The organism is Clostridium sp. 'deep sea' (genome assembly GCF_014931565.1).
GTDB lineage: Bacteria > Bacillota > UBA994 > PWPR01 > PWPR01.
In genome coordinates this window covers 3,575,630-3,690,972 of sequence record NZ_CP063353.1, presented here as the reverse complement: position 1 = coordinate 3,690,972, position 115,343 = coordinate 3,575,630, and the positions used below count along the sequence as shown (strand labels likewise).

The 115,343-nt window shown below is 29.8% G+C and carries 113 protein-coding genes (1 of these 113 cut by a window edge); 15 read left to right on the top strand and 98 right to left on the bottom strand.

The window, feature by feature from the left end; genetic code table 11:
- Positions 1-16: 16 nt before the first annotated feature.
- Positions 17-739 carry a class I SAM-dependent methyltransferase gene (locus IMX26_RS17070; protein ID WP_195159562.1) on the top strand — a complete coding sequence of 241 codons (723 nt, stop codon included), beginning with the start codon at positions 17-19 and terminating at the stop codon, positions 737-739.
- A gap of 28 nt (positions 740-767) precedes the next feature.
- Here IMX26_RS17070 and IMX26_RS17065 read toward each other — a convergent pair whose 3' ends face one another.
- The 13 genes from IMX26_RS17065 to IMX26_RS17005 all read right to left on the bottom strand — a co-directional run bounded on the left by IMX26_RS17065 (position 768) and on the right by IMX26_RS17005 (position 13,306).
- The gene (locus IMX26_RS17065; RefSeq protein ID WP_195159561.1) at positions 768-1,265 is read right to left on the bottom strand and encodes a GNAT family N-acetyltransferase; all 498 of its coding nucleotides are present in this window, start codon (positions 1,263-1,265) and stop codon (positions 768-770) included.
- Between the two features lie 9 nt (positions 1,266-1,274).
- Positions 1,275-2,666 (bottom strand): aldehyde dehydrogenase, encoded by a 1,392-nt coding sequence (locus IMX26_RS17060; RefSeq protein WP_195159560.1) that lies wholly within the window; start codon positions 2,664-2,666, stop codon positions 1,275-1,277.
- A gap of 320 nt (positions 2,667-2,986) precedes the next feature.
- Entirely contained in the window at positions 2,987-3,895 is a 909-nt protein-coding gene (locus tag IMX26_RS17055; protein WP_195159559.1) for a pseudouridine-5'-phosphate glycosidase, read from the bottom strand.
- A gap of 1 nt (position 3,896) precedes the next feature.
- Positions 3,897-4,994: a PfkB family carbohydrate kinase gene (locus IMX26_RS17050; protein ID WP_195159558.1), complete on the bottom strand. Its 1,098-nt coding sequence runs from the start codon at positions 4,992-4,994 to the stop codon at positions 3,897-3,899.
- A 109-nt stretch (positions 4,995-5,103) separates the two neighbouring features.
- The gene (amrS, locus tag IMX26_RS17045; protein WP_195159557.1) at positions 5,104-6,087 is read right to left on the bottom strand and encodes an AmmeMemoRadiSam system radical SAM enzyme; all 984 of its coding nucleotides are present in this window, start codon (positions 6,085-6,087) and stop codon (positions 5,104-5,106) included.
- Between the two features lie 9 nt (positions 6,088-6,096).
- On the bottom strand, positions 6,097-7,497 hold the full coding sequence (gene amrA, locus IMX26_RS17040; protein ID WP_195159556.1) for an AmmeMemoRadiSam system protein A: 1,401 nt from the start codon (positions 7,495-7,497) through the stop codon (positions 6,097-6,099).
- 13 nt (positions 7,498-7,510) lie between these two features.
- Positions 7,511-8,254 (bottom strand): GNAT family N-acetyltransferase, encoded by a 744-nt coding sequence (locus tag IMX26_RS17035; RefSeq protein WP_195159555.1) that lies wholly within the window; start codon positions 8,252-8,254, stop codon positions 7,511-7,513.
- A gap of 86 nt (positions 8,255-8,340) precedes the next feature.
- Entirely contained in the window at positions 8,341-9,087 is a 747-nt protein-coding gene (locus IMX26_RS17030) for an MBL fold metallo-hydrolase (protein WP_195159554.1), read from the bottom strand.
- Between the two features lie 14 nt (positions 9,088-9,101).
- The gene (locus IMX26_RS17025) at positions 9,102-9,725 is read right to left on the bottom strand and encodes a TetR/AcrR family transcriptional regulator (RefSeq protein ID WP_195159553.1); all 624 of its coding nucleotides are present in this window, start codon (positions 9,723-9,725) and stop codon (positions 9,102-9,104) included.
- A gap of 152 nt (positions 9,726-9,877) precedes the next feature.
- Positions 9,878-10,618, bottom strand: a complete 741-nt coding sequence (locus IMX26_RS17020) for an ATP-binding cassette domain-containing protein (RefSeq protein ID WP_195159552.1) — start codon at positions 10,616-10,618, stop codon at positions 9,878-9,880.
- Positions 10,619-10,620: 2 nt separating this feature from the next.
- Entirely contained in the window at positions 10,621-11,466 is an 846-nt protein-coding gene (locus IMX26_RS17015) for an ABC transporter permease subunit (RefSeq protein ID WP_195159551.1), read from the bottom strand.
- Positions 11,456-12,331: a phosphate ABC transporter permease subunit PstC gene (gene pstC / locus IMX26_RS17010; RefSeq protein ID WP_195159550.1), complete on the bottom strand. Its 876-nt coding sequence runs from the start codon at positions 12,329-12,331 to the stop codon at positions 11,456-11,458. The genes IMX26_RS17015 and pstC overlap by 11 nt, the downstream gene beginning before the upstream one ends.
- Positions 12,332-12,415: 84 nt before the next feature.
- Positions 12,416-13,306 carry a phosphate ABC transporter substrate-binding protein gene (locus IMX26_RS17005; protein WP_195159549.1) on the bottom strand — a complete coding sequence of 297 codons (891 nt, stop codon included), beginning with the start codon at positions 13,304-13,306 and terminating at the stop codon, positions 12,416-12,418.
- 143 nt (positions 13,307-13,449) lie between these two features.
- Between IMX26_RS17005 and IMX26_RS17000 the strand changes: the two genes are divergently transcribed.
- A complete protein-coding gene (locus tag IMX26_RS17000; protein ID WP_195159548.1) occupies positions 13,450-13,947 on the top strand; it encodes a GNAT family protein in 498 nt (165 codons plus the stop codon).
- A 902-nt stretch (positions 13,948-14,849) separates the two neighbouring features.
- On the opposite strand, the gene IMX26_RS18230 is transcribed toward IMX26_RS17000, so the two are convergent.
- From IMX26_RS18230 to IMX26_RS16970, 7 genes are all read right to left on the bottom strand, one after another.
- On the bottom strand, positions 14,850-14,975 hold the full coding sequence (locus IMX26_RS18230; protein WP_279324874.1) for a hypothetical protein: 126 nt from the start codon (positions 14,973-14,975) through the stop codon (positions 14,850-14,852).
- Positions 14,976-15,178: 203 nt separating this feature from the next.
- On the bottom strand, positions 15,179-15,334 hold the full coding sequence (locus IMX26_RS16995; RefSeq protein WP_195159547.1) for a hypothetical protein: 156 nt from the start codon (positions 15,332-15,334) through the stop codon (positions 15,179-15,181).
- A 14-nt stretch (positions 15,335-15,348) separates the two neighbouring features.
- On the bottom strand, positions 15,349-16,164 hold the full coding sequence (locus IMX26_RS16990) for a purine-nucleoside phosphorylase (RefSeq protein WP_347707917.1): 816 nt from the start codon (positions 16,162-16,164) through the stop codon (positions 15,349-15,351).
- Between the two features lie 157 nt (positions 16,165-16,321).
- A complete protein-coding gene (locus IMX26_RS16985; protein WP_195159545.1) occupies positions 16,322-17,125 on the bottom strand; it encodes a transposase in 804 nt (267 codons plus the stop codon).
- 115 nt (positions 17,126-17,240) lie between these two features.
- Complete coding sequence (locus tag IMX26_RS16980; protein WP_195159544.1) at positions 17,241-18,836, bottom strand: D-aminoacylase; 1,596 nt, start codon at positions 18,834-18,836, stop codon at positions 17,241-17,243.
- 12 nt (positions 18,837-18,848) lie between these two features.
- A complete protein-coding gene (locus tag IMX26_RS16975) occupies positions 18,849-19,517 on the bottom strand; it encodes a hypothetical protein (RefSeq protein WP_195159543.1) in 669 nt (222 codons plus the stop codon).
- 12 nt (positions 19,518-19,529) lie between these two features.
- Entirely contained in the window at positions 19,530-20,246 is a 717-nt protein-coding gene (locus IMX26_RS16970) for a DUF5058 family protein (RefSeq protein ID WP_195159542.1), read from the bottom strand.
- Between the two features lie 142 nt (positions 20,247-20,388).
- On the opposite strand from IMX26_RS16970, the gene IMX26_RS16965 reads away from it, so the two are divergent.
- Entirely contained in the window at positions 20,389-21,309 is a 921-nt protein-coding gene (locus IMX26_RS16965) for a LysR family transcriptional regulator (RefSeq protein ID WP_195159541.1), read from the top strand.
- A 113-nt stretch (positions 21,310-21,422) separates the two neighbouring features.
- On the opposite strand, the gene IMX26_RS16960 is transcribed toward IMX26_RS16965, so the two are convergent.
- The 6 genes from IMX26_RS16960 to IMX26_RS16935 form a co-directional block, all read right to left on the bottom strand.
- Positions 21,423-22,916, bottom strand: a complete 1,494-nt coding sequence (locus tag IMX26_RS16960) for a hypothetical protein (RefSeq protein ID WP_195159540.1) — start codon at positions 22,914-22,916, stop codon at positions 21,423-21,425.
- 41 nt (positions 22,917-22,957) lie between these two features.
- Complete coding sequence (locus IMX26_RS16955; RefSeq protein ID WP_195159539.1) at positions 22,958-23,917, bottom strand: M56 family metallopeptidase; 960 nt, start codon at positions 23,915-23,917, stop codon at positions 22,958-22,960.
- Between the two features lie 43 nt (positions 23,918-23,960).
- A complete protein-coding gene (locus IMX26_RS16950) occupies positions 23,961-24,329 on the bottom strand; it encodes a BlaI/MecI/CopY family transcriptional regulator (RefSeq protein ID WP_195159538.1) in 369 nt (122 codons plus the stop codon).
- Positions 24,330-24,483: 154 nt separating this feature from the next.
- On the bottom strand, positions 24,484-25,968 hold the full coding sequence (locus IMX26_RS16945) for a hypothetical protein (RefSeq protein WP_195159537.1): 1,485 nt from the start codon (positions 25,966-25,968) through the stop codon (positions 24,484-24,486).
- 172 nt (positions 25,969-26,140) lie between these two features.
- The gene (locus IMX26_RS16940) at positions 26,141-27,610 is read right to left on the bottom strand and encodes a hypothetical protein (protein ID WP_195159536.1); all 1,470 of its coding nucleotides are present in this window, start codon (positions 27,608-27,610) and stop codon (positions 26,141-26,143) included.
- A gap of 292 nt (positions 27,611-27,902) precedes the next feature.
- The gene (locus tag IMX26_RS16935; RefSeq protein WP_195159535.1) at positions 27,903-29,420 is read right to left on the bottom strand and encodes a hypothetical protein; all 1,518 of its coding nucleotides are present in this window, start codon (positions 29,418-29,420) and stop codon (positions 27,903-27,905) included.
- Between the two features lie 742 nt (positions 29,421-30,162).
- On the opposite strand from IMX26_RS16935, the gene IMX26_RS16930 reads away from it, so the two are divergent.
- A complete protein-coding gene (locus tag IMX26_RS16930; protein ID WP_195159534.1) occupies positions 30,163-31,599 on the top strand; it encodes an HD domain-containing protein in 1,437 nt (478 codons plus the stop codon).
- Between the two features lie 88 nt (positions 31,600-31,687).
- Here IMX26_RS16930 and IMX26_RS16925 read toward each other — a convergent pair whose 3' ends face one another.
- The 6 genes from IMX26_RS16925 to IMX26_RS16905 form a co-directional block, all read right to left on the bottom strand.
- Positions 31,688-32,797: a hypothetical protein gene (locus IMX26_RS16925; RefSeq protein WP_195159533.1), complete on the bottom strand. Its 1,110-nt coding sequence runs from the start codon at positions 32,795-32,797 to the stop codon at positions 31,688-31,690.
- Positions 32,798-33,034: 237 nt separating this feature from the next.
- Positions 33,035-33,469, bottom strand: a complete 435-nt coding sequence (locus IMX26_RS16920; RefSeq protein WP_195159532.1) for a flavodoxin — start codon at positions 33,467-33,469, stop codon at positions 33,035-33,037.
- Between the two features lie 18 nt (positions 33,470-33,487).
- Positions 33,488-34,078: a DUF3793 family protein gene (locus IMX26_RS16915; protein WP_195159531.1), complete on the bottom strand. Its 591-nt coding sequence runs from the start codon at positions 34,076-34,078 to the stop codon at positions 33,488-33,490.
- 162 nt (positions 34,079-34,240) lie between these two features.
- Positions 34,241-34,612, bottom strand: coding sequence for a GyrI-like domain-containing protein (locus IMX26_RS18310; protein WP_347707916.1), 372 nt, complete (start codon positions 34,610-34,612; stop codon positions 34,241-34,243).
- 14 nt (positions 34,613-34,626) lie between these two features.
- On the bottom strand, positions 34,627-34,860 hold the full coding sequence (locus IMX26_RS18305) for a hypothetical protein (RefSeq protein WP_347707874.1): 234 nt from the start codon (positions 34,858-34,860) through the stop codon (positions 34,627-34,629).
- Between the two features lie 52 nt (positions 34,861-34,912).
- Positions 34,913-35,701, bottom strand: a complete 789-nt coding sequence (locus IMX26_RS16905) for a MerR family transcriptional regulator (protein WP_195159530.1) — start codon at positions 35,699-35,701, stop codon at positions 34,913-34,915.
- A 119-nt stretch (positions 35,702-35,820) separates the two neighbouring features.
- On the opposite strand from IMX26_RS16905, the gene IMX26_RS16900 reads away from it, so the two are divergent.
- Positions 35,821-37,191 carry an MATE family efflux transporter gene (locus IMX26_RS16900; RefSeq protein ID WP_195159529.1) on the top strand — a complete coding sequence of 457 codons (1,371 nt, stop codon included), beginning with the start codon at positions 35,821-35,823 and terminating at the stop codon, positions 37,189-37,191.
- A gap of 196 nt (positions 37,192-37,387) precedes the next feature.
- On the opposite strand, the gene IMX26_RS16895 is transcribed toward IMX26_RS16900, so the two are convergent.
- From IMX26_RS16895 to IMX26_RS16825, 15 genes are all read right to left on the bottom strand, one after another.
- Positions 37,388-37,858: a GNAT family N-acetyltransferase gene (locus tag IMX26_RS16895; protein WP_195159528.1), complete on the bottom strand. Its 471-nt coding sequence runs from the start codon at positions 37,856-37,858 to the stop codon at positions 37,388-37,390.
- Positions 37,859-37,873: 15 nt separating this feature from the next.
- A complete protein-coding gene (locus IMX26_RS16890; RefSeq protein WP_195159527.1) occupies positions 37,874-38,425 on the bottom strand; it encodes a hypothetical protein in 552 nt (183 codons plus the stop codon).
- Between the two features lie 98 nt (positions 38,426-38,523).
- Entirely contained in the window at positions 38,524-39,321 is a 798-nt protein-coding gene (locus tag IMX26_RS16885) for a class I SAM-dependent methyltransferase (RefSeq protein WP_195159526.1), read from the bottom strand.
- Between the two features lie 173 nt (positions 39,322-39,494).
- On the bottom strand, positions 39,495-40,619 hold the full coding sequence (locus IMX26_RS16880) for a DHHW family protein (protein ID WP_195159525.1): 1,125 nt from the start codon (positions 40,617-40,619) through the stop codon (positions 39,495-39,497).
- 12 nt (positions 40,620-40,631) lie between these two features.
- Positions 40,632-42,032, bottom strand: coding sequence for an MBOAT family protein (locus tag IMX26_RS16875; protein WP_195159524.1), 1,401 nt, complete (start codon positions 42,030-42,032; stop codon positions 40,632-40,634).
- A 142-nt stretch (positions 42,033-42,174) separates the two neighbouring features.
- The gene (locus tag IMX26_RS16870; RefSeq protein WP_195159523.1) at positions 42,175-42,708 is read right to left on the bottom strand and encodes a DUF4358 domain-containing protein; all 534 of its coding nucleotides are present in this window, start codon (positions 42,706-42,708) and stop codon (positions 42,175-42,177) included.
- Between the two features lie 139 nt (positions 42,709-42,847).
- Entirely contained in the window at positions 42,848-43,780 is a 933-nt protein-coding gene (locus tag IMX26_RS16865) for an MFS transporter (RefSeq protein ID WP_243259215.1), read from the bottom strand.
- Positions 43,781-43,791: 11 nt separating this feature from the next.
- On the bottom strand, positions 43,792-44,025 hold the full coding sequence (locus IMX26_RS16860; RefSeq protein WP_243259213.1) for a hypothetical protein: 234 nt from the start codon (positions 44,023-44,025) through the stop codon (positions 43,792-43,794).
- 181 nt (positions 44,026-44,206) lie between these two features.
- Complete coding sequence (locus IMX26_RS16855) at positions 44,207-45,034, bottom strand: hypothetical protein (RefSeq protein ID WP_195159521.1); 828 nt, start codon at positions 45,032-45,034, stop codon at positions 44,207-44,209.
- Between the two features lie 160 nt (positions 45,035-45,194).
- A complete protein-coding gene (locus IMX26_RS16850) occupies positions 45,195-46,046 on the bottom strand; it encodes a hypothetical protein (RefSeq protein WP_195159520.1) in 852 nt (283 codons plus the stop codon).
- 336 nt (positions 46,047-46,382) lie between these two features.
- Positions 46,383-47,606, bottom strand: coding sequence for a PEP-utilizing enzyme (locus IMX26_RS16845; RefSeq protein WP_195159519.1), 1,224 nt, complete (start codon positions 47,604-47,606; stop codon positions 46,383-46,385).
- A 24-nt stretch (positions 47,607-47,630) separates the two neighbouring features.
- Entirely contained in the window at positions 47,631-48,938 is a 1,308-nt protein-coding gene (locus IMX26_RS16840) for a PEP/pyruvate-binding domain-containing protein (RefSeq protein ID WP_195159518.1), read from the bottom strand.
- On the bottom strand, positions 48,931-49,614 hold the full coding sequence (locus IMX26_RS16835; RefSeq protein WP_195159517.1) for a TetR/AcrR family transcriptional regulator: 684 nt from the start codon (positions 49,612-49,614) through the stop codon (positions 48,931-48,933). Before IMX26_RS16835 ends, IMX26_RS16840 begins: the two co-directional genes overlap by 8 nt.
- 255 nt (positions 49,615-49,869) lie before the next feature.
- The gene (locus IMX26_RS16830) at positions 49,870-50,907 is read right to left on the bottom strand and encodes a hypothetical protein (RefSeq protein ID WP_195159516.1); all 1,038 of its coding nucleotides are present in this window, start codon (positions 50,905-50,907) and stop codon (positions 49,870-49,872) included.
- Positions 50,900-51,514, bottom strand: a complete 615-nt coding sequence (locus tag IMX26_RS16825) for a TetR/AcrR family transcriptional regulator (protein ID WP_195159515.1) — start codon at positions 51,512-51,514, stop codon at positions 50,900-50,902. Before IMX26_RS16825 ends, IMX26_RS16830 begins: the two co-directional genes overlap by 8 nt.
- A 208-nt stretch (positions 51,515-51,722) precedes the next feature.
- On the opposite strand from IMX26_RS16825, the gene IMX26_RS16820 reads away from it, so the two are divergent.
- Complete coding sequence (locus IMX26_RS16820) at positions 51,723-52,214, top strand: RNA polymerase sigma factor (protein ID WP_195159514.1); 492 nt, start codon at positions 51,723-51,725, stop codon at positions 52,212-52,214.
- The gene (locus tag IMX26_RS16815) at positions 52,204-53,382 is read left to right on the top strand and encodes an anti sigma factor C-terminal domain-containing protein (protein WP_195159513.1); all 1,179 of its coding nucleotides are present in this window, start codon (positions 52,204-52,206) and stop codon (positions 53,380-53,382) included. The genes IMX26_RS16820 and IMX26_RS16815 overlap by 11 nt, the downstream gene beginning before the upstream one ends.
- A 37-nt stretch (positions 53,383-53,419) precedes the next feature.
- Here the strand turns inward: IMX26_RS16815 and IMX26_RS16810 are convergent, their stop codons facing one another.
- From IMX26_RS16810 to IMX26_RS16755, 12 genes are all read right to left on the bottom strand, one after another.
- Positions 53,420-53,965 carry a class I SAM-dependent methyltransferase gene (locus tag IMX26_RS16810; RefSeq protein ID WP_207729298.1) on the bottom strand — a complete coding sequence of 182 codons (546 nt, stop codon included), beginning with the start codon at positions 53,963-53,965 and terminating at the stop codon, positions 53,420-53,422.
- A gap of 45 nt (positions 53,966-54,010) precedes the next feature.
- Positions 54,011-54,565, bottom strand: a complete 555-nt coding sequence (locus IMX26_RS16805; protein WP_195159511.1) for a hypothetical protein — start codon at positions 54,563-54,565, stop codon at positions 54,011-54,013.
- 165 nt (positions 54,566-54,730) lie between these two features.
- Complete coding sequence (locus tag IMX26_RS16800; RefSeq protein WP_195159510.1) at positions 54,731-55,435, bottom strand: VanZ family protein; 705 nt, start codon at positions 55,433-55,435, stop codon at positions 54,731-54,733.
- 103 nt (positions 55,436-55,538) lie between these two features.
- The gene (locus IMX26_RS16795; protein WP_195159509.1) at positions 55,539-56,408 is read right to left on the bottom strand and encodes a metallophosphoesterase; all 870 of its coding nucleotides are present in this window, start codon (positions 56,406-56,408) and stop codon (positions 55,539-55,541) included.
- Positions 56,409-56,593: 185 nt separating this feature from the next.
- A complete protein-coding gene (locus IMX26_RS16790) occupies positions 56,594-57,106 on the bottom strand; it encodes a hypothetical protein (RefSeq protein ID WP_195159508.1) in 513 nt (170 codons plus the stop codon).
- Positions 57,107-57,255: 149 nt separating this feature from the next.
- Positions 57,256-57,711, bottom strand: coding sequence for a GNAT family N-acetyltransferase (locus IMX26_RS16785; RefSeq protein ID WP_195159507.1), 456 nt, complete (start codon positions 57,709-57,711; stop codon positions 57,256-57,258).
- Positions 57,712-57,728: 17 nt separating this feature from the next.
- The gene (locus IMX26_RS16780) at positions 57,729-58,616 is read right to left on the bottom strand and encodes an AraC family transcriptional regulator (RefSeq protein WP_195159506.1); all 888 of its coding nucleotides are present in this window, start codon (positions 58,614-58,616) and stop codon (positions 57,729-57,731) included.
- A 135-nt stretch (positions 58,617-58,751) separates the two neighbouring features.
- Entirely contained in the window at positions 58,752-59,822 is a 1,071-nt protein-coding gene (locus tag IMX26_RS16775; RefSeq protein ID WP_195159505.1) for an FtsW/RodA/SpoVE family cell cycle protein, read from the bottom strand.
- 136 nt (positions 59,823-59,958) lie between these two features.
- Entirely contained in the window at positions 59,959-60,276 is a 318-nt protein-coding gene (locus IMX26_RS16770; protein WP_195159504.1) for a PadR family transcriptional regulator, read from the bottom strand.
- 142 nt (positions 60,277-60,418) lie between these two features.
- Entirely contained in the window at positions 60,419-61,564 is a 1,146-nt protein-coding gene (locus tag IMX26_RS16765) for an ABC transporter permease (RefSeq protein ID WP_195159503.1), read from the bottom strand.
- Positions 61,564-62,688 (bottom strand): ABC transporter permease, encoded by a 1,125-nt coding sequence (locus IMX26_RS16760; protein ID WP_195159502.1) that lies wholly within the window; start codon positions 62,686-62,688, stop codon positions 61,564-61,566. Before IMX26_RS16760 ends, IMX26_RS16765 begins: the two co-directional genes overlap by 1 nt.
- 13 nt (positions 62,689-62,701) lie before the next feature.
- Positions 62,702-63,637: an ABC transporter ATP-binding protein gene (locus IMX26_RS16755; protein WP_195159501.1), complete on the bottom strand. Its 936-nt coding sequence runs from the start codon at positions 63,635-63,637 to the stop codon at positions 62,702-62,704.
- A 235-nt stretch (positions 63,638-63,872) separates the two neighbouring features.
- On the opposite strand from IMX26_RS16755, the gene IMX26_RS16750 reads away from it, so the two are divergent.
- Positions 63,873-64,973 carry a sensor histidine kinase gene (locus tag IMX26_RS16750; protein WP_195159500.1) on the top strand — a complete coding sequence of 367 codons (1,101 nt, stop codon included), beginning with the start codon at positions 63,873-63,875 and terminating at the stop codon, positions 64,971-64,973.
- 140 nt (positions 64,974-65,113) lie between these two features.
- Entirely contained in the window at positions 65,114-65,734 is a 621-nt protein-coding gene (locus IMX26_RS16745) for a response regulator transcription factor (RefSeq protein WP_195159499.1), read from the top strand.
- Between the two features lie 288 nt (positions 65,735-66,022).
- Here the strand turns inward: IMX26_RS16745 and IMX26_RS16740 are convergent, their stop codons facing one another.
- The 9 genes from IMX26_RS16740 to IMX26_RS16700 all read right to left on the bottom strand — a co-directional run bounded on the left by IMX26_RS16740 (position 66,023) and on the right by IMX26_RS16700 (position 75,059).
- Positions 66,023-66,208, bottom strand: coding sequence for a hypothetical protein (locus IMX26_RS16740; RefSeq protein WP_195159498.1), 186 nt, complete (start codon positions 66,206-66,208; stop codon positions 66,023-66,025).
- A 180-nt stretch (positions 66,209-66,388) separates the two neighbouring features.
- On the bottom strand, positions 66,389-67,195 hold the full coding sequence (locus IMX26_RS16735; protein ID WP_195159497.1) for a MerR family transcriptional regulator: 807 nt from the start codon (positions 67,193-67,195) through the stop codon (positions 66,389-66,391).
- Positions 67,196-67,320: 125 nt separating this feature from the next.
- Positions 67,321-67,539, bottom strand: coding sequence for a hypothetical protein (locus IMX26_RS16730; RefSeq protein ID WP_195159496.1), 219 nt, complete (start codon positions 67,537-67,539; stop codon positions 67,321-67,323).
- Between the two features lie 211 nt (positions 67,540-67,750).
- The gene (locus tag IMX26_RS16725; RefSeq protein WP_195159495.1) at positions 67,751-69,496 is read right to left on the bottom strand and encodes an ABC transporter ATP-binding protein; all 1,746 of its coding nucleotides are present in this window, start codon (positions 69,494-69,496) and stop codon (positions 67,751-67,753) included.
- Positions 69,480-71,267, bottom strand: coding sequence for an ABC transporter ATP-binding protein (locus IMX26_RS16720; protein ID WP_195159494.1), 1,788 nt, complete (start codon positions 71,265-71,267; stop codon positions 69,480-69,482). Before IMX26_RS16720 ends, IMX26_RS16725 begins: the two co-directional genes overlap by 17 nt.
- Positions 71,268-71,375: 108 nt before the next feature.
- A complete protein-coding gene (locus IMX26_RS16715; protein ID WP_195159493.1) occupies positions 71,376-72,323 on the bottom strand; it encodes an AraC family transcriptional regulator in 948 nt (315 codons plus the stop codon).
- Positions 72,324-72,349: 26 nt separating this feature from the next.
- Positions 72,350-73,756, bottom strand: coding sequence for an energy-coupling factor ABC transporter ATP-binding protein (locus IMX26_RS16710; RefSeq protein ID WP_195159492.1), 1,407 nt, complete (start codon positions 73,754-73,756; stop codon positions 72,350-72,352).
- Positions 73,757-73,767: 11 nt separating this feature from the next.
- Entirely contained in the window at positions 73,768-74,451 is a 684-nt protein-coding gene (locus tag IMX26_RS16705; RefSeq protein WP_195159491.1) for an energy-coupling factor transporter transmembrane component T, read from the bottom strand.
- Entirely contained in the window at positions 74,451-75,059 is a 609-nt protein-coding gene (locus IMX26_RS16700; RefSeq protein WP_195159490.1) for an MptD family putative ECF transporter S component, read from the bottom strand. Before IMX26_RS16700 ends, IMX26_RS16705 begins: the two co-directional genes overlap by 1 nt.
- A 902-nt stretch (positions 75,060-75,961) precedes the next feature.
- Between IMX26_RS16700 and IMX26_RS16695 the strand changes: the two genes are divergently transcribed.
- Entirely contained in the window at positions 75,962-77,248 is a 1,287-nt protein-coding gene (locus IMX26_RS16695; RefSeq protein WP_195159489.1) for a phosphatidylinositol-specific phospholipase C domain-containing protein, read from the top strand.
- A gap of 719 nt (positions 77,249-77,967) precedes the next feature.
- Here IMX26_RS16695 and IMX26_RS16690 read toward each other — a convergent pair.
- From IMX26_RS16690 to IMX26_RS18005, 3 genes are all read right to left on the bottom strand, one after another.
- The gene (locus IMX26_RS16690; protein ID WP_243259204.1) at positions 77,968-79,149 is read right to left on the bottom strand and encodes an IS110 family transposase; all 1,182 of its coding nucleotides are present in this window, start codon (positions 79,147-79,149) and stop codon (positions 77,968-77,970) included.
- A 685-nt stretch (positions 79,150-79,834) separates the two neighbouring features.
- Entirely contained in the window at positions 79,835-80,476 is a 642-nt protein-coding gene (locus tag IMX26_RS18010) for a transposase (RefSeq protein WP_243259203.1), read from the bottom strand.
- Positions 80,461-81,015 (bottom strand): IS110 family transposase, encoded by a 555-nt coding sequence (locus IMX26_RS18005; RefSeq protein WP_243259202.1) that lies wholly within the window; start codon positions 81,013-81,015, stop codon positions 80,461-80,463. Before IMX26_RS18005 ends, IMX26_RS18010 begins: the two co-directional genes overlap by 16 nt.
- A 666-nt stretch (positions 81,016-81,681) precedes the next feature.
- Between IMX26_RS18005 and IMX26_RS16680 the strand changes: the two genes are divergently transcribed.
- On the top strand, positions 81,682-82,788 hold the full coding sequence (locus IMX26_RS16680; RefSeq protein WP_195159488.1) for an HNH endonuclease domain-containing protein: 1,107 nt from the start codon (positions 81,682-81,684) through the stop codon (positions 82,786-82,788).
- A gap of 155 nt (positions 82,789-82,943) precedes the next feature.
- Here the strand turns inward: IMX26_RS16680 and IMX26_RS16675 are convergent, their stop codons facing one another.
- The 7 genes from IMX26_RS16675 to IMX26_RS16650 all read right to left on the bottom strand — a co-directional run bounded on the left by IMX26_RS16675 (position 82,944) and on the right by IMX26_RS16650 (position 90,093).
- Complete coding sequence (locus tag IMX26_RS16675) at positions 82,944-84,626, bottom strand: hypothetical protein (RefSeq protein ID WP_195159487.1); 1,683 nt, start codon at positions 84,624-84,626, stop codon at positions 82,944-82,946.
- A gap of 15 nt (positions 84,627-84,641) precedes the next feature.
- Entirely contained in the window at positions 84,642-87,398 is a 2,757-nt protein-coding gene (locus IMX26_RS16670) for an AAA domain-containing protein (protein WP_195159486.1), read from the bottom strand.
- A 196-nt stretch (positions 87,399-87,594) separates the two neighbouring features.
- On the bottom strand, positions 87,595-88,548 hold the full coding sequence (locus tag IMX26_RS16665; protein ID WP_195159485.1) for a caspase family protein: 954 nt from the start codon (positions 88,546-88,548) through the stop codon (positions 87,595-87,597).
- Positions 88,549-88,550: 2 nt separating this feature from the next.
- A complete protein-coding gene (locus IMX26_RS16660; RefSeq protein WP_195159484.1) occupies positions 88,551-88,955 on the bottom strand; it encodes a TIR domain-containing protein in 405 nt (134 codons plus the stop codon).
- Positions 88,956-89,001: 46 nt separating this feature from the next.
- Positions 89,002-89,121 carry a hypothetical protein gene (locus IMX26_RS18000; protein WP_243259373.1) on the bottom strand — a complete coding sequence of 40 codons (120 nt, stop codon included), beginning with the start codon at positions 89,119-89,121 and terminating at the stop codon, positions 89,002-89,004.
- Positions 89,096-89,224, bottom strand: a complete 129-nt coding sequence (locus IMX26_RS18225; RefSeq protein ID WP_279324873.1) for a hypothetical protein — start codon at positions 89,222-89,224, stop codon at positions 89,096-89,098. The genes IMX26_RS18000 and IMX26_RS18225 overlap by 26 nt, the downstream gene beginning before the upstream one ends.
- Before the next feature lie 107 nt (positions 89,225-89,331).
- Positions 89,332-90,093, bottom strand: coding sequence for a zinc ribbon domain-containing protein (locus tag IMX26_RS16650; protein ID WP_195159483.1), 762 nt, complete (start codon positions 90,091-90,093; stop codon positions 89,332-89,334).
- A gap of 651 nt (positions 90,094-90,744) precedes the next feature.
- Here IMX26_RS16650 and IMX26_RS16645 point away from each other — a divergent pair.
- A complete protein-coding gene (locus IMX26_RS16645; protein ID WP_195159482.1) occupies positions 90,745-91,167 on the top strand; it encodes a MarR family transcriptional regulator in 423 nt (140 codons plus the stop codon).
- Positions 91,168-91,239: 72 nt separating this feature from the next.
- Entirely contained in the window at positions 91,240-92,607 is a 1,368-nt protein-coding gene (locus IMX26_RS16640; RefSeq protein WP_195159481.1) for an NADH:flavin oxidoreductase, read from the top strand.
- A gap of 502 nt (positions 92,608-93,109) precedes the next feature.
- Here IMX26_RS16640 and IMX26_RS16635 read toward each other — a convergent pair.
- The 13 genes from IMX26_RS16635 to IMX26_RS16575 form a co-directional block, all read right to left on the bottom strand.
- Positions 93,110-93,448, bottom strand: coding sequence for a zinc ribbon domain-containing protein YjdM (locus tag IMX26_RS16635; protein ID WP_195159480.1), 339 nt, complete (start codon positions 93,446-93,448; stop codon positions 93,110-93,112).
- A gap of 259 nt (positions 93,449-93,707) precedes the next feature.
- Positions 93,708-94,433 carry an ABC transporter permease gene (locus IMX26_RS16630; RefSeq protein WP_195159479.1) on the bottom strand — a complete coding sequence of 242 codons (726 nt, stop codon included), beginning with the start codon at positions 94,431-94,433 and terminating at the stop codon, positions 93,708-93,710.
- The gene (locus IMX26_RS16625; protein WP_195159478.1) at positions 94,433-95,161 is read right to left on the bottom strand and encodes an ABC transporter ATP-binding protein; all 729 of its coding nucleotides are present in this window, start codon (positions 95,159-95,161) and stop codon (positions 94,433-94,435) included. Before IMX26_RS16625 ends, IMX26_RS16630 begins: the two co-directional genes overlap by 1 nt.
- Positions 95,162-95,348: 187 nt before the next feature.
- Positions 95,349-95,573 carry a KTSC domain-containing protein gene (locus IMX26_RS16620; RefSeq protein WP_195159477.1) on the bottom strand — a complete coding sequence of 75 codons (225 nt, stop codon included), beginning with the start codon at positions 95,571-95,573 and terminating at the stop codon, positions 95,349-95,351.
- A gap of 13 nt (positions 95,574-95,586) precedes the next feature.
- Positions 95,587-95,817 (bottom strand): AbrB/MazE/SpoVT family DNA-binding domain-containing protein, encoded by a 231-nt coding sequence (locus tag IMX26_RS16615; RefSeq protein WP_195159476.1) that lies wholly within the window; start codon positions 95,815-95,817, stop codon positions 95,587-95,589.
- A gap of 93 nt (positions 95,818-95,910) precedes the next feature.
- Positions 95,911-96,954: an alpha/beta hydrolase gene (locus IMX26_RS16610; RefSeq protein ID WP_195159475.1), complete on the bottom strand. Its 1,044-nt coding sequence runs from the start codon at positions 96,952-96,954 to the stop codon at positions 95,911-95,913.
- Positions 96,955-97,114: 160 nt separating this feature from the next.
- Positions 97,115-97,981 carry a hypothetical protein gene (locus IMX26_RS16605; RefSeq protein ID WP_195159474.1) on the bottom strand — a complete coding sequence of 289 codons (867 nt, stop codon included), beginning with the start codon at positions 97,979-97,981 and terminating at the stop codon, positions 97,115-97,117.
- An 11-nt stretch (positions 97,982-97,992) separates the two neighbouring features.
- Entirely contained in the window at positions 97,993-98,508 is a 516-nt protein-coding gene (locus IMX26_RS16600) for a hypothetical protein (RefSeq protein WP_195159473.1), read from the bottom strand.
- Positions 98,509-98,629: 121 nt separating this feature from the next.
- The gene (locus IMX26_RS16595; protein WP_195159472.1) at positions 98,630-99,235 is read right to left on the bottom strand and encodes a CPBP family intramembrane glutamic endopeptidase; all 606 of its coding nucleotides are present in this window, start codon (positions 99,233-99,235) and stop codon (positions 98,630-98,632) included.
- Between the two features lie 103 nt (positions 99,236-99,338).
- Positions 99,339-102,137, bottom strand: coding sequence for a protein kinase (locus IMX26_RS16590; RefSeq protein ID WP_195159471.1), 2,799 nt, complete (start codon positions 102,135-102,137; stop codon positions 99,339-99,341).
- Between the two features lie 209 nt (positions 102,138-102,346).
- A complete protein-coding gene (locus IMX26_RS16585) occupies positions 102,347-103,282 on the bottom strand; it encodes a DUF4179 domain-containing protein (RefSeq protein WP_195159470.1) in 936 nt (311 codons plus the stop codon).
- Positions 103,279-103,767: a sigma-70 family RNA polymerase sigma factor gene (locus tag IMX26_RS16580; protein WP_195159469.1), complete on the bottom strand. Its 489-nt coding sequence runs from the start codon at positions 103,765-103,767 to the stop codon at positions 103,279-103,281. Before IMX26_RS16580 ends, IMX26_RS16585 begins: the two co-directional genes overlap by 4 nt.
- A gap of 290 nt (positions 103,768-104,057) precedes the next feature.
- A complete protein-coding gene (locus IMX26_RS16575; protein WP_195159468.1) occupies positions 104,058-104,918 on the bottom strand; it encodes a hypothetical protein in 861 nt (286 codons plus the stop codon).
- Between the two features lie 480 nt (positions 104,919-105,398).
- Here IMX26_RS16575 and IMX26_RS16570 point away from each other — a divergent pair, with 480 nt between their 5' ends.
- The gene (locus IMX26_RS16570) at positions 105,399-106,049 is read left to right on the top strand and encodes a CPBP family glutamic-type intramembrane protease (RefSeq protein ID WP_195159467.1); all 651 of its coding nucleotides are present in this window, start codon (positions 105,399-105,401) and stop codon (positions 106,047-106,049) included.
- Between the two features lie 40 nt (positions 106,050-106,089).
- Here the strand turns inward: IMX26_RS16570 and IMX26_RS16565 are convergent, their stop codons facing one another.
- A complete protein-coding gene (locus IMX26_RS16565) occupies positions 106,090-106,839 on the bottom strand; it encodes an MBL fold metallo-hydrolase (protein ID WP_195159466.1) in 750 nt (249 codons plus the stop codon).
- A 115-nt stretch (positions 106,840-106,954) separates the two neighbouring features.
- Positions 106,955-107,332 carry a cytidine deaminase gene (locus IMX26_RS16560; RefSeq protein WP_195159465.1) on the bottom strand — a complete coding sequence of 126 codons (378 nt, stop codon included), beginning with the start codon at positions 107,330-107,332 and terminating at the stop codon, positions 106,955-106,957.
- A 344-nt stretch (positions 107,333-107,676) separates the two neighbouring features.
- Here IMX26_RS16560 and IMX26_RS16555 point away from each other — a divergent pair, with 344 nt between their 5' ends.
- A complete protein-coding gene (locus tag IMX26_RS16555) occupies positions 107,677-108,318 on the top strand; it encodes a flavin reductase family protein (RefSeq protein WP_195159464.1) in 642 nt (213 codons plus the stop codon).
- A gap of 355 nt (positions 108,319-108,673) precedes the next feature.
- On the opposite strand, the gene IMX26_RS16550 is transcribed toward IMX26_RS16555, so the two are convergent.
- The 5 genes from IMX26_RS16550 to IMX26_RS16525 form a co-directional block, all read right to left on the bottom strand.
- Entirely contained in the window at positions 108,674-109,522 is an 849-nt protein-coding gene (locus IMX26_RS16550; RefSeq protein ID WP_195159463.1) for a hypothetical protein, read from the bottom strand.
- Positions 109,523-110,213: 691 nt separating this feature from the next.
- Positions 110,214-111,005, bottom strand: a complete 792-nt coding sequence (locus tag IMX26_RS16540) for a metallophosphoesterase (RefSeq protein ID WP_195159462.1) — start codon at positions 111,003-111,005, stop codon at positions 110,214-110,216.
- Between the two features lie 239 nt (positions 111,006-111,244).
- Positions 111,245-112,588, bottom strand: coding sequence for an NADP-specific glutamate dehydrogenase (gene gdhA / locus IMX26_RS16535; RefSeq protein ID WP_195159461.1), 1,344 nt, complete (start codon positions 112,586-112,588; stop codon positions 111,245-111,247).
- Positions 112,589-113,650: 1,062 nt separating this feature from the next.
- Complete coding sequence (locus IMX26_RS16530; protein WP_279324872.1) at positions 113,651-113,851, bottom strand: cold-shock protein; 201 nt, start codon at positions 113,849-113,851, stop codon at positions 113,651-113,653.
- A 236-nt stretch (positions 113,852-114,087) separates the two neighbouring features.
- Positions 114,088-115,343 carry the 3' portion of a HAMP domain-containing sensor histidine kinase gene (locus IMX26_RS16525; RefSeq protein WP_195159460.1) on the bottom strand. 82 nt of this gene lie beyond the right edge of the window, so only the last 1,256 of its 1,338 coding nucleotides appear in the window; its start codon lies beyond the right edge, outside the window; its stop codon occupies positions 114,088-114,090.

Below are 115,343 nucleotides of genomic sequence, written 5' to 3'. Positions count from 1 at the left end.
ATATTAGGGTGATAAAATGAGCTTTTACTATGATCTAAGCAGTTTTTATGATGGAGTTTTTCCCTTAAATGCTTATAAGCTAAAATTTATTCAAGATAACATTGCTAAAGAGGGTTTAGCAATAGATGTAGCCTGTGGTGTAGGTATAGATGCCATAGCCTTAACAAAACAGGGTTATAATATTGAAGGATTTGACCTAGAGAGTGAAATGATAATAAAAGCAGTTAATAGTGCTAAACAAAAGCAACTCAAAATAAAATTTTTTGAAGCTAGTATGTTAGATATTAATAAATATTATGATAATAACTCAATTAGCTCTCTTCTTTGCACTGGTAACTCTTTAGTTCATTTAAATACAAAAAACGAAATCATAAATTTTATAAACAACTCTTATAAATTACTAAAAACTAAAGGGGTTTTATTGATTCAAATTATTAACTTTGATAGGGTTTTAGATAATAACATAACTCAGCTACCAACTATCGTAAATAAAGAACAGGCTTTAACCTTTACTAGAAACTATGAATATTGCCCCAAGAGTAAAAAAATTAAGTTTGTTACCACTTTAAAAGCCCATAAAGAATATAAAAATGTAATTAATCTTATTCCTTTACGTCAACAAGAGTTACAGCAAACTTTAAATAAGGCGGGCTTTAATACTATGAAATTCTATGGTAGTTTTAAAGGTGACTCTTATACCCCCACTAGTTACTCAACAGTTGTTGTTGCTAAAAAGTAAATACAAGCTATAGCTAAAATAGTTAAAACTATAACTTTGTTTTTTTAAAATAATTATACTTGCAATATACTGCTTGCTCTGCATTAAATCTTAAAAGCTTTTCTTTTAAGCTAAAACCTAATTTTTGTAATAAGCTACACGATGCTTTATTTTTTGTTTGAGTTTCGGCATATAACACAGGTAAGTGTAAACTTGTAAAGGCATAATTAATTATAGGTGTTAAAATCTCTGTTGCATAGTTATTACCCCACCACTGAGGTAAGAATTGATATGACAGCTCCTTATTCTTGTTGTTATGGTAAGTATCTATAGAAACCAAACCTATTAACTCTAGGCTATTTTTACTTCTTACTACAAAGTAATGATTTGATTTAGAATTACACATATTATTAAAACAATTATTAAAGCTATGCTTACTAACTGGCCCACCTAAGTATTTTCTGACCTCTTCATTACTAAATAGCTTACTTATCTCTATTTTATCTTTAGCTGTAATTTTATTAATATAGGTACGTTTTGTTTTCATTTGCATGCTCTATTTCAAAAACCTTTTAATCAGGTTAAGCTTTTTAGGGCTGTATGGGGGAAATATCATTTTCATTCTAATTCTTGTAGACTTGTTTAACACACTTTTATAGTGTGAAAATGTTTGATAGCTGTATTTGCCATGATAGGCTCCTATGCCAGAATTGCCAACCCCACCAAATGGTAAATAATGAGATGTAAAATGGCTAAGACTATCATTAATACAACAACCACCAGCACTTGTTTGCTGTAATACTTGAGTCTGTAACTCTTTACTTTTTGTAAATAAGTATAGCGCTAAAGGTTTTTCATGGTTATTAATTGTTTTAATAACTTCATTAATGTTTGTAAATGTTAAGATAGGCAAAATTGGTCCAAATATTTCTTCTTGCATACAGGCATCTTGCCAAGTTACATTAGCTATTAAGGTTGGCTGAATGTACAAGCTATTGATATCATAATCTCCACCAAAAATTATTTTTTGTTTATCAGTATTTATCATTACAGCTAACCTTTCAGCATGTTTTTGAGAACCCATACGAGCAAGGTCTTTAGATTGTTTTATATTAGCGCCATAAAAGCTAGTTATTTTGGCTTTAAGTAATGAAATAAATTTATCTTTAATACTACTGTGGATATATAAATAATCGGGGGCAATACAGGTTTGTCCAGCATTAAAAAATTTACCCCAAACAATCCTTTCTACTGCAACCTCAAGATTAGCATCGTTAGCAACTATGCAAGGACTTTTACCTCCTAACTCCAGGGTAACTGGTACTAAGTTTTCGCTTGCTGCTTTCATAATTATTTTACCAACAGTCACACTACCCGTAAAAAATATATAGTCAAAAGGCGAATGTATTAAGCGTGTAATTTCTTGTTTACCGCCCTCAACTACCCTAATATACTGGTTGTTAAAACCCTCTTTTACTATTTCACAAATTACTTTAGCTACATTAGGGCTTTGCTCTGAGGGTTTAATGACAGCACAGTTTCCTGCTGCAATTGCACCTATTAGGGGCTCTATACAAAGATTAAAGGGATAGTTAAATGGACCTATAATTAAGGCAACTCCATAGGGCTCGCTATATATGTAACTTTTAGAGCCAATCTGGTGAAGTGGAGTTTTAACTTTTTTAGGCTTCATCCATTTTGCTAAATGTTTAATAGTATAAGTAATACTACCGTATATACCCCCTATTTCAGCAGAGTAAGACTCTAACTCATGCCGAGCTAAGTCACTATACAATGCTAACACTATCTCATTTTCATATTTATAGATTAGATTTTTAAAGGTTTTTAACTGCTTAATCCTAAATTCTAAAGGCCTAGTATGCCCCTCGTTATAGTATTGTTTCATTGATTTAAGCAAAGATTGCTGAGATAAGTCCAAATTATTCATAAAAACCAACTCCCTATAAACATTGTATAACTATATTTCAACTTTACTCAACTTTTACCTCTTTTAGAGACAAGTAAAATTAAGTAATATACTATTGATTTGGGCTGGGCTCGCCTACGTAGCTTCGCGGGGTGGGTGTTCCTTTTAGGAACACGGTTTGGGTAACTGTGAGTTACGGTTTTTGCTGACGCGATTACAGCGATAGCGCACCACGCACACAAAGTGTGTACACTACGTATTTAACAAGTTAAATACACAACACGCGATTCCTAAAAGGAAAGCACAACACAAGCAGCTTGCACTTATGAGCAAGCTGCTTATTATTGTAATTTTGCTAGTTCAACAGCAATTTCAGCCCCTATTTTGGCATTGTTATATACTAATTGAATATTTGTTTCAAGACTTTTGCCTTTGGTTATTTGTTTAATAGCATCTAATAAAAATGGGGTGATTTTTTTGCCTTTAATACCCAGTTCATTTGCTTTAAGCAATGCCTGTTCTATTACCTGGGAAATCTCTTGTTTATTCATTTCATATTGTTTAGGCACTGGGTTACCAATCACCATTCCACCGTTTAAACCTAATTGCCATTTTGCAAACAATGCATATGCTAGCTCTTGGGCATTTTCGACACGATAATCTACTTTATAATCACTTTCACTTGTATAAAATGCAGGAAATACGTCTGTTTTATAACCTACAGTAGTTACTCCAAAGGTCTCTAGGTACTCTAGGGTTAAACCTATATCTAAAATAGATTTTACACCTGCTGAAACAACAGCAACATTGGTTTTTGCTAACTCTTGTAAATCGGCAGATATATCAAAAGATTGACTTGCACCTCGGTGTACTCCACCGATACCACCCGTAACAAATACCTTAATACCAGCTAGATTAGCGGCAATCATAGTTGAAGCTACGGTTGTAGCACCATTTAGTTTTTTAGCTATTACAAAGGGCAAATCTCTTCTGCTAACCTTTAATATATTGTTGGATTTTCCCATAAACTCAATTTCACTATGAGTTAAACCAACCTTTATTACACCATTTATAATGCCTATAGTAGCAGGAATAGCTCCATTGTCTCTAATAATTTGCTCAACTTTTAAGGCTGTATTAACATTTTTAGGATACGGCATACCATGTGCGATAATTGTCGACTCTAAAGCAACTACTGGCTCATTATTATCTAAGGCCTTTTTTACAATTGGATTTATTTCTAAAATCATTTTAATAGTTCTCCTTAACAATTTTTTTAACAGTGTTGATATTTAAGTTAGGGTTAATTGTTAATTGACTACTTAATGTAATAGCCGATGCTGCCATGCTAATTTCACAGCTTTTTTTAAGGCTTTTATGATTAAGATAGCCATAAACCAAACCTGCCATAAAGGCATCGCCTGCACCAGTAGAGTTAACTAGTTTAACATTGGTTACAGGTACATGTCCCTCACCATTTTCATTGCTATAAAATACACCCTGATTACCCATACTAATTACTACATTTTTAACGCCTAAAGTAAGCAAATGTTTTAGGGCTTTATAAATACTTTTTTTATTGTTAAGTGTAATACCCGTTAAATGCTCTGCCTCATATCTGTTTGGCTTAATTGTATGAATATAGGGTAGTAAATCTTTTATTTTTGAAGACTTAGCCACAGATACAGTGTCAACAAAAATGTTTGTTGAGTGATAATTATTTACTAAAAACTCAATTACATCTTTAGTTAAATTAGTATCTAATACAAGACATGTACTATTTTTAATAATAGAATCATGTTTTTTTAAATAGCTTATGGCTAAATGCTCTATAGCTTCCATATGTGATATTGCAATATTCATGTCACCATTTTTATTCATAACTGATAAATAGGTGGAAGAAGAAACATTCTCTAAAACCATAATATGATCCATATTTATGCCAGCAACTTTAGACTCATTAACAATTTTTTTGCCATACAAATCACTTCCTACTGCTGTGATAAGCTTTGAACATATACCTAATCTGCTTATATTTTCTGCTATATTTCTGCCCACTCCACCTACAGATATTTTTACTACCCCAGGGTTAGAGTCTTTTACACGAAGAGGTTGATTAGGAAAACCTATAATATCGATATTAGAACCACCAATTACTGTTACATAGTTGTTTTCGTTTAAGATGTATCCTTTACCCCTAATTAGCCCTTTTTTCATTAAATTTGTAATATGAACAGCCACAGAAGACCTTGTTAAACCCAGCTGTTCTGCTAGCTGTTTTTGTGATATAAGTGGATTATCTCTTATAATAGTTAGAATTTGTTGTTCCCTTTTAGTTATTATGCTCACCTACTTAACTTTTGTTTATATGTTAAACACATGCTTATTATAACATATGTCAATATACTATCAAATATAAAAGGTTATTACCCTGTGCATAGGGTAATAACCTAATTGATTAAAAATATATTGCTAATTTATTACTACAATTTTTACAAACCACTCCAGAATGAATTTTACAATTATAAAGGTCTCTTTCAATAATTAACTCTCCGCATTTAGGGCAATAAGTAGAGTTATTTATATTAGCAACATTACCTATATAAACATAGTTGAGATATTTTAAGGCTGTTTGTTTGCTATTTATTAATACATTTAAATCTGTAGCTGGTATGTTAAGCTTATAATTTGGAAAATAACGTGTTAAATGAAGCGGAATATCTATATTAATATTCTTTAAGAACTTAGCTATTTTTTCTATTTCTACTAAAGAATCATTTAAGCCATTTACCAATAGTGTTGTAATCTCTACATGGCAATACTTATTTGCTAACTCTATGCTTTTTAATACCGGCTCTAATTTACCACCACAAACATCTTTCATAAACTCATTATTAAAGGCTTTTAAGTCAATATTCATTGCATCTATATAGGGTAATAAATTTTGTAATGGCTCTAGATTAATAAAACCATTACTAACCAATACCACTTTTAAATGAGGAAAATCTCTTTTTATAATTTTAACAGTACTATAAACATATTCATAACAAACAGTTGGTTCATTATAGGTAAAGGCAAGGCCTATATTATTGTGCTGTTGATTACATATTTCAGCTAACTTTTGTGGTTCAATAAACCTACTAGCTGGTTGTTGTTTTGCTAGCTGGTAATTTTGACAAAATAAACAGCTAAAATTACAGCCATAACTACCAACAGATAAAATATTGTGACCTGGCATAAAATGATATAGTGGCTTTTTTTCTATGGGGTCTATCGCAATTGCGGTTATTTCTCCATAGTTAACTGTGTTTAGCTTATTATTTTTATTAAGTCTAACAGCGCACTTTCCATAGTTATTAGCTGTTACTAAACAATTATGAGGACATAAGTAACACTGAATACTGTTATTTTTATGTTCATAAAACATAGCTTCCTTTAACATTTTAAACCCCTATTTATGTCTTATCACTTCAAACTTTTTTATACTATAGTCATCATGTTTTTTAATTCCTGCTTTTTGCAAAACTATATTTAACTGTTTTTCAACAGTGTCTACTTCCTCTAAATTAGGCAGTAACAAAGCACGTTTATGCCCACAACTAACAATAACCCCATATTTTAATGGATTAAGTTCGTTTATTGTTGCAGTATGTGGTTTGCTTAAAATATCTACCGATATAGTTAGCTCGGGCAGTTCAGCTAGGTTAACCTCTTTAAATCTAGGGTCGTGTAAACCAGCCTGAATAGCATTATTAATAATCTCTGTCGCAATATTGTCTGTGGTAGGTAAAAATGTACCAATACAACCCCTTAAAACACCTTGCTTTTTCAGTGATACAAACACCCCTTGTTGTGAATTTAGCATTTTTGAAGACACATAATTCGGAATACTTATTTTTGTACCATGGTTTAAATAGTGTTTTAAGCTATCACGTGCCAACTTAACATAAATGCTTTCATTGCTTATTCTGTTATTTTGAGTCTGTTTGTGCTGACTTACTAGTTGTAAATACGCATTTGAGCCATTAGCTTGTAGGTCAAAGCTTAAAACTGCATAACCCACTGCAAAGGTATTTTGATAAGACAACAAATTACCTTTTATACTATTGCCGTTCATGGCACCTAACATAATATAAAAGGATCTCATTCCACACTCTGCAGCCTCAGTTATAAGGCTGTCACTCATATTAAAAATAGCTTGCACATCGCCTGTTTGCAAATGATTAGTTATGGTACGGTCAAAAATTGCCCCTTTATTACTATATTTGTATGGTCCACTATCTGCTAGTTTATGAGATAAATCTCCACTAGCAATGAATACCACGTTTTCACTGCTATTAACTACCTCTTGTTGAATTATTTCACCAAACTTATAGAGCTCTAATTTTGGTAACATACCATAAGTTATATGCACTAACTTATAGTTTTTATACTGCTTATTAATAAAATAAAGTGGAACCATAGCCCCATGATCTAAGCGATAATTAAGACTGTAGGTGCTTGCTGTTTGCTGATTAAAAACAGCACAAGCAATATTATTTTGAGTTGCGCTTTGTAATATATTTTTAGTTAATGTGCAATTAATATTATAACGTTGGCCTAAATTTGGCTCACCAAAATTGCCAAAATCACCTTCTATGTTTTGTGAGTAGGCTAGCGTAACTGCATTACTAAACATATGTCCGTGGGGACTTATTATGACAATAGTAGTGGGTTTAATGCTGGCAACTTGTAGAGCAATTTGCTCACAGGCATGCCTTGTATCACTAATTTTTTGCTCTTCACCTTTGCCTATTTCAGGCAATATAATAGGGGGATGTGGCATAACATAAAATGCTGTAATTCTTCCCATAACTTCACCTCATTTATTCAAAAAAAGATCTTCTGTACCAGTACTTATAAGCCTCGGTATAACCTAACTTATTATAGAGGTTATTTGCTACTTCATTTTTTATTAAAACCTGCAAATAAGTTTTATGTATATTTCGCTTTTGGGCCTCGTGAAAAAGCTGAGTCACAAGAGCTTCTCCAAAGCCTTTACCTCTAAACTGCTTTGATACATAGACATTATATACCCCTAAATAACCTCTATCAATAACCCCGTATCCGCAGCCAACAGCAAAACGATTATGAATGTATGTTAACCATATGGTTTCACCTACAACCTTACTTAACATGTTTTGCAGGGTATTAAACACATTATAGCTATTTAATTTTGCACAGTTTATATAGTTATCTATCCATTGTGTTGATAAGCTATTTTGCACAAGTATATTATCATTGTTAACACAGTTTTTATTACTTATATCATTCAACATAACCCTAGTTTCATCTAGCTTTAAATACTGTTTAGCACATAAATATTGGTCTATCTTTTGGTGTTTTAAGTTAGAGGTGAGCTTAAAAATTGTAGGTAAATTGCGGTTATTATAAAAATCCCTGCAAAAGCTAATTTTTTTAGGCAACTGATAGACCTCATCATACAAGGGCAAAATTGAATTTGCCCGTTTAGAATAACCATTGGCATACCGTAATAACCAACCATCGTAATGATAAGTATGAATAGATGGCCACGCATTTATAGATAACTCTTCAATAAAATGAATCATAATAATACACACCTTTTATTTTGTACTAAGGCTTTTGTATAATAAATTCTCTATTTCCCTTAATTTATCCTTTTATAATTTTGGCTTTAACTTTGACCATCTAGTGTACTTACTTTTATAGATTTATTTATAAGATCTTTAAATACCTGCAGTTGCTCTGTTCCTAAATTGTAGTGCATAGGTACAGCATATTTAGGTTTTAGTAAATTAACTAGTTCAGCTGCCTGCGCAGTAGACATAGTTAATTTACCTCCATCTATAGGTACTAGTGCCACTGTTATATTATTAAGTTCTGTTATTTCTGAAATTAAATCGGTATCTCCAGCGTGATATAAGCTAAAATCAGCAAAGCTAATTACATAACCAACATATTTATGGGACTTTTTATGGGCTGTTAATAGGTGTGACTTGTTATTATAAGCAGCCACTGACTTAATTGTTATACTACCAAAACTAAATAATTTGCCTGGCTCTGTGCAGAGTATTTTAGTGTTAGACATTTTTTTTACTAGTTTTTTATATGCTTTTTGGGGTGTAATAATCACTGTATTATTAGTAACTAGTTTTTTAATAGTATCTATGCAAAAGTGATCTTGGTGGACATGAGTAATTAAGATATAGTCAGCCTCATGTGTTTCAGCTGTAATAACAGGATCAATATAGATTACTTTATTGTCTAATACAAGCCTAAAACTTGATGTAAAAAAGTCAACATGGTTTACTAAAAACGGTATATTTATGTGTACAGCACCTATAGCGGTTAGGTTAGTACTATTGTTAATTATTAAACTGCTAGCCTGTTTAGGTCTTTTTTTACTTAAAGTAATGCTCATTTTTTACCCCTTTATTAAGTTATTGAGTTAACAAAAAAGCTAATATGCTTTTTAAAATTAGTTGTTATGGCTGTATTATTTATACTATAGTTTTGCAGCAGCATGTAATGCTCATAAAACTTATAAATAATAAATGAATGAAATTCATGAGCTAAAAACTCAGTATCTGTGTAAGTTATTACGTTGTTATTTAACATAATATCAAAGATTTCTTTAAAAACAGCTCTTGCTTTTAATAGGTAATAGTTATAAAAATACTCCCTTACCATATTTATTTTTAGTTGCTCTACCGATAAAATTTTTAAAACCTTAAGTAATAGAGGGTCTTGTAGTCCTAAAAGAGCAATTTTCAACAACTCAGTTAAAATTACATTAAGATCACGGCCTTTTAGTAATTGATTTACCCTTGTTTTAATCTTTTCATTATTATAAGTAGCAGCTAATCTTTGTTTATGGCTGTTAAGAATTTCTTCTAAAATATTTTCTTTGCTATTAAAGTGATTATATATAGAGCTACCTCTTATACCTACTGCTTTGGCAATTTCGCGTATTGTAACATGTTCATAACCCTTTTCATAAAACAAACTTATGGCTGACTCTATTATGCGCCTTTTGGTATTGCTTTGATTTGTTTTCATGTATATATCCTCTTTATCAACTTAACTAACACTGTTAGTTTAATTATACACTAACACTGTTAGTCTATCAAATTTAAAAAAACTATAATCCCAAGAACTACTGGTATTACAGTTTTTTGCTTAGTTATTTTCACTTTACTATCAAATAAATCTTAACCAAAATCACCATTAAGGTAGTCTTGAGTTTTTTTATTTTTAGGATTATTAAATAAATTATAAGTATCATTGGCTTCTATTAATTGTGCCTCATTAAAAAATAGCGTATCATCACTAATGCGTTTTGCCTGGGCTAAATTATGAGTTACCAAAATGATAGAGTATTTTTCTTTAAGCCTAAGAAGCAAACTTTCAATAATTGCAGTATTTTTAACATCGAGAGCAGAGCAAGGTTCGTCTAATAATAAAACACTAGGGTTAGTGGTAAGCGCTCTTGCAATACATAATCTTTGCTGTTGGCCTCCACTTAAGTTATTGGCTTTGAGATTTAAATTTTGCTTTACTTCATTATATAAGTTAACCTCTTTTAGTTTTGCAATGGCTATTTTTTCACGCTCACTTTTACTTTTTCCTAAGTACTTGGTGGCATATGTTAGGTTTTTAATAATGCTTAAAGGAAATGCCATTGGTTGTTGAAAAACAAAGCCTGTTTTACCTATTAAATCACTAATATTGCTTTCATTATAATTATTATTGTTATAAATAATTGAGCCCTGCATATGGTAGTGGGCTATGTGTTTAACTAAGCCAGCCAGGGTTAAAAGCAGAGTTGTTTTACCGCAACCCGAGGGGCCTATTATTGAGGTGATTTTATTTTTATGAAATGTACAAGAAACATCTTTGAGTACCACCTTGTTATTATAAGATGAAGTTAAATTATTTACCTTTATAACCATAGTTAACGCTCCCTTCTCCAGTAGCTAAAAATATAAGTTGATATATTAATAATCAGCAATAATATTAGTAAAACTGAGGCGGTAGCAAAGGCATTTTGCACTGAAATATTCTCTCCTACTAAATAGTATAAATGCAATGGCAGTGCCATTGAGGGAGACAAAATAGACTTTGCTGTGGAGGCATAAAAAACAGCTCCTGTTAATAAAATTGGAGCAGTAGCACCCATTGCTAAGCTAGATGCTAAACTTATAGTAGATAATAAATCACGCCATGCTACGGGTAAAACAATGTTAAAAATAAAGAAAATATTATTTACTCCTAAAGCAGAGGAGTATAGAGCATAACGTTTATTTATATCACTAAAAATACGCTCAAACTTAACTTCAATATACGGAAAAATCATTAACCCCAAAACCAATCCACCAGCAAGAATAGAAATACCAATCCCTAAATAAACCACCAAAAAACTATAACCAAACAATCCTAAAATAATAGAGGGTATTCCTGCAATTACCCCAATTACAACCTTAATTAACTGCTTTAGCTTACCATTAGTGCAATAAAACTCCAAAAAAATAGCTACACAAAAAGCTAAAGCTGTAGCAAAAACTGTTGCTACAAAAGTAAAGTATAAACTACCAATAACCGCTGGAAATACTCCACCACTAGTTCCTATAGGAAAACCCTTAGGTTTACTAAAAATAAATTCTAAGCTTAGGCTACTGCCCGCTTTATAAAATACTAAGGCAAATATAAATAGTACGGCACTTATAATAAAGATAAATGAAAATATGGCAAGTAGTTTGGTAAAAATATGGGCTTTAAATAGCCTGTGTTTAGGATTCATATTTATTTACCTTTCTATCTATTTTACGAATTAAGTAGTTAATAATAACTAAAAATAACATCAAAATAGCTCCCGCGGTATATAAACTTTGGTAATGCAAACTACCCAATTGAGATCCACTCATTTCTAGAGCTATTAAGCCACTTAAAGTTATACCTTTGCCTAATAATTTAGGTGCAATTGTACTATTACCTACTACCATCATAACTGCCATAGTTTCACCTAAAGCACGAGATAATGCCAGCATATAGCCAGTTAAGATGTGCCCCTTTGTGGCCTGCAATACTAAGTGAGTTAAGTTATACCAAGGGCTTGTACCTAAAGCTGTGGTTTGCAAAAGGTACTTATTACTAATATAATCAAAGGCTTTAACATAGCTTGAAATCATAAACGGAATAACCATTATCGTTAAAGTAATCACTGCTGCTAAAATACTTTCGCCTGTAGTAAGTAATTTACTTTTTTCAAGTAGCTTTACTATAGTTACTAAACCTAAAAAGCCATACACTACCGATGGAATTCCAGCAAGCATATCCAACATAGACATAGTCACATACTTCAACCTACCCGTTATATACCTACTTATAAATAAGGCACAGCCAATAGCCATTGGTAAGGCAAATAATGAGGCCAGTAAACCAATATAAAGAGTACCAGTAATCATCGATAGTAATCCAAAGCTAGGATTTTTTGATAAAGGGCGCCAACTAAAACTTAAAATTGACTTAATATTTCCACTAAACACAAAGCCTAGGCTTTCCTTTAAAATAAAAAAACATATTAAGGCAAGTAGCAATAAGGTAACTAGTGAAACTGCCTTAACAACATAATGAATAATTGCATTCAGTTTTTGGTACTTATTCATAATAATCACCTAACTTAAATTATAACAATAGTAAATCTGTGGATTTATTAAACCCACAGATTTACAAAATAATTGCAGTTTACATTACTTGGCTGAAACAAACCCTAACTCAGTAACAACCTGCATACCACGCTCAGAGATTAAAAAATCTATAAACGCTTGTTCTTGCTGTTTTAGTTCACCATTTTTTAATACTAATAGTGGTCTCGAAATTTTATAGTCACCACTGATAATATTTTCTTTGCTTGGCTCAACTTCATCTACATTCATAGCTATTAATTTACCACTATTTTGATTAACAACCCCAAATGAAGCATAACCAATAGCGTTTTCGTTATCAATAATTTTAGTAACTAATGCACCCATTGAAGGTGATTGAATAACATTAGCGCTTACCTCGGCATCACCCATTATTTTCTTTTGAAATACAGAATGAGCACCGCCACCAATATCTCTAGTAATAACTACAATCTCTTCTTTTGGCAAGTCTTTATTAACGTCGCTCCATAATTTATACTCACCAGAAAAGATTTTTTTGAGTTGCTCAGTAGTAAAACCTTCTTGTAAGTTATATACGTTATTATTTGGATTAACTGCAATAGTTAAAGCATCTGTACCAAGCTTAAACTGCTGATATTTCTCGAACTTAGCCTGCTCTTCTTCAGAAACACTTTTAGAAGCCAAACCAAAATTAGCAGATTTGTCGATTGCAGACTTAATTCCTGCACCCGAGCCACCACCATTAATAACTATACTAATTGGCTCCTTAGGAAACTCACTATTTACTTGATCCCAGGTGCTATATTTATCAGTAAACTCACTAATTAGTTGAGTTACCACAGGACCTAAAGTTGATGAACCAGTCATAATTATCTCGCCTATTTTTTCTACAGAAGTGTCTGTAGACTGATTATTACATGCACTTAAACTAAAAATTAATACCATCGTTACAGCAATTAAAGCAATTTTTTTCATGTCTAACTCCTTATATAACATTTATTTATATCTAATATATTGATTCATTATAACACCCACTTTTTAATTCAGCAATAAATATTTAATTAAATAATGTAAAATAAATATGCTATAATAGCCATAAAAATGAAAGGATCTAAAATATGCCAATACTAGGAGTTAATCAACCCCAAATCATAGTAATAAGTTCAGAACTTAGATTGCGTAAATTTGATAATAACTTTGAATTTGCTTTACACTGGTATCAAGACTTACCTACTTTAAAACTGCTTGACAATAGAGATAAAGAGCCATATGACCTAACAAAGGTAACAAAGATGTATAACTATTTAAACAATATAGGAGAGTTATATTTTATTGAAGTAAAAGAGAATAATAGATTTAAACCTATTGGAGATGTTACGTTTTGGCAAAATGATATGCCTATTGTGATTGGAGAAAAAAGTTACAGGGGTAAAGGAATTGGCTTTAAAGTTGTAAAATCCCTAATTGAAAGAGCCAAAACACTAGGTTATCAGCAAATTTCCATTAGGGAGATTTACAAATTTAATGTTGGTTCACAAAAAACATTCGAAAAAGCAGGGTTTACTAAAAATAAAGCAACTAAAAATGGTTACTCATATATTTTAAACCTAGCTTAGCTTTACACTTTAGTTTTAGCTTAACTAAACTTGCTTAAAAATTTACAATTTAAGTAAAGAAAAAATGCACTTTAGTATAATCTAATATCCTGTAAAAATGCAGAACAGACTTGCACACAACTGAATTTATTGCAATGACTTATATCATCGTCTATTGATTTACTATTAGGCTTAATAAAAAAATGCATTTATATTCTCTCCTTATATGCTAATTATCAATGTTTACCATTATTATCGATTGTAAAATAAGTATTAATTGCAACTTGATACTTTAGGTTTTAACTTGCGATATTAACATTATGATAATTTTATACTTTTAGATAAATGCTTTTTATGAATTTCTTGGACACACTAAACAAAATTTAGGGCAGGTCCAAGGGTCGCAGTCTGGCAAATCAATTGGCTGTTTATTTAATGGGCTAACTAAAAAAGTCATAAAGGTTCCTCCTGATTTAATAATTAAATTTCAATAATACATGCTTAGCTTATTTACTTACAAGACATAAACAGTTATATACTTTATAGATATTTATTGTTTTTATCATAATAATACACTTTTATTTACCACCTAAGCACTGAGAATATCTTATACTTTATCAATAACCTTCCAAATTACACCTCCAAATAATCATTTAGCCATTGTTAGCTATTACCTACATTATATTCCATTTTTCTAAATACTACAAGATAATACTATTTTGTAAAACATCTGTCATAACAATGATTTACACCTGTACACCTAACACAATCTTTAACATCATCATAAATTTGAGCTTTCACTAAGAATAACATTATTACTCACCCCCCTCATACTAACTAAACCCATTCAACCATTAGGGACAGTCCCCTATGGTTGAATACACTTAATTTTTACCCCCTCTTCAGCCAATGGGGACAGTCCCCTATGGTCGAAGGTTCATGTTGTTGTAGCCAGTACAAACAATATTACAAGACTCTTTATTTGTGCAATAAAGTGTATCGCAACCTAATGTAGCTTTATTATTTTGTGGTTCAATTATGTAGTTCATTTTTAGTACCCCTTTTAGTTAATAAAAAAGCATTCCACTAAAATTAGTGAAACACCTTATTACTTTATTAATATACCATTTTTTACAATTAACTGATGTCGAAGTAACTGAATAACTTATCATAGTTAAAAACTAGTTTTCTGGAATACTGTTTTCTCTAAAGGAGGCATATTTGCTTTTATAAATTAAATGAATAGTACCTACTACTTCATCTTGAATATAGGCAATAAAACAGTCTCTTTTTGCTCAGCTAAACATTTATCGTAATATGCTTTTGATCTTTTAATACTATATTTTGCAAAGCTATTTAATATATCGTCAATTATATTTCTATTTAGTCTTTTAATTTCAATATTCATAACAATAGCCTCTATTAGTTAATTTCTTGAATAATTTGCTCTACCCATTTGCAGAAAATTATTGAAGCCTTTTTAGCTGTTTCAACTACACGCTCATGGCTGTGCTTTACTTTTTGAATGCCTGTTGCCATATTTGTAATACAGGAAATGCCTAATACCTGTAAACCTAAGTAATTTGCTGCTATAGTCTCTGGCACTGTAGACATGCCCACTGCATCTGCACCCATTTTTGCAATAGCCCTTATCTCAGCTGCTGTCTCATAATAGGGACCCATAAAGCCGGCATAAACTCCCTCTTGATAATCGATATTTAAGTCTTTTGCTATAGCTTTGGCTTTATTAATTAACGCTAGTTTAAACGGCTCAGTCATGTCTGGAAAACGAGGTCCAAAACGTTCATCATTTACTCCTATTAAAGGGTTGTCTGAAACTAAATTAATAAAATCATTTATAATCATTAAGGTACCAGGTTGAAAACTAGTGTTAATACCGCCACAGGCATTGGTAACAATTAGTTTTTCTATACCTAACATTTTCATTACATAGATAGGGTAAGCTACTTGTTTCATTGTGTAACCCTCATAATAATGAAATCGACCTTGCATGGCCATAACTTCTACACCATTAATAGTGCCAAACACCATACGACCAGAGTGACCGTGTACTGTCACTTGTGGAAAATTAGGAATATCTTTATATTCAATTATTTGCTTATGAGTTATTACATTTACCAAATCTCCTAATCCAGACCCTAGTATTACTGCTATTTTAGGATTAAAGTTAGTTTTATCTTGAATAAACTTAGCTGACTGAACAACCTTTTCGTATATATTTTTCATATTGATATCCTCCATTTCTTTTTCATAAATCACCTTATAATAACTGTTAGTTCATTCGATAAATGCTATGCGTTGCTGCCATATTAGTTATACAAAATTACAAAAACTCATATAACTAAATAGTTTATATATACATCCTATTGATAGTTTAGTTATTAATATTTAAATCTGTATTTATTTTTTTTGCTACTGAATCTACCTTGTATCTTTTTGTGCCTATTAGTTTAGCAATTGCTCTTTGTGATAGTTTTGTTTTTGATAACAGCTCAGTTATTAATTGCTCTAATAACTCATTATCTTTATACAACTGTTTGGCATTTCTTATTCCATTTAAGCGACAAAAGCTTGATAATATACTTTGAGCACGACTCATAAGAAAAAGCTCTTTGTCTTCTTGGGTATCTAAGTAGATATTAATGTCATCTGTACTATGAAACAATGTAAATCTGAGATTATCTTTGTTAAAATACTGCAATATAAACTGCTTTTGTTCATTACTTATATAAGAAGTTGTTTTAAAATATTCCTTATAGCTACTCCACTCATAGTCATCAGCATCATCAACTATATTAGCTTTAACAGGGTTATTATGTACATACCTAACAACATTCATTAAATACTCATCTGTTTCTATTTGCTCACTTTTATATCTATCCTGAAAAACATGACCAACTCTATCATTAATATAATTATATAACATTGCAAACTTGGTATTGGTAATGCTCATTGTTTCTTGCAACTCAGTTATTTCTGATTTTAATACTAAATGAGCGTGATTATTCATAATACACCAAGCTACTAATTGCACATTATTGCTTAACATATGTTCATTTAGTAAGTTTATATATTTTATTTTTGCTGACTTTTTGGTAAATATAGGCTCTTTGTTATTTCCTCTAACCATAACGTGATAATAGCCTGTACTGCTTATTTGTCTTGCTTTTCTAGCCAAAATATCACCCCTTTAGATTATACTATAACCGCATCTTTTTGCCAAAGGGGACTGTCCCCATTGGTTGTATAAAATAAGAGATAGTTATTAGCTATCCCTTACTTTTTGTTGTTATTTAGTTATTTCTGCGTATTATTTTACCGCACCTTATGCCAGTTGTTTTGTTATCTTTTACAGCTATTTCACCATTTACAATTACATATTTAATACCCTCATTGTCTTGTATAGGGTTACTAAATGTTGATTTATCTATTATTTTTTCTTTATTAAATATTACAATATCTGCGTCATAACCTACTGCTATTTTACCTTTATTTGTTAAGTTATAGTTTTCTGCTGCTAAACCTGTCATTTTATAAACTGCTTGTTCTAATGTTAGGCTCTGTTTTTCTCTTACATACCTACCCAACACCCGTGGAAAAGATCCAATAGAGCGTGGATGAGTCATGGGCATACCTGCTACATATAGTGAATCAGTGCAAATCATACAGCTTTTATGTTTTAATAAATATTCAACATCATCTTCACTCATTGAAAAACAAATATCGCTGACATCTAACTGATTCTGCAATAATAGCTCAACATAGGTATCAAACTCATCTTGACCCAAACTAAGGGCATATTCTGTTATTGTTTTGCCTACTGCTTTTGGAGTATGAGCAGCTCTAATAATCAACAAAGAGTTAAATCCATTTTCCTTTATATCGTTATCCCAGTCTTCATCTGGATTAAATATTTTATCTTTTAGTTGTTGTTGATATTTTTTATCTTTTAGTTGCTTTAAAAATGTTTCTGCACCATCTTTTAAACAACTTGGCGGCAATGTGCCACTAAGGGTTGTGGAGCTAGCAATATAAGGATAAGTATCATGGCTCACTTTAATACCAGCATTGTTGGCCTCATTTATTAAAGAACACGTTTCTTTAACTTTACCCCAATTTTTTTTACCTACTGCTTTATGGTGAGATATATTAACTGCAATCTTTGTTTTGGCGCCTATATTAATGGTTTGCTTAACACACTCTACTAAGCTATTTCCCTGATTTTTTAAGTGACTTGTATAGTGCCCCTGGTACTTGTTTACTATTTCACACAACTCAATTATTTCTTGTTCATCTGCATATGAGCCTGGGGCATACATTAAGCCACTCGACAAACCAAATGCTCCACTCTCTAAACACTCTTGCAATAGTATTTTCATTTTTTGCAATTGATCTGTATTAGGTTTACCATTATCTAAACCCATAGCAGCAATTCTTAATGTACCATGCCCAACAAATAAACCTAAGTTAATGCCTAACGGTAATTGCTCTAACATATTTAAATATGATTGAAAGCTAGTGTATTGTTTAAAGCTTTCATTAAGAGGGGCTCCTAGTTTACTATAATAACCATAAAATTCAGCCCAGTGATTATTACTAATTGGAGCCAATGTAAAACCACATTGACCTGCTAACTCGGTAGTAACTCCCTGTTTTAGTTTGGCGCTACACTCTGGATCTACAAAAGCAAACATATCTGTATGTCCGTGAACATCTATGAATCCTGGGGTTACAGTTTGTGACTTTGCATCAACTATTTGTTTTGCTTCGCATTGTAAATCTTTATCTATAGCTATTATTTTTCCATTATCTATTGCTATATTTGCCTTATAGCTTTTATTTGCTGTTCCATCAATTATATTAGCGTTTTTTATAAGTAGCTGTATCATTTTTATTCCTCTCTATTTATCTTTTTTTAACCAGTTCTGCTTATACATTATTCTGCTTGTTATAACCCCAAAAAGAATCAAGATAGGCATTACTATAGCAGATGGTATTAGCTCAAATTTTAGTAATACAAAACCTAATGTAAAAGGAACAATTGCTAATTTGGGATTTTTTGAAATCATACCTACCCCTAGTGCTCCAAATAAGGCAGGAATAATATTACTAAATGCTGGCTGTAAAACTGGGTTTGCCAATGGCTTTGAGAGTGGAATCATTAATAATACTCCTAGTACAATAATAATTTCTGAAACAATCGTGGAAGTTGCCATTGCTATAGTTGAAACAATATCAGATTCTTCGGTGTAATTAGAGGGATCTAAACCTACTGATTCCATAGCTGATATTGATGAAGGTATTTTTAAATTTGTGAAGTTTCCTGTTAAGACCATAATATACATTGCTGATGTACCTATTATTGGGGCTATACTTAAAAACTCACTTAAGGAAACTGGCAACATCAACATTAAAATTGAGCCTGCACCCTTAATAATATGAGGTATTGATACAGGCACATCAAAGATAAATATTAGAGTTAAAGGAAATAATAGTGTTCCAATAAAACCTAACGTTAAACTTAGTCTTCCAAAACTATGAGCCTTGTCATCGTAACTCTTTTTATTCATTATTTTTACCTCCTAAAAAGCCATTGAAAACACAACAGCAGAAATCATGCCAATAATCATGCTAAATGATATCGCAAAGTCCTTAAGCCATTTTGCTTCAGTTTTCTTTATTATTAATCCAATAATAACCATGGCACATCCACTGGTAACCATAGTTATTAAGCCTGTTCCACCTTTGGCAAGTGGTTCTGCCATAAACCTTGAATACATGGCAACTATAATTGTTGCAACTAAAATTTTACTCCAGGTATTGTCTTTTGATTTTGCAAGTCTTTTATTGAGGCTTTTTTTATACCATTTAAAAATAAAAATAGTTAAACCAATAGTTACAAATGAGCCAATAGTCATAGTACATACAGAGGTTAAATAAGACTGTGCACCATATGCTGCACTTCCTAACTCAACACCCCCAGCTGTTGCGCCCAAGTTGGCAGCTAATAACTCATAGGTTAACGAACCTATTACCGAAAGTCTACCCCAAGCTATTGGGGTTCCTAATACAGTTGCTAAAGTAATTAAAGCAATTATTATTGCAATACTTGGAACAACACTGGTAATGGCAGCCGTTTTAGCAGCTTTTTTAAGCTTTTCTCTCGAAACACCTAGTTCATCTGCTCTTTTTAAGGCCATTTTTATGTACACTATCGCCTGCCAAGTAATAAGTGCTAATAAAAAAATAACTATAATATACAGCACCGAACTATTTGCAATCTCTAAATAATTTTTCATTGGCTTGTCCCCTTTCAAACACTATTAAATTTTTATGAGTATATAATTACATCTCTAAATCAGTATAACACTTGATTGATATATGAATATTATATATAATTTATATATTATACATATATTAATTTTTGATATGGAGGTAATAATGAACATTCAGCAAATTAAACAAGTTTTAACTATTGCGGCTCTAGGTTCAATTAATAAGGCGGCTAAGGAGTTATTTTTGTCTCAACCTAACTTGTCTTTATCTATTAAAAATTTAGAAGATGAATTACAAAACTTTATATTCACTAGAACCAGTAAAGGCGTTGAATTAACTGAATTTGGAAGAGAGTTTATTGCTATTGCCCAGCCTGCATATCAGCAATTTAACTACCTAGAAGAATTTTGTTCATCTATTACCTATGATGCCCCTTTAAGCTTTTCGGTTTCTAGCCAATATTTTAAGTTTGCCAGCTCCGTATTTATTGATGTTTATAATAAATACAAAAATAAAAACACTAATTTCTCTTTTAAAGAAGAACCTATTCTTCAAGTTATATCCTCTGTACATAATCAACAATCAGAAATCGGAATTTTACTTTTATCTTCAATGCAAAAAAAGGTTTTACTAAGGCTCTTAAAATCACGTGGAATTAACTATTACAAGTTTACCACTGAAAAAGCCAGCATTATTATTGGCCCTAACAACCCTTATTTTAGTAAAAACATTAAGGGAGTTACTCGCAACATGATTTCAAATTTTCCTTTTGTAACTTATAATGATGACCAATATAATTTTAGTGTGGAATGGGCAGAGGTAGGAATTTTTAATCCTAATAATCGCATTTATGTTTCCGACAGAGCTAGTATGAATGATTTTTTAACCAATACAAATGCATTTACTGTAGGTGTTCATAACATTAATGCCTATAACAATACTGAATACTATAAAAACCTAAGAGCTTTGCCCTTTTTAGATGTGGATTTAACATTTGAATTAGGTTGGATAGCAAACAAAAGCAGACCATTGTCTGCCATTGCTCAGGAATATATTGATTTGGTAAACGATGTGTTAAAGCTATAGCTGGTTTAAGCTAGTAAAAATGTCACCAACAATATTAGTGACATTTTTACTAGCTTTATTAACTTGGTGTTGATATTAAAAAACTGTAAAATAATAAATATTTTACTTGCCAGTTACTGCACAATCACCTTGCCACTAGGCAATGGTAAAACGAAGTCTGTTCCTAACTCGTCTTGGTAATTATCATAACTTTTACGCCACTCTAGCTCATATTTATTATTATATTTTTCAATTGTGGTTTCAGTATCATACCATATGCATGATATAACCAAAGGTTGTGGTAATGTTTTTATGTTTCTGGTAGACTTTAAAATAAAGCCACCATCTGTAGTAACTATAATATCCCGTGGTGAATGTTTTAGTGAAAAGCTTTTTTTAATAATTCCTAGCTGATTATAAATTCTTAATTCACACATATCACCACTACTACAGGTAATTATAAAGTCACCATTTGGTAAGAGGGTTTCATTTAACAAGTGCTTTTGCTGTAGATTTATTTCAACTGAAGATAATATATCTCCATTTTTATTGTATTTTTCAATAATGCCTATTCTATCACTACTAGCATTTTCACGAATATGTTTTGTAATATATACATACTTATCATTTATTAAAATATCTTCACCATAGTAATTTTTATTGTTACTTAATTTACACCATATAGAATTAAGGTTTGAATCTAGCCTAGCAATAAATTTTTGCATGTTTGACGATTCACGATTTTTAAAGTCACCATTAGTTGATTCAGTCATTCCTTCAATAAGCAAACCAAACTGTTTACTATAATCAACACTTCTCACATTATCAAAATTACTTCCCCCAAATATCCTTTGTTTAATAATAGCACCTTTGTTATCTATTTTACTTAACACTATATCTTTATGGTAGTCTTGCCCCGATTTTGGTGGATTTAAGGTATCACAAACACCTACACAAAGTAATTCATCTTTTTCAGTAACTAAAATATGTTTTATTACACTGTCACAGGTTTCTATAAAACTTTGCTTCCATAAAACTTCACCTTGCTGGCTGATACAAGTTAAGTTGTTTTTATTTTGCACCTTTTGGCTTGACATAAATAAAGTAACAGGTTCATAACCAGTAAAACTAATAATTATATTGCCGTTAGGCAGTTGTTTAAACAAATCAATTGTTAAATGCTCTGATACATTAGTTAATGTTAAATGCCATAACTCTTTACCAGTAAAATCTATTTTTTTTATGTAAGGTTTATGAAATTTACGATCTTTAAAGCCTTTGATATCTTGCTTTTGTTTAAATGCTAATAAATATCCATCTTCAACTTCTATGATTTTTATTAATTCAATATTTTCATTATTTACATCATATATTCTGCTATAGTTTTGTTTTATCATTGCCAAACTAGTAAGTGGTATTTCATCAATTTTGTGAGAGCAATAATCAGTAATTTTTTCGTAATTAGTATTTCTATTTAGGTTAAAATGTGGTACACCATTTATGTCTATAATTTTAACTTCTTCATGCTTTTCTTGTTTGAACTCTTTTACATCACTTAATTTCGATTTATCTTTTTGATTTTCACTACTAAAGGCGCATAGGGTTATTAAAAGAACTACTAATAACATTAATGTAAAAATTTTTCTAATACACTTCACGACTTCACCTTCTAACTTATAATTTGATTTGTTGATAAAAGCACTGATAGGATAGTCAACAAAATTACTGTAATTATTATCATTAACAGAGACAATTTTTTATAGTTTGTTATGTTTATTATTCGTTCTTTTACAGCAGTATTACCCAAAGCCAATAATGGTGTTGTTTGTTTTTGTGAAAGACTAATTAGTACGGATGCGTATTCTTTAACCTGTTGTTTACTAATTAAAGTTACTACTTTTTCATCACACGCCTTTTCTATATCTCGTTCACAAAGATATAAAAAATACCAAACAAAGGGGTTAAACCAGTGAATACAGGTAATAAAAATACTTACAAGTCTCCACAGATTATCTCTTCTTTTAATATGGCTACACTCATGCAACAAAATATAGTTTACATAGTCTTCTTTAATAACAGTAGGCAAGATAATTGTTGCATTAACTATACCCATTACTACTGGAGTTTTAAGTTTACTTATTTGTTTAAGTTTTATATTGTTCGAGAGTTTTAGTTTTTTACAGCAATTCTTTAAATCAGCTTCATAACCTTTCACTAAAGTTGCTGTCTTAAACTGCTTAATAGTTAATATATACAATACTATAGCTACTATAACAGCTATAACTAGGCCTACAAACCAAAAGTTACTTATAATGTTAAATAGACTCTCTATGTTATCATTTTTATACACTAAAGGCTGATAATTTTTTACTGCCAACAGAAAATTAGTGGTTGTTACTGGTGGTCTTATTGGAATAAATGTTTCTCCAAATTTAACATGTATTGCTTTTGCAAACCTACCAGCAATAAGATTAATTAAACTGTACTTACTAGATATTGTTAGTGGAAACAAAAACCTAAAAGCAACAATAGCCCACAAAGCAAATATAAACTTTTGAGGAAAAAATTTATGCAATAGTTTTACCAAAACTAAAACTATTAGCCCTACAAAAGAACCCATAATACTCATGTTGAGTAAATAATAAAATATGGTATTTAGCATTTTTTTACCACTAAAGCTTTTTGTCTATTAAGTCTTTTAACTGAGATATCTCATCATCAGTTAAATTTTCTTTTTTTATAAATGAGCTAAAAAATGTTTTTACAGAGCCCTCAAATAGTTTATTAATTAAATCACGGGTTTCAGCTAATTGAACTTGGTCTCGTGAAATTAAAGGCACACATATATAGTTGGGTTCTTCACGCTTTACAGCATTTTTAGCTACTAACTTTTTTATAACAGTATAGGTGGTATTTTTATTCCAACCTATTTCATCGTTTGCCAATATACTAAGTTGTTTAGCACTTACTGGCTGTTTTTGCTGCTGCCATATTAATTCCATTAATCTTAATTCTGCATCAAATAATTTTATTTTTTTCATTTATAACACCTCAGACTATTGTAATAGTATATATCAATACTACCATGATAGTCTGTAGATGTCAATATTGCAAAGAAGGTCAAATTTATCATTAGCTTCTTAGAGTTTTAGCTAAAAAATTTAGCCAATTTAAATACTTACCATAACTAACAAGTTACTGCACAATAACTTTGCCACTTGGCAATGGTAAAACAAAATCTGTTCCTAACTTATCTTGGTAATTATCATAGCTTTTACACCACTCTAACTCGTATTCATTATTATATTTTTCAATTATTGTTTCAGTATCATAAAGTGCAAGAGACACAACTATAGGCAGAGTTGCTCGTTTAATGTATCTAATAGATTTTATAATAAACCCTCCGTCAACAGTCGGAATAATATCTTGTGGAGAATAGTTTAAGGCATAATTTTTTTTAATTAATCCCTGATTACTATAAATTAATAAATCACCCACATACCTATTGCTACATTTAACTATAAAATTGCTACAGGGAATTAGAAAATCGCCATTTGGTAAAAGAGTTTCATGTTTAAATCGCTTTTGAGATAGCTTGCTTTTAGTTGATAATACTATATCTCCATTATCATTGTATTTTTCAATAATACCTATGCTATTAATGCCCACATCTCTAGCATGTTTAGTAAGATATAAGTATTTATCACTTATTAAAACATTATTATTAAAGCATTCGCTAATCTTATTTAGTCTGTACCATATAGTGTTAAGATTAGAATCTAGCCTAGCTATAAACCCTTGGTTATCTGAGAAATCTCTATTTTTAAAGTCTCCGTTAGTTGATTTAGTTACTCCTGCAATAACTAAACCGAACTGCTTGCTGTAAGCAATACAGTGAACATCATCGTAATCGTTACCTCCAAATAATCTTTGTTTAACAATAACGCCATTGTTATTTATTTTAGTTATTACTATGTCTCTAACTGAGACTGATGATTTATCAGTTAAGTTTTTGGTGTTACAAATTCCAACACAAAGCAAATCATTATTTTCAGTATTTAAAATATGTTTTATTACACTTCCACATGTTTCTGCAAAGCTTTGTTTCCATAAAACCTCGCCTTGCTGGCTAATACAAGTTAAATTATTCTTTTTATGCAACTGTTGATTAGCTTCACAGCCTGAAAAACTAATAATTAAATTTCCGTTAGCCAGTTGTTTAAAATAATCTATTGTTAAATGTTGCAATGCATTATCTATTGTTAACTGCCACAATTCTTTACCAGATAAATCTATTTTTTTAATGTATGGTTTATAAAACTCACGCTCTTTAAAGCCCTTTATATCTTGCTTTTGTTTAAATGCTAATGAATATCCCTCTTCAACTTCTATTAGCTCTTTTAATTCACTATTGGGATTCTCTGCATCATATATTTTAAAATTATTTATTTTTATTAGTGACAAACTAGTAAGAGGTATTTCATTAATTTTATTAGGTTGATAATCGCTAATATTTTGACAATGTTTATTTTTATCATCGTTTAGATCTGCTATAGAATCTATAATTGCTTCTATATCTGTATTTATGATTTGGGTTGGTTTTTCACTACTAAAGGCACCTAAAGTTATAAACATAACTATTATTAATATAAATATTGATATTTTACTAACATACTTCACTTCTTCACCTTCTCTTATTTATTGTTGAATCTATAATGGGACTTTAAGTTTTGCATTAATTTTTTTAAATTTTATTCAAGTAAACTAAACAGACTATCGCAATAGTATACTCATACTATCACGATAGTCTGTTGGTGTCAACATATTTATAGTTTAGTTAACATGAATGAAATTACTGCACAATAACTTTTCCACTTGGCAATGGTAAAACAAAATCTGTTCCTAACTTATCTTGGTAATGATCATAACTTTTACGCCACTCTAGCTTATATTCATTGTTATATTTTTCGATTATTGTTTCAGTATCATGCCGCATACATGAAAATGGTAGTGTTTTAATTTCTCTAATAGATTTTAAAATAAAACCTCCATCAACAGTGGGTATAATATCTTGTGGCGAATGTCCTAAGAAATAACCTGTTTTATAATTGCCCTGATCATTATAGATTAATAAACAACAACTATTACGATTAGCATTGGCCACTATAAACCATCCATTTGGTAGTAGTGTATGTTTTTTGAATATATCGTATTGTGTGGTGGTAGTTAATTGTTTATATAATCTATCACCAGTCTTATCATATATTTTAATCATAGCTATTCTTTCATGGTAAGTATAATCATCAAAAAGATATTTAGTAAGATAAATAATTTTATTATTTACTATAATATTTTTATTGTTCGTGTCATCGTTATGTTTATCCATGTTTATTCTACACCATAAAGTGTTAAGATTTGAATCAAACAGAGCTACAAAGTCTCGAGTATCTTTAAATATGCGTTCTATAAATTCACCATCAAATGACTTAGTTGCTCCTGCAATAACCAAACCAAACTGCTTATTGTATTCAACACAATGAACATCATCGTAATTGCTACCTCCAAATAATCTCTGTTTAACAATAACGCCTTTGTTATTTATTTTGGTCAGTACTATATCTCTATGATACTGCTGATCTGACTCGATTGGGTTTTTAGTATTACAAGCACCAACACAATACAATTCATTTTTTTCAGTATATAAAATATGTTTTATTACACTTCCGCAGGTTTCTGTAAAGCTTTGTTTCCATAGAACTTGGCCTTGCTGGCTAATACAAGTTATACTCTTTTTCTGTAACTGCTCGTGAAGTTCACAAGCTGTAAAACTAATAATTATATTTCGGTTAGGTAGTACTTTAAAGTAATCTATCGTTAACTTCTGCAATGCTTTATCTATTGTTAACTTCCATAGCTCTTTCCCAGTTAAATCTATTTTTTTTATGTATGTATTATAAAACTCACGCTCTTTAAATCCTATAACATCTTGCTTTTGTTTAAATGCTAATAAATATCCATCTTCAACTTCTATTAGTTCTTTTAATTCACTATTTGGGTTATCTGCATCATATATTCTAAAATTATCTATCTTCATTAGTGACATACTAGTAATGGGTATCTCATTAATTTTATGAGAACAATAATCACTAAGTTTTTCATAATATTTAATTTTAATCGTTTTTAGATGTTGCATATCATAAATAGTTGTTACATCTTTATCTGTATCGATAATCTGTATTTGTTTTTCAATACTTATTACACCTAAAGTTATAAACACAACTATTATTAATATAAATATTGATATTTTATTAATATACTTCACTATTTCACCTTCTAAATATTGTATAATTACACCTACTTTTTTCTTGCAGTTATTCAGTCATTTCTGCTGTTGTTTTCTAAGTTTCTTTGCATTGTTTAATTTATTTTTATTGTTTAAAACATCCCCTCAGACTATCACAATAGTTTATATTTATCCTATCATGTTAGTCTGTAAGTGTCAACGTTATTAACTTAGTCTATAATACTTCTTTAGGTAATGAACAACGCTGGAATCACATCACTACAATATTAGCGATAAAATATTAACTCAGTTGTAATCTAAGCTAACGAGTTTACTGTACAATAACTTTGCCACTTGGCAATGGTAAAACAAAATCTGTTCCTAACTTATCTTGGTAATGATCATAACTTTTACGCCACTCTAGCTTATATTCATTGTTATATTTTTCGATTGTAGTTTCAGTATCATAGTATGTATATGAAATACAGGGTTGTGGTAGTGTTTTAATGTTTCTTACAGACTTTAAAATAAAACCTCCATCATTAGTAGGTATAATTTCTCGTGGTATATATTTTAGTGAGTATCTTTTAACTGCTTGATTATTATAAATTAGCAAATCACACTTATTCTTTTTACCATTACTGCAAATAACTAAAAAATTCCCATTTGGTAAAAGGGTTTTACTTAACATTTTTTCTTGATCCAGTTCATCTTTAACTGAACATAAAATATCACCATCTTTGTTATACTTATCTAAAGATATTATGGCATTACCCCTAGAGTACCTAACATGTTTTGAAACATATAAGTACTTGCCACTTATTAATAAAGCTTCATTATAGGTATTTGTATTATTGCTTAATCTATACCATATAGTATTAAGCTCTGAATCTAGCCTAGCTATAAATTCTCGGATACCCACCTGTTCACGATTAAAGTCGCCATCAGTTGATTGAGTGATACCCCCGATAAGCAAACCCAACTCTTTGTTATAAACAACACTTCGCACATTATCGTAGTTGCTACCACCAAACACTCTTTGCTTCATAATAGTGCCTTTGTTATCCAGTTTAATTATCATAATATCTCGATAATACGCTCGCTCTGATTTGGGTGGATTTAAGGTATTATATACACCTATACAAAGCAGTTCATCTTTATCAGAAATTAAAATATGTTGTATTACACTTTTACAGGTTTCTGTAAAATCTTTCTTCCATAAAACTTTACCTTTTTGACTTATACAAACTAAATAATTTTTATCCTGAACCTGTTTGCCGGAGAATAAAAGTGACATAGGGTCATACCTAGCAAAACCTATAATAATACTCCTGTTATTAAGCTGTTTTAGGTAAGATATTTTAAAATTTTCTAACACCTTATCTATTGTTAACTTCCACTGTTCCTTACCAGTTAAGTCTATTTTTTTTATGTAAGGCTTACCAAACTTATGCTCTTCTTGCTCTTGTTTAAAGGCTAATACATATCCATCTTCAACTTCTATTATTGTTTTAAATTCATTCTTTGCATTATATAAATCATATATTATACTGTCATTTTGCTTCTTTAATATTAAGCTATTAATAGATATTTCATTAATTTTATTTGAAAAGTAATCATTAATTTTTTCATAATTAGTTTTAATATTTAGATTTATATGTGGTATGCCATCTATCACTGTAACAAAATCTTTGCCAACACTCTGTATTTTTTTTGGTTTTTTAAGCTCTAATTTTGTTTGACTTATCTCACATAATATAGTTTTTTGTTTTTGGCAATACAAAATATATACAGATATTGTCATAACTATTATTAACATAAATATGGTTACTTTAATTATGCCTTTCATAATTTCACCTCTAACTTATTGTATGATTTGATAAATAAACATTACTAAGAAAAGCGTATAAAAACGCTTCAGACTATTGCGATAGTCAATTCTATACTATCACGATAGTCTGAAGATGTCAATTCACAATTTTATAGGTTTAAGGTTTTAATTGTTTAGTTAATGTTACTTTGTTTTCTTATGCCATATTGATATTATTCTTATAAGGATGTAATAAAACCTTAACGGGATTTCTTTAGTAATCAAAGGTTTTTCACCTGCTATGCTATTATTTTTTAGTGATATTAATAATTAAAATATAAACTCTCTTTAGCATTAAACCTATGTTAATGTTTTTTATTAATACATATATATTGTATCATAAATTCTATTTTTGTTTATTTACAGTAACTTTAAAGGTATATTAAAATTAAGTAACAGCTATTATTTTGGTATTATAGTAAACTTTACTTATTCTATAAAACTAATAATTATTAATTCTAAGAATTATCACAATCAAATTTAAATTATATTTAGACAGCCAAAATAGTCATAATCATAAAACAATTTTAATTAGTTAAATTTAATTTAAATTTTATTTAGCATATACTAATTTGTAATTTTTTCTAGTTTTTTTTTGAACATACATCTCATTAACTATTGGAGATTTAATTTTATTATGGTAGCATAAAATAGACCCATAATATTTGCCTAAGTTTTACTAAGTATAACTTAGTCACTTTAACTTTTGTTGGAGGACTCAATGAATAAACAGGTTGTAGGTACCATATTTTATAATGAATTAGCCAATATTTTTAAGAGTACTTATTTTGAGCTCCTATTAACTGGGTCTATTGTACTTGGTGACTATGTTTTTCAAAAAAGTGATATTGACTTTGTTGTTTTTATAGATGATAGAATAGCTAATAATATTGAACATAGAATCTATAGACTTCATGACATGTTTAAGATAACTGATAATATCCTAAATAAGTTAGAGGGAGTATATTATGAAGTAGTAAATAACCAAATAGTTGGTGGTATATATATTGGCTCTTCTAAAACAAGTTGGAAAAGGATTAATGGAGTAATACACTCTATTTTAGAGATAGACATCTTAAAAAAACATCACTATAAAGCTGCCGAAACCAGAAAAGATTTTATGAAGGTTTTACCTAAGTTTATATCTAACAATGTTCTAAAAAATTACTTACTTCACCATAATAAAAGCCTTGTAGAAAAAAACACAACCCTAAATGATCCTCAATTTACAGTTCATGCAATACTATGGGCATTTAGGAGTATTTACTTTTTAAACAACAATAAATACTGCTCCAAAGCCCAGTCAATTACCTATATAAAAGAGCAGTCTCTATTTAGCAAATATGCAGATTTAATTAAAGTTATTGAAACTTATACAGACTCAAGAGATGAAACTATTTTAAGCCAAATAAAAAATATAAATGATAGGTTCTCAGAATTATTGCAATACATTAATCTACATTTAGAGCAGTATAATAATGTTAATGTTGAAATAGCAGTAACAACAAGTGATAGTGATAATTTTAACGAAATAGTTTTAGCTACTCAAAGCTATTTACAGCAGTATTTAAGTAATGTCAATATTACCAAAGAAGAAAAAACTTATCGTTATAATCATAGTCTAAGGGTTGCCAATATAGGTCTTAATTTAGCTGAACTAGAGGGAGCTAATAAAAATATAGTAGTCTTAAGCTGTTTATTACATGATATTGGAAAATACGATACAAATGATAATGTTGAACACGGCAGAGTATCAGCTAAAATAGCTTTTGAATTTCTAAAAACTCAAAATTTAAGCGGGCAAAATATAGCTGACATTTGTTACGCTATTGCTGCCCATGTAGACAATAGATGTGGTTATGAATATAAACACACTTTAGAGGCAGCCATAGTTAGTGATGCTGGTAATATTGATCGTTATGGAGCTTATAGAATTTACAAACATATTCAATGGAGCACCAACAATTACAAGGGCAATTTAAATAAGGAAAAAGAAGCCATTAAAATGCGTATCGAAAAGCTTGAAAGATATTCAAATAACAAGGTCATGCAAACTAAATCGGGTAATGCCTGGTTCGCAAAACAGCTAAGACTGCAAATTGCCTATTTTAAGGAATATATAAATGAAATAGATATGACAATTATACCGTATGTGTAATAATTTAATAAACCAAAAAAATCCTATTTATTAATAGGATTTTTAAGTTTGTCTTATTTACTGCTTGAGGTAAAATTTTTATAAAGCTCTACTTTTCCTTATTTGTTTCATGGCTCATCTGATCTAAAATAATCCAAGGATTATTCTCGTCTCTTCTTACTAAATACATGCGGTGTTTAATGTAGCCAGAATCCTTAAAGGTTTTAGTGTTGTCATATTGAACATCATAATAAGCATCTATAATAGTTGCATGACCTTCTTGTACTTCATAAACCCTCCATTTAGTAGTGTTTTTCCACATCTTAACATAGTGTTCAATCTCACTTTTAGCTGCCTTTGTTACTTTATCTAGTTTAAAACTTTTAACATAATTTGAAGGGTCATTTTTCATGTTCAATAAGTATTGTGTAACAGTGTCTTCTGCACTCAGTAATTGATATTTTTGAGGTATGGTACTATATGTAACTTGCCATTCAGAAAAATCATCTTCACGTATTAGGTATTTTAGTTGTTTGTAATGTCCACTTTTTAAACCTGTTTTAGCATTATTATACTTAATAGAGTAGTCTACTAGCAAAACACTCAATTTATCATTTGTTATTTCATTTTTACTGTATAGTTTTATATAATTAAGCTCATTGGGGTACATATTTTTATTTAATTCCTGTATATCATTTATAAAAATACTGTTTACCTCTGGCAATTTTATAAGTTCATTACATGAATCCTCTGCTACTTCATAAATAGTATCAAATGTGTTGTTATACTTTTCACTCTCTTGGTAAATAGACCAGGCTTCTTTTTTTATTAAATAAAATCTTCTTGTAAGTTCAGTAATATCATTATTATGTACTTTATCAATAATATTTATTTTAGCCAAAACTACGCTAATATCATCTTCTGTTAAGTTTTCATTCATTAAAAGCTCTTTACCACCGTATTTTCTGAGTAAATAATTACTTTTATCTAACTCTTCTACAGAAGTAATTTCGTATTGTTTATTGACTTCTAAATTATTCATATCTTTTAACAAATAGCTATAAACAGTCTGCTGAGGGCTATCAGCTTCATAAAGCAAAACGCTTTCATTAGCGGTATTTATGTATAGCTTAACACCCACTGTTGCTAACAAAATAAATGCCACTACCACAAGACAAAACAAAACAAAATCTTTTGTGTCAGTTATTTTGTTTTTCATAAATTATTGTCTCCTTTCTTTTTAACAATACTTACACATATCTTATTGTAATGTAAATATTTCCATTGGTCAATTTACTTATTTAAAAAACAGTACTAAAAAAGGTGTTGTTTCAACACCTTTTTTAGTACTGTTTGAATAGGAGAAAATATAATGTTGTAGTATATTATATTTTGGAGAGTCATAGTTACTGATATTGGCTATTTTCTACCAGCAACATGTAAAAATATATAAATTTTAATTTGTATTAGCTAAATTTACACCTAAGTTTATACACTGCTTTGCACTATCTGCTTCGGGTGTTAGGTTAACAGTTAGACCCGAATCTATTAGCTTTGCCCCAAATCCCTTCATTTGATCTTCCCAATTGCGCATCCATTCACCATCGCCCCAATCATAAGAGCCAAATAAAGCTACAATTTTGTTGCTAAAATCAATATCTTCAAGTGAATCTACAAACGGTTGCATAAGCTCTTCCTCTAAGATTTCGGCTCCCATAGAGGGACAACCTAAAGCCAAATACTTAGTATCAGCCACCATTTCTTTTGTAGCATTTTCAACAGCTACTATGTTGGTATCGCCACCTGCAGAGTTAAAACCTTCTGCAATTAAATCTGCCATTTCAGCTGTATTACCTGTACCGCTCCAATATATTATAGTAAGTTTTTTCAATGTTTTTACCTCACTTTACTAAACACTCATTAAAAGTACTTCCTCGGGAGCTTTAATTTTTAAGAGTGATTTTATTGTTTGTTTTGAGTTTTGAATTGCGTTAAATATTTGATCTGATGGTTCACTATAACCATACACTCTCCAACCACATATTTTTGTTAATTTTAGTGATGGATGTCCGATAAAACCTAATACATCTTTTAAAGGGTACCCTAAAAATATACCAATTTCATGGGGGATGACGCCTAATGTAATATTACTTATTAGCTTACGCATATAGTCCTGAAAATTATATTCTTTAGGATACCCCTGCTGTTTTAAAAACTTTATGTTTCTTTTATCTGTTAAAACGTTATTTAGCTTATTTTCGTTATAAAAAAGTACTTTAATATTGTTATTTTTTAGTTTAACAACTGTATGTTTTACTCTTACACACCTCCCTAAGCTATTATTAATTATTGAAAGTTTTTTATTTAAGTTTTCATCATTGCTTAAAAAGCTTAACAATTCAGCAGGTTTTGTGCCCATAAGTACCGGACCAATTTTCTCTACTAGCCATTTTGTGAAGCCAGTGTTATGTGAGTTAAACACACACTTACAGGTACTCATAAACATAACCTCCTTATTTATTGATAATGATTATCATTATTGATTAACTAAATGATATCATACTATCACTAGTATGTAAAGAGCATTAACATAAATATTGCATATTTTTATCTATAAAAAAAACCTAAGTAAATTTACTCTACCTAAGTTTAGTATTTTTTATTACTTTACCTTTATTCGTAAAACTGTTTTTAGCTTATTAGGCTCTGTTTTGCGAAAATCACTAATATAAATTTCACGATGTTTTTTACTCAATCTCGTTAAATTATTCTCTTTGCAGTAATTATGAATTTTATTAAAGCTAGCAGGCTCATTATCGTAACTTCCTACATGAAGCATTTGCACACATTTTCCTTCTTTAATAACTTGAAACTTAACTCTATTTAATAATTCATGAGGTTTTTTATTTTTTACAGCCTCAATAATTTCATTAAAAAAATGGTTAGTAACAAATTCTGGTTGTCTTATCATTATAGTATAAGCTAAATTATCTTTATTTAACTCTCCCTCAACATGTTTGCTTTTGTCAGCAATATCCCATTCACCTTCTAATGGATAAACCGATAGTTATAGTAGTCCTTAGGGGGGTTCTTAGACTTATAAGACATACGTATAGCATAAGAAACTGAGTACAATACAGCAATACAATCACTAAAGTGTACATTATTAGGATTACCCACACCAGCTATTGTGCAAAATCTAAACTCCGGAACCTCTATTAATTCTGGTTTTTGATTAGGTAAATAAAGCTTTTTATCATGTTTACGCCATTCTATTTTCATATAAACACCTCTTTAGCTTATTTTAACAAAATTAATATGACAACTATTTGTCTTATTTAAAATCTATTTTTACTTGTATGTTAATAAAAAATTTATTGGCATAGTAGTAGGAATATCGATAATTTTCATTAATAATTATATCTCCACTAGAGCTTAAATTATTATCTATAATAAACTTTTTAAATCGTTTAACCTCATGTTCTAGTTTATTGTCATTACTAATAAAAACTCCATGGCATAAATATTTACCTGCTGAAAGCTCTAACTTTGGAAGGTATCGTTCATACTCTTCCTTATCATAGTCTTTATACATGCTAATAATTTTATTACCATGATAGATATGATAGGCCGAGTCATAGGCATCCAAAAAGGGTATTGTGCAATATTTAAGTATTTCATAGGTTTCTTTTATGTTATAGTTGAAAATTGCTCCTATATGCAAACAAACTAACTCTCTTTTAGGCATTTCAATTATTCTAAATTCAAAGTTATTTTTTTTAAACTGATTAGCAACATCCACCTTTTTTTGAATAGATTTTCTCTTATTTTGTAAATCTGCTATTTGTTTATCTACCGTAATTAAAGACCTATTTAACATAGCTATGTAGTCTTCTATTTTATAATCAGTCAGTATAGTTTTAAGCTCTGCAAGAGATACTCCTAAGTCTCGTAATATTACAATTGCATCTAACCTATCTAATTGCTGAAAATTATAGAGTCTATAACCATTAGCATCAATTTTTAAGGGTTTTATGATACCTATTTTTTCATAGTATCTTATCTTAGAGGTAGATATATTAAGGATTTTTGCTAGCTCACCTATATTTAAAAATTCACGCATTTTATACTCACCTTTTCATTGACATTAAACCTACTTTAAGGTTTATTATATAAAACAGTTTTAATTAGTTCAAGAAATAAAGATATTTAGATTAGTTAGGATATGAAAGGAACATGATAGTGACTGGTAAACATAAAAGAATTGATTTAGAAAAAGAAAAGGTATCAAAAATATTTTGGACCTACGCTATACCCTCTTTAGTAGCCGTTTTGGCGCAAAATACTGCTGGTTTAGTAGATTCTGCTTTTATTGGACGTTTTGTAGGCCCTAATGGCTTATCCGCCATAACCTTAGTTATGCCTTTTGTTTTTTTATTTGGTGGTGTAGGCACAATGTTAGCCATAGGGGGCAGTACCTTAGCTGGAATCTATAAAGGTAAGGGAGAGTATGAAAAAAGTAATAACTATTTTGTAGTGACCATTAGCTTAATTGCAATTGTATCTATATTGGGCTCAATAATACTCTTTTATACCGGAGACTTAATTGCTGAAATTCTTAAGCTAAGTGGAGAAGTGGCAGGATTTGTTAACGATTATACAGGCGTTTTATCAGTATTCATTTTACCCTTTATAACGTCTTTTGCTTTTTTATTCTTTTTAAAACTTGATGGTAAACCTGCTATAGCTGTGGCTACATCTGTAAGTGGCACTGTTATAAATGTTATATTAAACTTTTTATTTATTGTTGTCTTTAATATGAAAATGATAGGTGCGGCTTTGGCTACAGGTTTATCTCAGCTTATTCCTTGTTTAATCTTTTTGTATTTAATAATTACTAGATCTAGCTGGAAATTTACTAAGCCAAAGTTTCTTAAAAAAGATATTTTGGCTATGATTTTTAACGGTTCATCAGAGCTATTGAGTATGGCGTCTACATCTATAGCAGGCTTTGTCTATAATGCCTTAATTATTAGTAAAATTGGTTTAGATGGCGTTGCAGCTTATTCTGTAGCAATGCAAGTTGCTAATATTTCAACCTCTATTTCTTATGGTTTTGCTGAATCTTGCCAATCTTCTATTAGTGTAAATGTAGGTGCCAAACAATTTAAGAGGGTTAAAAAACTAAGACAATATGCTGTATACTCTAATCTAATTGCTGGTATTTTTATGGCTATTGTTTCTGTTGTATTTAGTAAAGAGATTATTAGTGTTTTTACAAATAAAAGTAACATTATTCAGTTAGCATCATTTATTTTGTTGTTTTATGCTATGTCGTTTTTACTAAAGGGAGTAAATATAGCTTTAGCTACTTATTATACATCGGTTAACTCTCCTTTAATATCCTGTATAATTGCTCTATCTAGGAGCTTAGTTGTTTTTATTATAGGGCTTTATTTAATGCCGCTTATCTATGGAAAAAACGGAATTTGGATTGCAACGATTTTTGCTGAATTTGTCACCACGATAATTGCTTTAATTTATTTAAAGTTTTATCCATACGGATCGCTAAAGAATATTAAGAATGATATAAAAGCAGTTAAAGCCAGTTAATTGTTTTAATGTTATAGATAAAGCAGCAGTGAGTAAATCAATTTTTCAATTTACTCACTGCTGCTTTATTAATATATAGTACAATTTCACTAACTAATTTTATTTCAGTTATACCTAAGTTCCACAACGGAATCACCCAAGGTAATTCCAGCGAATACTTGTTTAGGTAACAATTAAAATAGAGCTATTGCATCTTTTACTTTTCATTTAATTTTTTAACAACAAACTCTCTAATTTTTACAAAACCCTGCTTTTTGTAAAAGTTGGCAGCCTCATCATTGCCAATCCAATAATCTAGTTTAATTTCATTTATACTATAAAGTTTAGCAATTTTATATATTTTTTGCATAAAGGCTTGTCCATAACCCCTACCTTTATAGCCTTTTTTTATGCTGATTTGATGAACATATATATCCTTAAAGCCTTTACTAAACTCACTTTCGGCATTGGCTCTTAGCTCTAGCCAAGCGTAACCTATATAATCATTATTATCTTCTAACACTAAAAACAGATGCTCTTTATTATTTATAAATTTATTAAAAAATACTATCATACTTTCATATTTGTAGTCTTTAAAATACTCTGGATATAACTCAACATGAATTGTATGTACATGTTCATTTAACTGTGCTATTAACTCGCTACTATTAGTTCTATAAAAGTTCATTTTTAACTCCTAAAACTATTTGCTCCAAATCACTGAGCCACTAAAGCCATAACCATCCTGAGATATAAACATTCTAAACTCTTTATTCTCTTTATTTTTCCATTCAATAACCTTGTTAGCCATGCCACAGGGTAACGAAGTTTTAATGTAAATTGAGCTATTTTCTATTTCATCATACTCTTTAATTACATCGCTATTTACTAGTTCTTTTTCCTGCTCATCCCAAACTACATTAAGAAGTTTAAAATCAAAGATTTCACCAATAATCTCTATTTTAACATTGGCACCAGTTTGCTCACATTCAATAGCTATTTCATCAAACTCTTCTACTAAACCATCAATATTATCGCCAATAATATTTACTGATAAATCTACCCCATCTTCTGGCATTAAAACATACTCAAAATTATTATCATGTACAGCTACAATTCTCATTACTTGTTTTTGATAATGCTCTTCGGGCCTTAAATCATCTTCTGGATTTTGTACATTTGGTGTTGCTACTTTGTTACAGCCTACTAATAATAAACAGAATAATAAGGTAATAATAGTTAGTTTAGCTTTCATTATAATTATCTCCTTAATACAGATCTTATAAAAAAGTTGATTATACCAATAATAATTTAAAAGCAGCTGTACAATCTACTTATTATTATAACATTGTACTAAAGCTTTTGAGCTAAAATTCCATACCAATTAATATAGTTAAAATCCTCTGTAAAATCACCTATTTTATTTTGTTCTTGTTTTGAACCTAACCATATTGAATCCAAATCATAACAGCCAACTAACCTATATCCATTATTTTTTAACATGTTAGTATAATCTTTTAGTATAAGAGGGTAGTAGGTTGGTGCAGTTAATATGATATGTTTTTCATGTTTACCATTTTTATCAGTTGAGGTTACAAACACAAAATCTACTGAACCATCTTTATACCAGTTCCAAAATTGATACAGGCTCTTATGTTCTGTGTTTGTCATTACCATAGGGTCAAATGCCTTAAAACTTGGTTTTTCTTTTACAATCAAGTCCCAGTTTCGTATGTCTATATATAGATATCCCTTATCATTAAGTTTTGCCGAAACCTCTTTTAGGAAAATATCAACATCATTATTACAGATATGCGGAAGTGAATTACCTGTAGATATTATACAGTCATATTTATTAGGAAGCTTGCTGTTTAGTTCTCTAAAATCACTATTATAAAGATTTATATCATAACCTGCTTTATTAAAATTCTCTTTAGCTTTTTTAAGTAAATTTTCACTTATATCTGAACCAGATACATCGTATCCTAACTTAGCTAATGGTAATGATGTGCCACCTGCACCAATAGAACAATCATGAATCATTTTAACTTTTAAACCTTTAAAAAGATCGTTATAAAAGTCTTTTAATAATTGTTGTTTATTATCTGCCATATTTTGATTATATAAAGCTGAACTATCATAGATTTGCATTATTTCTCCCCCATTTCTGTTAATATGTAGCTTAAGTTCATTGTATACAATATACCGTTCTACGTCAACAACTTAAAAGGGTTAATTTTCCTAAATGTAAATATCTTATAAAACATCCTGTCGTACCAATAACAACACTCCAAGTAGTAATTATATAATTATAGCTAGTTCCGCTATCTTACTAACCAATCCAAGCTGTTATCTTCACCAAAGCTGGTAACATTATATAAAAATAAGGCATTATCTATCTTGTTCTCAGTAATATAATCATAAATATTAAGCTTATAATAACGTAGATCTACCACATGTATTTCCTCATAATGGTTTGCTAAAAATGGAATAAAACAGTGTGAATAAGAGTCTTTTATAACTATTAGTTTTTTATTATTGGTAACACTGCTAGTAATTTTTAATAAAGCATGATTGCCACCCAAAAACATTGAGTACTTATCCTTTTTTGTTAAATAACTGGTATCGTAAAGAGATGTGCTTTTTGATTCACTATCTAAATACTCTAGCTGGTAACTAACTGAAAATTTAGGATTAAATGTTTCTATTGAATCTGCTGGTAGTTGTTTGTTAGCCTTAGAGTAATAGGTGCCAAAAAAACTATCACTAACTGTTTCAATACTAAAATCATTGATGTTATAGGCAGTAAAACCCATGTCCTCAGCGTACTTAGTATAGGCATAATATGCACCACGCATCGTCCAGTGGTGATCTGTTTTAAAGTAAATATATTCATCTTTAACATTGTTTAAAGTACTATATATATCACTAAAAATAATCCCATTATTTAAGTTTTGTTTAACAGTGTTAATAACTGTTAGTTGATCAAAAACTGAAACAAACTTAGGAAGCTTATCTTCGTAGATTTTTATAGAATTTGGTACTAATAAAACACTGGTCTGTAGTTCTGTAAGTTTACTAGCAAAATAGTTAAGATTATTAATATTGTTACTAAGTGTATCACTAGGTTTTTTAAATTTTTTAAATAAGTAATTATCTTTACCAAAATAGATATCATTATTTTCTTTTTTTTGCAAAACACTCTCTATACCAGATTTAATAAAAACCCATTTATCTCGATATAATACTTGATCTATTACATATTGCTCAAATGATTCTGTAAAATCTCCAGACATAATTTGTTTTAAACTAAGCTTAGGAAATTTGGCTAATACCCTATTTTCAGATTCCGAAAAACTTTTTTCAGGCATTAATGCGTAGGATATATTAAAGGTTACTAATATACCTATAAATATTATTATTAATGTTTTATTAGCTGTATTGTTCATTTTTAAGTTCTCCTAAAATCTAAAGTATAAAAATGGATTATATGAGGCATCTACTAAATAAGCTATTGATATTATAAATAATGTGACAAAACAAATTAACTGAAGTATAGAATATTTTTTATAATTACATGTCACTTTTCTTACAAAATTCTTTATAATAGGAGTACTAAAAATAGTTAATAGAACTAATAATACTGCATAATTACTAACTAAGTATAAAAAGCTATTATCTATTAATTTACCGGTAAAAGCAAACATTTTATTAATATAACAATAAATATCATTTAAACCCTCGTAGTTGAATAACACCCAAGATATTAGTATTAACATTAAAGTATATAATCTTTTTAAAAGTGTAGGTAGTTTATTTAGCAGACTCAGTAAAAATAGCTTTTCGAGTGCTATTATGACCGCAAAATACAAACCCCATAACATGAAATTGTAGTTTGCACCATGCCAAAAACCTGTTAAGAGCCAAACAACTAAAAGATTAAAATAGGTTCTTATTTTGCCCTTTCTATTTCCTCCTAAGGGTATATAAACATAGTCTTTAAACCAAGTACCTAAAGATATATGCCACCTTCGCCAAAACTCCGTAATGCTTTGAGATATATAGGGGTAATTGAAGTTCTCTAAAAAACTAAAACCAAACATATGACCAAGCCCAATAGCCATATCTGAATAACCACTAAAATCAAAGTAAATTTGAAAACCAAAAGCAATAAGCCCTAACCAAGCCGTAGCTACAGACAAGTTAGCAATAGAACTGGCTTGCACCTCAGCAAAAAGCAAACCTATATTATTAGCTAATAAAACTTTTTTTGCTAATCCAATAATAAACCTCTTAATACCATAGGCTATTTTATGATAGTTTTCTGTTCTGTTTGTTAATTGTTTAGCTACAGTTTTATATCTCACAATAGGTCCGGCAATTAGCTGTGGAAACAATGTTACATAGGTTGCTAAAGCTATTGGAGATTTTTGTGCTGGAACTTTATTTCTGTATACATCTATGGTATAAGACATAGTTTGAAAAGTATAAAACGATATACCAATAGGAAGCGGTAAGTTTAATAGCTTAAAGCTGGTATTAAATAGCATATTAACGTTTGTAATTATAAAATCACCATATTTAAAAAAAGCTAATAATCCTAAGTTTATTAAAATAGATGAAATAACTAATAGTTTTGCTTTATATTTATTTTCTCTATATTTATCTATTAATAAGCCATGCATATAATCTACAACAGATGAAAAAATCATTAAACCTATATATACTGGCTCACCCCAAGCATAAAAAAACAAACTAGCTATTAATAACACAATATTTCTATATCTTTTAGGCGTTAAATAATACAAACCTAAAGTAATGGGCAAAAAGTAAAATAAAAAAGTAAGGCTACTAAATACCATATTAATCTTCCTTGTTTAAAATAATTTATAATTTAGATATTTATTAGTTGTTAATTTATAATTTATGTTCCACAATAATTATTTTTAAACTTAAAAAGAACTAAAAAAGAGGAGCTGCTTTTAACAGCTCCTACTATAATTACTATTCTTTCTTTTCAAAAGCTTGTTCGAATACCTCTTTTATCTTTGCAGAATCATCATATGTTGCATAAATAACATAGTTGTCTTTAGCTTCTATTACATTTGCTTTTACTTTATCGTACTGATTTGGTAAGTATTGTTTCCATATGCTATCTTGTTGTTCTTTTATTTTTGCTAATACTTCTTTAACAGCATCTACTTTACCATCTTTAGCTTTTACAACAATAATGAGATTAGAATTAACATTCATCATATGTTGTAAAATTAAACCCTCTTCAACCTCATCTTTATTAAACAATTTTGCAGTTGGGTTGTTTTCATCAGTCATAATGTCTGTAATCATATACCCAGGCAATTTGCCATCTTTAAACTGCTCTTCTTTTACACCACCAGCGACTAGGTCTGTTTTAACTTGCTCTTTAATGCTGTCCATAATATCGTTTACAGGAACATTAGCTGCTGGTTCTTTAGGTGTACATCCAACTAAAGCAAAAATAGAAAAAGCTATTAATGCTATACTTATTATTTTTTTCATTTTTTTCTCCTCATTGTTTGTGTTTTATGCAACTATCCTTAGATAGATATTAATAAAAAGAAGTTCCATAGTTTTTACTAAAAAATCCATACAAGTTCTACCATTAATAAAAGACTGTTAATATATCTTAATATCACTATTAGTTCTTATTATTTTTACAATGTTTTTTATCTAACTTTATATAAAGATAAAAAAAGAGTAATCCACACATAGCTATCATAAAACAAGTAAAAAATGCAGTTTCAATAGCTATGTCAGCACTTTTTCCTATAAAAGGATTGATTACTGCTGCAATTACATTGCCAACCATAGCGTATATTGAAAGAACAGTAGCTCTATCTCCACTTGTTATTGATAGGTTTTGTAGCTCAGCATAAATTGGGTTAATTATCGACATACTACCAGATATTAAAAAAATAAAAGAAACAGATAAAATAGCATTATTAGTAAAAATAAGTGCAATACAGCTTAATAATATTGCTATAATTAGTATAGCTATGGTCTTTTGTTTACCAAATTTTTTACTAAGTAAATGAGATTTTACAGAGCTTAAGTTAGCTACTTGAATTAACACAATTATTACACCAAAGTATTTTATAGCTATTCCACATTTTAAATATTGTAGTTGGTTCAAAAACACTGTTACAGCTTGAAACACTTCTTTAATAAATGCTATAGCAACAACTAAAATCAAAACCCTTTTCATTGACCAAGCATTTTTAAAGCTATCCTTTAGTTTTGGTTTTTGAGCTGAATCAGTATTAACCTCCTTAATAAATACAGTGAAAATAATTGCTAAAGCATATGGAATTATAGTATAAAAGGCCGTGCTACTCAGTGAATTTTTTACCATATATCCAGAGAGTAATGAGGCAAGTAAGTATCCTACTGTAGCTAAAGCATTATATCTGCCAAAAATCTGCTGAGATTTTTCCTTGGGGGCTGAGGAATACAGTAGTGCTAAATCACAGCCAGATAAACCCGCAATAGCAATAGCTAAAAGCACTCGTTCAGCTAAAAACATACCAAAAGAGTTTGCTCTAAAAAAGACAATTTTAGATATAAAAAACACTATATTAGAAATTAACAAGGTTGTTTTATAACCAAATTTATCAGCGACCAACCCCAAGGAATTTCAAAAATCAGCATTAAAATCCAAAATACAGACTCTATGACAAACACCTGATTAAGATTTAATCCTCTTGCTTGTCTATACAGAGTAGCAACAGGTCCGTAAAAAACAAAACCTTGTAAAAAAACAATTACATACATTAAATATATATTTAACTCATTAGTTGACTTAATTTTATTAATCAATTTAAAAACCTCCATTATTTTTGTATTACAAAAAGACCCCCATAAAGAAATAGAGGTATTGCAGTAAGCTGCAAACCTATTCTCAGGAAAGTCTTTCATTTAATTATTATGGAATTTTTAAATTGGATTGTTCATATTATTTATACCTTATTTTAATAATTGTATTTTAGCATATTTCGCTTTAATACTCTAGGGAATCTATCCAGTCGAAGTAAAATTCACGTATTGATTGATATCTATTTTCTTTATTTATAGATATCGCTTTTAAAGCAATTAAAAACTGCTCTTTATTTCCTCTAAATCCTTCTTGCAGCTTCTTTTTACCTTTGCCTAACAGCTCAAACACGGTAGCTCCCATATGGTATACCATTGTTCTTACATCTATAATTGCATTCAGTTCAAACTCTTCTGGAGCCATAAATCTACTTGAACCGTACATTTTACCCATAGTATTAATAAAGCTACCTTTATGATAAGTATCTAAATCCATTATATATAATAAATCTTGGTTGAAATCGTACATTAAACAGCCATCATACCAGTCACTTGATATGTATCCGGACTCCTCAACTTTAAGATGCAAATGAAAAATTTTATTTAAAATACTCAATACTTTAGGTACTGGCAAAGCCTTTAATCTACTATATGGAGATTGGGGGTGTTCTCTAGTTAATTGTGAATTTAGCTTACTCTCTTCTGTCACTTCATTAATTGACTCGGCTTCTATCCAGTCATAAACCACAGCTATACCATCACAACATTCTACATAGTAATTTAACTTTGTTAGTATAGGATGCTGAACTTCTTTGGCAATTTCACAGGCATTTAACAAAAACTCACAGGCTTGTTTATTGGTAAACGGAGCAAACTTAACAAAGTGTTTTTTATTTTCTGCTGTTATAACTCCATAAGAGATATTACCGCTGTCATGTTTATCGATAGTACTAAATACTTTACCGTATTCTAATAACCATGTTTTAAATGAAGAGTTAGTTATTACTCTAAGCATACTTCTCCTCCCACATCTATTATTGTGAAGAAAGTGACGGTATAAAGAAAGGATTAAATGTTAACATAATACATTTATGCTGTGTCATTGTTTACTAAAATAATTATTATTAAATTATTAATTTCTTTATTATATATGTAAATTATTAAAGCTTAATAAGCTATTCATTAAAAAACTGCTTATTATCCATAACTAATATGCATTTTTCTTTTTTTAGGGCAATATACACCTTATTATTATTAAAAACTATGCCTCCACCTTCGTCTACTGAATAGTTTAGTTCATTAACAGTATTAAAAGTTGCTAAGCCAAATACTTTAATTAAACCCTGTGCTTGGCAGCAAGATACTAAATAATCATGGTAAATAAAAAGACCATTAATAGCCTTATTATGAACTTTTTTTAACCTGTTTAGCTCTTTTCCTGTGTGTTTATTTGTTATTACTATGTCAAAATCACTACCTGTACTAAATAAGCAGTTTTCATTAACAGCTAACCTTTGAACATTTTTTTTATGTAACTTTAGCTCAAAAACTGTTTTAAAACTTTGTTTAGCTATTTTTCGTACTACAGTATCCACACAACCTGTATATAGGTAGTTTTCGTCAACACACATACCCCATACTGTTTGTGGGTGCATTTTAAGTGTTGAAAAACTATTAAAATCATGTTTATCAATGGCAATTATTTCACCATTTCTTATAGGAAAATATACGTTGTTTTTATCATTCACTGGTCGTCGTAAATCGGAGCTAATATCATACCCAAACTGTTTTTTATGTAATAGCTCATAACTTTGTTTATGGTAAACTATAAAGTTGTGATTTGTAGTACAATAAATATAGTTTTCATCTATACATATTTGCACACCCTTTTCACCTACACTAATTGTATGTTTTAAGTTATTTGTACCTTTATCATAAACTTCAATTTCTGTCCTACGTGCTACATAAATATTATTGTTATCCAAAAATAAGCTGTTAATTCGTTCTTTTCCTACTGCAATTTTCATAAAATTCAATTCCCTCCTTATAAAATTAAGGTTCTCCCTATTTTGTTTAAATAAAAACATATGTACTCATTTAGGGATATTAACAATTAATAATAAGATATTCTTATTATAATTGATTGTTTAAATTGTATCAATAATAAATTTATACAAATATTAGTTTGCTTTTACTAATTTTAAACAATAATTATATAATTGTAATCGCTAGCTATTAAGAAGGTTTGAATATTAACTACATTATCAATTTTTATTATTGGTTAATGTGCATCAATTACAGTTTCTTGAGCAAAAAAGAACAGCCAGCAAGTTAAAATATACCTCTACTGACTATCCCTTTTATTACTCTAGGATAGTTACTACTCCTGTTGATCCATCTACCCTTACTCTGTCTCCATCTTTTAGTCTACTCTTAAGTGCTGATATGCCAACAACCGCTGGTATGCCATACTCTCTGGCCACAATACCGCCGTGGCTCATAGGTCCGCCATACTCCATTATTAAGGCTCCAGCTGTTGCAAAAAGGGGTGTCCAGGCTGGATTTGTGCTTTCTGTTACCATTATTTCTCCCTCTTTTAATAAAGCCTTATGGGGGTCAAACACAATTTTAATTACGCCCTCATATACCCCTGGGGATAAAGCTGAGCCTTGTAAATTTTTGCTGTTGGGGTCTATTTTACTTACACTATAAATTGTTTCTCCAGTATTAAGAACAATACGAGGCACACTACTACGTTTCATTTCTCTGCTATACTCTTCTTTATTATTTTTAACCTTTTCTTTAAGGTTTTGTTTAGTTAATATTTCAACTTTTCTTAAAAAGAATAAGTCGTATTTGTTATTTATAAGTCCCTGTTTTACATACTCTTCTCCAACACTTAATGCTACTTTTCGCCCCAAAGATATAAAACGAACTATGTCGAATTTAGGATACTCCCGCATACCTGCTGCAGTTCTATATGCAAGCATTGTTTCTTTAAACTTTTGGGCTCTTTTTTCACCATAGTCCCTTTTCATTTCACAATATACGTCTGTTATTAGTTTTTCAGCCTTATCACGTTTATGCTGGATATCGGCTAAATTACGTTCATACATCTTGTTATGCATAAAACTTTTTACCTGATTTAGCAAATAAGCAGGGTCTTCTGCCCACCGTTTAGCACCAAAATCTAATTCATAACTACTTCTGTGCCCAAACTTAGCTAACAGCCTTTTAAACTCGGCATGCTCTACATTTGGCTCTAACATGTTCTCACTAAAAAATTTAGCTAACTCATTAAGGTTGATAGTTAGTTGTTGACTTACACATCTTGGCAGTGATTGAACTAAAGTTTCAGCATTATATTTGTCGCCATACATTTTTTTGAGTTTTTTAGCAATCTTAGAGGCATAAGTCATTTCAGTACAATAAAGGGCTTGAGTTTGTGATAAAATAAAGGCCTTTATCATGGCATGTTCGCAAAATTCTATTTTTTCCTGAACGCTCTTAAGCTGTAATGACTCTTGGAAAAGTTCTTCATACTGCTTATTACCCACCGCTATCATCGCATCATATCGTTTACTCATTGGTATTTTATCCACAATCTTTTTTTACTTTAACATTTTAAAGCTATATTTAATTATGCCCCAAGGAATTTTAAACCTAATACCTTGATTGGTAAAGGTTTTACCGTGTTTATTTATTACGTGTAACATAACATCCTGCAAGGGTATATCGTTACCGGAAAAGGCTTTGGCAAACTGCTTAGAAACAAATTTAGAAGACAATAAATAGCTAATATCAACATAGGGTCTACTGCCAGTATATTTTACAAAACTGGCAGTTAGGGGTTTTTTAAGCAAAGTCATTACATTTATTACGGTAGGAAACATAAGGCTTATAATATCGTAACCAAAGGGTGTAAAAGGCTCTTTCATTCCTAATAACACTGTGCCCACACCTAAGTAAGCCCTAAGCTTGCCATCTTGCTCTAAGTTATTTATAGGATAAAGGCTTGTTATATCACGAGATTGAATGATATATAGCTCGTTATCATTAAAAGCAAATTCAATATCCTGTGGTTTTTTAAAATACTTTTCAGTTTTAACACAAACCTCAAGTAATTGCATTAGCTGTTGTTCTGTTAATGATGCTTTTTGTGATTCTAGCTCACTTAACGTACATTGCTTAATACCACTGCTAGCATAAACATACTTAATTAGCTTTTTAGCTAACTCTTTTTTGCTTATTTGCTTATTTTTTTTGTTTAATATAAATTGATCGGGATTAACTTCTCCACTTACAACTGCTTCTCCTAAGCCAAAAGCCGCATTTACTACAACTTCATGCCTTACCCCTGTAATAGGGTTAGCAGTAAAAGCAACCCCTGAAGTAGTGGAGTTTATCATCTCTTGTACTACAACTGCATGTGAAAAATCTTGTTTAGGGCAATATTTTTTACGGTATTCTATAGCCCTTTCATTCCATAGTGATTGCCAACAATTTATAATTCTTTCGATTAAAGAATCTTTAGTCACATTTAAATAAGATGAGTATTGACCTGCAAAGCTACTATCTGGTAAATCCTCCATAGTGGAGCTGCTACGTACTGCAACTCTACCACTACTTATTTTAGAAAATTCATGCTTTACTATGCTAACAAAGCTTTGGCTTAATTTTTGGACAGTAAACAATTGTTTTATTTTTTGTGATGCTACTAGGCAATTATTTTTACGTAGTATTTCATTAATTAATTGATGGAGGTTATGTTGAGTAACATAATTATCATAAGCTGATGATTCAATAACAAAACCATTGGGAACATCAATACCATGTTTAAACATACGTGACAAGTTATGACCCTTGCCGCCTACCAATAATAAGTCAGTTTCTTTAATATCCTTAAACCATTTAATCACTGAGATTCACCTCTTTATGAATTTGATCTCTAATCATTTTTACATAGTTTTTTCCTAATGATACTAAGTTTATGGTATTAGGCTGCAACCCTAATAGATAATTAATTAACTGCTGATTAAAAGCTAAAGATTTATAAAACCTATTTTGATTGTTTTGGTTATTACTAAAAAAGAGCTGTTTAGCACTACGATGAAATTGAATAACCTCTCGTGACCATAAAGCTGCAACATCTTCAACATACTCAATTTTAAAAACGTTTTGATCTACCCCTAATTTCAATAACTGCAAGTAAAAGTCATTAGTGATTTTCGCAAATTCTTCTCCCATTTTTTTTAGTAAAACGTGGTTTCCTGTAAAGGAATAAATTTTATTTAATTTAGGCCATTCTGCAATATAAGATTTTTTTATTTCACCAATGCCATAAAATGTTTCAGTAAATTTTTGAATAATTGATAGTTGTTCATTGCCTAAAACTTGATAATAATAAACCTGAATTTGTTTAACAAAAGACAAAGTTATATGCTCTAATATTTCGTCTTTAGACTTAAAGTGATGATAAAAACCACCTTTTGAGGTTCCTGCTTTGCCAATAATTTGGGCAACAGTTGTTTTTTCGTACCCTTTTTCTGCAAATAACTCATATGCAGTGTTAATAATTTGCTCTTTAAGTGACATAAAACATCTCCCTCTCAATCTAAGACCGACCGTCGGTCTCTTATATATATAATATACTCACTAACAGAAAATGTCAATATCCTTACAATTTAAAAGGCAGACACAAGGCCTGCCACTACGAAGGTGGTTTGATTTTACGTTGTAGGGCTAGCATTGATAGTCCGTATTTATGGTTAAAAAAATAAACTTAGAGTAAATTGCTAATTATTTTTGTATAAACCACAAAGGGCACGAAGAGAAGTGAAGATAGTATAGCTAATTTTTCACCTCATGCTCTATAGCATCTATTAGTTTTGATAGTACTGGTTTTGCTTCTAACAAAAAACCTATGTGTCCAGCTTTATAATCAATATTGTATTTACTGTTAAAGAATTTTCTTAGCTTTAATACAGTATTATAGTTTATTAATTTATCGTATTTTCCTGCTACTGACACAACTTTGCTACCCTTAACAGCAGGTTTATGTTTTAACAAGTTTAGGGGTTCATAAAGGCTCTGAAAGTTTTCTTTATTATTAGTCCAAATGCTTTTATTTTTTTGTAAGCCAGGACACACTGGTGTATCATTCATGCAGGTTGGTAAATCGCTGTCGGCTTGACCTACTATATATAAGTCTGCTCTATTATCACAGGTTGCTAACAGCGAGGTAACATAACCTCCTAAACTAAAACCACCTACAATAATTTTTTTATGTTTGTTTTTAATTATTGAAATGAGCTGAGATATATCGTGTACCGCTTGTCTTATTGCCTCAATAGAGCATAAAGGACATGAATCAAAAGTATATGCACCAGAGTAAGGCTGATTTAGGGGTGATCTGTTCATATGATATGGCAGCTGAGTTGCATAAACACTAAGATCTTTATTACTATTTATTAGCTTACTAAATAGTTTATACTCTCTACCATAATTCCTCATAGAAAATCCATGTATATAAATAATAGCTAAGTCGGTTGTATTTACACTTTTATGGCGTAATAAATCGTAATATAAATAGTGATTTTCAACAAGCTCATTATAAATTGAGCTAAAATTAGCTACTGGTTCATAAAGTGATTTTGTTTTATAGGTTTTATACTTAATATTTTTGGTTTCGTTTGTTTTTATTAAATCAACTTTACTTGTTGCTAAATAGCTATTAAACACCTTAATATTTTGATAAATGTTGGTAATTTGCTTGGCATTTAGCTTATTTATTTTATTAAATGTATTTTGATTTGTAGCTTTTTTATTAGCTAATGAAAAAAAACTTGTACCAGCATTTTCAATTAAATCCGAAAATATTTTATGCATTATAAGAGCCTCCCTCTACATACAAACAAACCTGATTTACTAAAAACTCCACAATGTTATTAAACTTATCTTCTCCAATTTCATCTTTGTGAAAATTTAAGTAAACTAAAGATCTTAGACTTGCCAAAACTAACTCGTTATCTATGTCTCTTATTAATTTTTTTGATTTCCAATAGTTCATTAGGTCTACAAAAGGCTTTAAAGATAACTCTCTTTCACTGATAAAGTTTACTTCAGTTAAATGGCTTTTAAGAGAACTATATTCGTTGTTAAATAAAATAGTATTCATCAGTTTATTATCATATAACTCTTTAACCACTATATAATAAAAGCTCTTTAAGGCTTTTACAGGGTCATCTTTATACTGCATAACCTCAGTTACTATACTTTGTCGAATCCTCTTCTGCTCTATACTAACTATCTCCACAAAAAGTTCTTCTTTAGAGCTATAGAGCTTATAAAACATACCTATTGATATGCCTGTTTCTTTAACTAACTCTCTAACACCAAACTTAGCAAATCCTTTATGTTCAAATATTTTTTTGCCATTTAATAAAAGCTTAGTTTTAGTATTTTTAAGCTCATTTTTTGTAAAGGCCTTTGGCATATTTTTCACAGCTCCCAACTGTGAACATAAATTAATTTTTGTTCACAATATAATTGTATGCCATCTCACTACTTTTGTCAATTTATATATTTTAGCATAAAGTTATTTTTACTCTTTAAAATAAACTGTACATTTTTCAGTAATAGATTTACACTTTAGTGTGACATTTATTAAGTTAATTCGTTTATACAGTGAAAGGAGGTTTAAAGTGAAAAATAACCCCCTAGAGCAGTTTTATAAGCAGTACTATAATGAAGTTTTTCTCTACGCCCTTTCGCTTTGTAACAGCTACTATGTTGCAGAGTCCTTAACTAGTGATACCTTTTATAAAGCATTACTTAATATTAACAAGCTTAAAGGTCATACCAAGTATTGGCTTTTTAGGGTTTGTAAAAATAATTATATAGACTTACTGCGACGTAAAAACCCTGCAAAAATCAATAATAGTGACTGTTTAACAGATAATTTAAGCATTTTAGATCAGCTAATTAAAGATGAGCAAAACAGAAAATTGTATAAAGCCATATTACAACTTAAACACCCCTATAAAGAGTGTATTTTGCTTTATTATTTTCATAAATACACTATGAAAGATATAGCTACTTTAATGAAAATTTCTAATGGCTCTGTTAGAACCATTATCTACAGAGCGCGTTTAAAACTTAAAACCTACCTAAAGGAGGAGAATTATGAAGTTTAAAGAGGTATTTTTAAAATATCAACAAGGCAAAGCCAATAAAAATGAGCAAGAATTTATTGAGCAAGAACTAGAAAAAAATAAACTTATAAATGAATACTTGGCTGAAAAGCTTAGTGCCAACTATAACTTAGAGTTTCAGCAAGAAGATAATGAGTTGTATAACACTCAAAAAATTTCTAAAAGAATAAACTTAAAGTTTATATATACAGCTCTGTCTTCTATAATTATTATGGCATTGTTAGCTAGCTTAACTGTTTTTGTAGTTTTGCCTATATATAATAATGCCTTTTATAACCCCAATGAAGGTTACCAAAACACAAATCGCAACACTCAACTATATTATGATATGAATGCCTTTATGAGGTTACATTCCCCAGGAAATATAACAGACTATGCTTCAGCAGATAGCCTCGGCTTGGGTAAATATGAAATAGAAATAAGTAAATATAACTTGTTTACTCAGCAGTGGGATACTCTTAATAAAACTTTAGTTAGAGGTAAATTTAATGATGGAGCGCCACTTGCTTTTTATGAACAGCCTCCTATAGGTATTTTTTATGATAAAGGACCTGGCTCACACGGAATAGTTGAAAAAAATGGTACTAGGTATAAACAGTTGGCATCAGAAATAGTAGAAGTAAAAAATAAGCTTAAAGAGCTACCTCAATCAGCTTATGTTTCTGCTTATATTTCGTTTAAACAAGATATTTCAATTAATCATTTTATGGAGATGAAAAACAGATTTAATCAGTTATCATTTAATTGGGTTGCTGTTAGGCATACAAATAGTAAGAATTTTGTACAATTAGGTTTCACGCCCTTACCAGTTGGTTACAGGGTAGCACAAGATATTATACCTAAAAATGATTTTCCATGTTATGACTTTAGGTATAAAGAGTATCCAGATAACGCTAATACTTATGCTACCCATTTTAAAACTCTAGTTAAGTATATGAGTACTCGAAAAGATTTCTTAAATGCCTTCGGTAATTGCAATGGATTATATGCCGATAACTATAAAAGGTCTTACGACTATTTAAAAGAACATGGTGTAAATAGTTATGGGGTATTGGTGGCTGGAAAAGCTGAGGATATTATAAATTATATTAATAATGATTTTGTTAACAGTGTTAGTGTTGAAAATGTTAAACTCTGGGATATTAATTGATTGTTGTGGGCGATTATTTACTCGCCCCTGCCAATTTTTAATTTTTTTTAACTACCAGCATATGAAACTGAGCCTTAAACTCCGGATAATCAACATCTTGTTCAAGTAAAATAGTTATATTATGTTTACTTTTTTTTATTAGGTTATGCAATAACTCTTCTCGTTTTTTGCCATTAATCATACAATTACAAAAAATGCCCTGGGGCTTTAACTCTCTTAGTATTCTACTTACCAAAGCACTCTCTTTATTAATATCATTTTTATAAAAATGCAAAATTGAATCTAGTAAAACAATATCGATGTTTGTAGTTATGGGATAACTATAAATATCTGCTATTTCTGCTTTAATATTTAACTCATCAGATTTTTGTTTAAGCTGATTAATTGCTAAACTAGAGTAATCTACAGCAATAATTTCATACCCTAACTTTGCTAAAACTATTGAATCACGCCCCTGTCCACATCCTAAATCTAAAATTGTGCCTTTAGGTGTAAAGTCAGTAAAAAATTCTATTAGTTGTTTATAGGGTTTGCCAAAATAATTTTCATTTTTGTAGTGTTTATTATAAACTGTGTTTGTCAAGGTAATCCCCATTTCTTGTTTTAGGGTTTGCTATGGTTACAAAGCTTAGTTCCACTGTTCATTATCTGCTAATTTTTTTGTTTGCTGGAGATTTTTTTCGCATCTGTACATTAGTATAGCAGTAACTAAATATACCGTAAAAGATAATATCCTATACCACTTTGTAAACACCGAAAAAATACCACAAAACATAACTATTAACCATAATAACTCAATGGCTTTTTGAGTTTTTACTATAAGACTTTCAGTTTCGTTATTGCCTACTACACTACACTGCAAACTAATACCTTTATAAAGATTCTTTAAAAAAACAAACATTAATACTAATGTTATTTTATCTGCTAAGTTAAACACATAATAACCTTCATTTAATCTCAAATAGTCTCCATTATATATAAAATTTGCAATACAAATAATATAAACTAATATTATGAGCAAAGTAAAATTTCGAGCTTTTATAAAATATTTGTTGTTATTTTTCAACATATGTAAAGCTTGTATAATAAAATAATAACCAATAATATCGGGTAAGATATCAAAGCCACCAATTTGAATATCAACTAAAAAAATAAACCCCCACATTAAAAACTTATAACACATTATATTATTCTCATCCTTTAGTAAAATGTAAAAAAGTTTTATAATACACTCCTGCTACAATAAACATTATTTTACATTATATCACATATTATCTTGAAAAAGATAACTACATAATTAAAAAGTGAGCCTTAAAATTAGGGCTTACTAATTTTAATATATATTAACTTATCTATAATATAGTTTAATTAGTGGAACAAAACTTAAAACTAATGCCATCATAGTAATAACCTGTAAAAATGTGAGTAATAAAGCCTGATTTTTTTCCTCTTTTATCAGGCTTTTTGAATAACTATAATTCCAAAACTTAAAATATACTCTTGAAAAAATTAAGCTAACACAATAACCAATAAACCCACCTAGTGTGTTTAAAATTATGTCGTCAATATCAGTAGCTCTTAACACAAAAAGTTGCAAAAACTCTATGCTAAATGAAAACAATGCTGTACAAACAACTGCTTTAAGTAATCTACTCTTTTGAGATACTAAACTAACAAATAATCCAAACGGAACAAACACTATAATATTACCAACAACATTAATTAAAGAATGTTCATCAAAACCCCTAAAAATAGCGTTTACCATAAAAGCAAGTGTTTTAAAGGGCACAAAGTTGTAGTATGAAGATGATACAGCTCTAACCTGTTCCATGGCTTCTTTCGAAAGGGTAAAAAAACTTAAGCCAATTGTTATAGATAATAAGAATATGGCTGTAAATAATAAACCTAAAAACCCTAACTCACGGTATATGGTAGTTTTTAATCCTTTGTACAAGTTCTTTTTTATTTGAAGAATACGAATAATAACATAAAATGGTACAACTATTAAAGAAATTGGAATCATATATAACATATCATTTAAAATGCTTCGCATACTTTATATACCTTCTTATATTGAGAACCTAACTAGTAATGCAACTATTTCATTTTAAATAGTTTTAATAGTAATAAAAGTTCATATATTTATACTAACAAGTTTAGTTTTTTAGGGTAATAACAGTTACTTCGGGCTGGTTATATACTCTAAAACCTACACTGCCTCCACTTAATCCTTTATTAACATACATATATCTTTCATTTTTATCATAAAGTCCAGCATCGTAGTCTGGAAACAATCCCTTATGGGGAGAAAACACTCCTCCTTTAAAAGGTATTCTTATCATACCTCCATGCATATGTCCACAGAGAGTTAGGTCTGCTCCCCAGTCTGCATAGCTAGAAAAGTAAATTGGAGTATGCGTTAATAAAATATTAAATTTACTAGAGTTAACTTCGCCTAGTTTTTGGGTAATTTCATTTACAGATAGAGAATTTTGTTCGTTTAAATAACTAATAGAACTATAATAGCCCATTGCAATATTATAACCATATAAGTTAATAGAGCTTTTTCCCTTTGTTAATTTTACTTTATCATTATTTAAATAGGTTATGCCTAATTCTTGACTTAGTGATTTTAACTTATACCTATACCTACTTCCATGCTCATGGTTTCCTGCTATATAGTATACATCTGCTATTTCACAAAGCTGTCTACAAAGATTTTTAAACACCTTTGCATCACTACTGCTTCCATCAATCATGTCTCCTGTCATCACAATAATATCAGGATCTTGCTGTTTAATTTTATTAACCAATAGTTCATTATTATTACCAAAGTCTTTATCGTGTAAATCACTAATTTGAACTATTTTAAATCCATTAAACTCGCTGGGTATATTAGTTTTACTAATTACAATATTAGTAACACCTACTGTATAGTTACTTATATAAAAATCAATAACAACTGCTAAAATTAATAATAAAAATAGTTTTAATATTATTCTCTTCCTTTTTCTTTTTCTAAACATGATATCTCCTAGTGTTTTAAATGGCCTATTAAAGGTAAATATTTTTATTGTAGTCTAGATCAAAATTCACTTTTTACTAACAACTTTATTACCTATTTTAAGCATACCAATTTATTTGAGATTATGTTTAATTAGTTTCATACAGATTTATAATAACTTTATGACTAAAATATAATTATTAAAAACTAAGCATTTAGCTCATGTTTACATTTATATAAAAACATTAACACACCTATAGTATAAATAATAGTCATAACACAGAATGATGGCATTACAATGACACCTAAAATACCAAAACATAATAATAAAGACAAGATGCCAACAACTAAATACATTTGCCAGTAAAATTTAGCTTTATTAGCTATTTCATAATTATTTTTACTCTTAGCAAAATCCTCAATACCTAAACATAAGTTAAACATAAAATATATACCTACTATAGTAGTAATAACTGAAATTATCAATGTTAACGATTCACCTAATAACATTTCTGAGTTTTCTATAATATTTGGTATGAATAAAAATATTAAGAAAAAAGCTGATTTACTAGCTTTATGAAAATAATCATTATAAAGTAACAACTTATTAAGTCCATTGTAAATTAAAATATAACCTATAAATGATGGCAGTATATTAAAACCATTAAAATAAAAATTTAATAAAAAAATAAAACCCCAAAATATTTGACTAAACCCCATAAGATATACTCCTTTTTTATAATACTCATATTTACCCCTATAGAGTAAAATTGAAACATAATAATAATCTATGCTAGCCATACAATTAATCACATAAGTACATAATAAATTAAGAGTTGCCTTAAGGCAACTCTTAATTTATTAATGCTTTACATTATTTTCTCGTATAAAAACAACTTAAACTCATGATTAGGGCTTGGCTTAACTTCATCATATTTTACAAAGCCATGTTTTTCATAAAAATAGTGGTTGCGATAGCTTTTGTATGGGGTATCAAGAGTCCATTTTTTAACATTCGTAAACTCCTGATCTATAAACTTCATAACTTGACTACCATAACCTTTGTTTTGATGCTCTGGAACTATAAAGGCAGAAGCAAAATAGTAATGTCCGTCACCTTTATTTATGACTCTTAAGCCACCTATAATCTCATTATCTAAAATAAATTTATAATAAATTCCTCCATATTTTTTAGGATGATGCCATTCTAAGGTATCAATTTCAGGAGGTGGATTTCCATATTTTTCGGCATCTTCAGCAAATGCCTTTAAGGCTACTTCTAACATTTTTGAAGCATCGTCTTCTTTTACTAATTTTATTTCCATATTATAATCTCTTTCTTTTATTTATCTTTTATTGGTACATAAATATCCATGCCTTTAAACTCAGTTAAGTCATCATTAAAACTTAGGTGTTCTTCAAACCATTGAAAGTTTTTATCATACTCATATTTGCCTTCTTTAAACCATTCGTTTAAAATTTGCCAGTTTTTCAAAATTTCCATACCAGGGTCTTTACTGTCTTTAAACTTAATACCTAAAATAGCATAAAGGGCACCTTTTAATGTTTTAGTTTTTATTCTTTTATCACTTATAACAGTATTATCATCTATTGTTACACATACTTCATAACCATACTCTTTCTGCTCAGAAGATGTTGGAGATGGATTGTTATAACCAAATATTCTTAGTCGTTGTTTAGTAGGATTTATACCTGTAGTAACTAACCATTCATTCATTACCTTAAAAGCATTTTGCTCTGGATTTTCACCATAATAACAGTAATAAGCAACTTTAACATCTTTAGTTTTTTTCATTAATTTAATATTAGGGTATTTTCTTAACATCTCTTGATCTTGAATCTCAAGGTAGATATCCATAATATTTATCCTTTCGAAGTTAAAATATTTTTCACTGTGTTTATAAACACTAGGTAACTCACCTGCACATCGTTTAAAAGCCCGTGAAAAAGAATCACTACTGGTAAAATCATATTTTATAGCTACGTCTAACACTCTACAGTATGTACCCTTTATTTCATTGGCAGCTAAGCTAATTCTACGTAGTCTAATATACTCCTTAACAGTAAAACCTACTAAAGCAAAGAATAAACGATAAAAACTAGATAATGACATAAAGGCTTTATTAGCAGCATCAGATATAACAATTTTGTTTTGAAGGTTGACTTCAATAAAGTCAATTGACTTTTGAATACGTTCTATATAGTTCACAGAGGACCCCTCTTAAATCTTAAGATATGTAAATCTTATCATAGTTAAAAAATAAATAACCGACTTTTTTTATTTTTTTGAATATATATAAAAAAAAGGCAGTACAATATCTGCCCTTTACTGTTTTATAGAGTTTTAGATAGATACAACATGACCAGACCTAAACACAGACATTAATATACCCATTAAAGACATGTTTATTAATATAGCTAAGTTACCGTATGATATAAATGGTAACGTTAATGGATTCATTATTTGCAACCCTAGATTATATAAATAATAGGAAAACACTTGCATTACATATATTATAAGAATAGTAAAGCCTAAAAACTTACCAAACATGCTTTGCTGTTTAATACATGTTCTAAAGCCTTTAACAATAAACTTAATTATTAACAAACTTATAGCTATAAAAATAAGCCAACCATATCTCATTATTAAAAATAACAAGCAAAAATCAGTACTATATCTAAAGTTAGGTATAAAAGAGTTAATAAACAAACTGCTCTTTCCAAAAATTTTAGCTTCTTTTAGCAGAGATATAACATCTTTGTTTACAAAATTTGAGCTGATTAAAATTGAGCTTTGCATATTAATATAAACAACAATAGCTGTCATAAGTAATAGTAAAAAAAGCCCTAAAGTAATTAAAAAACCTTTAAATTTTTTAATACTAAACCAGTTAATATTGTTAGCATAAACCTGTAAAAATACAAAGCTAAATAACATAATAAATGCACAGGTCATATGCATAGAGTTTATACACATAAAAAAAGGCATTAATAAATATAGCCAGGAACTTAAAAGACCTTTATAACCTTTGCTTTTTTTATTAAAAACTATACTAGCAAACAAAACAGGATATAAAAGCATCACAAAAAAACTATAAAACTGTTTATTTGTTATTGCTGACTTGTTAAATATAAATAGAACCAGTACTAATATAGTTAATAGTGCATAAAAAGTATGTGCTTTTTTTGCTAACATAGTATAATCAAACTTAAGTAAGCCATATAAAACTAAACATCCCAGTACAGTAGCAATAATAACATAAGGCACAGGATAAAAATCACTATTTCTAATTATAAATAATTGAATAACTAAACCTAGTATTGACATAATTGTTATCAATGATAATACCGGCCACTCAATAATAGGAACAAAAATTTTGTTATACTGCTCACCTACTGTTTTGGCTTTACCCATGCTCTTTACAGCTTTTTTATAACCTCATTACATACTTGTTTAAGATAAGTGTTAATATGGTTTCGCACCTTTTTGAATATTATGATGTGCTCTGTAACCTCTCATACTTGTTTAAGATAAGTGTTAACACCTCCTCTTAACACTCGATAACTGCAGAAGTGTATTTACTCCACTCTAATTCTTTTTCAATTAAATGAGCTAAACCATCTTTAGTTATTTTATAGTATTTACGCACTCTACCTTTTTCAGTTTTACTGTCGTAAGATTTTACAAAACCTTTTTTATGTAAGCTATGCAACAGTGGATATAACGTACCTGCTTTTAACTCAAATACATTTTGTGACTGATTAGCTAGTTGTTCAATCATTTCATAACCATACATATCTTTGGCTTCAAGTAGCTTTAATAATAATAAAGTAGTACTGCCTGTTTGTAATGCTTTATTGATTTTCATTTCTTCCCTCTTTCATATGTAGATGGTCTATATATAGAGTATATATAGACCATCTACATATGTCAAGTATTCAACTAGTAAAAAAATAGGAACAGAAATTAATCTGTTCCTACAAAAACTACTTATTAAATACTATTATTAGCTAAATAAATTCATCGTTTTCGTTAGCTCTTTTTATTTTATATGCTACAATCAAAAAGAATACGACTGCAAATAGTAAGGTTATTACAATGTTTATTCTTATATCTGCAAATGATTTTCCCATTTGAATTTTATTTATGGAATCCATTGCCCAAGAATGGGGAATGAACAAGCTTACCTTTTGAAGCATCTTTGGCATTATACTTCTTGGCCAAAAACAACCAGCTAACATACAACTAGGAGTTATAATAAGGGTCCCCAATAAACCTGCGGTAGCTGATGACTTTGAAAACGCCATAATCATCATGCCAATGCCAATAGCAGCAAAGCCAAAAGTAAATAAAATTATAAATAATTGTAAAACTGGAACATAAACATTTACCCCAAACACCTTAGTTATCATAAGTAATACAAAGCATATTTGAATAGTTATAATTAAAATATTTACCAAGACATTCGCAAAAACTATTTGAAAAGGCTTAACTGGTGCTGTACTTATTCTATAATATGTTTTATTACGTTTTTCTTCTAATAACATACTCGAGGTAGTAGATGCTGCTACTAAAACAATCATTATAAACAAACCCATAGATATTTCCGTTGAGCTTTTAGTAATTGATTTATCCTTTATATATGTTGTATTATAAGTAAATTCTCCTTCTTGAAAAGATTTATATATTTTATTAAAGGTTTCAGTATTACCCCCAGATGCTTTATATATATCATTTAAATTATTAATATACATATTGGCAAACTGCTTAATGAATATAGTAGTTTGTTGCCCCTGTATAGACACAACTTCTACATTTTGTTTTACTCCTTTTTTAATTGAGTCAGCAAAACCTTTTGGTATAGAAAATACAAAACTAAGGTTTCGGGAAACAACTTTTTCTTCTACTTCACTATCTTCTATAGGTATTAAAGCGAACTTATTAGTCTTTTCTAAGTAACTTAGCATATCTCTAGAAATCTGGCTATTATCTTTATCTATAACTCCCATAGTGTATTTATAAACATTTGACTTTGCAGTTATGCCAAATATAACACTAGTTATTAAAATAGGAAGAACTAAATAAACAAATATGTTTAACTTTTTTCTAAAAAGCTGTATGAAATTCTTTTTAGTTATACATAAAATATTTTGCATTATAATTCCTCCCTTTTACTAAAGCTTCGTGAAGATAAAACTAACATTATTAAAGCTATACTTAAATTTATGGTTAAAGTAGTAGCTACTGTGTGATATTGTTGTAAATGAATAATATTAAAAATAGATTCATTAACCCATTTCACAGGTGACAACTTTGCAATAGTAGCTAAAGTTTTTCCTCCAAAGTCGTCAATAGGAAAATAACCTCCGCCTAAAAAGACCATAAGTGGTACTCCTAAAGAAATTAAACCATTACCAATCTCTTCTTTTTTTACAATCAAAGCTATTCCTATACCCAAAGAAATGCACATAAATATCTCAGACATAATAATACAGAATACGGTAATTACATCGTTACCATAGTTAACACCTAAAGCAAAAATACTAAAGCTAATTACTAATATCATTTGCAATATAGTTACAATAAAACAACCCACAACTTTTCCTAAAAATAACTTATATTTGGGTAAAGGTGTTTCAATAATACGATCGCCTGTTTTTAAGGTTTGTTCGCGAGTTATGCTACCTAAGCCTGTATTTATTGAATACATAATAATAAGAGTTAACATTGTGATTCCAAAATAATCAATTGATCTTATCTCATTTTCCCCTTTTAATGAAACTACTTTAACGTGATTTGATTTTTTACTATTAAAATTGGCTAACGCTGATGGGTTGATCTTCCCAATTTCATACCGTAAATTAAACTCTTGCACAAAAGTTGACAATAAACTTTCAATAAAACTTGAGGTAGTTGTGCCTTTAGTATTATTTTTAAACATAGTAACAGCTTTGTTTTGCTCACTTAACTCTATATAACAAACATAGTTATTGTTTTCTATTTGTTTAATGGCTTCTTCTTTGTTATTTATTTTTACAAAGTTAATATTCATTTCATTAAGCACAGCTGTGAACTCATTAAAACCTTCATATAGGTGAGACTCAGTATCAATTGTGTAGAGTACAGATACTCCTTCGTAATTAAGCGTACTACTGCTAAACTGTCCTGCAAATACGGTGCTTAAAATCCACATTAAGATTAACGGAAAAAGAATAAAGAGTAATAAAGCACGCCTGTTTCTTAAGCTATGTTTTAATTCTTTTTTTATTATGTTTAACATTTTAATACACCACTTAATCCCTTAGTTTTCTACCTGTTAAAGTTAAAAATACTGTCTCTAAACTAGGTGCTTCACTCTCTATGTTTTTAATAATAACTTCACTTTTATTGAGCAACATAATGATTTTATCCCAATTATTAATCTCTTTTTTATTAGCAATTTTTAGTATGTTATCAATAACCACAACATCTATAACACCCTCTATTTCACTTAATTTATGGGTGTTGATCTTAGAGCTGTCATCTACTGAAATGATAATAGATTTTCGATCACTTACAATAGATTTAAGCTCTGCATTTGTTCCTTCTGCTATCAGTTTACCATGATCAATAATACCTATTTTACTACATAGAGACTCAACCTCTTCCATGTAATGAGTGGTATAAATAATGGTACAACCTAATTGATTAAGCTTTTTTACAGACTCTAAAATATGATTACGAGACTGTGGATCAATGCCTACTGTTGGTTCATCCATGATGATTAGCTTAGGCCTGTGTGCAATAGCACAGGCAATATTTAAACGCCTTTTCATTCCTCCAGAAAAACTTTTAGGAAACTGATTTGCTTTATCTGCTAAATCTACAAACTCTAAAGCCTCTTGAGTTTGCTTTTTTAGTTTTTCTCCCTTTAAACCATAAAGGCTAGCAAAAAAACTTACATTCTCACTTGCTGTTAAATCACTATAGATAGTAATATTTTGAGGCACTATTCCCATGTTTTGTTTGGTAAAGGTACTGTGTTTATCTATATTTTTACCTAAAACTAATACCTCGCCTTTGTTCTTTTTAAGTAAGCCAGATATAATCTTAATTGTCGTACTTTTACCTGCACCATTAGGACCTAACAAGCCATATATTTCACCTTGTTCAATATTCAAACTAATGTTATCAACAGCAATTATGTCCTTAAATTTTTTTGTTAATGCTTTAATTTCAACTATATTCATTATTTCAACTCCCTAATAATTAAAATATTGTTTCCCTATTGATCTAAGCTTTATTTTCCTTAATAACATAGTACAAAATTTAACAAAAAAAAGGTAGTTGAAAAAAGTAAGGTTTTACATGTGACTAAAGTCATGTATTATTAAATAAATAGGTGTGCTAATAAACTTACTTGGCTATACCTGCTAACGTTTAAGGCAATATGATATAATTAAAAAAACAAAAATAGGAGTTATTATGGAGAAGTGGTTTTTATTAAATGAATTTATAGTAATTATTTATTATTGCTGGTATCATTTAAGGCTTGGTACTGTAGAGTTACCTACAATTCTATTGAGCTTATTGCTCTTTGTTTGTTTAAAACTTACATTTTATATACTCAAAAAAATATCTCTAAAAAAAATCTTACTATTTGTTATTTTAGTATTTATCATAATAGTATTTAGCTTTATAGACAAAGCCATAATTTTGCTTTTACCTATTAATGTTTTTTTACTTGCCCATTATTATAAAATCAGTAATATAACTACTAGTATATTAATGTTAACATTACTTCCTTTTATAAATATGAGTATTAAAGCAGAATTTGCACTTTTAATTAATATTAACTGTTTATTATATATAGTAATAAGCAAAGCCTCTTCAGCAATGCAAAGACTAACTGATTTAAATGACTCATTACGTAAAAAAAATCACTATTTGCAAAACCGGTTAGATAAAGATAAAAGCTACGAAAACGAGTTAAAAGAGTTATCTCAACTCGAAGAACGCAATAAAATTGCTCAACAAATACACGATAACATTGGTCACACTATTACAGGAAGTGTGATGCAGTTAGAAGCTGCCAAAGCTTTACTAAAAATTAATCCTGAAAAATCTAGTTCCTTAATAGATTCAACTTTAAAAGTTTTACGAAAAGGTATGGAGCAAATAAGGCAAACCTTAACAGATATTAAACCTAGCTCAGAACAATTAGGCTTACACAACCTTAAGGTGCTTTTAAGTGAAACTCAAAAAGTAAATAGCTTAAAATATAACCTTTTTTATGATGAAAATATAGATGTAATAACTTATTTGCAGTGGAGAGTGATTTTAAAGAATGTAAAAGAGGCTATTACTAATACTGTAAAGTATAGTAAAGCTACAAAGCTGAACATAAAAATTGAGGTACTCAATAAACTTATAAAAGTTGAGGTTAAAGATAACGGAATTGGTGCTTTATCAGTTAAAAAAGGGCTTGGTATCTTAGGTATGGAAGAGCGTACCCAAAACTTAAACGGCACAGTTATTATTGATGGAAGTAATGGTTTTTCGGTTATAACAATACTGCCTCTTTAGGAATAAATGGTCGCTATAATCCACGGCGTAATGAGGTTTTTAGCTTATCAGTTTATTTAACACGAACGATACCGTAATTAGGCTAGTTCTCTATGATTTCTTATTGCATATAATTAATAGATTTGTAAAGGGGTGTAATAATGCCTATTCGAGTTTTAATAGCAGACGATGACTCGCTAATAAGAGAGAGTTTAAAAATTATTTTAGATATGGATAACGAAATTGAGGTAATTTCTTGTGTAGAAAATGGACAAGAGGCTATTAATATTTGCAATAGTTCTAATATAGATATTGCTTTACTAGACATAAGAATGCCTGTGATGAATGGCGTTAATGCCACCAAACAAATTGTTGACAATAGCACTACTCAGGTTTTAATTTTAACTACCTTTGATGAAGATGAGTATATTCGTGAAGCAATAAAAAATGGTGCCAAAGGTTATTTGCTAAAAAACAATACCCCCGATAAAATAAAATCGGCTATAAAAACAATTTACAGTGGTAACTCTGTAATTCAGGGCAATGTTTTAGATAAACTAAGAGATAATATAAATACAGAATCTCATGCGGATATAAAGATGTTTACAGAACGTGAACTGGATGTAGTAAAAGCTATCTCCGAAGGCTTGAGTAATAAGGAAATAGCTGGTAAACTATTTATATCTCAGGGAACAGTTAAAAATTATATTACCTCTATCCTTAATAAAACAAATTTAAAACACAGAACTCAAATAGCTATTTATTATTTAAAAAGTAAGTAAAAGCTATCGCTAAAGCTCCAGCTCGTGGTGTACTTGCTTGCAGCGTGTCGTGTAGTGAATATTTCACAAGTGAAATAAGTGGTGAGCTTACCTACGGTTTCACGTAGTGTATTTGTTTTTAAAACAAATGTATTATTTATTCTATATACTAAGGAGTTTCTTATGAATATAAATTTTTGGACTATGTTGTTCCAACTGTTTAATACAGCTTGTTTAGTTGGCTTAATATGTTTAGTTGTAAAGTGCTTAGTTAAATATATAAAAAGTTAATTTTTATAATAGGTTTTACTAAACTTTTTGCACTAATCTTGATGACTTACACTTGTATATTTGTGGTTTATGTTTACTTCTGCTCAATTTTTTTAATACACTTCGTAAAACTTGTATTATGGTAATTATTAAACCTCCTATTAAAATAGTTATAACCGCCAATATAGTTAATAACATGTTAAATCCCTTTTTTATAATATTCATTTTACGCACTCCTTTAGTTTTTTTATACTGTACTCTTGATTCTCATATAATAAATATTTTACGCTTAAGATATGAGTATAAAATGACTTTAAAGTGACTAATTTGTCATACATCTTATTATTAACAAAGAAATCACCTTTTTAGGGGTGACCTCTGTTTTTGATTTTAATATTTTAATTCTTAACAAATGGGCATAAGCAACTCTGTTAAATAATCTTCTACTTTATTGGCATTATGGGGGCCCTTTAAACAAGATTGTAGGGCAATTCCATTAATAGTATAATTATTGTCTTCAATCCACTTAGCTAAATAAGCATAAGCCTCTTTTAAGTTAGTATAATCACCACTAACTAAAATACTAGCTACCTTATTAACTGGCTCAGTTTCTTTAAATACAAACTCACCTTGAGACTCACCTAACTCATCTACACCTATCATAACCTCAATATCTATATTTTTTTCTTTATAGCTACGATCATGATAAACAGTATAGGAAACTTGGTTTAGCTTAATCCTGTTTTGTTCAGCAAACTCACCTAACTTGCCCCATAACATACCTTCTTGACTATAATCCTCTACAAGCTCTCTTAAAGACACAACTTTATACGATGGCAAAGACTTTAATTGAACATTATAATTCATATTAACACGCTCCTTATTAATATTAGCAATAAAGTCATTGATTTGTTTTAGTCTGGAGAACTGCTCAGTAATACTATTCTCTACCTCGTTTTTTCGTTTAGTTAATAAAGATTTTAAATCATTTAGAGTATCATAATGGCATACCTCTTTAATCTCAGCAACCGAAAAACCCATATCTCGCAGAGATACAATTAAACTAATAGTTGGTATTTGATATGCCGAATAGTATCGATAGCCAGTAGTCTCATCACTAAAATGAGGTTTAAACAAGTTAGTATTATCGTAATACCTTAACATACGGATAGAAACCTGAGTAAGTTTTGAAAAATCACCAATTCTAAACAAAAAGTCAACTCCTTTTGCTTAATAATAGATTACGTATTAAATGATACTGTCTCACACCATGGTAGAGTCAAGATACAAAAAATTTATTCTCAGTTATAAATTGTAGTAACCATAGTATAAGAAAACTACTGGTCTTTATTTTTTTTATCTCTTCTACGTTTAATTTGCAAATACAAACTACTTGCAAAACTGGTAACTAATAAAAATATGATAACGATATCTAAAAATAATCTATCATTACTACCAGCTTTAATATTTACATACATTTCATACAGCCAATAAATTAACAAACCACCCGAAAAAAGAGGCAGTAGTTTTAAGTAAAAGTTTTTTATACTATTCATTTTATCCTCCATACTTTAAACATTATTGATTATCATATTTTATTACTAATTTAAGCTAATTAATTATGTTAATTATACTTGTGTTATTGTATTAGTGTCAAAAAAAGCAGGTAAACATATTAGTCTACCTGCTTGTGTTTTTAATTAATTATTTACTAAAAAATAATTTATAATTTTGCTTAAGTTAAAGAGTAACTTATATTTATTAATTTTAGATACTCCAACCCTCGGCCTTTTCTCTTATAGTTAAATATTTCTTGTATATTCCTGTTTCGTTTTTAAGGCTTTCATGTCTTCCTTTTTGAGATATCTTGCCATCTTCAATAACTAATATTTGATCAGCATGTTTAATAGTTGCTAATCTATGGGCAATTATAATAATTGTTTTACCGTGAGTAAGATTATTTACCGCAACTTGAATATGATGTTCATTCTCAGGGTCAACACTTGCTGTAGCTTCATCAAGAATTACTATAGGAGAATCTTTTAATATTGCTCTAGCAATACTTATGCGTTGTTTTTCACCACCAGATAAAGATGAGCCACCCTCTCCAATTACAGTGTTGTAACCCTTGGGTAATTGCATAATAAACTCATGACACCTAGCTGCTTTGGCTGCTTTAACAACATCTTTGAAATTTACATTGGGATTTCCAAACTTTATATTATTTAACACAGTATCTTTAAATAAGTAAACATTTTGAAAAACCATGCTAATATTTTTTAGTAAACTATCGCAAGTTAGTTTTTTAATGTCTGTGCCACCAATTAAAATATTACCACTATTTGGGTCATAGAATTTAGCTATTAGTTTGCAAATAGTTGTTTTTCCGCTTCCGGATGCACCTATAATAGCTGTAGTGGTATTTTGAGGTATTTTAAAAGACATATTTTTAAGTATTTCACGTTTATCATAAGAGAATGTTACATTATTAAATTCTATATCATAGTTATTTAATTTAATGTCTTTACCGTCTTTATCAATAAACTCGGCTTGTTTAATAGTATCTATTTTATCCATATTTTTATTTATTATTTCTAAAACATGAATTGCATTATTAATTATTTCTACATTACTAAAGAGTGTAAATGAGAAAATTAACATCATAACCATGGTAGGCAAACTCATAGTGCCTTGTAAAGCAAAATAAGATGAGCCCAATACAATAAGCACCGAAGCTACTTTTAAAAAGAACTGATGTAAACAATTGCAAGGAACAAATTGCTTTTCTATTTTAATGTTTATCTTTTTACTGCACTGATAAGCTTCAGCTATATTTTTAATGGCAATGCCCTGCTGACCAAAGGCTTTAATGACTGGCAAACCTAGTATATATTCTAAAGTAGAACCGGTCATTTTTTCACTAGCTGTAAGGTGTTGTGCAGCATTATTTCTACTTTTTTTACCCAATAAAGACAAAGCAAAACCAGACAGCAATATTCCTGCTACCGCAACTAAAGCTAACTGCCAGTTAAAAAATGCTAAACACAATACCATAGTAAAAGAGCTAATATATCCATTAACAACTGTATCTATCATTTTCATTCCATAAAGCTCCATATAAGATAAATCTGTTGTTACGGCCGAAGTTAAATCTCCAGCATTATTCTTTTGAAAAAATCCTAATGGAACTCTTTTTAAAATACTGCCTATTTCATTACGCTCTTTAGAAGTCATTTCGTAAGCAATGCTTTCTTGAAAACACGCTTTTTTGTAGGCAGTATAAAATCGCAATAAAGTAGCTACAACTAAGGCAATAAACACCAGTAATATAGTAGAACTAGAAATATTACTTTTGTTATTAGTGTCAGTAACAATTAAGTTAAAGGTATAAGCCGCCGCCATTATTGGAAAAGCTGTAAACATTGTGTTAAAAAATGAGCAAACAAAACCCTTATACAGTCGATGTTTATATTCACCGGTCCAGTTTATTAGTCTTTTAATTATTTGAAACATGTGCCTGCTCCTCTCTGCTATAACCTGCTGCCCATTGTTTGGCACCTATGTGGGATTGCCACATATTATTATATAGCTGACAACTCGCTAATAACTCTTGCTGTTTACCACTTTGCACAACCTCACCATTATTCATAACAACTATTTGATTAGCATCTTTAACGGTAGATAGTCTATGTGCAATAACCAATAGGGTTTTACCTTTAGTAAGTTCAGCAATAGATTTTTGAATTTTATGCTCATTTTCGGGGTCAGTAAAGGCAGTGGCTTCGTCTAATATAACTATAGGTGCATTTTTTAAAATAGCTCGCGCAATAGCAATTCTTTGACGCTCACCTCCTGAGAGCTTACCCCCCGCTTCTCCAGCTGTGGTATGATAACCATTTTTAAGTCTTTTAATAAACTCATCACACTGAGCCCTTTTAGCTGCCTCATAAACCTGCTCATCACTAGCACTAGGATTACCCAGCCTAATGTTTTCTAATAAAGAGCTATTAAATAAAAAGTTATTTTGATTAACATAACTAATAGAATTACTAAGTTGCTGTAAAGGTATATTTTTTATATTTATTCCACTTAATTCTATAGACCCAGTATCTACATCCCAAAAACGTGACACTAATCTTGCTACCGTAGACTTACCACTGCCCGAAGGTCCTACTAAGGCTGTAAACTGACTTTGAGGTATTGTTAAATTAACCTTATTTAAAGCCTTAACCTCTCCGTTTTCACCGGTATATGAAAAGCTAACATTATTTAATTTAATATCATAATTAGTAAGCTTAACCTCTTTAGTGCAGTTAGGTAATTCATTAAGATCTAATAGTTTTTGAGCATCATTTACGGCATACTCTATTGCTTTCATATCATTTATGGCAGTAGTAAACCACATTAATGGAGCAATGATTCCTAACGATAAAATTAAACATATTGCAAACTCAGCAGGGTTGATTATAGATTTACTATATAAATACAATCCCATTGGTATGGTTCCTAATAGAGATGAAGGTAAGATAACGGTTGTAAAGTTTAACAATTTCCAGGTGCTATGAAACCAAGCTAAAGTATAATCTCTAAACATCTTTACAGCATTGGAAAATTTTTCATAGGACTTATTCGATTGACTAAATGCTTTTATAACCTCTATACCACTTACATATTCAACAATTACACTATTAACATAGTTACTTGTTTTCATGTAATCAGCGTATTGTTTATTAAAGTTACGCATTAAAAAAACACACGAAACAGCCGCAATAGGAACTGTAGCTAATGAGCTTAAGGCCATTCGCCAATCTATTGTAAACAAGTAACAAAACACAACTATTGGCAATACAATATTTGAAATTCCTTCGGGAATCATGTGTGCCAAAGGTATTTCAATTGTTTCAACCCTGTCCACAATAATATTTTTTAATTTGCCAGAGGTTTGATTTAACACCGAACCCAAAGGGGCTTTCATCATTTTATTAATTATTTTCAATCTTATTTGCTCTAAAATGGTGTAAGCAGAAATATGAGATATTACAGTTGAGATACCATGAAAAATAATTTTTATCATGTATCCTAACAAACAAATTGCCGACCAATACAATATATTTTGCACATTAGCTGTGCCTTTTATAAATAATTGAAGTATTTGATATACCCCAATGTAAGGTATTAAGCTTCCTGCAACGCTTATTATGGCAAAAATCACTGACAAAGTCAGTTTAAATTTACAAATAGAAGCGCATTCAATTATGGTTTTGAGCCAATTTTTATTCTTCATTTGCCTCTCCTTATTAAAAAATGTAGATTAGTTAGCTCAACCTAACTTATCTACATTTTAAGTTATTTGCTTTAACATTACAGCTCCATTAAGATAATAAGACTCCGTTTAGACAAAGGATTTTCGATACTCTAAGGGAGACTTTCCCATTACTGATTTAAACGCTACTGAAAACTTGCTAGGGCTCTCATAGCCAACTAAGCCAGCAATAGTTACAATATTATACTTACTTTGGCGTAACATAACTGCGGCCTGATTCATTCTATATGCCTTTAAATAAGCATAGATTGAAGAACCATAAACACCCTTAAAACATTTTTTCATGGCAGTAAGTGATATCTCAAACTTTGCTGATAATTCGTTTAAGGTATAGTGTTTATTTAAGTCTTTAGTCATAAACAACTCAATAGCCTTAATTTTTTCTACCTGACTTTTATAAAAATAGGGCCGTTTTTCACCAGCATTTTCTGACTCTAGTGCGCTTAAATATAATAAAAGCTCTAAAATTTTTATTTTAAAATACTGTTTTTTTATGGCTAGTGGCACTGAATATAATTCTGAAAAAATATGCTCAATAGAGGTGCCGGATCTTATTACAAAGGATCTGTCGTTTTTACAAAACTTATCTTTGAGTTTATACAAATCTACCGAAAAGCCTTGCAAACAATTAGCAACAGCATCACATGCCTCTTCTAAAAAAAATGCTATAGTAATACCGTGATAATGACGCAAAGGAAACTCAAAGTTACCCTCATGCTGATACCTGTTGTCTATTCTTAAGTCACGAGCTTTTAAGTAGAGATAAGAGTTGTTATCTGCCTCCCATTGAATTCGACCCTCTCGACAGTGGTCTATACAAAACATATCTTCATTGATATGTACTGTTGACTTAAAGTATTGCATATGAAAATTGTTATACATTAAATAGACACCAGGAAAAACCGTATAACAGGTCATAGTTCCTTCACCTGTATCACCTTTAATTTCATATATTACACAATTTTCATCTTTACATACTACATTAAGATATTCATCAATACCTTTACCAAGCAGCATAGACCTACCTCCGTGTACATTGCTTATTAATTGTTTATAACATGTACTGTATTTTTTATTATATTAATTGCTTTACTACAGGTTAAATTTAAAAACTCTATGTCGTGAGTAATTATTAAAATTATATGTTTTTCAGCTAACTGCTTAATAGTATTGCTAACTGCCAACATATGTTCATAATCTAGTCCACTTGTTGGTTCATCAAAAATAAGGATTTTTTTATTAGATAATAAGCCAGTTGCAATTGCTAAACGTTGTTTTTGACCTCCTGATAAAGCCATAGGATGACTCTCCAAATACTCATATAAGTTAAAATACTTGAGTAAATTATTTATATCATCCTCATTATTGCTAACATTAGATATCTCACATTCATTTTTTACACTGTCTGCAAATAGCTGATGATTAACATCCTGCATAATCATAAAGCAGGATTTATTGCGTTGTTTAGGCTTTAATTGTTGATTATTTAAGCTTATAGTACCCGCTGATTCCTTAATAAGACCTGCAAGGCAACGCATTAGGGTAGTTTTACCTGATCCGTTATCACCTACAAAACCTAGAATTTCACCCTCATTGGCAGAAAAGCTTATATTATTTATTATAGCTTTATTTTTTATTTTACACGATAAGTTTTTAACAACTAAATCGGCTTTTTCATTAAGTTTTTCTGTGATTTCATGTGGCAGCTCACTTTTAAACAAAGAACGTAGCCCTAACTTTTTACGGTGCTCTAAACTGAGTGCATTAAACTCTTCGGCTGTAAACACCTGCTCTATTGCTCCATCGTTTAAATAAACCACTGTATCAACTAAATCCTTAAGGTAAAAAAGTCGATGTTCTGCAATTAAGATTGTTTTACCTTGGCTTTTTATAATCTTTAATTGCTCTTTTAATATTTCTATAGATTTATAATCAAGGTTGGCTGTTGGTTCATCTAACACATAAATATCAGGATTCATAGTATAAACCGAAGCAAAAGCTAAGTTTTGTTTTTCACCACCAGACATATTAAATATATTTCTATTCAATAGTTTGTTTATTTTTAAGGCATTAATGGTATTGTTTAATCTTTGTTTGATGTGTGTTGGATTTATGCCTCTATTCTCTAAGGCGAATACCAGTTCACTATTAGAGTCAATATTAAAAAACTGTGATTTTGGGTTTTGAAATACTGAACCTATTTTTTGAGATAAAACAAACATTTTTGCATCTTTAATATTTAAATTAGCAGCAAAAACACTACCCTCATAAGGGCAGTGTTCTGTAAAATGAGGTATTATACCATTAACCAACTTAGTGAGAGTTGTTTTGCCACAACCACTCTTGCCACACAATAACACACACTGCCCTGGTTTTACATGTAAATTTATATCTTTTAAAATCTTTTTTTCACTATTATAAGCAAAGTTTATATTATTAATATTTATCATTCTTTTTATTCCTATCTCATTACTAAAGCCATAGCTATAAAGCCTAAACCTATAACTAAACAAAGGTAATCTGATGCCCTAAAGTTCATTTCTACTATGCTTGTTTTTTTAACAGGGTTTTCTATACCCCTAGTAACTGCTGCTGCCCCTAGTTCTTCTGCTGTATTAGTGGCTGAAATCATTAAAGGCACTAAACAATATTCTAGCTTAGATACCCCCCTTATATCACGTAATTTAAGAGCATCCCTTATATAAGACATTTCTTCTTTAATAGCAGGAAAGTATCTCATTGTAATTGATAAAGGAATGATTATTTGCTGTGGAAACTTCCATTTTTGCAAAGCAATAATCAAATGTCTTACTGGTGTTGTTCTAACAATAATTGTGCCCAACATAAAACAAGGGAAAAATTTTCTTGAATACAGTGATAACACCGAAAAAGTTGCTTTTATAAAAGTTGGTGATACAGGCAACACATAATACTGTACACATAACAAAGTTATATAAGCTGTAAGCCACTTTAAAGCCAAACTTTTGCAATTACACATAACCTGCAAAAGCGCTATACTACCAACTAAAATAGCTTCAACATATACTGATCTTTGAATAAAAGTTACAATATTCACTATTATTAAAAGCAACATAAATGTTCTTGGATCTAACACATAGTTTTTATTAGTTAGAGCCTTAAACATTACACAATACCAGCTTTTTTAAAGTGCTTTTTAAACAAAGATTTGGCGATATATGCACCTATTACTGCTCCTATTACAGGTGCAACAAATAACACTACTAACATTTCTGTTGAAGCAATTTTTTGTAGTATATTTAAATAGCTTTCTGAAATACCCTGCCCAGCTATTTGACTTAAAAAGCTATCTTTAAATACCCATAAAGGTAGAGGAGAACCAGTCATGCCTAAAGAAAAAAATACAAAAGATAACATATTGCCTTTAAATCCTTTATACTTAGTAATATAACGAACTAACTCAGCTATAACACAAGAAACTACAAAAGTTATTAAAATAATTAAGGTAAATTGTCCTGTTAAAAAGTATAACAAGCCAGAGATTAATCCCATTGTAAATACTGCCCCTAATTTTTGAACCTTAGAGGTCATAATCATATAAGGAACGCCAGTTAACAAAGCAATTATGCCAGGCATTAAAATCCAAATATATGGTGAAAAACCTGAGCAAAGCATAACAGCAAAGTTAAGAGCAAAGTAAATAGCAGAAAAAATACCTATAGTTATTAAATCCTTACCTTGAATTGTTTTTGTTTTTTGGGGTGTGTTTATCATAATAATCCTCCTAAAAATCTATTATTTGTTAGTTACACCTAACTAATGTACCAATAAAAAATACCTGCAAGGTATTTTTTTTAGAACTCAATTCAAATTATACTTATTTTGCTCATTTTCTCTACTCCATTTTGGCTTTTATGTTCCATTTAGACCACTTAAGTATAATGATTATTAGTTTCAATATTAACAATTTAACAGTTAAAGGGTTAAAAGTTGTAGGGAATGTGCCTCTGTGCCATTCCGTTTTTGGTTTCAACCACTAAGTATATATTTTATTTTAATTTGGTAGTTTTGAAGTATCAGGTTTTAAAATGGTCATTCAAAATAAGTGATTAAAAAATTGAAACCGCAAAGAGCGCCAAGGGAAAAGAATAGTTTTTGGTAGATGAAATCTCTACGCATCAGCATTGTAATTTGAGTAAATCTACTTCTGTTATTTGGTTTAACCACTAAGAACAACCAAGGACACAAAGAACAAGACAAAACATTACCTAGAGTTAGGTTAAATTCGTAGTGACAGGCCTTGTGTCTGTCTTTTCATTTAGAACCGTTCTTCCATCGTTCCCCTATTATCCTACCATAGTTCTACAATTGTTTTATGCTATTATGTTCTATACTTTATCAATTCTACATATGGTACTTGTATGCAATTAAAAAATAATACCTATATTTTGCAATTGCTAATTATTATTTAAGTGATATGTATCACTTAAGATTAAACTATGAAAGGAAGTATGTTTATGAAGTATCATGATAATACGGTTGAATTCTCAATAGGGGGGAATTATTCATTAATAGGCGGAGAGTATACTGTCGAAGATTTTTATGTACCACATGAACAGGATCCTGATGATCATATTTATTACGGATTAAAGAAACATTTTGGATCTAATGGCGAAATGACTTTTCGTATAGGTCGTCACGGATCTGATAGGGTAGCTAATTGGTTTAAGCGTAGAATCCCAGCAAATCAAACAACTTTCAATCATAATCCAGGCAAATTGAATTTCGGTTTCATGGGCACCTTAAAACTGACAATTACAGGTGGTATTCTGGGAAAAGGAAAGGATACTTTCACCTTTAAAAACATCGGTATTGCTCAAGGACATGCTGGTGCTAGCAATAATTGGTGGTTTGGTGGACAAAACTGCTCATATATTGGTAATCACAGAGTGCTTGGCAGTGGTATAAATTCTAAAAAAATACCCGTGCAATTTGTTTTTTTACGCGGAGGTAATAGTGTTAACAAGATTGAAGTAACACCACAGACACTTATAGATTTAAAATCATGGATGGGAAGGTTGGGTAAAGATACTAAGCTTGAAGAAGTTATTATGCCAGGCAGCCATGATGCAGGTATGTCTGAAACACATCATTGTAATCCTCCCATACTTGCTGATCCATATACTAAAACCCAAAATGAACCTATTGGCTCTCAATTGGTTAATGGATCAAGGTATTTTGATATCAGGGTAGATTATGACCATGATGAACTAGTTACATATCATCGTGAAGGCAAGTATGGCTGTAATGGTCAAGACTTAAAGAATGTTTTTGATGAGGTCACAGCATTTTTAAATGCTCACAATACAGAGACAGTAATCTTCAAGGTTTCTCATATCCGCGGCGATAGTGGTCATAATAAATCTGAAACCAAAGAAAAAATTGATAAATTCTTAAATAGTTATAGCTCTGTGTTCTATACATATAAAGACAATAATAATGACAATAATAATGACAATAAAAAAGTAAATCTGGCTAAATTAACCCTCAGTGAACTTAGGGGTAAATTAATTCTAGTTTTTGACTATAGTAAGCCCATTGACGAAAGTACAGGTAGATTCCGCTATGAGGATGGTATGAAAACAAAATCTAATGCGAATCTTACAGTATATGATAGCTATTCTAATACCAACTCATATTCTAAGATGAAGGATGATCAATTGGCGAAGTTTAAAGAGTGGACTAAAATTCCTAGTAAAGATACCGGGCTGTTTTTGCTTTCATGGACACTTACAGCAAAACCAGGTGGTAGCTATATATTAGAGTTGGCAAAGCAAGCAAATTCAAAACTGCCTGATGTATTGTATGATGTAATAAGTAGTTCAAGCAAAAAACCTAATATTGTATACATTGATGGATTAAATAGTGTAAGCGCACAAAGCATCGTTTTGCATAACTTCTAAGGTTGGCGGATTTAAGTCTGCTTTACCTCAAAGCACACGAGAAAAGATAAATCATAAAGGTTAACTTTGTAGTGACAGTCCTTGTGTCTGTCTTTTCTTTTAGTATTAAGTAAAAGAGTACTGTGCCATTCCTGTGTTTGGATAAAACCACTAAGTAAGTATTATATTTTGATTTGTCAGTTTTAAAGTATGAGGTTTAAAAATGATCATTAAAGATAAGAGCTTATAAACATTGTAACCACAAAGAACGCCAAGGACACGAAGAGGTTAAAGCTTATAGTAAGTTATTGGTTTAAAAATGAAAATTTCACTACAGATTGTTGTAGGGAATGTGCCTTGTGCCATTCCTGTGTTTGGAGTCAACCGCTAAGTAAGTATTATATTGTGATTTGGTAGTTTTGAAGTATGAGGTTTAAAAATGGTCATTAATGATAAAACCTTAAAAGATTGTAACCACCAAGGACTCAGAGGTTTACGTTGTAGGGAATGTGCCTTGTGCCATTCCGTTTTTGGTTAAAACCACTAAGTAAGTATTATATTTTGATTTGTCAGTTTTAAAGTATGAGGTTTAAAAATGATCATTAAAGATAAGAGCTTAAAAACATTGTAACCACAAAGACTAACTATGTTAAGTCAAGTGTTAAATTAAAATAATTTTGAACACACACTCAAATAAGAGTAGAAATCTACTCTTATTTTTTATACAGTATTTTAGTTTCCTAACTAGCTTTAAATATTACATTATTTCTAAGCAAGTGATATATTACTCTAATTAATTTTCTTGCAACATGAGATAGAGCAACGAAATAATGCTTACCCTCATTTAGTTTTTTATTGAGATAATCTTTAAACACTGAATCATACATAGCTACTGATCTAGCAGCACTAATTAAAGCTGCTCTAAGATAAGTTGAACCTCGCTTAACCATCTTGCCATTGCCTTTGAATTTTCCAGATTGCTTAGTTGAAGGATCTAAACCAGCATAGGCCAAAAGTTTAGAAGGTGAACTAAAGTTATGAATTGAGCCTATCTCAGATAATATGATAGAGCCATACACAATTGAGATCCCTGGTATTGAGAGTATTGGTGAATCAAGCCCTATCATCATGCCTTTAATTTCTTGCTCGATATTCTTGATTCTTTTCTGACATGCTTGTACTTCTTCTATGCTATATACTAAGTCCATCTCATGCGACTTACAAACTACACCAATAGAGTTTTGAGCTAGTTTTTTTATTTTTATAGCTGTATCTTTGGTATATTTCCCATTAGAATTTTTTGTTAATATATTGGTTAACTTAGTGAGGTGTGCTTTTTTTAGAGACTCAGCAGATGGGTATTCCTTTAGTGCTTCATACATTGATTTTTGGTGTATTGAAGGGAAATTTTGCTTTAGCTCTGGAAAGGTACAGCTTAGGATTCTTGTAATAGATATTTTATGAAAACTGCATATTTTTACCCAGCGAGTTCTTATTCTTGTTAGAGATTTAATCTCGTTTATATGGTATGATATTGGGGTGTAGGGCTTGTGGTCTTCAGTGTGCAATATTTTGGCAATCATTTTTGCGTCTATCTTATCTGTTTTTGTTTTGCGAAGGGTCTGAGCTTTTCGATAAAGGTTAGTGCTGAGTGGGTTTAGTACTACTAAGTTAAAGCCCTTTTCATACAGGTAGTTACGTATATTATTGCTATAATGCCCTGTAGACTCAAGTCCAATTTTTATCTTGCTCTTATTTACCTTTGGTATCTTGGATAATAGTTTTTCAAACCCAGCTTTATTATTGGCTATTGTAAATACTTCTTCTATTACTTCACCCTCAGAGTTAACAATAAAACAGTCATGTTTTGTACTCGCTACATCAATTCCTACATAGATCATTAATTGACCTTCTCCTTTCATTGATGCTGTTATTCCATCAGCTTTATGTTCTATATCCTTGCTAGAGATAAAACGTCTATGCGTTATCTAACTAATTAATAGTTGTAACATAAAGCTGTGGTTATGGTCTTTGTGAAATAGTCTAAGCTATAGAACACAAGTAATAATCCACAGCATCTGTTACTTTGATTATACGCTATATTTCTAATAGCTTAACCACTCTTTTATTATACAAGAACGCTAAGGACACGAAGAGGTTAAAGCTTATAGTTAGTTAATGATTTAAAAATGAAAATTACACTACAGATTTTTGTAGATGTGCCTTGTGCCATTCCGTTTTTGGGTTAACCACTAAGTAGGTATTATATTTTGATATGGTAGTTTTGAAGTATGAGGTTTAAAAATGGTCATTAATGATAAAACCTTAAAAGATTGTAACCACCAAGGACTCAGAGGTTTACGTTGTAGGGAATGTGCCTCTGTGCCATTCCTGTGTTTGGATAAAACCACTAAGTAAGTATTATATTTTGATTTGTCAGTTTTAAAGTATGAGGTTTAAAAATGATCATTAAAGATAAGAGCTTAAATACATTGTAACCACAAAGACTAACTATGTTAAGTCAAGTGTTAAATTAAAATAATTTTGAACACGCACTTAAATAAGAGTAGATTTCTACTCTTATTTTTTATATAGTATTTTAGTTTCCTAACTAGCTTTAAATATTACATTATTTCTAAGTAAGTGATATATTACTCTAATTAATTTTCTTGCAACATGAGATAGAGCAACGAAATAATGTTTACCCTCATTTAGTTTTTTATTAAGATAATCTTTAAACACTGAATCATACATAGCTACTGATCTAGCAGCACTAATTAAAGCTGCTCTAAGATAAGTTGAACCTCGCTTAACCATCTTGCCATTGCCTTTGAATTTTCCAGATTGCTTAGTTGAAGGATCTAAACCAGCATAGGCCAAAAGTTTAGAAGGTGAACTAAAGTTATGAATTGAGCCTATCTCAGATAATATGATAGAGCCATACACAATTGAGATCCCTGGTATTGAGAGTATTGGTGAATCAAGCCCTGTCATCATGCCTTTAATTTCTTGCTCGATATTCTTGATTCTTTTCTGACATGCTTGTACTTCTTCTATGCTATATACTAAGTCCATCTCATGCGACTTACAAACTACACCAATAGAGTTTTGAGCTAGTTTTTTTATTTTTATAGCTGTATCTTTGGTATATTTCCCATTAGAATTTTTTGTTAATATATTGGTTAACTTAGTGAGGTATGCTTTTTTTAGAGACTCAGCAGATGGGTATTCCTTTAGTGCTTCATACATTGATTTTTGGTGTATTGAAGGAAATTTTGCTTTAGCTCTGGAAAGGTACAGCTTAGGATTCTTGTAATAGATATTTTATGAAAACTGCATATTTTTACCCAGCGAGTTCTTATTCTTGTTAGAGATTTAATCTCGTTTATATGGTATGATATTGGGGTGTAGGGCTTGTGGTCTTCAGTGTGCAATATTTTGGCAATCATTTTTGCGTCTATCTTATCTGTTTTTGTTTTGCGAAGGGTCTGAGCTTTTCGATAAAGGTTAGTGCTGAGTGGGTTTAGTACTACTAAGTTAAAGCCCTTTTCATACAGGTAGTTACGTATATTATTGCTATAGTGCCCTGTAGACTCAAGTCCAATTTTTATCTTGCTCTTATTTACCTTTGGTATCTTGGATAATAGTTTTTCAAACCCAGCTTTATTATTGGCTATTGTAAATACTTCTTCTATTACTTCACCCTCAGAGTTAACAATAAAACAGTCATGTTTTGTACTCGCTACATCAATTCCTACATAGATCATTAATTGACCTTCTCCTTTCATTGATGCTGTTATTCCATCAGCTTTATGTTCTATATCCTTGCTAGAGATAAAACGTCTATGCGTTATCTAACTAATTAATAGTTGTAACATAAAGCTGTGGTTATGGTCTTTGTGAAATAGTCTAAGCTATAGAACACAAGTAATAATCCACAGCATCTGTTACTTTGATTATACGCTATATTTCTAATAGCTTAACCACTCTTTTATTATACAAGAACACCAAGAACACCAAGAACACCAAGAGGTTAAAGCTTATCGTTAGTTATTGATTTAAAAATGGTAGTTATGAGTTATATTTTATATGGTTTTTAACCACAAAGTGCGCAAAGGGACTAGAAGAGTTATTGGTAAAATATAATCTCTACGCCTCAGCATTGTAATTTGTATTAGTCTACTTCTATTTTTTTAATTTTACCACCAAGAACTCAAAGGACACGAAGAGGTTTAAATACTTAGTAAGTATTAGGTTTTAAAATGACAACTTTGCCTTGAACTGAAAGTGTTGTAGGGAATGTGCCTTGTGCCATTCCTGTTTAATTATACAATATAGATTTATCGAAAATGAGTTGCGTAAAAATCTATAAAATAGCAATCTCTAATAATTTATGAAGGTAATCTAGTCAGTTCTATCGAAGTGATAGCTATTATATAAATAGGAGAAATATTATGTATCTGCTACCACAATACCAAGAACTTAATATAATTGGTTTTCAGAACATGTTAGATTATAAAAACCTAACTAATAGCTATAAAATTTACTGGCTTTATGCAGTATTACATGAAGTTAAGCTAGGCAATACTGTCTTAAGCTTCAATAACTTAGCATTAAGAATGATTACAAAAAGCTGGTACTCAATTACACAGTTTAAACTTAACTTTGGTCAACAAGATGATTTAGGGAAAATAGTATTAGCTATTTACCAAGATTATAGCTTAACTAGTAATATTAAAGAACATGACTTATATGACTTTTTATTAAGCATAAAAGATAATAAAGATATAAAGCAATACATAAAAAAACTTTGTAAATATGTGCCTTATAGATTAATAAGGTCTTTTTACTGTTTTAAAGCTGAAGATTATAAGGTTAATAAAATTATTGAAAAATTATCTAATGAAAGCGATATAGCTTTATACAAAGTAAGTAAAGAGAAAAAAGAGATTAATATTCATAAACACTGGTGTAACTATATAACAAAAAACCAAACCATAATAGATGGTTGGTTAAAATACAAGCTAATTTACTTTTTACAGAAAAGAAACCCTAATAGCCCTGCTATCTTACATAAACTAGAAGCACCCCAAACAAGAAACTTAACAAAAGCCAAAGAATATTGGAATCAAATAATGAGTATTACTAATATTAATGACATATATACTGGCTTGCCTTTTACAGATGAATATGTAGCTCAACATGGCTCAATTAGTCTCGATCATTTTATACCTTGGAGTTTTGTACTACACGATGAAGTCTGGAATTTAGTACCAACATTTAAGAATATAAACTCAGCTAAAAACGACAAATTGCCATCTTTAGATAAATACTTAAATACTTTTTGTGATATTCAGTACCAAGGTCTAAAGACAGCAATTAACTTTTATATAAAAAGTAAAGCCAAAGAAAACTTTTATAATGTTCATAGTGACTTACTTAATAAAGAGCTATTATGTAATGATACACAGTATAAAAAGCTATTTTTTGATAGTATGAGACAGACTATCGCTCCTTTGCATCAGTTGGCTTTGAATCAGGGGTTTATAGAAACATGTTAATATATACCATTAAAATAGTAGTTTTAAGTACTATAACTAAAGATTTTAACTATAAAAATATAATGTTAAGGCAAGTGAGTTTGGCATAGATTTATTCAAAATATTCCCTATTATATTAATTAACATATATAGCCCTACTTTTTTTATATCAATAATTATCTTGTTATTTTTTTATAAATCTTTGCATTTTTGCTTATAGATTTACTAATTTTTATTGATAGTTTATCTTGTTTCTTTGCTTGATTGACACTTTTATTCTCTATCATCATTTCTTCAATCTTAAACAAAAAATAATTATTTTTATCTTGAACTATCAACTCATCTCCAACATTTAATTGATCAATCTCTAAGTAAAAACAAGCAATAGTATTTTCTTGAAATAGCTTCTTTATTATTCCTAGGAATAACCATGTTTTAGGTATGGCTGTAAACAAACCTTTAGTATGCAAACTTATATCTATATCATTGAAATTAATAAGATTTTCTTGTAATAAACGAACAGATTTGTATAGCTCCCATGTTGATACCAATGTATACTCATCTCTAACAGCATCTGCAATTTGCTCTTTTGTAAATGCTGGATTACTTCTCTCTAAAGGTGGCAACATTTTTTGATGATTAACGATTAATATTCCATGAATATCAGACCTCTTATGTTTTTTCATGTTTCTATTCATATATTTAAGCAAAGCTTGACAATCATCTTCAGTGGGATTACCATTATGTCCCTTTATTTCAATTACTGTTAACCCATAATCATTATATATGTTTAAATCTTCTTGTTTATTACCCTCTATAGTATCATCAACATTAACAACATTAGAATACCCTATTTCAAGCAAAGTTTTTTGTATATTTTTTACTAATAACTCTCCGAAACCATTTGAAGTTAGTATATTAGTTAAAAAAGATAACTTATCTTTTTCATCTTGTATTTTTTTATTAACATCATTGATTTTAAAGGATAATTCACGCTCAATTTTCTTTTTTTCAATTTCTAGTCTTTGCACCTTTGGAAGAATATAATCATCTAACTCTAGCCAAATATTTTTCACAAAATCAGGAAATATATGTGGCTTAATTTGTGGAAGAACTTCTTTTAATAAATTATTAATTACTATATATTGATTTTGGAACTGTGGTAAGACAATTAATAGTCCATCATTACCATCATTTTCAAAAAGTTTTACAAACGCAATAGTATCTTCATATCTGTTTTTAGCGAGTACTAAAGAATTTCTATCTTCTTCAAATATAGCCAAATATGTTACCTCATCTTCTTTACAACCTTTAAAAATATCTCGAAAATAACCCCCTTCATTGCTAATGCATATATCCCTACCAGTCATACTAGTTACTGAACCAATGTTGAGCCAAGAATAATTATCGAGTTTAATAATCTTTCCTCTCCCATATCCATCCTTATATTCGACTATGTTATAGTTTTCTTCAACATAAGCATCGGCTAATACAATAACCACATTACCATTATATAGCAATTTCCTAATATCTTCTTGAAAATTTAGGTAGGTGAGATTTCTTGGATTTAAATAATTACTTCCTTTCAATGAATATAGCTTTGTATCATATCCGCTATATAATCCATCGTAATCATCCTCATTTTTATTATGAACTTTATCATCTTTTAGATTAATAATAACAACTTCTTTTTCAGATAAATATTCCAGTTTATAATTTAGTTTACACTCACTATCAGGATTAACTAAGTATTTATATCCAAATGAACCTCTATCTACATTAAAGCCTTCTTGTATAAGTTTATCTATCACATCATCTTCTATATCGATACACATTATTTTGGGATCTAGATATTTCATTTTACATACTCCATGTTATTTTTTTGCTATCGAGTAAAAAAAGTCTTTAAACTTCTCTCTTTCACCACTTCCATTAGTAGCTAACCTCAGAAGCGGTAGCTCATACTTCTTAAAAATACTATCCTTCTTGTTATCACGTTCTTGTTGGGCAGGGTTGTTCTCATGATATTCAAAGCCATCAACTTCAATAGCTAAGACAGGCATATTGTTAAACTTGTTATATATTATAAAATCAACAGAAGAGTTATTTTTAACATATTTTTTTTCTTCGTCACTCAATAAATCTAAACTCTTAAAAATGTTTTTAAGCAAAACACTATGCCTAAAGACATAGCTACAATAGTCAGACTCTTGTAATATCTCACTGAGCAACGTTGCCATTATGTTTTCAGATTTAAATTTAGATATGCTCACCATTTTATTACGTAATGGTAATAGTTTTTTGGAAAAATCTTTATACAATAAATCAAATATAGACACTATTTTACTGTTAATTATATTTTTATCTAAGGTGTTATACTCCATATAGTTAATTAAATCTCTTAACTCAGTTCCATTATTATTGAAAAATGTTTTATCTGTAACTAGTACAAATTTCTCTTTTGCTCTGGATACAGCTACATTAACTAAGTTAGGGTTGTCAGCAAATTTCAGAGATTTTTTGCTTGAAACTTTATTATCTAAAACTGATGTCATAACCATTACAGACTTTTCTCTACCTTGATATTTATGTACTGTATCACAATCTATATATTCTGGTGTTGCTTCTTGTACTTTATTTGCTTGTTTCCTATAAGGTGTAACAACTCCTATAGATTTATCTCTATCATATGTATTAGGGTTTTTAAGTACTTCCTCAACAATAACATCTATTTCACGTTGATTATATTTACCTTTATCATTGCCTCGAGTAACAGTTCTTGTATGATTACCCTCAACAGTTTTGTAAAGGTGTAATGCATTATTATCCTTTGATGAAGTAAATGGAATTAGTTCACCATTGTAGTATTTTTTATTACAGAAGTTAATAATTTTAGGGTGACATCTATAATGCTCTTTTAGAATGACTCTAGGCAACTTATCTTTATAAATATTGATAATAGATGATAAAATGTTATGCTTAAAATAATCAAAATCCGTCTCTGGACATTGTATTTCAAGTTTACTCTTTATGTTTTTATTTATTATTTGAGGTAATTGCTTTGTATCACCAACAATTACTGCATTTTCAGCACTTGCAAATGCTAAAACACCTGTTAGTAAATCAACTTGTGAAGACTCGTCTATTATAATGTAATCAAATAAATAATCTTTTCTTTTACTATTTAAAATAGAATAAGTTGTGCTAATTATCACAGGAAAATCACTTGCAAAATCATTCATCTTTCTTTTATAATTTATATAATTATATTTTCTTTTGTTTTTACCCTTATATTTATTAGAAATCTTTTGTTTAAACAATTCATTAGATAAAGATTCATGTTCTTTTAACAAATTATCAAAACATTTACTCTTTAAAGATAATTGCAAACCCTCTATATCTTTTTGAAGTTGATTTGTTTTTTCTATATAGTATCTTTTTTGTAAGTTCAAAACTAGATCAATTTCTGAATCATTTAATAACTTAAAGTTATAAAAACCGTATTTTATGAACAACTTAATCTTGTTAGTTAAACTACTCACTTTATTTCTATTCTCTGCAATTAAGTATTCAGCCATAAAGCTTAGTATTTTATCTGAAGATTGTTTATAGAAAGATAATTTTCTGATTTCAGTAACATTTTTATGCTCATAAAACTTAATAAAATGTTCTTTCTCTGTTTCATAAGCAAGTAACTCTTGTTTAAGATTTGCTAGTTTATTATTTATTTTGAGTAAATTATTAATATCTTTATTTAAACTAACTATTCTAGTAAATATGTTATTTTCATTGTTATCTGTACTTATTTCTGGAATATTTATTTTAGGAATGTTTTCAAAGAAATGTTTTTGATTAATGCTATTTCCTAAACAGGCAACCATAAAATCATAATCATACTTTGCTAGTTTCTCTTTAACATTTTTAATAGCTTCATTATTACTTGATACAACAGCAACAGTTTTATTTTGCATTATAAGATTTGCTATTATATTAAGAATAGTCTGAGTTTTACCTGTACCTGGTGGTCCCTCAATAACTGATATATTGTTTGACAAGGCATTTTCAACTGCTTTTTTCTGACTTAGGTTATACTTAAAAGGAAAGATAATTTTATCTTTCTCTAATTTATTGTTTTTAATTTCATATCTATTTATGTAGGTATTAAGTACACATTCTTCTTTAAAGTATGTTAACCTATCAAAATGTCTTTTTAGTAAGGATTCATTATCTTTTATCTTTATATATTGTGATAACTCTCTCCAGTAATGAACAAGTGAGTTTTTCAGGTCTAATTCACGTACTGAGTTTTCTATGTTTACATAGCTTTTTATCCATAGTTCATTAATATTTTTACCATGTTTATCTACTGCTGAGTAAAACACACGATAGTAATCTTCAAATTCAATTATTTTATAAATGTCATTTTGCAAAATTCCATAATAGTAAAATACTTTATTTTTTATATTTACAGTTTTAGGATTTGTTAATATTTTAACTTCTTCTGACTTGTACTTATATTCTTTTGATGAGTTTATGAATTTTACTAGATAATGTTTACCTACATTCAGTATACTAAATAATTCTGATGTTCTATCTTCGCCTTTAAGTAAAATAACCTGTTTCTCAAGCATTAGCAATTTCTCCCGTCTTTATATAAAATCATAAGATAAATTTAAAGTTAATAATTTCCAGTTATATTTTAACATATTTTATACATTTAGTGTTGTAAACAAAATCATTAATTTTTATTAAATTTGTGTAATAAAAAAGAGCATATTTCTGCTCCAGAGTTTTATATTGTTTTTATTATATATAACTAGTAAACCTTTATATTAGATTACTTTTTGCTAATTCCCAATAATGTTCTCCCAGAACTGTTAGTTTACATGCTTTATTCTCCATTGCAGCGTAATACATATGCTCTGTACCTACAGGAACAAGGAGGTTAACTCTATTGAACTTTTGAAGTATAGAAAATATCTCATTTTTATCTTCATCTGGATTTTCGCTATCTGGCTCATAACTTGGATCCAAATCATACAAACAACCTTTTTCAGGAAAATAATCGGTTATCTTTCGTAAATCTGAAATATCTATAGGAGCTTGAACCTTTCTAAGCGAAACAAAACTCCGTACATTAGTTTTGAAAATTGGTCTTTGCTGCCATTCACCCAAAGATTGGTCAATATGTGCATATACACTCCCTGGTGTAACATCACCAACAAGATTTGCTGCACTACCATTTAATGCATCTACGAATAGACGGGTAAATACTCCTTCTCCATTTTCTTCAATGGCATATTGATTTTCAGCAGAAGCTGTAAGAATTGTTACTCCTTCTTTAAGTACAGCACTACCTTCTTTAATATTAGGAGTTCCGGCTATACCAGAATGACAGGTATCTAATACTATAATCTTATTTCGTGCTGGTGAATCATTAACAATTTGTAAAAGCTCGTTTAAAGATAAACCTTCATCACCTCTTAAGCACTCTGAAGTCACTAGATAACCCCCTATGCTCTCAATATATCCATGTCCTGAATAGTAAAATAAAGCTATTTCATTACTATCTCTAAACAATTCATTCACAAGATCTTTTAAACTTGATTTTGTTATTAAGTTATCTTCATTAAAAGATACTTCTAATTTTACTCCAAAATTTCTTGTACCATCACTGTGTCTTTCTAGAACGGATTTAACTGCATATGCATCGTTAACACAACCATACAATTTACTTACCTGTGAATAATAATCTATTCCAATGATTAATGCTTTTTTCATTTTTAATTACACAACTCTTTTATGGCAGATACAATTGATTTTCCTTGCCAACTTACAATTTTATCTGCATTATTTTTTACAATAACCGATGTATTTTTTGATCCCCATGGCTCAATTGCAATTATTGGTTTTCCATATAAATTAGCAATATCTATTTCTTTTTTAATCCATTTACTATATGTTGAATAAACTCCTGCCAGTATTAAAACACAACTAGTGCCCTTAATTTTAGATTCGATTTCTGCTTTTAATTGTTTATCTGTACCGTTAGTATGTATTGGATTATTTTTAGGAACTGAGTGATTATAATAGTTAATATTTTGGTTCTTGAGTAATTTGTTAACCTTATCATATGCATCACTGTAGTTCCAAGAATGACTAATAAATAACCTATATGATTTTGACATCTTCTAACACCTTTCTTATTTAGATTTGATTACCAATAAATATTTTCTACATATTACATGAAAAACCTTTTTTCAATCTAGCTTCTTCACATATTACTATTAATACCATTACTCCAAGACCACAAATTTTACAATCAATCTTATGGTCGCGGTCTACTAGGTGAATATTTTTTACCTTTGCTGCTCTTTTGAGGTCTCATAATGAGCCTATCTTTTAATCCTTTTATTATGGCTACTGAGTCACCATCTTTAAGAATATTGCTTAGCATCTTTACTATGTTTTCTTCGGTAACAGTTTCAGCTGACTCTATTGCCTATCTTAAAAACTGGGTACAGGTAAAAATAAAAAAAGAGCCTAAGCCCTTCTTTAATTTTTTTAAGTTATTTTTTCTCCACACTTGTTGCAAAATGCTGAATCTGATGGCATCTTATTTCCACATTTTCTGCAAAAAATAGTGTTATTATCATCCGTACTATCGGTAGTAACTGTAGTAACTGCAACTTCATTTTGCTTTGCTATTACAGATAATGTAGATATAATATCTTGTGCAATGTTATATGCGTTTTTATACAATATTGAAGTAGTTTTAGTTTTGCCAGCTAGTAATTTAATATAAATTGTTGGATTATTTAAATCATTAACTGTTATTTTAACCTTTAAGCTATTAACAATTTTTTTAACTTTCTTTTTTCCTGTTGCAGCACCTACTACAGCTCCAACTCCTGCAAATAAAACTCCTCCTACTATAGCTCTACCTAGTCCACCTTTTACAACAGAATCTCCATCTTCCATTAACTCAAATTCTACTATATCCGAAAAATTATAAATTGTTGGATTTACTTTCTTTCCTAAAAAACCATCTGGTACTAACCAAAGTTTTTTGCTCTCATCAAACTCAATAAAAGTACCAAATTTTTTTGTACAATTAAATTGGTCAATCATTTTTTTGTTTTCAATTTGATCTTTCATACCTTGTTTTATATCGCTTAAAGTTTGAGTTAATATATTTTTCTTTACAGAATTACTACAATCTTTATAACAATTTGCACATAAGTAACCCTCAGCGAATTTGTGCTTTACTAAACCTAATTCTTTACTACAACATGCACAAATCTTTTTGTCTCCGAATAAAGCCATAATACAACCCCCTATATCTCTTTTAACAGTAAAATTATGTAGATAACAATATGAAAGTATAAAAAATAACATATGTTCAAAAAAATTATATACTATTATATACTATTTTTAAATACATTTATTTAATAATATATTAAATTAGATTATATTTCTTATTTTAGTTCAATTAAAACTATTACTGTTATAAGAAATTTTTAATAAAAGCTAAAATATCTTATATGTAATGAATTTTTAGACATTCAAAGAAAAGGAAACAATAACCTTCTCTTTAAGTTTGACTAATCATATTATTCTTTTTAATATTTTTTTATGCTGTAGTTTAAGCTCTTTATAAAAGGGTCAGGCCTCTTGCTATTAGATTATTTGTGCTTTTAGCGTTTTGCTACCTATATAATTTTTATTACAGGTAATCATATTGAGCCAGACCCTGCTTGTAGGCTTAATGGTACGTTTTTAAGGGGAGTTTTTAAGTTAGTTATGTAAATATTAAAAGGAGAACACAAGGCCCTCCACTACGTTGCTAAAGAGAAGCAATTTTATTTACCAAAAAATATCAACAACAAGAAACATTCTTGACAATAAAATAATTAAATGATAAGATTCAATTATTATAAGGAATTTCGTTATATTTATAGATGAAAGGGATTTAATATGAATAGCAATCGATTAGATAACATTTTTCTGCAACTTAAAAGAATGGTTGGTATTATTGAAAAAGATATTATCAAAGAAATCTCAGATATGGATATTGGTAATCTTACACTTGCCGAAATTGGTATTATGGATGCTATTGGTTTAAATTCTGAAAAAACTATCAAAGAAATTGCTCAGCAATTAGAAGTTGCGGTGAGCACCCCAACAAAAACTATGGATCGCCTTGTAAAAAAAGGCTATATAGTTAGAACAACTAGTGACGAAGATAGAAGAATGGTTGTTTCAACATTAACTGAAAAAGGATATAATGCCTTAATTAAAATTACTACAATGCGTCAAAAGAAAATACTACAACTTACCGAAAAACTTAGCTGCGAAGAAGTTAATCAACTATTGTTAACCTTAAATAAACTTATGTAGTACTATTTTTTTGCCTAATATAACGAAATTCCTAATATACGAATATACTCAAATATGAAAGGATAACTAATTATGTACAATCAAGAAAAACCTCTATTACAAACAATTAAAATAGGAAACCACACTATTAAAAATAGGGTGGTTATGGCACCAATGAATATGAATTATACTGATCCTATGAATTTTCCTAGTAAACAACAAGCAGCTTATTATGCTGCAAGAGCTATGGGTGGTACTGGAATGATTATTGTGGAAGCTATGAGAGCTTCTAACCACGAAACTGCAAATACATATCGTAAGTATAATAATTTAGCAATTTACGATGAGACTTTTGTACCTAAAATGGCTGATTTTGTAGAGCATGTTAAATCATTTGGGGCAACGATTATTGCACAAGTATCTATTGGCCCTGGTGCTCAAGGAACAAGTGATCTTGGAGCCCCTCAACCAGTAGCCGCTTCGCCTATTGGATATTATGTACGTCACGATAAACTTATAACAGGGTTAGGTTCTGCAACAAATATAAAACCTACCCTCGCCTTAGCAAGAGCACTAGGTTATTATGAAAAAATTAGTGATGATGCAAGAGAAGCATTTAAACAAGTTTGTAATGTACCTGGTATGCATATTATTGGAGAAACACCAAGAGAAATCACAAAAGAAGAGATCAGCAAACTAGTAGCTGATTATGGTTACGCTGCTAAATGTGCTAAGTTAGCAGGATTTGATGGAGTTGAGATTCATGCACCACACGGATACTTTTTACATTCATTTATCTCACCAAGGTTAAATCAAAGAACTGACCAATATGGTGGTTCGTTGGATAACAAGCTAAGAATTATTAAAGAGAGCATTGATTCAATGAGAAAGTATGTAGGACCTGACTTTGTAATTGGAGTGAGAATTAGTGCCTCAGTAGAAATTGAAGGAGATATTACTCCTAAGTATGCTAATGAAGTAGCTAAAAAATTAGAGAGTTTTGGTGCTAATTTTATTCATTTATCGGATGGCTCTTATGAATGTATGAGTGACTTTATTCCCCGTAAAGAGGGTCAGGTATTACCTAAGGCTAAAATAGTAAAACAGGGATTAAACATTCCACTTATTTGTCCATCAGTTCATGATCCTAAATTAGCAGAAGAAGCAGTTCGAAATGGTGACGTAGATATGATTTCACAAGGTAGGCAACAAATAGCTGATCCAGAATGGGTAAACAAGTATGCTGCAGGAAAAATAGCAGATATTGTTCGTTGTACACGCTGTAATGAAGGATGTATTAAACGTTTTATAGTTGGATTGCCTGTGCGGTGCACTGTGAATGCTATAGCAGGACATGAAGAAGATTTCGATAAGTATGCAAAACGCTCCTTAGAATCACTTAAAAAGCGTCATTGGCAAACAATAGGCGAAATTGGCAAAGAACCGTCATTTTTTAGTTAAGGAATTTTAAAACAAAGCACTTAATTGATATATATTTTAATATAAACTAATTTATGTAATTTACGAACGCTGGGGACGGGTAATTTTGTTCGGAAAACGAACAAAATTACCCGTCCCCAGCGTTCGCACAATCGAAGATTTTGTTCGATAGACACGCTGTAATGAAGCTTATATTAAAATGAAAATCAGATGCAATATAATCTTGCTACAGATCATTAATAATGGTCTGTTTTGGGGGGAAATCAATATATCAATGAATAGTAGGGTAACAGATTTTTCTTCAGTTTGAGACTGTACTTTTTTTTATATTGTGCACTCTCAATATATTGTACTTAAATACACGTTAACTAAGTATCCACAACGGAATCACACAGAGGTGACTCCCTACTGACAGACAACTTATACTATATGTTTAGTAAACAACAAAAACAAAGCTATTACTTCGCGACTGCCCCACTACAAAACACATCTTTTTTATTCAAATTTAACTTACCTTAATAATTTACAGTTTTTTCACAAACTCCGATTTTAATTTCATTGCTCCAAAGCCATCTATTTTACAATCTATATTGTGATCGCCTTCTACTAGGCGAATGTTTTTTACCTTTGTTCCTCTTTTAAGATCTGATGATGAGCCTTTTACTTTTAGGTCTTTTATTATAGTTACTGAGTCGCCATCGTTAAGAATATTGCCGTTGGCATCTTTAACTACGTTTTCTTCAGCAACAGCCTCAGCTACTTCTATTGGCCACTCGTGAGAACACTCGGGGCAGACATACATTGCTGCATCTTCGTAGGTATATTCTGAATTGCATTTTGGGCAATTTGGGATATTGGTCATTGATTTTCTCCTTACGTTTTCATTATCGCTATTATAATAACACATTTTGTAGTTGCTTTTTAATATTTTAAAATAACGAACGCTGGGGACGGGTGATTTTGTTCGAAAAACGAACAAAATCACCCGTCTCCAACGTTTGCAAACTCAAAGAATTGTTAAAAATCTTTGCTGTTTAGGCACTAGTAGTTTTGCAGGTAAACGCAATACAGTTAAGTTGTAAAATGCGTACAACGCCGAGAGCAAGCATTTTTAATGGTTCTTAGGCTTTTAGTCTTTTATTGAATATAGCTATAGCCAACACAAATACCACTACTGTATAAACAGCCACCCATAACATTGGGGTAAGTATTTGATTGTAGTTACCTGCTAGGGTATATTTTACGGCATCTACAGCGTGTGCAAATGGTAGAGTGTAGGCTATTTTCTTAAACATGCCCCCTACTAGGCTTAACTCAAACCATGTTCCGCTTAGCCATGTTGTTATGTTAACAAAGATGGCGAAAAATCCTCCTACTTGTTTATCTGTTAATACTACTCCAAACAGTAAGCCAAAGCCTATATAAAGCAAGGATATTAGCATTAATACTAGACTAGCTGCTATTACGCTTAAGGCAAAGTTTAAGCCAAAGAAAAAGGCTGTTGTGAAACAAATTATTATTTGTAACAAGGCAATTGGCAGTACTGGAATAGTATAACCTAAGATATATTCTTGGGCTGTTAAAGGTGAAGCAAATACTCTCATTAAAAAACTACTGCTACGGTCTTTCGCTATTAACATACCAGTGAATAATGATATAAACGAAAAGCTAAAAACGGCAATCCCTGGTGCTAGTTTTTCAATATTATAGAGGTTATTAGGTATGCTTTTTTGCATTATAGATAATAACACTAGTAGTATTACGGGTAAACCCATACCTATTATGATAGTTAAGGGATCTCTTAAAATTTCTTTACGATTACGTGAGGCAAAGGCTAGGCTTTTCATTATATTACCTCCATATCTGTTAGTTTTAAAAATGCTTCCTCAAGTGATTGCTCATTTGTTTGCTCTTTTATTTCATTTACGGTACCTAAGGCTTGTAGGTTACCATTATGCATAATAGCTATTCTATCTGCTAGGGCTTCGGCTTCTTCGAGATAGTGGGTTGTTAATACTATAGTTATTTTTCCTTTAAGGCTTTTAATATGTTTCCACAGCTCTCGTCTTGCGCGTACATCTAAACCCAACGTTGGTTCATCTAAAAATATAATTTGAGGGTTAGAGATTAAGGCTAAAGCAATGCTTAATCTTCTTTGCATTCCACCAGATAATGATTTTGCTCTGGTATTAGCTTTTTCACTAAGTGAAAATGTTTTTATCATTTCACTTGCCTTTTGTTTGGCTTGTTTTTTATTGCTACCGTAAATTTGGGCAAACATCTCGAGGTTTTCTTTGACTGTTAAATTAGGAGCTACTGCTGTTTCTTGAGGAGATACGTTTATTTTTTGTTTAACTGCCTCGCTATTATTTATTATGCTATCCCCTAATAAAATGGCGTCACCACTGGTTGCAGTTAGTAAACAACATAACATTTTTATGGTCGTAGTTTTACCGGCACCATTTTGGCCAAGCAAAGCAAAAAACTCTCCTTTTTTTATGCTTAAGTTTAGTGAGTTTACAGCACAATGTTCTTTATATTTTTTGGTTAGGTTTTTTATTTCTATTGCTTTCACTATTAACACCTCCAGCAAATTGCTCGATTTTTCATACTAGTAATACATGTATGACTTATTATACCAGTTATACCACGGATACAATCAACTGTCAATACACTAGATTCACTAAGTTATAAGCTTTGCACTAGTGGTTTAAAGCTAAAAAAACGACTGCTAAAAGGCAATCGCTTTACTTATATTGATGTTATTCGAGTTTTTGATATTGATATACATTTTTTATGTTTTTAGTGAAATAAGAGCCCACCGAAGATGAGTTAATTAAATCATTAAAAATACTATAAGGTACATTAAAATAACAATATAGTGAGCTGTTTTTTAAAAACCTGATAAAAACTACTTTATTTTCTTTATCGTATCCTGCACTATGAATAATTAATGAGGATACAGTAATCATTAATAACTCTTTCATGTATTAACACCTATTAATCATCTTCTATAGGTTCTTTATCTTGAGCCCTTAATATATCATAAGCAAAGTTTGTAAATATCTCGTTTTTTACTATCGCAATACCCTGCTTTTCATCTCCAAGTAATAGTAAGGTATCACCTGGCTTAATATTAAAAATATCTCTGGCTTCTTTGGGAATAACAATTTGCCCCTTAGAGCCAACTTTAACTGTTCCAAAAACATGTTTTCCTTCTGGTGCTTTCATAAAACTTACCCCCCTCACATAAATCATTTAGTAGTAGTTATATGTTTTATACTATACAGTTTTTTTTATAAAGTCAAACTAAACCCTTACGGCTTAACTCTGCAGTTTACCTAAAAAATCTTTCATTATTTTAATAAATAGCTGTGGTTTATGGCTATGTACTACGTGACTAGCATTTACTTTTATTAGTTCATTATTTTTTATTAATGAACTGGCTTTTTGAGCATCTTTGTTATCCATTGCTGCCAATAATATATCGTTTTCATACTTAAAATTAGCGTGTATTAAAACCGAATCACAGTTTATTTTAGCTAAGGTTTCAGCGTGATTAAAGTTTTTGAGCCATGAGCAATCATAAAAGCCATCACCAAACCGAGGGTCGTAGTAATCTAAAAATCTAAAAGTTTTATTAATGCTAGGTGGCAAAAAGAAAAACTGTAGCTTTTTGTTAGGGTGTTTTTCACGATATTTTTGGGCGTAGTTTATTATTCCTTCTCTACCATTACCAAAGTACTTTAACCAATGACAATTCTTGATATAGTACATTACATAGTCTGTTTGTTCTGTTTGTTTTAGGTACTCATGCATAGGTTGAAATGAATCAATCCAAGCAAAGCTCTTTTCACAACGATTAGCCTCACATGAAAAAAAAGGAGGATCCTCTAAAACAATAGCCTGTACATTTTCGGGAGAATTGGCTGCGAGCCAAGCCGCTAATAAACCTCCTGATGAGTTCCCAGATACAATTGTTTGTTGTTTAATTACGTTTTTTATAAACCAAATAAAATCCTTGCCCATTTCTTCGGCACTGTACTTACTAGGATCTTTGCTAGACTTACCATGCCCATGACAATCAATGGCATAAATATGAAAGTGTTTAGATAGCTCTGGTAATACTGGTTCGTAGTCCTGCCAAGCAGCTGTTTGTGCATGTATTAACATAAGTGAAAGTCCATTATTAGGTCCTTCACCATAGTTAAGTACCGTACCATTAGGTAGCTGTATTTGTTTTTCCACAAATCCAGCCTTTTGAGTTTGCTTTTTTGGCTTTTTATAATAGTTTAAGTTGTTATATACGTAAAGACCTGCCAAAGCTAATAATAGCAATAACAAGATTAGTATTATTTTTATTATCATATAGTCCTCCCCCAAAGTCATACAAGTTATACATTTCATACTTGTTATATCATGTTAATTTTATTATGTCAATGTTTAAAAACATTTTAGGAGAACCCCAAGGTTCTCCACAAGTAATTTTACTATAAGTATATATTCTTTTTATTATTAACTAATATAATTACATTAAATATCGAGAAGAGTTACTCTCCCGCAGTTTTTTATCAAAAGCACCTTTATATACCTCGTTACTTAAGAATTTAACTAGAGTTTTTAGTTCTTTACGAGTATTGGGTATTACTATTTTATTGTTTTTGCTATGAATATCATAACCGATCTCTTTTGCCTCTTTTTTTATTTGCTTTACGGTAAAGTTAGTAAAAAAGTTATAATCGAGTAGCTCTGCAATTTTTCTGCGAATGATTGTGTCACTTAAGTCTTTAAGGTTTATATTTTGATCGAAATAAAGCTCTTTAAGCTGGCTAAAAACCTGTAAGTCATCATTTGTTGCTACTCGGTAGTATTTAGAGAGATTAAGTATTCTATTGGTAATTATAAAGGATTTAAAGTACAAGGTATTGTTTTTATAGAGACAGTCTAGTTTATTTAATATACTTATGCCCTGTTTTTTTTCAATAGAAAAGGTATCCTTACTATAAAAAAATTGCAGACCCTTATTTGTTAGGTGCTGCTCTTTATGAAAATATTGAAATGCCAATACATAACTGCTATTAGTTTTATAGCCACTAAATACTGACCTTATTTTATGTTTGTTTTTAGGTGTATAGCTGTTTAGGGTAATATCGTTTGCTAGGCAATTAATTATGTGGGGGTTAAGGCTAAAGTTATTTATGTACAGTAGTTCATGCTGCTCGGGCTTGTATTTACCATTAAACTTAATTAGCTTGTGTGTTTTTAGGAAGCTATTACAAAGAGCTGTAAAAGTTGTTGCTAAAACATTTTGACTAGTTTTATCCATAGTTAAAACTTGATACTCTGGTTTATCTCTTTTACCCAACATTATATAAAAGTTACTATTAGTAAACATATGTTACCCCCTTAGTTAATAAGTATTCCTTCAAACAAACGAGTTGCTCGTGTAATATTATTGCTATTGCGATAATTTTTTTTGCTGATTAGTAGGTTATCTACCCCATTTTCTATAGACACTAAGTAAAATCTGTATCCTATAATAAAGAGCAGTGGATTAACAAAGCGCATATTAGTGAAATACACAATTATCATTATTAATGTTATAAAAGCAAATAACATGGTATTATTTATGTTGATGTTTTTAACCACTAAAGTAACAAAGGGTAATATGTAGCTTACAACATAAACAAATAAGGCTTTACTATCGTCTTGAACACCAGTAACCTTTATGGTGTAAGAAATGCATTTATTTTTACCAATAAAGGTTATTACATAAGCCATAACTATAAAGGCTAAGCTTACTAACAAAGATCTCAAAGCATTGTTATAGTTTTGCTGCTGATACATAACAAAAGAAAAGGCCAAACCAACAGGTGCAAAAGAAGATAAGTAAAAAACTAATTTTAAGATATTGCTTAACACCACACCAACCCCTATATTTGTTTATACTTTTATTATAACAATTGATATAACTTGCTATCAACCAAATATTTCTACATATACAAACGCTAGGCCATAATTAAAAGCCCAGCGTAAAAATTATTTAAATTAATGCTACTAAACTGGCTATAAAGTTAGATATGCCGTGTAATAACCAACTTGATATTATTGACCCTCCAGATTGTTTTTCATTAATCCAGCCACTAAACCAGGCACTTACACTAATTAACAGGGTTATGAGTATAGCTGTTATTAAACCTACTAATTTGTAAAATAAGATTCCATGCAATACACCAAATATAAAGCACTGAATTATATTACCTAGTTTAAACCCAAAACGGCTTATCATTCTTTTTGCTATAAAACCTCTAAACAAGATTTCTTCAGCTAATGCAGTTTTTACAAATGAAAACAGTAATGCAGCTATTATGTATATTACCCCTGTACCCTCTATATTAGTAGTTGCTGAGTTTTGGTTAAGACTTGGGCTGTATTTAACTAGCATTACAAAAATTAATGAAAATAAAATTAAAGCTATAAAAACTAACGCGTATTTTTGCGTATTTTTTATTTTGATTTTGTGTAAACCCACAAAGCTAAAAAAGTTAGTGGTTTCTCTATAAAATATTAACCACCATATAAACGGGACTGCTGAAAAAATAACTAAATTAATTAAAGCCTGTACTAATGAGTTAACTACTATTGTCATTTTGTTTTTCTCCCTATTTAAATAGTATTCTATTATTAGCCCTGTATATAGCTATAAGTATATTCTATTATAAAGTAGGCAACTTAATATGTTAATAGTTTTACTATTCAATAGGCTTTATTATTTTTTTACAAATCCATCCTTTGCCTTTTTGGGTTTCAACGTAATACCAAACTCTACCTTCATTATCTTGTGTTTGTTGGTTTAAGTACTTTAATTTTTGATCTTTAGATACTACAAATAATACCTGCCCAGTGAGTGAGCCTTTATCTCTTACATTGGCTTTAATTTTTGGCTGATAGTATACGTATGTTTGTGCTGTTTTAAGCTGTAAACCTGTAACTTGCTGAAATTTTTGAATATATGTTGGCAAACTGCCACTAGTGTATATAGCTGAAATAATTAAAACAAATATCACTAAGGCATATTTTAGTTTTACTAAGGGCATATTTGCTTTATAAATTATTGTTTTTCTCTCATTCAATAGCCTATTTATGTTTAATAACTTTTGTTGTTTATGAACAAAAAGTTCACCACTATTATCCTTAATATGATTAAAGTAATGTTCAATTTTTAGCTTGTTATTATTAAGGTATTCATCTGTAAAAAACTGTTGTAGTTGTTTAATTTGGGAGTTAATAGCTTTATACTGTTTTTTATAATTAAGCCAAACTACTGTTTTACCTATTTTGTGCACACTAAATAAACATAAAACTAATAAACAAATATATAATGAGATAACTGTACTAGAAGTTGTCGTACTAAAAATGTTTTTGGCAGACCATAAATACCTAGTTGCTATTAAAACTGTTATAACTGAAATCAACATTTTAAATACTACTAAAATTTTTGGTGTAAATATAACTTCTCTTCTTTTAACAAGTAAAGCGTTATCTTTTTTTATAGTAGATATATTGTTATGGGCAATTTTTTTAGCCTCTTGAGACCATTGTTGAATGTGCTCTTTAATTTCGTTTTGCTTAGAAAACTCTAGAGGACTATTATTTACTAAATTATTCTCTAGGTTTTTAGCTGTAATAGGGTATTCTTTTAAGCCATATAGTAAAGGATTATTTTGATATAACCCTAAAAATTGCTCAAAATATTGGCTTAGTTTTAACTCATTTTGTTTAAGATTAGCTATACAAAGCTCATTATTAAATTGTAAAGTAGTAATGTTTTTTAATAACTGGAAAGCTTGAGAGTTTATAAAATTGTACGAGTTAAGGTTTTTATATAGGTAATATTGCTTTGTTTTACTTAATTTTATGATATATAAATCACGTACAAGCTGTTTATTAATAACACAGCTCTCTAAAAGAGAAAATATATCTATTTGATTCTTTTCAAAACTTTTTAACTGCTCTATAAAACCTAATTGCTCTAACCAAGTTAAAAAGTACAGGCTCTTGTTTAAGATATTAACATTAGTTTGTAGATAATTTTGCTGCTGTTTTAAATATATTAGTAAATCGTTAAGCTTATAAAAGCTTTTATCTTGAAATTTAAATTGACTATTATTTGTTAACAAGTAACTTAATTTTAAATAAGCCTTAACCTTATTTGTTTGAGCTAGTTTTTCAATATACCTTACACTGGCTATTTTACTTGCATTAAATCCTTTTATTTGCATATAGTGAGATAAGACTTTACTTTGTAACATAGTCAGATATCTTTCTTGAATTGTTGGCAATTGAGAATTAATTAATGTACCTAAATCTTTTAGTGTCTTAAAGGTTTGTCCTCGCCAGCATAAAGGCAAATCTTTGTTAAGTATATAAAGCAGTTTAAACAATCCTATATCTTTATTTTTTTCATTAGTGCAATCTATACACTTAGATACTAGGTCTTGACCATGCTGTTTTAAAAAGTCTTGTATTAGTCCCCGGTACAAATGTTTTTTAGCCTGCTGCCAGCTATGAGCTAAGCCTATAGCAAGTTCACCTAAGTTAGTATAACTATTTGCCTCAAATACATAAACATTTTGGGGTTTTATATTATAGCTATTTACTAGTTTTATAGGATTTCCTTTTAACCATTTTACAACCTCGTTGTATCCCCAACGTTGTGTTCTATCTTTTAGGGTAAGGCCTTTTATTAAGTAGGCTAGTGAAAGCTCTACTGTTTTGGGTATTTCAATTGCTTTATTTAGGGTATTAAACACTATTTGCTGCTCTGTCATATTTAAAAAGGGGCTTTTTCCTAAAGCAAGATGCAGTATGGTAATACCAAAAGCGTAGTAGTCTGACTCCTTAGAAAAATAACCATGTGCTGTTTCCGGAGAGGCATAACCAAGTGTTCTTGCAACCGAGGTATATACAACGCTATTTTCATTCTTTAAGGTTGTACTTATACCAAAGTCGCCTAAAATTACTTTGCTTTTAGTATCGTTAAAAAAAATATTATTAGGCTTTATATCTCTATGTAAAACTCCTATTTGGTGAATATCTTTTAATCCTTCATTAATGCAAGGTATTATTAAATTTTTTAGGGTTTTATAATCTATTTTTCCTGCCTGTAATAAATCTCCTTGATGGTAGTAAGGCATTATTTCGTAAAAACGTTCGCCCAGCCAGCCCTCTTCTAAAATTTTAATAACATAATTTGAATTAACATTGTTTATACGCTTTGAGATTTCTTGTTTATGTTTATGACTCTTAAAATATATTTTGGCAACATAGTTTTGATTATTATATAAACACAAGTAAATAGCTGCTTCTCCGGTATTGTTAGAAAGTATATCTATTAGCTGATACTTGTCATTAAGTACTAATCCTGTATTAAGAGGTTCATGGCTATTATTTTCATAAACTGTTTTATTGGTGTTATGATCATACACAGTATTATTACTCAATATAATTTTCGAATTATTTATGTTGTTATTATATTTATTTTCAGCCATGTTACAAAACCCTTTCTTTACTACTTGGTAATAAAATAAGTAAAAAAATTTTACAAGTAATTTAGTTTACTCAAAGCAATTTTAATCTACTATGTTTTATAATAAGTTTTTATGAAATATTTGTAAAGAAGGATTTATAATTAACATGTAAAAAAACATTTAAACCAATTAGGGACATAGTATGTACCTTACCATGTCCCTAATTGCTTTTATTGTATGATATAGTCTTGATTATCTACTATTACTTTTGTTAACTTATTCACATCAACTATATTAGGAAAACTACAAAAAACAGTTGTTGAGTTATTTTGCTCTTTATCATCTCTATAACCCGTCATAGTCATTTCATCGGGACCACCATCCCAAACAACAACTTTTTTATTATTCTCAAACACTAATGTTACCTGAGGATTTGGTATTTGGTGTTGTACTTTGTTTTCAAAACCTTCTACCATTAAACCAATTTGAGAAACTGTTATTTTTTTGGGTACATAATCTGAGTCTTTATAATACTTACTATCAATATTTATTGTTTTGTAGTTAAGAGTACTTTTTGTAGGAATATTTAATACTAATTTTTCATTAACACTCAATTTAACAATGTCTGTTAGCTTATTACTTAAGGCTACAGTATTAATTAAAAAGTACTTAGTGTCTTCAGTATCGTGTTGCTTTAATTCTTTAACACCATAGGTGTATGCTATAATTCCATTTTCTTTTCTTTGCAGTTTAATATTTTTTTTCATAGAATCTAATGTTGTTATAAGCTCTTTTTTATTAGCCTTAATTGAAATTACAGATGATAATCTATAATCATCAGCTAATACAGCCTCTAAAGTTACAGTATAATTGTCATTCTTTACAGTTAATATATCTTGATACACATCTTCTTTTACTAAATAAATGCTCTCACCAAAATAGCTTTTAAAATATTCAAGTTTAGTTACTCCATACACCATAAGACTACTAAAAGCTATAAGTATAACAGCTATCATTGGAGCAAATGCTCTTTTTTTCTTTACATTATTATATGTTTTCATTTTTTTTACCTTTCTATCTTCTTCATATATTACAGAATTTAAAATTCTTTGCTTTAAATTGTCACTTGCTTTTATTTTATTAAAATCATTTAAGTTATTTTTCATACTAACCCTCCTAATTCTATTTTAAGAAGTGACCTACCACGACTTAATCTGGTTCTTACAGTGGCCTCTTTCATACTAAGTTTTTTTGCTATTTCAACTGTTGAATATCCTTCATAGTAATATAAGTAAATAATATCTCGGTATTTAAGGGGCAAGTCGAGAACTTGCTTTATAACATCACTACCAAAGTAATTATCTGTTACCGTAAAGTTATCCTCAAAGATTGATGTCATTCTCTTCCACCAAGACTTTACGTTATCTTTAGCTGCGTTTTTGGTAACTGTAATTAACCAAGCTTTTATATGCTCTTTATCCCTAAACTCTATTTTTGAATTAAAAAATTTTATAAATACCTCTTGTGTTATATCTTCTGCATCGGAAATGTTTTTTACATACATGTATGCCAATCGTAAGACCATATCTGAATAGTCTTCAACAATTTTATTAATGTTATTTATATTTTGATATATATCACTTCTGTTCATGTTTTCCTCCTTGCACCATGTACACGATTGAAAAAGGAAATATGTTTCATTTATTTTCAAGTAATTATTATTTTTTTAACTTTAGTAAATCAAAAAATACTGATTTAAATAATATCTTAAATCAGTATTTTAACATTTATATTCACTTAAAGAAACTTAACTACTGTTAGAGAATAAGGCAATTATTTATTACATGGTCATAAAAAAAATACTGACTAAAGCTATTTAATATTATGCTTTGGCCAGTATTTATTATAACTGTTTAAAGTTATACTTTAAGGATTGTTGTTCTATTTACCTACTAAAATAGATATAACAGGACTAGTATAAAGTTTCTCTCCGTCTTTATCTATTACATCTGTTAAATCAATTTTTAGTTCTTCATCTGTTTTTATTTTTGGTAGATATATCTTAAGCTCTTTATCTGTAATCCATTTATAGGTTGCATTTAGTGAATCACATGCTTCTTTAGCTTTTTTTAATGCCTCTGCTTTGTCTATATCGTTATTAAACTGTAAATAAAAAACTAAACTAGAATTCTCCTGAACATTAATGTAATAGGTGTTGTAAGTACCGTCAAAGAACAATGGGTTTGACTTACTTTTGTTAACAGCTTTTACAAAGGTATGTGGTTTCATTTTTAACTTGATAGTTGAGTCTTCTTTTAAGGTTTTTCCAGAAACACTTTGAATAGTTTTTGGAATTTTAATTTCGTACTCTTTGTCTTCTGTTGCTTCAACCGAATCACTTACGGTTATTTCTAATTCATCTTTAGTAATTTCAACCTTTAAGTCTATGTTGGGGTTAGCTTTTTTAATTATTTCTTCTATAGATGTTTTGGATGCCAAATTATTTGTGCTAATGTTCTTACCTGTAGGTAAGTTTTGACTAAACTTAATTTTAGCTACTAATTTTTCACCAAAATACTCTACTTGTTGACCTTCATATTTTAATTCTAAGGCCTTTTCAAATGTTACTCTGCCTGTAAAATTAACCTGATTCTCTAAGTTAATAGTTTCAATTTCAAACTCTTTATTATTCACTACTGGTGGTTTATCTGACTTTGGTGTACAACCTGCAAATAAACTAAGAGTTAAGGTTAGTGTAGCAACTGCTATAAGTATTTTCTTGAATGTATTTATGGTAATCACTCTCCTATTTTATGTCTGTTTTTATATACCCAACATATCTAAATTTTAGACGATAGTTTTTACACAATGTTTCAGTTTTTTGAGATTAATAATGATTAATTATTAAATTTATTTTAGCATAATTTAGTCTATATAATGTGCTAAAAATGACTTACTAAAGTAAATAAATACCTTATAATTTCACAATAAATTATACCTTATTCATGTGGCATTTATGTGAAATATAAAACAAAAAACTGTAGTTTTGTATCTTCACTTATTTCATGTTACAACCATAACTAGGCTTTGTCAAAATTTTATTAGCATATAATTCCTTCATTACACAAAGTTATTATATTATTTACCCTAAATTATGTAATAATTAGCATTATGTTATAAGGTTTTAGTTGTTTTTTTTGATTCATATATATTATTGTATTAAACAACAAATAATAGTTAGGTAGCAGTTTTTAACCCTTAGTAAGGAGGGTATTAATTAATATGAAACATAAAACAATAACATTAATTTTGGTATTTGGTATTGTTGTTGTTCTTTTAGATTTAGGTTTAGCTGGCGTTGTTTTTATTAAAAAGGCAACTTTATCGCAGAGTATTTCTGATTTTGTTATTGTAGTTTTAGCTGGTATAGTAGGTTATTTATTAGCTAAACACACAGATCTACCTATTTGGTGGAGGCTTAATAAAAAAAATCAAAAAAGAAACATCATAGTTTTAACTGTTATGGCTGTTGTGATAGTTGCAGTTAATAGTTATGTTAATATAGCTGCTTATATAGGTAATAAGAGCCAACTCTTTAAAGCCCAGCCTCCTCTTGAGTTACTAGATCCCCTAAATGCAGTTTTATACTCTTTAAGATCTGCATTAACAGAGGAGCTTATTTTTAGATTTTTAATGATATCTATCCTGGTATTTATGTTACAGTATTTTGTTAAAGAAGCTAAACTACGAAGAGCTATAAGTATTTTTATGGCATCTTTATTGTTTGCTTTAATTCACCCAATATTTATAATTCCATTAATAGTTGGTATGTTACTAAGCTATATGTATGTTAACTACGGTTTAATGCCCGTGCTTGCAGTTAATTTTTTAGCCAATGTTATACCATTTGTATATATAGCCCTAAGTAAGTAGTACTAGGGCTATATTCTTATAGTTGATACAATAAATCTTTTTAGTAGCTTTTTTTTAATGCCTGTAAATTATATAGGTGTTTTTGCTGTTGGCTTGCTGAAGAAAAGCTCATTTTTTTATTACTAATTAGTTTTTTTAAATAATCTATGCAACTTATTATTACTTTATTGTTGGTAACTGGGCCATGTGACTGAACTATAAATTGAGCATTATAGGTTAGGTAGTTCTCTAAAGTTGTAAGGTACTCATTAAGATTGTCCCAGCATATAAACGAGGGAAAAGGATCATCAATATTGTCTGCTACAAATAAAACATTATCCCTAATATCATAACATGAGCTCGAATCATTGGAATGACCAGGGCTGTAAAAGAATGTTAAACCCTCTTCTTTTAGCTCATAACTATTGCTAAACAAGGTATTGGGCAATATTATTTTTACTTCTTCTTTAGCAAAAGCAATATTATTTTTTATATCCTCATCGCTCTCATTGACCATGTTTTCTTTACACAAGTTATGGGCTATTATTTTACTATTTTTAAAAGAAATATTACCCCATACATGATCCCAATGACTATGGGAGTTAAATACTATATAGTTCTTATTACCATAATTATTTACGAGATATTGTTTAATATCCTTCATATAAAATTTTCCTAAATACGTATCGCAAATAATAAAATTATTTTTACCTACAATAACATACACGTTAGTAATGCAATTATAGGGTGGTTTGTTAAGTTCATTAAAGGTAAATAATAAACCTCTATTTGCTACCTTAATAATTTTCATTTGTCCACCTGCTTAATGTTAGTTATGTACTATACTATACCATAATTATTACCATAAATATGGTATAGTTATTACAGATACTTAAAACAAACAATGTAACCTATTTTGCATTATTCTACACCCACCTATAAGGTAGTAAATCTTTAATAGTAACTACTTTGTCTTCAGAAATTAATACCTCACAGTCTATATTTTCATCGTTAATTTGGCTTATGAACTCACGGCATCTACCACAGGGTGGTACGATATCTTTGCGATAATGTACAGAAACTAGTTTAACTATTTTTGTTTCGCCTGCTGTTATCATGCTTGCAATAGCTGCATGTTCTGCACAAAATCCCATTCCACTTGGAGTATCTATACAAACACCAGTATAAACATTGCCATCAGCAGTTAAAAGTGCAGCAGCTACTGAACCTGCAAAAGACTTTTGGGATATTTGCCTAGGGTTTAAGGTTTTTATTGCTACCTCATGTAATTCTTTAAATGTCATTATGAAATCCTCACTTTAAATCTAACTTTACTATGTACAATAAATTGTATGATAAACACTACTATTTATTAACTCATAATTATATTATACTTTAAAAAATACAAGCTTATATTACAATTTTTATATTAGTTTAACTGTCGTATATTGTTGAATTTTATGGTTATTTGGAAATTACTGATTAATATTAATTATGTTTACTAAAGGTGTTTTTGCTTTTTATATTTAAGTATACTTTAATACTTAATAAAATCTGCAAACACTTGTTTGTTATACTGATTTCTGCTAATATATTAATACTAAACAACTATTTATAAGTTTAGGTTAGTTTCATGAGGTGAAAAATAATGAAAAAAGAATTTTTTAATATTCCTGAAAGCTTTAAAGAACAATGGCCTGGTGAGTTTAGTTTGTTTTCATGGCAAGACTATTTAACAGCTATACCTACACCTATTTTTTTAATTACTACGTATAAAGATAATGGCAAACCTAATGCCTGTTTACAATCATGGTCTTCGTTTGTAGGAGATAATGGTGAGTTTTTAGCCATAATTGGTTCTGTTTCTAAGACAGGTCATCTATACAAAAGCATTACTGAAACTAAAGAGTGTGTTATAAATTTTCCTACCATAGACTTATATGATAGATGTGAGGCTACCATAAATAACAATGAAGACTCAGACAATGAAATTATTAAAGCTGGCTTTACAAGTGAACCGGCCAAAACAGTTAATGCCCCTCGCATTAAGGAGTGTTTTTTAAACCTAGAGTGTGAACTACTATGGTGCAAGGATCATTATGAGGGTAGTAAACATGTAACTATGTGTTTAATTGTTAAACACTTAGCTATGGATGACACCTATTATGATGAGAATAAACGTGGCCGTTACGGCAAGAGTGGCTATATTTATAATATTAACAGCCCCAGGAACCCCCAGACTGGTGAGCAATACGCTAATAAGTTTGGTGCTATCACACCCTATAACTAAGCCAAGGATTTAGAGGATGCCCAATCTCCGCGTTACAAGGAATTTTTATATGCATAAAAATTCCTTGTGCCTTGACCTAGAACATCCTCTTAATCCTCAATCTTATTTATAAGCTAAGATAATCACTTCGTGAAAAATCACAGAAAACATTTTCAGCAAAATCCACTTTATTTTTGATATGATATAAAACTAAGTTGTAATGATTTCTCTTCTATTCTCTTCTGGAGAGATGACCACATACAATAAAAGATTTTTCGCAAGAAAAATTACCATAACTCTTAATTGCTTTGATTCTTCACTCTTAATTTGAGGGAAGCAATTAAACTCAATTCATTAATGGAGACTTAGCGCCCTATTAATTCATAATATCAATGTTTATTATTGGTGTACTCCATATATTATTACCGTTAGAATCTAAAACATTTAATAGATCTATGCTTTCTGTAATGCACTGTTGTATTTCATGTAAAGAAATTTCAAGCTCTTTATCATTAATCCATTTGTATTTTGCTTTGTATTTATCAAATGCCTCTTTTACCTTCGCAAGTACACCATCTTTATCTACATCTTTATTAAATTCTATAATAAAACTATAGTTTGATCCTTTTCCTAAACTACATGAAAAGGTATTAAATGTACCATATGTTAAAGGATTTTTTTCATCTTTACTAATAATTTTAACATCTACATGAGGCACTACTTTTAGTTTTATCACTTGCTGGGTATCAAGTGTTTTTTTAGCCATACTCATTAATTTTTTAGGAATAATTATGTTGTATTCCTTTGTTTCACTTGAATTAATATCTTCACTGATTCCTACTCTAATTTCTTTGTTATTAATTGCCCAAATATTAATTTCTACGTCTTTATTGGCTTGCTTAATAACATTATTAACCTCTTCATCAACAAGAAGTTGCATTTCACTTGATGATTGTAAATCTGTAACGTCTTCAGAAAATGTTATATTTGCAAATATTTTCTCTCCATAAAGAGTTACTCTTTCATTACTATAAGTCTCACTAACAGCTGTAGTATAAGAATTTCGACCTAAAAAATTGACTAAATTTTCAATCTTTACGCTCTCTATAACTAAACTTTCTTCATCATTATTTACGGATGCCTGTTGCTGACATCCAATAAAAACAAATAAGAAAAGAGTTAGTAGTAAAATAAACTTAACAATGCTTCTAGACGACCTATTCATTTTTTCACCAAATTTCTATGTATTTATATTACGCTTAATAAGCATAATACCACTTCTATACTTTGTCAATATGTGAGAAAGGGTCAATGATTATAAATAAAAAGTTTGGTGATTTGATTATAAATATCTCTTTATGAGAATGTTTAATATTATATTTTTATTTACTATTTGTTACAGAAAAGCTCAGGTAGACATGTGGCGCATTCTAGGTGTTTAGAGCTCAACATGTATCCAACTGCATTCCCACTTATTGCTCCGTTATACCCAGACCACTTTTCCTTAAACTTTTGCAAATTGTGGTATTAAAGCTTTCTTACAGCATCTTCTATCCAGTTAAACCGTCCATAGATATTATAATATATATCTTGTACACCTTTTATCTCTTGAAAGATATTTAACCAATAATGTGCACTTTTACTTTATCTATCCATACACCTAAAATATCCTTCTTATAATCGTACCCTAGATGTTAATGCCTTCTTTAATTTAAATCTACAAATATAAATGGATAGCAATGGTTAAGGCTTCTATTTTGCCATTCTATTACTCGATTCATTATTTTATCAGTAATATTACTTATTGTATCGTGCTTGTAACCCCATACATTTTGTTAACCACTACCAAGTAAATATAGTAATCAAAAAAATACTCCGACTACAGCAATGACTATCACCCTATAGTGCTTCAACTACTACTGTAACAGTTCTATGATTGTTATCTCTGGAAGACTATTAACTCTTAAATTTAATCTTGATGTGCCTAAGCCTTTGGAGATATTTACTTGCATATTATTAGTATATTTCATTCCTATATGATATTTATGATAATTGTTTTTGATTTTTTTTAAGATAGGCAGATTAATTTGATTGCCATGCGTATGCCCAACTAATAGCAAATCTGCTTGTATTTTATACTGCTTGATAAAACTTAAAATTCTTGGTGAGTGGGCTAATAGTATTTTATAACTGAATTTTCGATCATTAATGCCATTATTATATTTTTCTCTGCCATATATGGAGTTATCAAATCCCCAAAAGAGTATTCTTTTTTTGTTAAAATCATGCACAAAAGGTTCATTAACTAAAACCTGTACCTTGTCATTATTAAAGTACTTTTTTATGCTTGCACTTGTTAAAAAACTTACTGTGTTATTAGGCATTTTGTATTTTATTCTCTCATAATTACCTAGTACAATTAAGGTTTTGTAAGTTACATTAACTTTATTTAGAGCATCTCTAACCAGCCTTCTTTGCTCATAATTATTAGCCAGATCACCTGTAACTATTAAATAATCTAGCTTTTGGTTATTCAGAATTGTAGTTAAATCTCCATTAAGGAATTTTAATTTACCATGAATATCTGATATATGGGCAATTTTTAGATATTGGGGTGAGTTATATAATTTAACTTTTGATATTTTTAGGTAATGGGTATTAATGATAATATAGATTATAAATAACAAGATTATAAGTATTACAATCATTTAAAGCTCCCCTTGTAAAATATTATATCTATATTAGCATTAAAGTTATAATTTTTCTATTATTTTACTAGTTTAACTTATTAAAAGGGAGCATTGCCTTAATAATTTATTATTTAATAATGCTTATAATTAAAATACCCACCTAAAATATAGCAGGGAGATCCCCTTCAGGGTTTATTAACATAACAAAAAACCTCGGCCTAAACCGAGGTTTTAATTATTTATTTATAAATGATCTCTTAGTAGTTACCTTGAGCCATCATAGCTTCAGCAACTTTTTTAAATCCAGCAATGTTAGCACCAGCAACTAAGTTGTAGCCTAAACCAGTTTCTTCGGCTGCTGTCATAGCATTGTTGTGAATATTAATCATAATTTGACGTAATTTCTCGTCAACTTCTTCTCTTGTCCAAGACATTCTTAAGCTGTTTTGAGACATTTCTAATGCAGATGTAGCAACGCCACCAGCGTTAGCAGCTTTACCAGGACCTACAATAACGTTATTCTTTTGTAGATAAGCTAAGGCATCATTTGTTGTTGGCATGTTTGAAACTTCAATAACATATTTAATTCCATTAGCAACAATCTTCTTAGCATCTTCTAAACGAATTTCGTTTTGAGTAGCACAAGGCATAACGATATCTACTTTACGACCCCATGGCTTTTCTCCTGCGAAGAATTCAACGCCAAATTTATCAGCATAATCTTGAACTCTATCTCTACCAGAAGCACGCATTTCTAGTAAATAATTAATCTTTTCTTCACCAGTAATTCCGTCTGGATCATAAATGTATCCATCAGGACCAGAAAGTGTAACAGCTTTACCGCCTAAATCGCTAATTTTTTGAGCAGCACCCCAAGCAACATTACCAAAACCAGATAATGCTACGATTTTACCTTCAAAAGTTTCACCTTCGTGTTTTAGAACTTCATTAGCAAAATATGTTGCACCAAAACCTGTAGCTTCAGGTCTTACTAAGCTACCACCATAAGGTAGTCCTTTACCAGTTAAAACGCCATTCTCAAAAGCGCCTCTAATTCTTCTATACTGACCGTATAGGTATCCAATCTCTCTTCCACCTACACCAATATCACCAGCAGGAACGTCTACGTCTGGACCAATGTGTCTGTAAAGTTCAGTCATAAAGCTTTGGCAGAATCTCATGATTTCTGCATTAGATTTACCACGTGGATCAAAGTCAGAACCACCTTTACCGCCACCAATTGGTAGACCAGTTAAAGAGTTTTTAAAGATTTGCTCGAAACCTAAGAACTTAATAATTCCTACATAAACTGAAGGATGGAATCTTAAACCACCTTTGTATGGTCCAATAGCTCCGTTAAACTGTACTCTCATACCACGGTTAACTTGAACGTTACCTTCGTCATCAACCCAAGGTACTCTGAAAAGAATTTGTCTTTCAGGTTCTACAATTCTCTCTAAAAGATTTGCTTCAACGTACTCTGGATGTTGCTCGATAACTGGCTCTAATGAAATTAGAACTTCCTCAACCGCTTGCAAGAACTCTGGTTCATGTGGATTTCTTGCTTTAACCTTTTCTAAAACTTGTTGTACGTAAGACACTTTAAAAGCCTCCCTTTGTTATATATATTTTTATATAATTTGGCTCACAATTAAGAAATTTTACTAATGTAAAATTTCACGATTAAAGGTTATTTAAAACCTTATTTTGGGTGAGTGGATACTGCATACACGAGTATCCCAAAAGAAAGAGAGCATTCTCATACTCTTGTTCCTACTGGAATAATAACATACCTTATTTTTTTTGTAAACACATGTCACAATAATATGTTTTATAATATTTTAACTGACTTTTGATTATTGTAATAGAGCATTTTTTAAAGCCTTAGTTTTATTTTTTATACTAGTTATTTAAGCTATTTATTAAAAGCATGATTCATAAATTTTATGTTGTAATTATAATATATTTAGTTTATCATTTTATTTTATAGAATACTGCTGTTTACCAGTATACCACTGTTTTATATGCTTTCAAATTAAGCTTTAGCTACCATGTGTTGCTAGCTTTTTTGCAGTACTCAATAAACATGTTTATATTATCATCTAACATACACTAGAATTGTGTTATAACAATTTAAAAAAACTGTTATAATTGGCTGATTATTTAGTACTACCATATTTATAGGTATGTAAAATTTTTTATAATAATGTATACAATATTATAGCTGAACAAGATATTACCTCAAAAAACAAAGAGGTAAGCCCTTATTTAATAAACATATACATATTACATATATGAAATTAATATAACTAAATTACAACAAGCTACTTAACATGGCTTAAATTATCAATTATAGTTAAAATATATAGTTGCATAGATAATTATTTGAAATTTGATATAAGACACAACAACATCCTAGCTTGCATTCATGTTTATAAGCCTAAAAACACCCTTACAAATATTAAATTTAATAAAGACGAGTAAATATATTGCTATTAAGTTTTATTTGATTACACGTATTTATTTACAATACAGTTTACATACTTAGTTCTATAAGCCTAGTCTCATATAAGTGCATTGTAATGAGATTAGGCTTTTTTTTATATAAAACAAAAAAAGTGATTTTGAGTAAACTCAAAATCACTTTTTATTATATAGTTTTATTATTGAACAACATTAATTTCTTCAGCTTGTAAACCTTTAGGACCTTCAACTACTTCGAAAGTAACCTTTTGGCCTTCTTCTAAAGATTTGAAACCACTACCATTGATTTTAGAGTAATGAGCGAAAACATCTGTTCCATCTTCACATGTGATGAATCCAAAACCTTTATCTGAGTTAAACCATTTTACTGTACCATTCATAATTATAGTACCTCCCAATTTTTTTTCTTAAATTTACTAAAAGAGATAACCGATACAATTCTTAATTAGGATGATACTTATATGAACACCTATTAAAAATATTCATGTTAAACTAATTTACTAAAAATTTAAGCACTCACAATTTAGCATTATTCTTGCTATTTGTCAAACTAAGATAATAGAATTTTGCTACATTTTGGCACATAAACTGCTAAAATAGCTGATTTTATTGGTATTTATACTGCACAAAAGCCATTTTTAAATATTATTATGAACTCCACTCCTGTTGCAGTGTTGTGAGCTTTTATGTTTGCATCATGTACTTCTACAACTCGTTTTACGATAGCTAAGCCTAAACCAAAGTTTCCATTTTTGTCTTTTTTGTAGGAATCAAATAATTCCATAGGGTCATCACTTGAAAATTTTTCGCCATCGTTAGCTATTTTAATTATTAAATTATTTTTTGTGTTTATTTCTATACATACTGCACTTTTAGCATACCTAAGCTGATTGTCTAAAATGTTTTCAAAAGCAATTAAAAGTGCCTCACTATCACCCATAATCTCAACGCTCTTCAAATTTAAATGCCATACTAGCTCTGGTCTTATTACTTTAAATTTTGCTACCAAGCTTTTTAAGAGTCTATCTACTCTTATTATGTGTTTATTATCATTAATTCTTAATGAGTGATCTAGGGTATTTAACCTAAGTAATTGGGTTATGCGTCGTTCTAAACGCTCTGATTCTTTTTTAATAACTAGTAAAGACTCATCTAAAGAGGTTACCCCTACTCCATCCATAACAGCTTGAGTATAACCTTTTATTATCATAACAGGGGTCTTTAAATCATGCGACACAGATTGCAAAAACTTTCGATCTCGCTCCTCTGCCACTCTTAGTGACTCTTTCATATTGGCTAAAGCCTCTGTTAATATGCCAATTTCATCTGACTCTATTTTTGGTACCTGTACATCCCAATTACGTTTAGATATTTCATTAGCAAATTTCTCTAGCTCTTTTATTGGTCTAACCAGTCTTGTTGTTGCCAACCTAACAGCAAAAAAGCTTACTATCAATAAAAATGATAACGGTAAAATTAATTTCCAACTAAAAACCAAATTTGGCAATACAGTGTAATATACATCGGCTTGGGTTTTAGTGGGGTTCCATACCACATAGTAAAAGTATGAGTCAAAACCTTTTGTTATTTTTCCTTGTGTATCATTGTTGTTTAGAGATATTTTTTCAGCAATTATATTTATAGCCTTTTTACGGGTTAATCTATTTGCTAAACTAAATCGGTTTAAACCATGAGGGGTAACAAAATAGTTATTGTTTTCCATTTTCACACTAAACAAATCTACCCATTGTTGCTCTTGTTGCATGTACAATGAGTAATCTTGTTGGTTTTCGGTATTTTTAGCTACATCATTTAAGCGTTCATAAACAAAACCCTCATTAAATTTACCAGCTATTAGTATGTTCATTATGA

Bases quoted from the DNA above. Each gene is read 5' to 3' on its own strand.
- IMX26_RS16645 (WP_195159482.1), top strand. From the start codon at position 90,745: ATGAATAGCAATCGATTAGATAACATTTTTCTGCAACTTAAAAGAATG.
- IMX26_RS16595 (WP_195159472.1), bottom strand. From the start codon at position 99,235: ATGACAATAGTAGTTAACTCATTAGTACAGGCTTTAATTAATTTAGTT.
- IMX26_RS16785 (WP_195159507.1), bottom strand. From the start codon at position 57,711: ATGGAAATAAAATTAGTAAAAGAAGACGATGCTTCAAAAATGTTAGAA.
- IMX26_RS16565 (WP_195159466.1), bottom strand. From the start codon at position 106,839: ATGAAAATTATTAAGGTAGCAAATAGAGGTTTATTATTTACCTTTAAT.
- IMX26_RS16930 (WP_195159534.1), top strand. From the start codon at position 30,163: ATGAATAAACAGGTTGTAGGTACCATATTTTATAATGAATTAGCCAAT.
- IMX26_RS16680 (WP_195159488.1), top strand. From the start codon at position 81,682: ATGTATCTGCTACCACAATACCAAGAACTTAATATAATTGGTTTTCAG.
- IMX26_RS16675 (WP_195159487.1), bottom strand. From the start codon at position 84,626: ATGAAATATCTAGATCCCAAAATAATGTGTATCGATATAGAAGATGAT.
- IMX26_RS16570 (WP_195159467.1), top strand. From the start codon at position 105,399: ATGAAACATAAAACAATAACATTAATTTTGGTATTTGGTATTGTTGTT.
- IMX26_RS16800 (WP_195159510.1), bottom strand. From the start codon at position 55,435: ATGCGAAGCATTTTAAATGATATGTTATATATGATTCCAATTTCTTTA.
- IMX26_RS16970 (WP_195159542.1), bottom strand. From the start codon at position 20,246: ATGAAAAATTATTTAGAGATTGCAAATAGTTCGGTGCTGTATATTATA.
- IMX26_RS16880 (WP_195159525.1), bottom strand. From the start codon at position 40,619: ATGAACAATACAGCTAATAAAACATTAATAATAATATTTATAGGTATA.
- IMX26_RS16715 (WP_195159493.1), bottom strand. From the start codon at position 72,323: ATGCTGCTTGGTAAAGGTATTGATGAATATCTTAATGTAGTATGTAAA.
- IMX26_RS16585 (WP_195159470.1), bottom strand. From the start codon at position 103,282: ATGAAAAATAACTTAAATGATTTTAATAAAATAAAAGCAAGTGACAAT.
- IMX26_RS16540 (WP_195159462.1), bottom strand. From the start codon at position 111,005: ATGATTGTAATACTTATAATCTTGTTATTTATAATCTATATTATCATT.
- IMX26_RS18230 (WP_279324874.1), bottom strand. From the start codon at position 14,975: ATGAACTACATAATTGAACCACAAAATAATAAAGCTACATTAGGTTGC.
- IMX26_RS16915 (WP_195159531.1), bottom strand. From the start codon at position 34,078: ATGAGTACCTGTAAGTGTGTGTTTAACTCACATAACACTGGCTTCACA.
- IMX26_RS16885 (WP_195159526.1), bottom strand. From the start codon at position 39,321: ATGCAAATCTATGATAGTTCAGCTTTATATAATCAAAATATGGCAGAT.
- IMX26_RS16955 (WP_195159539.1), bottom strand. From the start codon at position 23,917: ATGAGTATTATGGGTTCTTTTGTAGGGCTAATAGTTTTAGTTTTGGTA.
- IMX26_RS16630 (WP_195159479.1), bottom strand. From the start codon at position 94,433: ATGAAAAGCCTAGCCTTTGCCTCACGTAATCGTAAAGAAATTTTAAGA.
- IMX26_RS18005 (WP_243259202.1), bottom strand. From the start codon at position 81,015: ATGAAAGGAGAAGGTCAATTAATGATCTATGTAGGAATTGATGTAGCG.
- IMX26_RS16620 (WP_195159477.1), bottom strand. From the start codon at position 95,573: ATGAAAGAGTTATTAATGATTACTGTATCCTCATTAATTATTCATAGT.
- IMX26_RS16580 (WP_195159469.1), bottom strand. From the start codon at position 103,767: ATGAACAGAAGTGATATATATCAAAATATAAATAACATTAATAAAATT.
- IMX26_RS16615 (WP_195159476.1), bottom strand. From the start codon at position 95,817: ATGAAAGCACCAGAAGGAAAACATGTTTTTGGAACAGTTAAAGTTGGC.
- IMX26_RS16635 (WP_195159480.1), bottom strand. From the start codon at position 93,448: ATGACCAATATCCCAAATTGCCCAAAATGCAATTCAGAATATACCTAC.
- IMX26_RS16550 (WP_195159463.1), bottom strand. From the start codon at position 109,522: ATGAATAGGTCGTCTAGAAGCATTGTTAAGTTTATTTTACTACTAACT.
- IMX26_RS16835 (WP_195159517.1), bottom strand. From the start codon at position 49,614: ATGTCACTTAAAGAGCAAATTATTAACACTGCATATGAGTTATTTGCA.
- IMX26_RS16665 (WP_195159485.1), bottom strand. From the start codon at position 88,548: ATGAAAAAAGCATTAATCATTGGAATAGATTATTATTCACAGGTAAGT.
- IMX26_RS16775 (WP_195159505.1), bottom strand. From the start codon at position 59,822: ATGGGTAAAGCCAAAACAGTAGGTGAGCAGTATAACAAAATTTTTGTT.
- IMX26_RS16760 (WP_195159502.1), bottom strand. From the start codon at position 62,688: ATGTTAAACATAATAAAAAAAGAATTAAAACATAGCTTAAGAAACAGG.
- IMX26_RS17070 (WP_195159562.1), top strand. From the start codon at position 17: ATGAGCTTTTACTATGATCTAAGCAGTTTTTATGATGGAGTTTTTCCC.
- IMX26_RS16770 (WP_195159504.1), bottom strand. From the start codon at position 60,276: ATGAAAATCAATAAAGCATTACAAACAGGCAGTACTACTTTATTATTA.
- IMX26_RS16700 (WP_195159490.1), bottom strand. From the start codon at position 75,059: ATGATAAACACACCCCAAAAAACAAAAACAATTCAAGGTAAGGATTTA.
- IMX26_RS16725 (WP_195159495.1), bottom strand. From the start codon at position 69,496: ATGTTTCAAATAATTAAAAGACTAATAAACTGGACCGGTGAATATAAA.
- IMX26_RS16805 (WP_195159511.1), bottom strand. From the start codon at position 54,565: ATGTGTTATAAGTTTTTAATGTGGGGGTTTATTTTTTTAGTTGATATT.
- amrA (WP_195159556.1), bottom strand. From the start codon at position 7,497: ATGGGAAGAATTACAGCATTTTATGTTATGCCACATCCCCCTATTATA.
- IMX26_RS16980 (WP_195159544.1), bottom strand. From the start codon at position 18,836: ATGATACAGCTACTTATAAAAAACGCTAATATAATTGATGGAACAGCA.
- IMX26_RS16710 (WP_195159492.1), bottom strand. From the start codon at position 73,756: ATGATAAATATTAATAATATAAACTTTGCTTATAATAGTGAAAAAAAG.
- IMX26_RS16695 (WP_195159489.1), top strand. From the start codon at position 75,962: ATGACTTTTCGTATAGGTCGTCACGGATCTGATAGGGTAGCTAATTGG.
- IMX26_RS17025 (WP_195159553.1), bottom strand. From the start codon at position 9,725: ATGAAAACAAATCAAAGCAATACCAAAAGGCGCATAATAGAGTCAGCC.
- IMX26_RS16825 (WP_195159515.1), bottom strand. From the start codon at position 51,514: ATGCCAAAGGCCTTTACAAAAAATGAGCTTAAAAATACTAAAACTAAG.
- IMX26_RS18305 (WP_347707874.1), bottom strand. From the start codon at position 34,860: ATGAAAATAGAATGGCGTAAACATGATAAAAAGCTTTATTTACCTAAT.
- IMX26_RS16650 (WP_195159483.1), bottom strand. From the start codon at position 90,093: ATGGCTTTATTCGGAGACAAAAAGATTTGTGCATGTTGTAGTAAAGAA.
- IMX26_RS16895 (WP_195159528.1), bottom strand. From the start codon at position 37,858: ATGAACTTTTATAGAACTAATAGTAGCGAGTTAATAGCACAGTTAAAT.
- IMX26_RS16610 (WP_195159475.1), bottom strand. From the start codon at position 96,954: ATGATAATAAAAATAATACTAATCTTGTTATTGCTATTATTAGCTTTG.
- IMX26_RS16560 (WP_195159465.1), bottom strand. From the start codon at position 107,332: ATGACATTTAAAGAATTACATGAGGTAGCAATAAAAACCTTAAACCCT.
- IMX26_RS16690 (WP_243259204.1), bottom strand. From the start codon at position 79,149: ATGAAAGGAGAAGGTCAATTAATGATCTATGTAGGAATTGATGTAGCG.
- IMX26_RS16790 (WP_195159508.1), bottom strand. From the start codon at position 57,106: ATGGGGTTTAGTCAAATATTTTGGGGTTTTATTTTTTTATTAAATTTT.
- IMX26_RS16795 (WP_195159509.1), bottom strand. From the start codon at position 56,408: ATGTTTAGAAAAAGAAAAAGGAAGAGAATAATATTAAAACTATTTTTA.
- pstC (WP_195159550.1), bottom strand. From the start codon at position 12,331: ATGAATAAGTACCAAAAACTGAATGCAATTATTCATTATGTTGTTAAG.
- IMX26_RS17000 (WP_195159548.1), top strand. From the start codon at position 13,450: ATGCCAATACTAGGAGTTAATCAACCCCAAATCATAGTAATAAGTTCA.
- IMX26_RS16750 (WP_195159500.1), top strand. From the start codon at position 63,873: ATGGAGAAGTGGTTTTTATTAAATGAATTTATAGTAATTATTTATTAT.
- IMX26_RS18010 (WP_243259203.1), bottom strand. From the start codon at position 80,476: ATGTATGAAGCACTAAAGGAATACCCATCTGCTGAGTCTCTAAAAAAA.
- IMX26_RS16965 (WP_195159541.1), top strand. From the start codon at position 20,389: ATGAACATTCAGCAAATTAAACAAGTTTTAACTATTGCGGCTCTAGGT.
- IMX26_RS17030 (WP_195159554.1), bottom strand. From the start codon at position 9,087: ATGAGCATTACTTTAAGTAAAAAAAGACCTAAACAGGCTAGCAGTTTA.
- IMX26_RS17065 (WP_195159561.1), bottom strand. From the start codon at position 1,265: ATGAAAACAAAACGTACCTATATTAATAAAATTACAGCTAAAGATAAA.
- IMX26_RS17055 (WP_195159559.1), bottom strand. From the start codon at position 3,895: ATGATTTTAGAAATAAATCCAATTGTAAAAAAGGCCTTAGATAATAAT.
- IMX26_RS16830 (WP_195159516.1), bottom strand. From the start codon at position 50,907: ATGCATAAAATATTTTCGGATTTAATTGAAAATGCTGGTACAAGTTTT.
- IMX26_RS16870 (WP_195159523.1), bottom strand. From the start codon at position 42,708: ATGAAAAAAATAATAAGTATAGCATTAATAGCTTTTTCTATTTTTGCT.
- IMX26_RS17035 (WP_195159555.1), bottom strand. From the start codon at position 8,254: ATGATTCATTTTATTGAAGAGTTATCTATAAATGCGTGGCCATCTATT.
- IMX26_RS16530 (WP_279324872.1), bottom strand. From the start codon at position 113,851: ATGAATGGTACAGTAAAATGGTTTAACTCAGATAAAGGTTTTGGATTC.
- IMX26_RS16755 (WP_195159501.1), bottom strand. From the start codon at position 63,637: ATGAATATAGTTGAAATTAAAGCATTAACAAAAAAATTTAAGGACATA.
- IMX26_RS16950 (WP_195159538.1), bottom strand. From the start codon at position 24,329: ATGAAAAAAATAAAATTATTTGATGCAGAATTAAGATTAATGGAATTA.
- IMX26_RS16555 (WP_195159464.1), top strand. From the start codon at position 107,677: ATGAAAAAAGAATTTTTTAATATTCCTGAAAGCTTTAAAGAACAATGG.
- IMX26_RS16605 (WP_195159474.1), bottom strand. From the start codon at position 97,981: ATGTTTACTAATAGTAACTTTTATATAATGTTGGGTAAAAGAGATAAA.
- IMX26_RS16720 (WP_195159494.1), bottom strand. From the start codon at position 71,267: ATGAAGAATAAAAATTGGCTCAAAACCATAATTGAATGCGCTTCTATT.
- IMX26_RS16905 (WP_195159530.1), bottom strand. From the start codon at position 35,701: ATGCGTGAATTTTTAAATATAGGTGAGCTAGCAAAAATCCTTAATATA.
- IMX26_RS16660 (WP_195159484.1), bottom strand. From the start codon at position 88,955: ATGTCAAAATCATATAGGTTATTTATTAGTCATTCTTGGAACTACAGT.
- IMX26_RS16815 (WP_195159513.1), top strand. From the start codon at position 52,204: ATGAAGTTTAAAGAGGTATTTTTAAAATATCAACAAGGCAAAGCCAAT.
- IMX26_RS16995 (WP_195159547.1), bottom strand. From the start codon at position 15,334: ATGAATATTGAAATTAAAAGACTAAATAGAAATATAATTGACGATATA.
- IMX26_RS16670 (WP_195159486.1), bottom strand. From the start codon at position 87,398: ATGCTTGAGAAACAGGTTATTTTACTTAAAGGCGAAGATAGAACATCA.
- IMX26_RS17005 (WP_195159549.1), bottom strand. From the start codon at position 13,306: ATGAAAAAAATTGCTTTAATTGCTGTAACGATGGTATTAATTTTTAGT.
- IMX26_RS16960 (WP_195159540.1), bottom strand. From the start codon at position 22,916: ATGTTATTAGTAGTTCTTTTAATAACCCTATGCGCCTTTAGTAGTGAA.
- amrS (WP_195159557.1), bottom strand. From the start codon at position 6,087: ATGTTAAAGGAAGCTATGTTTTATGAACATAAAAATAACAGTATTCAG.
- IMX26_RS17060 (WP_195159560.1), bottom strand. From the start codon at position 2,666: ATGAATAATTTGGACTTATCTCAGCAATCTTTGCTTAAATCAATGAAA.
- IMX26_RS16765 (WP_195159503.1), bottom strand. From the start codon at position 61,564: ATGCAAAATATTTTATGTATAACTAAAAAGAATTTCATACAGCTTTTT.
- IMX26_RS16925 (WP_195159533.1), bottom strand. From the start codon at position 32,797: ATGAAAAACAAAATAACTGACACAAAAGATTTTGTTTTGTTTTGTCTT.
- IMX26_RS16890 (WP_195159527.1), bottom strand. From the start codon at position 38,425: ATGAAAGCTAAACTAACTATTATTACCTTATTATTCTGTTTATTATTA.
- IMX26_RS16640 (WP_195159481.1), top strand. From the start codon at position 91,240: ATGTACAATCAAGAAAAACCTCTATTACAAACAATTAAAATAGGAAAC.
- IMX26_RS16590 (WP_195159471.1), bottom strand. From the start codon at position 102,137: ATGGCTGAAAATAAATATAATAACAACATAAATAATTCGAAAATTATA.
- IMX26_RS16975 (WP_195159543.1), bottom strand. From the start codon at position 19,517: ATGAATAAAAAGAGTTACGATGACAAGGCTCATAGTTTTGGAAGACTA.
- IMX26_RS16730 (WP_195159496.1), bottom strand. From the start codon at position 67,539: ATGAATAGTATAAAAAACTTTTACTTAAAACTACTGCCTCTTTTTTCG.
- IMX26_RS16705 (WP_195159491.1), bottom strand. From the start codon at position 74,451: ATGTTTAAGGCTCTAACTAATAAAAACTATGTGTTAGATCCAAGAACA.
- IMX26_RS17015 (WP_195159551.1), bottom strand. From the start codon at position 11,466: ATGAATCCTAAACACAGGCTATTTAAAGCCCATATTTTTACCAAACTA.
- IMX26_RS16850 (WP_195159520.1), bottom strand. From the start codon at position 46,046: ATGAAAATTGCAGTAGGAAAAGAACGAATTAACAGCTTATTTTTGGAT.
- IMX26_RS16740 (WP_195159498.1), bottom strand. From the start codon at position 66,208: ATGAATATTATAAAAAAGGGATTTAACATGTTATTAACTATATTGGCG.
- IMX26_RS16875 (WP_195159524.1), bottom strand. From the start codon at position 42,032: ATGGTATTTAGTAGCCTTACTTTTTTATTTTACTTTTTGCCCATTACT.
- IMX26_RS16935 (WP_195159535.1), bottom strand. From the start codon at position 29,420: ATGAAAGGCATAATTAAAGTAACCATATTTATGTTAATAATAGTTATG.
- IMX26_RS16845 (WP_195159519.1), bottom strand. From the start codon at position 47,606: ATGAGTAAACGATATGATGCGATGATAGCGGTGGGTAATAAGCAGTAT.
- IMX26_RS18225 (WP_279324873.1), bottom strand. From the start codon at position 89,224: ATGCTAAGCAATATTCTTAAAGATGGTGACTCAGTAGCCATAATAAAA.
- IMX26_RS16855 (WP_195159521.1), bottom strand. From the start codon at position 45,034: ATGCTTAGAGTAATAACTAACTCTTCATTTAAAACATGGTTATTAGAA.
- IMX26_RS16745 (WP_195159499.1), top strand. From the start codon at position 65,114: ATGCCTATTCGAGTTTTAATAGCAGACGATGACTCGCTAATAAGAGAG.
- IMX26_RS17020 (WP_195159552.1), bottom strand. From the start codon at position 10,618: ATGGTTATAAAGGTAAATAATTTAACTTCATCTTATAATAACAAGGTG.